This window comes from Myxococcales bacterium, from assembly GCA_016706225.1.
Classification (GTDB): Bacteria; Myxococcota_A; Polyangia; order Polyangiales; family Polyangiaceae; genus JADJKB01.
Genome location: JADJKB010000021.1, coordinates 629,795 through 742,993, shown reverse-complemented (window position 1 = coordinate 742,993; position 113,199 = coordinate 629,795). Strand labels below are relative to the sequence as shown.

Here is a 113,199-nt window from a genome sequence, read left to right as displayed (position 1 = left end):
CTGGCCACACGCGCCGCCGAGGGCCGGCAGGTTCGGCCCAGGCGTTCCGGAAGGGCAGCAAGCTGCGCGGATCATGGCTGTTGCGGCCAGCTCGAACCAGCCGAAGCCCGACCACTCGCGCATGCCCGGCGTGATCTTGCCTGCCCCGGCTACCACCAAGCGCCGATGGATCTGGGAGTTGATCCCGCGAAAGTCCTTGTCTTGGCACAAGAAGGCGAAGTCCTCGCTCCCGGACAAGGTCTCACCTTCGAAGTGAGATGCAACACAGCGACCGCGATCGACGGGTTCTTCGGCCGCCAGTGCCCCGGGCACGGTGGCAGCCGGTTGCGCCGCGGGAGTGCCGGATGGTGTCGGTTCGGCCGGCGCGGCCGTCGCGACGGTCGAGGGCGCGGCTGCGGTCGTTGCCTTGGGGGTCGGCGCGGACGAGGTGCGTGCGACGGCCGTGGGGTCATTACGACGTTGGGTCGGGGCCTGGGTGATGACGCCACGGTTGTTGAGATAGAGCATCACGCCGACGAAGATCGCGACGAGCAGCACGATGCCGACCAACACGATCATTGGCTTGCGGCTCGCGCGGCGAATTTCCATGTCGTCCATGGCCCCGACGGGGAGCTGCACGCCCGTGGGGGGCGGACCGGGGATGGACGGTGGGAATGCCGAGATCGGAGGCGGGAACGCGGGCCCGGCGCCGGGGTAGGCTTGAACCGGGGCGGGCGCCGGCGCGTGGGGGCTCGCAGCGCCGAAGCCTGGCGCCGGCGGTGGAGGTGGAGTCGGATCGAACGGGGTCTGATAACCGGCTGGCGGGGCGCGCAACGGGGGCGCCTTCGGCGGCACCTCCGGCAAATCCAGGGCAGGAGGCTCGCTTGGCTTGGCCAGCGCTCGACGAATGTCCTCGATGGGCGGTCCGCCCATGACCGACGTCGCGTCGTCCTCGTCGTCGTACGGGTTGGGCGCCTCGGACGCCGGATAGGCGGGCTCCGGCGCGGGCTCGGGCTCGGGCTCCGGTTCTGGTTCTGGTTCCACCGGCACCGGTGGAATGCTCAGCATCGGGGCAGGCGCCTTTTCTTGGCGCATCAGCGCCGCCATGTCCTCCGTGCTCTGGCCGACGACGGTCGCGACGTCCTCCCACTCGGCGGCGGCCTCGCTCTTCGGCTCCCAGCGCTCGAGCGCTTCCACCAGCTCGTCCGCGCTGCCCCGCCGGCGAGCGAGATTCGCGACCACGCCGCTGGCGATGAGCTCCTGCAGTCCTTCGTCCTGAAGCCCGAAATCCTTGAGGCGCTGGATTTGTCCGCCCGCAATGCTCTTCAGCAGTTGATCCTTGGTGTCGCCGCGAAATGGTGGGCTACCCGTCAGCGAGGCGAACAACACGGCATGCAGAGCCCAGGTGTCGTCCGCCGAGCTCGGGCCGCGCCCTTGCAGACGTTCCGGAGCGCAATATGCCCCGCTCGTTGGCGCCAAGAGCTGAGTCAGGATCGGGCCTTGTCGCCCGCCGCTCGGGTCGACGACGATCGAGCGCGGAGAGATCGCTCCGTGCGCGCCGCCGCTGGCGTGCAGCGCCGCGACGCCTTGGCACAGTCGAATCCACAACGTCACCGCTTCGGCGGGTGTCAGTCGCGCGGTCTTGAGCGCCTGATGCAAGGTCTTGCCGCCGACGTGCTCGGCGACGACGACCGCGCCGCCGGCGGGTGCGCCTTCTGGAAGTGCGTCGGCCTCAGGGCTATCGACCACGTCGACGATGGCGGCCAGGTGCGCGTGTCTGAGGCCGATCACACCCATCAGCGCGGCGACGCGCGCGGTGGGTAGGGCGGAAGCGATCACTTCACTGCCGGTGGTCTCGTCCGTTGCGAGCCAAGTTGGCGCCTTGGTTCCCGCGTCGAGGCGGGACTTGAAGCGGTAGCGCCCGCTGAGGAGTGCGGTCGGGACTTGCATCTACTAAGGCTCGCGTAATCGCCGCCCTCTTTATATCAGGCTGCACCCGTGACCCCGAACTTTCGCCCAACTGAGCGCATTTCTCCGGCGAGGCCCGGGTGATCGACGGCGGCACTTACGGAAGTGGCGAGCGCCCGAAGGCCGGAGCGACGCCGACGAAGTGCGGCTTCGTCAGCGCGACGTCAGGCGGTCTGCCCACTTCAAATCGAGGACCCGTCTCTTGCTCGGTCGAGCTCGTCCACCCCAATCACCGAACGAGTCCTTCAGCGCGTTTCCGCACATTGCCCGACGTGGGTGCCAGCGACGTTCGTGCACGTCCTCAGCCACAGGCTTTGCCGCTGATTGTGAGAAAAGCCTGACCGGGTCGATGGCCGGTCATCCACAATTCTCCAGCGTTGGCCTCCAAGCCCTTGCCGTTCTTCATGAGAGGGAGGAAAATTGCGCGTCGCAGTCCAAGATGAGCTCACCAGGCGCAGAGCGCGGGTCCGGAGATCCCACGGACGACCCGCCGTCGGGAGTCACCACCGTGTCGGGCACCTATCGGGCGGGGGAGATCATCGACGAGAAGTACATCCTGATCCGGAAGATCGGGGAAGGCGGCATGGGAGCCGTGTGGATCGCGCACAACAGCGTGCTCGACGTGCACTGTGCGGTGAAGCTGATCGAAAACGCCTCCAAACAGGTGGCGGAGCGCGTGCTCGATGAGGCCAGATCGGCGGCAAAGCTGGGGCACCCCGCCATTGTGCGGGTCCTCGACTACGGGCACACGGGGGCTGGGGATCCATTCATTGCCATGGAGCTGCTCGACGGCGAGGATCTCGCGCAGCTCATGGAGCGGCAAGGTCGGCTGCCGCCGACCGACGCGGTGCAGATGCTCCTGCCGATTGCCCACGCCCTCGCCACTGCGCATGCAAAGGGCATCGTGCATCGCGACGTGAAACCGGAGAACATCTTCCTGGCGCGCAGCGAGGTGGTCACCACGCAGCCGAAGCTTCTCGATTTCGGCATCGTGCGCGTCGAACACAGCAATCGGCGCCTCACCATCGATGGCGCGGTGCTCGGGACGCCGGACTACATGTCGCCGGAGGCGGCACGCGGCGAGGAGATCAACGGGCAGACCGACATCTGGGGTTTCTGCGTCGTGTTGTACGAGCTCATGCGCGGCAACCGCCCGTTCGATGGCGACAACTACAATGCGCTGATGTTCGCCATCATCAACGACGAACCCAAGAGCCTGGCTGAGCAGGGGGTCGGGGACGAAGAGCTGTCGGCCATCGTCCAGCGCGGGCTGAAGAAGAGCAAGGACGATCGCTGGGCGACCATGCGCGATCTCGGTGAGGAGTTGGCGCTGTGGCTCGAGAGCCAGGGCGTGTCCGACGACATCACCGGCACGTCGCTCCGGCGGGGGTGGCTGGCCGAGACCGAGAGCAAACGCATCGAATTGCCGCCCTACGTCCGGGACTCGCTACGCTCGGCCGCAGGCGAGAGCCCCGCGCAGCGTGCACGCCGTGAGGCGTCGGTGGCGGTCACCGGTTCCGGGCCCAGCGTCAGTGATCAGGAGCTGGCCGCAATTGCGGAGCTCCACGCCGAAGGCGATCCCGAAGAGCTGCTTTCGCGGGCGACACGCCGTCGGAACGTGGCGGTCGTGCTTGGGCTCGTGGTGGTGATTGTCGGGACCGTTTTGGCCGTCTTGATTGGCACCGGCATCATCTTGCCGAGCTAGCCGGAGCGCCTTCGACTCGACTTGTGCGCTTGCGCGCCGCAAAAGAAAACAGCTGAGCAAGACTGCCCAAGTCGAGCTTAGATGGCCTGCTCTTTGGTCTTCGCGAAGCGCACGTTGGGCCACTCTTTCTGAGTCGTCTCCAAGTGCCAGTTGTTGCGCGCCAGAAACACGTCGGCACCGGTGTGGTCTTCGGCCATCGATGCGCGGTTCGCCTCGGCAAAACGCTTCAGCTCTGCCGCGTCTGCCGCATCGACCCAGCGGGCGGTGTGCAGCGCCGTGCCCTCGAAGAGCACGGGGATGTCGTACTCGGTCCGGATCCGGTCTGCGAGCACGTCGAACTGCAGCGAGCCCACGACCCCGACGATGAAGCTCGAGCCGAAGTAGGGTTTGAAGACCCGTGCGGCGCCCTCCTCCGCGAGCTGCTCGAGGGCGCGCGTCAGGTGTTTCTGGCGCATCGGATCCGCTGGACGGACTCCCTGCAGGAGCTCCGGCGCGAAGCTCGGGATCCCGGTGAACTGCAGCGCCTCGCCCTCGGTGAGCGCGTCACCGATGCGTAGTGTGCCGTGGTTCGGGATACCGATGATGTCGCCGGGAAAGGCCTCCTCCGCGATCTCGCGGTCCCGCGCCAGGAACAGCACGGCGTTGTGCAGGGTCATCTGTTTGCCGCTGCGCACGTGCAGAAGCTTCTTCCCGCGCTCGAAATGGCCGGAGCACAGCCGCAGGAACGCGATGCGGTCCCGGTGTTTTGGATCCATGTTCGCCTGGATCTTGAACACGAAGCCCGTGACCTTCTCTTCGTTCGGGTCGACCAGGCGCGTGGTCGTCTTCTGTGGGCGTGGCGATGGCGCCAGCCGCAGGATCCCCTCCAGCAGCTCGCGGACTCCGAAGTTGTTGAGCGCGCTGCCGAAGAACACCGGCGTCATGTGCCCGGCGCGATATGACTCGAGATCGAACTCCGGACACAGTCCGCGGGCCATCTCTACCTCCTCGCGCAGCGCCTTGACCGACCGCTCGGGCAGCTCTTGGTCCAGCATCGGGTCGTCCAGCCCGCGGCACTCCTTGATCTGGCCGCCGGCGCGCTCGGCGCCCTTTTCCACCAACAACAGGCGGTCGTGGAAAAGATCGTAGGAGCCCAGGAAGTCCCGGCCCATGCCGATGGGCCAGCTCGCCGGCGTGACGTCCAGCGCGAGTCGGTCTTCGATCTCGCTCATCAGCTCGAACGGGTCCCGGCCGTCGCGATCCAGTTTGTTGATGAAGGTGATGATGGGAACGTCGCGCAGCCGGCACACCTCGAACAGCTTCAGGGTCTGGGCCTCGATGCCCTTCGCCGCGTCGATGACCATGACCGCAGAATCGACCGCCGTCAGGGTGCGGTAGGTGTCTTCGCTGAAGTCCTGGTGGCCTGGAGTGTCGAGCAAGTTGAAGTTGCCGCCCTCGAACTCGAAGGTCATGGCCGAGACGGTCACCGAGATGCCGCGCTGCTGTTCGACCTTCATCCAGTCCGAGCGCGCGCGCCGCTGCTCGCCGCGGGCCTTCACCGCTCCCGCCAGCTGAATCGCGCCGCCGTACAGCAGCAACTTCTCCGTCAGCGTGGTCTTGCCCGCGTCCGGATGGGAGATGATGGCGAACGTGCGTCGCCGTGAGACTTCGGTCTGCTGATGGGACATGGCCGCGCTTCAGGGCCGCGGACTATGACGGAGATCGCTGCGTCTCGCCACCGCTGGCGTGGCTCAGCGGCTGAACACCCAGTTCTGGTAGCCCTTGAGCGTGATGCCGAGCACCAGGGACGAGGACTCTGCGAAGAGCAGCGTGTAGCGTAGGAAGACCGGCCCCAGCCCGAGCGCCACCTGCGGGCCGTGGGCGCGGTCGTCGACATCCACCGCCCAGCCGCCGGCGATCCAGTAGACCTCCGAGTACTGCAGCTCGGCGTAGAGGGGGCCGAAGCCCGTGCCGGGACGTGCGAGTGCGGTGAACCCGAGGTTGAGGCCGACAGACCGATCCGGAAACACGATGTCGTCGGCGTCGTGGCTCCGGTCTCGCGAGCCGAGGTGCAGGCTCAGCTCGGGACCGGCGCCGTACGCGCCCACGGCGTCGCCGTCGGGGTTCCAGCCGAGCCCCCCGGTCACGAGTGCTCCGTAGGTGAAGAGCAGCATGCGCTCGCCGGGGTCTCTCGGGACTTCGACGACGCCGACCGCCGGATGTTCTGGAGCCACGCGCGGGTCGACGTGGCCGGGGGCGTTGGCCTCGTGGTGGTGCACGCTGCAGGCGCTCACACACAGCACCAGCGCGATTCGGCGGCTCATTCCGCTGCCTCGGGGGCAGGCGGCCGCAGTGGAACGCTGGGATCTGCGACAACGAGGCCTGGGCTGGGCGGCTGTGGTTGATTGGGGTCGCGGCGGTAGACGTGGGGTGGCCCGAACTCGTGGTTGAGGGAGACCTTCAAGGTCTCGTGTGTGCTGCCGTTGAAGCGGAGCGAGAGGGTCAGAGTGCCGCGGCGTTTCCCGGCGTTCCACAGCGCTTCGTTGTCGAAGACGAAGGGCACGTAGGTGAAGCGATCGCTCAGGTCCAGTTCCAGCGGTGCTGGCAGCGCGCTCGCCGCGAACTCGGTGCCTTCGATCTCGAGCTTCGCCGCGGCGACCTCGAGGCGGCACGGGCCGGGACCGGCTTGACGCACGCGCAAGCTGACCCCGGCGCCCTCTTTCCCGGACTTGCTCACCCACGCTTCGACCCGAGCGCAGCCGAGCTGACGTGCACCGAGGCTCTCGACCTTCCAGTTTGGATAGTTGCGCGTGGCCATGGGCGCTGAGGTTGCGGCACAGGCGAGCGCCGCCAGCACGCCGGCCAGGGTCCGAAATCCGCGGCCCGGTGCCCAGGAGAGCTGAGGTTCTCGGACCAACCACCGCGCCGCCAGCGGCGCCATCGGCAGGGCCATGAGGTCACTCGGATCGAGCCGCGTCTGGCCAATGAAGCGGGCGGCCCAAGCGTTCACGCCGGGGTCGAGCTTCAGCAATGTGAAGAGAACGCCTGTGAAGAGCGCGCACGAACACGCCAGCGAGAGGCGTGTGATTCGCCTGCCGGTCAGGCACGAGAGGGTGTCCAGGCTCACGAAGAGCAGCACCGGGAGCAGGAATACGCCGGCGAAATCGCTGAGTTTGCCGGTCAACCAGCCCGGCAGGACTCCCGCGCCCTTCAGCATGTGATCGTTCAGCACGAGCAGGCCGAGAGCCCCCAAGGCCCAGGGGTGCAACAGCTCGCTTCCGGGGCGAAGGGGCAGGCGTTCTGGGTTCACGGCGAAGCAACAGCGGGGGGCGCGCATCGAGCTTACAAGAAGGTTCACACTACTTCACGTTCCGGATCGTACTCCGGCAACACCCGGGTCCCATGCTGGCCTCTCGAAGGAGGTCATGATGTTTGGATTTCTGATGGGAACGGCCTGTCTGGTCGGTCTGGTGTGGGTGATCAGGGGCGGCCGTGCGTTGGGCGGCTGCGGGCCCCGCTCCCACCGCTTCCGCGACCACGACGGACGATCGGGTCATGGTGCACGCGCCTTTTCCCGCTGGCTGTTCGAGCGACTGGACACCACACCGGGTCAGGAGCGGGTGATTCGAAGCGCGATCGACGACCTGGTCGATCAGGGCCACGCGGCGAAGCGCGAGCTCGAGGAATCGCGGAAGGACGTCGCCCGGGCGATGCGCGCCGATTCCTTCGACGCGGAGGCGATGGGCGAGGCGTTTGCAAAACACGATGTCGTCCTCTCGAGCATGAGGAAGGCAGCGGTGGAGAGCCTCGCACGCACCCACGAAGCGCTCGACGAACGGCAACGTCAGCGCCTGGCCGAGATGATTGACGCTGGGATCGGCCGTCGTTGGCGCGGTCCCTACCGCAGTTACAGCTGAAAGGAGAACGACCATGAAACGAAGAGTCCTGATCGGCCTGCTCGCGCTGGGCACGCTCTTGGGTTACGGCGGCTGCGCCGCTCGGGTCGCACACCACCGCTCGGGGCACATGGGCGACCGGCGTGCGAAATTCGAGCGCCACGTGGCGGCGATCTGTGCCGACGCGGCGCTCCGAACTCGAGTCGGTGATGCTCCGACGGCACCCCGCTGATATGCTGGGAGGCGAGAGATGTCGCTCCGCATCCTTCTGATCGATGACGACGCGCGGCTCTCGCGGTTCCTGGCCAGCTACCTGGAGCAGAACGACGTCAAGCTGAGCCACGCGAAGGACGGCGTCGAGGGTCTTGCCCGCTTGCAGGCGGATGCCTTCGACGCCGTGCTGCTCGACGTGATGATGCCAGGGCTCGACGGGCTCGAGGTGCTGCGCCGCCTGCGCCAGACCAGCCGCTTGCCGGTGATCATGCTCACGGCGCGCGGCGACGAGTCGGACCGGGTCGTGGGGCTCGAGCTTGGCGCCGACGACTACATCCCCAAACCCTTCAGCCCCCGGGAGCTGCTCGCACGGCTGCGGGCGGTGCTCCGGCGCGCGCAACCAGACGCAAGCTCCGAGACGGTCATGGCCCAGGGCATCGTGGCCGATCTCGGGGCGCGTCGTGCGTCGGTGGACGGACGCGAGATCGAGCTGACGGGGATCGAGTTCGACATCCTGGTCGCGCTCCTGCGCCGCGCGGGCAGGGTGGTGCCGCGCACGGCCTTGCTCGGTGAGGCGGGGCGGGCCGACGTGGTGGTCGGCGAGCGCACGGTGGACGTACACATCTCCCGGCTGCGCAAGAAGATCGGCGACGACCCCAGAGCTCCGTACCGGATCAAGACGGTGCGTGGCATCGGTTACGTGCTGCCCCGCGAGCCGGCATGAGGGGTGTGCGCCACTACGTGCGGTCGCGCCTGCACCGGCGCCTCTTCATGTGGTTCGGTGCGTCCATCTTGGTGACGGGTTTGGTGGTTGGGCTGGTCGGCTCTCTGCTCGGCGGCGTCGACGGCGGCTGGCGTCGGATGACCGAGCGCGGAAAGTCGTTCGTCGGCCGGCAGCTCGCGGAGGCCTGGGATGAACCCGAGCGCAGGGACGCGTTTGCACGCTCCCTGGTGCGTGACCTCGGTTTGAGCGTCGTGCTCGAGGATCCCCGTGGGCAGCTCTTGGGGGGCCTGGGGCGAGCCCTGCGCGCGGCCCGATCTTGCGGTACCTGTTCGCCGAGACGAGCGCCTGCTCGGCGCGGCGAAGCTGTGTTTCGAACGCCGCGACCATCGGGGCGGAGCCTGGTTTTTTGCGCTGCTCGGCGCCGCGCTGCTCAGCCTGTGGGGCTTCTCGGGGGTCATGGCGCGGAGGTTGGTGCGCCCGCTCGGTGAGGTGCTGCGCGTCGCCAACGAAATCGGTAGCGGCAACCTGAAGGCGCGCGTCACGTTGCGTCACAACAAGGTGGGAGAGATCGCCGATCTGGCCGACGCGATCAACGAAATGGCTGACCGGATCGAGCGGCAGCTGGCAGATCAGCGAGAGTTGCTCGCCGGAGTGAGCCACGAAATCCGCTCGCCGTTGGCCCGACTCCGCGTGCTGTCGGAGCTGGCAAAGGACGACGTGAATGGCAAGCTGGCGGAGGACATCGAGCGGGAGATCCTGGAGATCGACTCGCTGGTCGGGGAGCTGCTGGCCAGCTCGCGCTTGGACTTCGGCGCGGTCGAGCGGCGCACCTTCGAGGCCGGCACGCTGGCGCGCGAGTGCGTCGAGCGAGCGGGGCTGTCCTCGGATCTGTGCCGCGACGAGAGCGAAGCGGCATCGCTTTCTGGCGACCCGACGCTGATCGCACGAGCGCTCACGAACCTGCTCGAGAACGCCAAACAACACGCTGGGGGTGTCACCCGGCTGGTGCTCCGTCGTGAGGCCGGGTCGCTGGTGTTTTCGGTGGAGGACGCGGGACCGGGGTTCTCCCAGCAGGACCTCGGGCGGGCCTTCGAGAAGTTCGTGCGCGGGGAAAAGAGCGCAGGCTCGTCGCTCGGACTCGGTCTGTCGCTGGTGCGCCGTATCGCGCTGGCCCACGGTGGGCGAGCCTGGGCGGAGAATCGCGCCGAAGGTGGCGCGCGCGTCGCCTTCAGCTTGCCGCTCGTGAGCTGAGCTCTCGAGTCGGTCACTCGGCGAGCGGCAGCGCGGCGTCGAAGCGCTTCACGAGCTCGAGCACCTTTTGCCTCGGGGGGCCGAGATCGTCCGTGGCCGGCAGCTTGGTCGCTGCGATCGCGACCGCCAGCTCGTCGAGCGCGGCTTCGCCCTTGGCGCGACCGAGCAGGTCTGCAGCTTTGGCAAGGTGCTTTTCGGCGGCGCCGAAGTTGCGTTCCTCGACCGCCATCTGCCCAAGGTGCAACCGCCTGCGCGCTTCGAGTCGGATCGCTCGGTCCCGTTGTGCATCGAACTGCGCCGTCGCGCGCTGCTTCTCCGTCGCGCGCTCCCCTTCACGAGACTCCGCTGCGTCGGTCGCGAGCTTGCCTTGGTATCGCCCGATGCCATACGCGCTGCCGACGCTGACGACGACCGCGCACAGGCCGATCAGCAGGCGCTTCCCGCCCGGTGTGGCCTGCGGCTCTGGCGCTTTGGTGGGCTCCGGCTCCGGCTTCGTCGAGGCTGGCGAGGTCATGGGCGCCTCATTCCTCTGCGCTCGGCGGGGCGCAAGCGCCGGCGTGGATCCGGCAGGGGCTTTCCGCCTATGCTTCGGTGCTCTGGTCGAGATGGGAACCAAGGACGAGCCGCCGGACAACGAGATCACGCAGGTCGACGACCCGCGATCCAGCCCGGCAGCGGGCCCGCCGCCGGTCGTTGCTCCGCCGCGGCCGGCGAGCATCCCGCCGCGACCGGTGACGACTCCGCCACGACCCGGCGCGGCGACCGGTTCGTACTCCATCCCGCGTCCCCCGCTGGTTCCGGGCGCCACGCCGCCTCCACCGAGTGTGAGGCCGCCGCCTCCGCCGGTCCGCAGCCCAACCGGCGCCGCGCCGCCGAGTGTGCCGCCAGGTGCTCCGCCAGTCTCCGCCGCGCGTCCCCCTTTCCGCTCGCCACCGAGTGTGCCGCCTCCGCCGCCGTCGCGCAGCTCACCGCGCGCCGCGCCGCCCAGTGTTCCGACCGGCGCCCCTCCGCCGCCGTCGCGCAGCTCGCCGTACGGCACGCCGGTCAGTCGGCGGCCGCCGAGTGTGCCGCCGGGGTCGCCGCCGTCCTTGCGCGGCACGTTCGACCGAGCGCCGCCGAGCGTGCCCCCCGGCGTGCCCCCGAGCATTCGTCCGTCGACGACGCGCTCGAGCGACAGCACCGTGCAGGCCGTGCGCCCCAGCTTGTCGCCGTCCAGCTTCGCGACACCAAGTAGTGCGGCAGGAGCCTCGAGCGACAGAGCAGCGCTCGTCGCGGAGCTCGAGAACGTGAAACGCGTGCTGGCGACGAAGATCAGTGATCTGAGCACGTTTCAGAGTGAGCGCGAGGCGCTGCTCGGCCGCATCGCCGAGCGGGACGCCAAGCTTCAGAAGCTCGAAGATGGCGGCGGTGCCGAGGTGCCTCGCCTGCGCGACCGGATCACGGAGCTCGAGACCGCCCTCTCGAGCGCCGAGCGCGAAGCCGCGCGTATGGGCCAGCTCGAGGCTGAGGCGGCGGCGCTTCGCGCACAAACCCGCCGCCTCGACGCCGCGCTCGTCGAGCGCGGAGAGCGGTTCAACGAGCTCGAGCGCGAGCTTGCCGAGGCGCGAAACAAGCTCACCGAGCGCGAGGCGCAGGTTCGGCGCCTCGAAGCCGAGGCAGCCGAGGCAGCCGAGAGTCTCGCCTGGGGATCTGCGCCAACGGCCGGGGACGACCTCACTCGCATCAAGGGCATTGGTCCAAAGTACCGCGATGCCTTGGCTCGCGCGGGGGTCGTGACGTTCGCGCAAATTGCAGCCTGGACCGAGGCCGACGTGGTCGAGTTCGCACAAAAAGTGAAAGTGCAACCCGCGCGCATCGTGCGCGACGGTTGGGTCGACGCCGCGAGAACGCTCGCAGGTCAGGGACAGCGCGACGGCTGACCGGCGGGGTCGTCGAGGTACAAGACGACGCGTTCGATGGCTACGTCGCGGGTCACGCTGAGTCCGTCGATCACGAGGCCGGAGCACAGGATGCTGCGCCGGGCGCTGTCCGGGAGCTTCACGCCCTTCTTGGACGCGAGCTCGGCGGTGCCCTGACCGGGCACCGAGTTTCGGACCAGCACGTCGAGGCCCGTCCCTACCAGATCCGCATATCCCACGCCGCTGAGCGCCGCTCTCGTCACTCCCCCGTCCAGTGTCTCGGCGAGCGGCATACACGTCGGAGCTCGGCCGCTTCCCGACAAGGAGATGCAGACCTCCGCCGTCCGATAGGTCGAAAAGAGAGAGTTGCCCGCGGCGTCCGTCTCGACGCCGCCGAGTCGGAGAGTGTACACGTCTTCCGGTGAGAGTGCGGCCTCACAACCATCGACGCCGCAGCTGCGACCCGAACGACAGCCATGCGCACACGGCGCTTCAATCGCAGGAACCTCTGCGCTCGCATCCAGCTCCGCGCTGGGAGAGGCCTCCGCATCCAGCTCCGCGCTCGGCGTGCTGCTCGCGCTCGGGCGCGCGACGGGCGACGGGTGCGCGGGGCGGGGGCGTGCGCTCTTGCTCGGTCCGACCGCCTGTGAAGGGGAGCCCACCAGGTAAAACGCGACCGCGGTGCCGATGACAACGGCCACGAGCAGCGTGACGAGGGGCAGCACGACGGGGCTGCTCTTCTTGGCCTTTGGGGGCCGGCTTGGCCCAAGCTCCACCGTTGCTGCTCCTGCAACCGCGCCGGTCGCCGATTGTTCGGCCAAGACCGTGGCGTCGACCATCGCGTTGGGCGTTGCGACGGCAGTCGGCTCGCCGCCGCCGCCGCGGCGCGATGGGCGCACGACGACACTCTCCGGGGAACGCATCTCGAGGGCGTCGGCCAGGGCGCTGCCGTCGTGAAAGCGTGCTTTCGAGTCGAGCTCGAGACACCTCTCGAGCACCGGCTGCCAGCGGCGCTCGAGGGCCGGCTCGGCGATCGTCCCTCGCTGTGGAAAGTGTGCGCCCGGCGCCGCGTGTTTGCGGTAAGTGCGCGTGTATTCGACCGCCTTGGAGCCTGCCGGCAACCCCGATGGGTGCTCACCCGTGAGCAGCAGCCAGCCCATGACCCCGAACGCGAACACGTCCACGGCTGGAGCACTCTCCCCGCCGTCCAAGGTCGCTGGGTCGAGCAGCTCCGGAGCGAGGTAGGACAGGGTCCCCACGACGGTGCCCTCCTGGGTCAGATCGCGGTCTGCGCCTGCAACGGCCGCGATGCCCAGGTCCACGACCTTGACCCCCTCGGGTCGTGTTGGATCGTCCCAGAAGCTGTCGCGCACGACGACGTTGTCGAGCTTCACGTCCCGGTGAACGACCCCGCTTCGGTGCAGGTAATCGAGCGCGCGCACGACGTGCTCCAGCACCAGGCTCTTCTCTTCTTCGTCGAGCCGCCCTTCGCGCGCGAGCTGCTTGAGCGACTTGCCGCGCACGAGCTCCATTGCAATACCGAGCACGCCCAGCTTGAGATCTTCGAACAGCGCGGTCGCGCTCACGATGGACGGGTGGGAGAGCTCCGCCAGCGCCCGCGCTTCCCGTCGCGCACGTTCGAGGTCGTTGGGTCGGCCCGCGACGACGGGCACGAGCTTGAGCGCACACGGTTCGTCAGGGGCGAGTGGATCTGTCGCCTTCCAGACCGCGCCCTGGCCGCCCTCACCGAGGGGCTCGCTCAAGACGTAACGGTCGATTCGAAGCCCAGCCTGGAGCTCCACGCGGTCAGCGCCTGCCCTTGAAGCCCATCATCTGTTGAACCGCCGCCTCGCTGGCTTCCGCCATCGCGTCGGATTCACGGGCCAGGTCCGCGCAGCTTTCGCAGAGTTTCTTGGTCTTGCCGTCGACCTTCAGACTCGTGAGCTCGTCCGTTTCTTCGCCACAACCCTTGCACGTCGGCATTCCCATCGCTCCCATTCGCTCGAATCGACCCTCTCGCTACTCCAACGCCCGGGTGCCCTCAACCCAGTTCGAGTGGCTTCGAGGTTGCCGGGGGTCCGCGCTGAAACTACCCTCGGTAACTCATGGGATCGCGCCAGTGGGCGGCCGGTGACGTGCTCGCCGAAAAGTACCAGCTCACTCAGGAGCTTGGGCGCGGAGGCATGGGCGCGGTGTGGCGCGCCGACCACCTGGTGCTCCGCTCGCCGGTCGCCGTGAAGCTGGTGCTCGCCCGGGTCGCGGACTCAGAGGCGCTGCGCGCGCGTTTCCTTCGGGAGGCCCAGGCCTCGGCTGCGCTGCGCAGCCCTCATGTCGTTCAGATCCTCGACTACGGGGTGCACGAGGACACTCCCTTCATGGTGATGGAGCTCCTGGAGGGTGAGAGTCTGCGCACTCGCTTGCAGCGTCAGCGCATCCTCTCGCCCGTCGAGACCGCTCGCATCCTGGTGCACGTTGCTCGCGCCCTCGAGAAGGCGCGAGAGGCGGGCATCGTGCATCGCGATCTGAAGCCGGACAACGTCTTCATCGTCCACAATGCAGACGACGAGATCGTGAAGGTGCTCGACTTCGGCATAGCCAAGGCCATCGGGCTCGCCGAGGGGGGAGTCGACACGGGAACACAGACGGGCGCGGTGCTTGGAACTCCGCACTACATGAGCCCGGAGCAGGCCCGCGGCACACGAGCGGTGGACCATCGCTCCGACCTCTGGGCCCTGGCTGTCATCGCTTTCGAGTGTCTGACCGGGCGGCGTCCGTTCGACAGCGCGGTGCTCGGGGATCTGTTGGTCAAGATCTGCACCGATCCCGCGCCTGTCCCCTCGACCGTTGCGCCGGTCCCTCCCGGCTTCGACGCCTGGTTCCAGCGGGCGGTCGAGCGAGATCCCGATCGGCGCTTCGGCACTGCGCTGGAAATGGCGGAGGCATTTCGCGCCCTCATTGGGGCAGGTCTGCCGTCGATGCCACCGCCCTCGATGCCGCTGCCCTCGTACGCCGCTGCAACCTCTCACATCGGAGCGCTACCTTCGTCGCCAATCAGCGTATCGCCTGCGGTCACGCACGGTCCGGTCAGCCTCACCCCAGCGCCAAAGCGCGCGTCGCCGCTCGTGGTTCCGTTGGTGATCCTGCTTGGCCTCGGCGCGGCCGCCGCCCTGGGCGCCGCGGGGTATCTCTACGCCTCCCGCAGCTCGACCCCGGTTGCTGGCTCGGCTTCGGGTGTTCCCACGCTCGACACTCCGGTTTCGGCCGCGGGCGTCGGGTTGCTCGACAGCACCGACGGCGGAGTAACCCCGTTGCGCGCTACCTCCGGGTCGACCCCGGGTGCCGCGCCGGCGGCCGGTCCGGCCGGCACCGAGCCGACAACCAAAGTGAAACCCTCGACCGACGTCGAAAAGGCGCTGTCCGACGCTGAAAAAGCCCAGGCCGACGCCAAGAAGGCCCAGGAGAGCGCCAAGAAGACCCAGGAGAGCGCCGAGAAGACCCGCGCCGCCGCAGAGGCCATGAAGCTGAAGTACGGCGGCACGAAATGACCAGCTCGTTCGACGAGGGTGCCTCGCGGGACGCGACGCTCTCGCTCTTTGGCGGCGCCCCGCTTCGATCCGAGCACCGGCCCGACGTCACGTACAACATCGAACGGACGATTGGGCGCGGAGGTTTTGCCTACGCGGCGCTGGCCACCCGTCATGCCCCCGAGGGCAGCCTGCCGGTCGTGCTCAAGATCATGCGCCCGGAGGTGCTCAAACAGGACGGCGACATGGTCACGCGGCTCTTCAAGAAAGAAGTCGTGGCGTTGGGCCGACTGAACGAGCGGGTTCCCCCATCACCCTTCGTGGTTCGGTTGCTGGATACGGGTGTGGCGTCGGTAAGGAATGACGGGCGCCACTCCGCATTGCCTTGGCTGGCCATCGAATACGTGCACGGTGGCGTCGAGGGCGAGACGCTCTCGAAGCGAGTTCGTTACTCGGTCAAGTACACCCAGTTTGCGTTCGACCGGGAGCGCGCGGCGCGGGTCTTGCGTCAGCTCGCCGCGGCGCTCACGGAGATCCACGCGGCTGAGATCGTCCATCGCGATTTCAAGCCGAGCAACGTGCTCGCGTGTGGTTTCGGTGATGGCGAAGTGGTCAAGGTCTCCGATTTTGGCATCGCCCGCCCGACCGGCTTGGCGTCCACCTTCGGTGAGCTCGCGCTCGGCACCCCCGGCTACGTCGCCCCCGAACAAGTGCACCTGCGGGACGAAATTGGGCCCCCGACCGACGTGTTCAGCCTGGCCGCCGTCGTCTTTTTCATGCTGACCGGCGAGAAGTACTTCGACGTGAAGTCGACGCTCGACGGCGTGATGCTGGCCTCTCAGCCCGGGCGCACGAGTATCCGCAGCAAGCCGGGGTTGTCGCCCGAGCTGGCCGAGAGCGCCGAAACTTGTCAGGCCATCGATACGCTGCTCGCCCGGGCGACCGCTGTCGATCCTCGCCACCGCTTTCAGAGCGCGTCCGAGCTCGCGAGCTCGCTCCAGCCGTGGCTCAGCTCGGGCCCTGGGAGCGGGCAGCCGAGTCAGAGGCTGATCTCGAGCGTGATCTCCACCCGCACCGAGCGCGCCACCGCGCGTGAGCCTGCGAGCTGGAGCTGGATGCCTCGGCAGAATCCCGGCGGCGACGTGGTGGTCGTGGATCTCGCGTGGGAGAGCGACGGCCACTGCCTGGCCGCGACTGCGCGCGGACTGAGCTTCTGGGATGGTGGGCGCTGGACCGAGCTCACGCCGGCGCCGCTCGCTCCCATCCACATGGTTCGGCGGCTGGGTGCGGGTCGCTTTCTGCTCTCTTCGGACGCGGGTCGCCTGTATGCGTTCGCGCAAGACGAGGCAGTGGAGGTGCTAGCCCATCCTGATGCATCGTGCGTCGTGACGGCGTTCTCCGGTGATCTGGATGATCTTGCCGTCATGGTCGCGGCGCGTCCGGGTGCGCGGCCAGAGCTGTCGAGCTACTGCGGGCGGCACTGGCTGAAACCCCTGGGGGTGGAGGGTGCGCTGAGCATTCCGGGGCTCGCGCGGCTCGATCGCGAGCGCTGGTTGGTGGCGGGGCGCACCGGCGCGGGTCGCGCGTTTGCAGCCATCTACTCGCCGCTCGAGTGGCGCATCGAAGTATTTGCGAGCCCGAGCGCACCTGCCCTGGTGGCTTGCGCCAGCCAGCCCGAGCGAGGCGTGGCAATCGCCGCCGGGGGTCGGCACGTCGTTCGAGTCACGCCAAGAGGCAAGACGGAGGTCGAGCTGGGTGAAGGGCCAAACTGGTCAGCGTGCGCCGTTGACGTGCTCGGTGGAGAGTGGGTTGCCGGCGCGGGCAAGGTCTGGTTCTCCCCGGGTGACGGGGCCGCGTGGCGCGAAGTCTGGAGCGATGCGAGCTGGACCGCGCCGTTCGTGAGCATGCAGGCTGATGCGGATCGCGTGGTGCTCGTCACCGCCGATGGCGGGGTGCTCGAGGGGCGCGGGGGCTCCGGGAGTCCGGCGAGTTAGTCGTGCACGGCGGCGCGTGGCGGCTTGGCCGCCGCGGCCGCAAGAGCGTGTTACGCTGCGGCGGTCTTCACGCGGAGGCTCTGGGCTTCCAGCGTCATTTCGCCGCCATGAACACCGATCACACCGTTCCCATCGAACACGCCGCCCGGCGCGTGCGCGCGCTTCGCGCCCAGGTGACCTCCGGTCTCGACGAAGGGCGCAGCTTCGTTTCTGCTGCGGACACGCTCAGCGTGGGCAGCGCCGAGGGCAACGACCTGTTGCTCGCCGACAAGACCGTCAGCCGCTTCCACCTCGAGTTGCGCCGGCAGAAAGGTCGCATCGAGGTGGTCGACCTCGGCTCGACCAACGGCACCCGGATGGGCGGAGTGCTGGTGTGTTCCGGCAGTGTGTTCATCGACCCGGGTACCATTCTCTCGCTCGGCGAGTCGGCGCTGCGCGTCGATGACGGCGACATCGTCGACGTGGGTGAGACGCCGGCGCGGTTCGGAGAGCTGTTCGGTGACAGCGCTCCGATGCGACGCCTGATGGCCCGGGCCAGCCGCGTCGCGCAGAGCGACGTCTCCGTGCTCTTGTTCGGCGAGTCCGGCACGGGCAAGGAGCTGATCGCGCGGGCGCTGCACGAGCAGAGTCCGCGTGCCGGCGAAGCTTTCGTCACCGTCGACTGCGGTGCAATCACCCCGACGCTGTTCTCGAGCGAGCTGTTCGGACACGAGCGGGGAGCGTTCACCGGCGCCGATCGCCAGCACATCGGTGCGTTCGAACGCGCCCACCGCGGAACGGTGTTCCTGGACGAGATCGGCGAGCTACCGCCAGAACAACAGTCGGCCCTGCTGGGTGCGCTCGAGCGGCGCAAGATCCGGCGGGTCGGCGGTCGCGACGACATCGACGTCGACGTGCGCTTGGTCTCGGCAACCCATCGAGATCTCCGCGCCCAGGTCAACTCCGCGGGTTTTCGCCTCGACCTCTTCTATCGCATCGCCGTCGTGACTCTCTCGGTGCCGCCGCTCCGCGAGCGCCCGGAGGACATTCCCGCGCTGGTCGAGCACTTCCTGCGAGATGCCGGCCATGCGGGTGCGCTTCCGGAGGTCTTTTCGAACGCCGCGCTCAAGCAGCTCGCAGCTCACCCGTGGCCCGGCAACGTGCGAGAGCTTCGGAACTTCGTGCTCGGCACTCTGGCGCTCGGCGAGCCCGCGAACTTGCAGCTGGGGCCGGACGCCGATGCCGGTTCCTTGAGCTCGTCGTTCGCCGCCCTCTTCGAGTTGCCCTACCGCGACGCCAAGCGCAGGGCCACGGACGACTTCGAGCGGCGCTACCTGGAACGTCTACTGGAAAAGAGCGAGGGCAACATTCGCCAAGCCTCGCGGGACGCACACATGGACCGCTCGTATCTCATGGAGCTGATCAAGCGCCATCGGCTGCGCTGAGCCGCAGCGCGCGAACACACGCAAAGGGGAAGGCCAGGCGCGCCCGGCCTTCGCTGTCGAGGTTGCGGCTCAGGATTTCGCACCAAAGCCCGTGCAGCTCCGCCTGTGTCTCCGGTTGCCCGAGCTCGGCGGAATAAAAGAAGCCCATCAGGCGGCGCGAGAGCGCTTCGGGCGCCTCCGCGATCAACAGGTCGTGTTCGTCCCACCCCAGCGGGCCCGCGAAGTATCCCGGCGCGACCAGTAGCGATTCGAGTCCTTGAAGCGAGAATGCACGCGGATCCCCCCAGCCCGAGAAATGCGGATTGTCCCGGGCCGTCAGCGGGCTGAAGACGCGCATCAGCTCGGCGAAGGGCTCTAGTGTCGACGCCCGTGCACTCCAGGTGACCAGCGCAAACAGGCCTCCGGGGCGCAAGATGCGGGCGACCTCCGCGACCACTGCTTCGATGGGGCGCATCAAGTAAAAAGCGTGGTGCGAGAGGACTGCGTCCAGACAAGCATCGGGCAAATCGAGGTGTTGCCCCAGCTGGTTCAGCAGCTCCACCCGCGCGTCCCCCCGAGCGCGGACCCGAGCCAGCTCGAGCTCGCTCGCGCAGGCATCCACGCCGACGACGCGCTCCAGCTTCGGCCGTCGTCCGAGGAGCCGCTCCAGCAGCGGTCCGTTCCCAGCACCCAGATCGAGCACCCGCCTGGCGTCCTCTTGCAGGCATTCGACGAGGACATCGTAGCCAGTTCGGCCGTCCAACGTGGTGCACTCACCGAGCGTCGCTTCGGTGATACCCGGACGCGCGGTGTGGAACTCGACCAGATCCTCCAGGATCTCCTGGGGGCTCGGCTGCGAGGTCTTGCCCCGGATGCGTTGGAATGGCTCGCGCATCACGGGCCATCCATCAAAGTTCGTTGATGGTGCACACGGCCGGCCGGTGATCGACCCCAAGGGACCGCGCGAGTTGGCTTCGCATGGACGATGCCTAGCACCGCTGTCTGGTCGAGCCAATGCGCGCGCGCGCAGCGTGGTGGTAGGCTCGAACGGTCGATGTCCGTGGATCGCTTCCAAAGAGCGGACGCTCCTGCCATGGCGGCGAGCATCGGGCGTGTGCGCGCGGATCTGGCGCGCCCCGGCATGGAGAAGCTCGCGGCGATCCCGGCGACCAAGCTGGCGGCCTGCGCCTGGCTCGACACGCACGGCTGAGTGTCCGAGACGCGCACAGCCGCGGGCTCGAGCTACTCGAAGACGGCGCGCTACCACATGGAAAAGCGCGCCGTCAGCTGGGCCCTCGGCCCGCGCATCTGATCGATCGAGTCGAACGGGAAGTGGTAACCACCTTCGGCGTTCAAGACCAGGTTGTGGTGCCAGTACACGTGCACACCGCCGAAGGGATAAGCGAACCCGGTGTTCGGCAGCTCCTCGTGGATGGTCCCGCCCAGGGTCGCGCCGAAGAAAGGGATCAGGTAGCGACGGCTCGCGTTCTTCTCGAGTGATAGGGAGAAACCCACGTCGTAGATCGCCAGCGAGGAGCCGCTGCTCTGCGATTCGAGGATCGACGCCTGCATGAACAAAGCCCCCTGGCTCGGCCCGAAGCGGTCGTTGTTGTGTGACCAGTGGAGCGGCGCCAGCTCGAAACCGCCGCCGATGAACGGGTCGGCCGCGCCCTTGGGCGCGAACATCACGGCGTGAACGCCGGGCATGAAGAAGATGTCGCGTTCGATGCACTCTTCGCGAGGCTGCTGTTCGCGGCTCTCGCAGGGTGACGCCGCAGCGAGCTTGCACAAGGCCAGGCTGAGTGAAGCGACCGAGAGCGCGGAGAGTGAGCGTTGATGCATGCCGGTAGTACAGAGCAACCGACGTTCCAGCTCGTGACCGACCAAGTGTCGCCGAGTTGCGACAGGTGGGCGAAGCGCACTTCGCGGAGTGGCCGCGGAAACGCTTCGCTCCGCGTTGGCGCGTTCGTAGGATTGTCTTTCAGGGACGAGCGCCGACTGCGTCCCGTTCGCGGCTGCTCGCCGTCAGGGTTTTTTTCCGCGCGGCGTGCGGGAGCGCAGCGTGCAGCGCCCCGGTACCAAGGCCTGGCAGGCGGGGGGTGTGGAGTGTTCGCTCCAGCGAGCGTCGAGACACTCCTGTTCTTCGACGGCCTTGTCTCCGACCGGATCAGCCGTGCGGTCCGTGACCACGACCAACGTGGGGTGACCCGAAGACACGATCACGAAGTAGTCGACTCGCACCGGATCCCCCTCGGCGGTCGCGTACATGTGAGTGCCCTGCGCCGGGCGGTTGGCCTCGAACGCGGCGTGGATACACTCGAGCACCGGCTGCGCGCGGCAGCCCTCGGAGTCGATGCCTTCGACGGCTTCCCCGCAGGCTTGTGGGCTGTCCCCCAACCGTTCGCGCACCCTGACGACCGTGCCACTGGGCGGCATGCGGGGATCCGCGGCGGTCGGGCGGCCGTCGGGCACATGCTGGGCGCCTCCGCAGGCAAATACGCTGCACAGGAGCAGCCAGAAGGCGGAGCGTGTCATTTCAATCCTCGATCCGCGAGCCCCCGCGGAGCTCGTAGCGCTGAAGGAGTCGATACAGGTACATGCGGTCCATCTTGGCCTTGCGCGCCGCCTTGCTGACGTTGCCGCCCGCCCAGTCGAGCAACGCCTTCAGATAGGTGCGCTCGAAGTCGGAAATCACGGCCTCCTTGGCATGCCGGAATGGCACGGAGATGTCCGAGTTGGCGGGTGGGCCGCCGACGCCGGGCGTCGTCGCGGACTCTTCCGGCGCGAAGCTCTGGCCGGAGCGCCGTTCGCTGGCAGGCGGAGCATGGTCGAGCACCACGGCGCGCTCGACGTAGTTGCGGAGCTCACGGACGTTCCCGGGCCAGTCGTAGCGTGCCATGTCTTCGATGACGTCGGGCGTGAATAGGTGGTTGGCTTCCTCGGCGTTCAGCGTGCGCAGGATCACCTGTACGAGTGTGGGAATGTCCTGCAGCCGCTTCCTGAGCGAAGGCATGCGCACCGTGACGACACCCAGGCGGAAGTACAGGTCCTCGCGGAATCGCCCGGCGTTCACCTCGCGTTCCAGTCGGCGGTTCGTCGCGGCGATGACACGCACGTCGATCTTGCGGGCGTCGTTCTCACCGGTCCGCCGGATCTCCCGAGCCTCGAGCGCGCGCAGCAGCTTCGGCTGCATCTCCAGCGGCATTTCCCCGATTTCATCCAGAAAGATCGTGCCGCCGTTGGCCGCCTCGAACGCCCCCACGCGATTCTTGTCGGCGCCGGTGAACGACCCGCGGGTGTGACCGAACAGCTCGCTCTCGATCAAGTTCGGTGAGATCGAGCTGCAGTCGACGATGATGAAAGGTCCGCTCGCGCGGGGTCCGCGGCGAGCGATCTCCATCGCGGCCAGCTCCTTGCCGGTACCGCTCTCGCCCTCGATCAGCAGCGTTGCCTCGCTCTTTGCGACGCGGTCGAGCACGGTGAACAGCTGGCGCATCGTGGTCGACTCGCCGTACAGCTCGCCGAACGAGACCCAGGTCGGAAGCTCTTCGATGGCTTGCGGCCCGAGCTCCTGAACCCGCAGCACCGAATCACCAATCTCGATGCGGCAACTGGGGCGTGGCAGGTCCGCGTCACGCACTCGCACGCCGTTGACACAGGTCCCATTCATCGAGCCGCTGTCGGAGACGACCCAGCCCTGTTCCCCTCGCGTCAGCTGGAGGTGGAAGCGGGACACTGTGCGATCATCGAGCACGACGTCGTTGCTGGGATGGGAGCCGATGCGGAGTACGTCACCCTCGAGCACCTGCGCTCGCTCCACTTCTCTTTTGGCTTCGCGCTCGACCACGAGCTCGAGGCGAGGGATGGCTACGGCTGCCGCCAGCCTCTGCACCGTCGGCAGGTGCACGTCGCTGAGGGTCGGCCGGTCGTCGAATTCGGTCATGGGTCTCGTGCGGCGCCTCGGGCTCGCAGCGTAGCGGAGGATTGCCGCCGTCGCCTCGCCTCGCTCGGCTGAGGGCTGTGGGCAGCAATTTGCTGCCTCCGCGCCGCGCAAACCGCGTCGCTGCAGCTCGACATCGCGGTAATTCCTGGGGTTCCGCCCGCGCTCTGGCCTGGAACGGGACTTGAAAGGAGGCCGCCGCAATGAAGCTCGCTGTGGCAACCCTGGCGTTTTTCCTGGCCGTGTTCGCGGCCTCGAGCGCCCGGGCAAACGACGCACCGCGGTTGCACACCGGAGCGTCGGCGGTGGCTCAGCGGGTCGCCGAGGAAGCGGTCGAGCGCCTGGCCCACCCGGACCCCATCGTGCCGGCGCAGACCGACACGCGGATCGAAAAGGCCGTGCGGGTCCAGCGCGGACGCAAGATCGTGAACATCCCCGAACGCTGCCGGGACGCTGCGGGTCGTTACGACCTCGTCGTGCATTTCCACGGCGCCCCCGAGATGATCGAACCGGTGTTTCAGCGCGCAGGCATTCCCGCGGTGTTCGTGGTCATCAATCTGGGCGTCGGCTCCGGCCCGTACGAGGAGGCCTTCATCGCCGATGGTTCGCTCGCGCGATTGCTGGACGACGTCGACGGCATCGTCACCAAGGCCTGCCCCCACCCAAGCGGTTCACGCGGACGGCTGGCGCTGAGCGCTTGGAGCGCGGGTTATGGAGCCGCGTACCGCGTGCTCGCGAACAAGACGGATCGGGAGTTGGTGGATGCCGTGCTGCTTGCGGATGGGCTGCACGCCGGCTTCCTGGACAAGTTCCGCCAGCAGGTGAACCCCGGACAGATGGCTCCGTTCGATGTTTTTGCGGAGCGCGCCGTGAACGGCGAGAAGTTGTTCGGCATCACTCACACCTCGATCATCACGCCCAACTACGCCAGCACCACCGAGACGGCGCGCTACCTCGAGGAAAAACACGGCGCCGAGCGGAGCGAGGTCCAGGAGGCTGGGCCGCGACCCGCCATGAAACTGACCTCGCGGGCCGATCGTGGCGGCCTGCACGTGAGAGGTTTCGCGGGAAACGACACCGACGCCCACTGCGATCACCTGTACGCGATCGGCGACACGCTGTACCCGATGCTGCGTGAGCGGTGGACCCGCTGAAAATCGCCGCGGGTGGCCAGATCCAGGGCTCGAAATCGCGCAGACTGCTCGAGTCGAGTCGAGTATGATGCCGCCCCAATGACCGAGTCGCTCGACTTCCCGGCGCCCGAAGCCGGAGATCCGGAAGACGTCGCCTGGAATTTGCAGACCGGCGGCACGATGTGGGGGCGCGGCGACAAACACGAGGCCGTGCGCTGGCTGCGGCGCGCAGCGGAGGCGGCCAGTGACGCTGGGAGTGACATGCGTGCCTTGTCGCTCGCGCGGAGCGCCGCAGATCTGACCCAAGCGTTGGAGCTTCCGCCATCGATCGCCCCGCCGCCCGTTGCGTCCGTGACGCAGGTCTCGGCAAGCGCGCCTGCAGCTCCTTCGTCGCAGGGCATGACACCCGTGCCGACGCCCGTCGCCGTGCGTCCCGCGCCGCCGCCGATCGCGCCGCTGAGCCCGGACGAAGCCACCACGCCGCGGCCGGTACCGGTCAGCAGACCCAAGGCGCCACCGCTCTCGGCACCGGACGAGGCGACGGTCCACGATTTCACGATTCCGGCTGGAGTGGAGGCCGCGGAGCGCCGACAGCCCCCGGCGTCGAGGCGACCGCCGCCGCCAGTGCGCTCGTCGCCGAACGCGACGCAGCCAATGCGCTCGTCACCAAGCGCGGCACCACCGCCAATGCGCTCGTCGCCAAGCGCAACGCCGCCGCCACTGCGCTCGTCGCCGAGCGCTGCGCCGCCCTCCGACCCTCACACGGCGCGCTCGTCGCCCAGCATGGCCCCGGCTCCAACGAACTACCGACCGCGGCAGGCCCTCCGCGTGGCCGTCACTCCATCGCCGGACGACAAGAACCTGATGTTGGTCCGCGCTCTCGCTGATGACGAGCCCGTGCCTCCGGGGGCGCACGAGGCGCTGCTCACCGCCCTGGAGGCTGGTGTGCATCTGACCGGCAAGAAACGCTGAAAGATCGGCCGCAGATCGCAGCGTGAGCGCCTGCTCAGCGCCGGCTTCTCGTAGCCCGCGCCCGCGATGTGCCGCATGATGCGCCGGCTTTCACCCCATGCCGCTGCTCGTCTTCGACGATGTCTGGAAGCGCTACGGCGACAACGTGGCGTTGTCCGGCGTGTCCTTCGAAGTACGCCCCGGTGAGGTGTTTGGGCTGCTGGGCCCCAATGGAGCCGGAAAGACCACCTGCATTCGAGTGCTGATGGACATCGTGCGCGCCGACTCGGGCAGGGTGCTGCTGTTTGGTGAGCCGCTCAGTCGAGACCACCTGAACCGCCTCGCTTACTTGCCGGAAGAGCGCGGGCTCTACACCAAACAGAAGGTCATCGACGTGATGATCTACTTCGGAAAGCTGAAAGGGCTCGGCGCCTCCGAGGCCCGCGCGCGCGCGCGGACCTGGCTCGAACGCATCGGGCTACTGGCCTACGAGAAACAAAATGTCGAGCGCCTCAGCAAAGGCATGAGTCAGAAGGTCCAGCTGGCCGCGACTCTCCTGGCCGAGCCCGAGCTCTCGGTGCTCGATGAACCGTTCTCGGGGCTCGACCCGCTGAACTCCGTGCTGGTGAAGGACCTGATTGCCGAGATCAAACGCTCGGGGCGCACGACGATCCTCTCGACACATCAGATGAGCATGGTCGAGACGCTGTGTGATCGTGTGGCGCTGTTGTCGGAGGGCAGACTCATGGTCTACGGGGAGGTGAACGAGGTGCGACGCCGCTACAGCGCCGACGAGATCCTCGTCACGGTATCGGGCGCCCTGCCCGAGCTGCCCGAGGTGAAGCAGGTCGTCAGCGAAAAGCCGGGGGTGTTTCGGCTCGTGCTCGGCGACCGAGCCGACGCCAACAAGGTGCTCGAGCGGCTGGTCGCCGCCGACGTCGGGGTCGAGCGCTGGGAGCGTGCGCTCGCACCGATGGAGGAGATCTTCATCCGCGTGGTGAAGAACGGGAGCGGAGCCCGATGATCCGTGTTGCCAAGGTGCGCACCGTGGCGTGGTTCGAGCTGTCGTCCACGGTGCGGCGCCTCGGGTACCTGATCGTCACCCTGGGCATGCCGATCTTTGCCACGTTGTACGGCGCTCTGGCGTTGATCCCGGGCTACCTGGCCAAACAACAAGAAGAGCAGACGCGGGTCTACGGGGTGGTGGACCAGGCAGGAGTGCTCGGGCTCGAGCCGGGCGCGACGGTGGAAGTGCGTACGGCGATATTTCGGGCGTTCGCCGGCGAACCGGAGGCGCGCCGGGCGCTCGTGTCCGATCGCAGCGTGCGCAGCTACTTCGTCGTCGTGACCGACTACCTCGACTCCGGGCGCGTGCTGGCTCACTCGGGGGAGCGCAGCTCACTCGGCCCCTGGGAGGGGCGCGACGAGTTGAACGAGCTCTTGCGAACGCGCCTGGTCGGGCCACGGGTCGATCCGCGGGTCGCGGCGCGACTGGTCAAACCCATCGCCGGGCGCGAGACGTTCCGGGTGAGTGGCGACGGGCGGGTCGAGGCCGAGGGCAGCGAGGCGTTCATCGGACGACTGATCTTGCCCATCGGCTTCGTATTCCTCTTGTTCACCTCCATCTTGATGAGTGGCAGTTACCTGATCCAGGCGACAGCCACGGAGAAGGAGAACAAGGTCGTCGAAGTGCTGCTCTCGAGCGCCAGCGCCGACGAAATCATGACCGGCAAACTCCTCGGGCTCGGCGGTGCGGGCCTGTTGCAGGTGATCGTGTGGTTGAGCATGACGTTGGGTGTGCGCTTCGGATTTGCGCAGATGGTGCTGCCGTTGAACATTCACGTCTCGTGGCAGGCGGTTCTGATATCACCCGTGCTGTTCATTACCGCCTACGCATTTCTCGGCAGCCTGATGCTGGGCACTGGCTCGTTCGGCGGCAACGTTAGGGAGAGCCAGCAGCTGGGTATGTTCTGGGCGTTCCTGGCCACGCTGCCTCTGATGTTCCTGCCGCTGCTCTTGACCGATCCCCACAGCGTGATTGCCCACGTGCTGACCTGGATCCCGTTTTCCGCTCCCGCAACCCTGGTGTTTCGCATGTCGCTGGACCCAGATGGAATTTCCATCTGGGAGATCTCGGGTTCACTCCTGGTCCTGCTCCTCAGCACATGGGCGGCCATTCGCGTCGCTTCGCGGCTATTTCGCGTGGGACTTCTGCTGACCGGCGCGCGCCCGAGCTTGCGGGAGATCTGGCGGCAAGCGCGCGTTTGACTGCGAGCGAGCCTCCCACGCGGCGCCGTCGCGCTCGGATTTGCCGATCGGCTCGTGACCGGTGTCGGGGCGCTCCGCCGGCTCGCTGGGACGGGCGAATTGACCGATCGCAGCCGGCTAAGTAGCTTGCGCGGCAATCGAGGCCAGCAGCGTGCACAAACTCACCGCAATTCGTCCCGTTCCGCGCACCGGTGTCATCTACGTGATGGCAGAGGCGCAACGCCTCGGGTACTCACAACAAGATCCGAGTTGGTGCAACCTCGGGCAGGGCATGCCCGAGACCGGGCCGCTCGAGGGTGCACCCCCGCGTGTCGGTCACATCGACATCGACATTGCCGACCAGGAGTACGCGCCGGTCGCCGGCCTTTGGGAGCTGCGGGAGGCCGTCGCAGGTCTCTACAACGATCTGTTCCGGCGCGGCATGCCCTCGCGCTACTGCGCCGAGAACGTGGCCATCGCCGGCGGCGGCCGGGTGTCCATCATGCGGGCCTGTGCGGCGGTCGGCCCGGTCCATCTCGGTCATTTTTTGCCCGACTACACCGCATACGAAGAGCTGCTCGACGTCTTTCGCCGCTTCACACCGATCCCGATCCTGCTCGATCCGGAGCAGGGGTATCGCTTCCCGATTTCGGAGCTGCGCCGCGAGATCCTCGGGCGCGGGCTGGGCGCATTGCTCCTGTCGAATCCTTGTAACCCGACCGGCAAGCTGATCGAGGGCGACGAGCTGTTCGGTTGGGTGAGCACCGCCCGGGAGCTCGACTGCACGCTGCTCGTCGACGAGTTCTACAGCTACTACGTCTGGGGCGACGAACCGCGCATCGTGAGCGCCGCCGAGTACGTCGAGAACGTCGATGAGGATCCGGTGGTGGTGTTCGATGGCCTCACGAAGAACTGGCGCTACCCGGGCTGGCGTACCACCTGGATCGTCGGCCCAAAGAGCGTGATCGAGGCCGCGGCCAGCGCCGGCTCGTTCCTGGACGGCGGCGGGTCGCGGCCGCTGCAGCGAGCTGCCGAACGCTTCGTGCGCGCCGACAACGCGCGCGCCGAGTGCGCAGCGATTCACCGCGTGTTCGGCGAAAAACGCGCCCGGCTCCTGACCGGCCTCAAACAGATTGGCATTCGCTGTGACGTCGAGCCGGAGGGAACGTTCTACATCTGGGGTGATCTCTCCGCGCTGCCCGGAGTCCCTCCGCAACGGTCACGATTTCTTCAAGCGTGCGCTCGAGCGCCAGGTGATCGTCGTTCCCGGTGAGTTCTTCGATGTCGACCCGGGCGGGCGTCGCACGGCACGCGCTTCCCGCTTCCGGCATCACGTGCGGTTTTCCTTTGGTCCCTGCCTCGACACGATGGAGCGCGCGCTCGAGCGGCTCGCGGCCATGGTCCGGGAAGCCTGAGCGGGCCGGTCGGAACGGCGTTCGGTCGGGTAGGGCACGAGAACTGCTGCCGAACCGACGTCTGAGGCCCGGGCTGCGGGAGCGGTCGGAGCCCACCGCGACAAATCTGGTGGCCGGACTGTGGGGCGACCGAGGTAGACTCCGAGGTTCTGCCAGAGGGGAACAGGATGCCCAAACGAAGAACGTTCGAAGCGCCGGGTCCGGGTTCCTGGGAGCTGGAGAGCGCACACCTTGCGCGTCCGGCGTCCACATTTGGCGCGGACGCCTTCGTGCGCGCGTTTCCCAAGGGTTTCGCCGAGGGCACGGCGCGCTTCGGGCTGCTGCTGTCGCACATGAAACCCGCGATCGTGAACGGGTTCTTCTACATGCAGCCGGCTCCGTTTGGCGCCCCCGAAGGCGCCACGTCGCCGCCGCCGAACGCGGTGCTGTGGTTGCTTTCGCGCCTGCATCCCAAGATGCGCGCTCGCATCGCCGTGTGTCGCGAAGCCTTCGAGAACAAACTCTGGCGGGAGGACCTCGAGCGCTGGGATAGCGAAATCAAGCCGGACGCGATCGCCAAACATCTGGCAGTCCAGAGCGTCACCCCGGCAAAATTGTCAGACGCCGAGCTCGCCGCCTATGTGAAGCGCTGCAACGGGCACTTGGAGGACATGATCTGCCTGCACCATCGCTTCACGATCGGCAGCAGTGTTGCGACGGGCGATTTCCTCGCTCACGTCATCGACTGGACTGGCGCAAAACCCGGAGAGATCGTCGAGCTACTTCGCGGCAGCTCGCCCATCTCCAAAGGTGTAGCGGCGGACGAGCTCGACGCGCTCGCCGCGGCGATCCGCGAGAGTGGTGCGGCCCGCGACCTGCTTGCCAGTGACGCTCCAGGCCAGGTCATCGTGGACGGGCTCGTGTCGATGGCTGGCGAAGTGGGGGCTCGAGCGTCGGCCTACCTGGAAATCGTTCGGCACCGCTCCGTCGGTTACGACGTGTCCGATCCAACCTGCGGCGAGCTGCCGGACGTACTGGTGCGGGGGATTCGTGCGTCCGTCGCCGGCGCGACCGCGCGGAAAGACGAGGGCGCGGCCCGGCTCAGCGCCCTCCGCGAGCGGGTGGCGCCGGCGCACCGCGAGCACTTCGACGAGCTCTTGACCGAAGCGCGGCACGTCAACCGCTTGCGTGACGAGCGGGGGGCTTACTCCGATGCCTGGGGAACGGGGCTGGCGCGTCGCGCACTTCTGGAGGCTGGGCGCCGCTTGAAGGCCGGCGGAAAGATCGCCGACCGCGACTACGTCACCGATCTCACCCACGAAGAGATCGCAGACTTGCTCTCGGGCGGAGCGGGCCCTGGCGATGAGGCTCTCCTGGATCGGGTCACCTGGCGCACGACGATGACGACGGCGGATGCACCACCGTGGCTGAACGAGCCGCCCTCACCGCCGCCGCCAGCGCATCTGTTCCCGGCGCCGGCCCGCCGGGCGACCAGAGCCATCGACGCCATCCTGACCAACCTGCTCAAGGACTCGGATCGCGACAGCACCAAGACCACGGTGCGCGGCCTCTCGGTGAACAGCGGAAGCTACGATGGCACGGCCCGAGTCGTGAACGACACGAGCGAGTTCACCCGCATCCGCCAGGGTGACGTGCTGGTCGCCCGTTCCACCTCGCCGTACTTCAACGTGGTGCTGCCTCTGCTCGGTGCAATCGTGACGGATCGGGGCGGAGTCCTCTGTCACGCGGCCATCGTGGCGCGTGAATACGGGATCCCGGGGGTCGTGGGAACGCGGGTGGCTACGACCACCATCCCCGACGGCGCGCGCGTGCGAGTGGACGGTGAGAAGGGCGAAGTAACCATCATCGCGCCGGCGTGAGCGGTGATCGACGAACATGATCGCAAACTTCGACGACGACGTGCCCGCAGAGGCCTACGGCGGCAAGGCGGCCCAGCTAGCCCGAGCGTGGCAGGCGGGCCTGCCGGTGCCGGCGGGGTTTGCCTTGTCAGCGGAGGCTGTGGAGCGGGTCTTGGCCAATCACGGGCCGACGCTGGAGAGGTTGTTGGGGATCTTCGCGGCCCTCGGTCCGGCTGTCGCCGTTCGTTCGAGCGCGATTGGTGAAGATGGTGAGGGCGCGAGCTTCGCTGGCCAACACGCGACCGTGCTCAACGTGCGGCGGGCCGACGCTCTGGTCTCGGCGTTCCGCGAGGTCCACGCATCCGGCGCGACCGAAGCGGCGCTCGGGTATCGGCAGAAGCTCGGCCTGCCGAGCCGTCCGATGATGGCGGTGGTCGTGCAGGTCCAGGTCCCGGCGGATCGTGCCGGGGTCTTGTTTACGAAGAACCCTGTCACGGCGGCCGACGAGCGCGTCATCGAAGCCAGCTACGGTTTGGGCGAAGTGGTCGTCCAGGGGATCGTGACGCCTGACTATTTCCGTGTGGCCCGCGGTGGCGCCGTGCTCGAGCGCAGGGTCGGCGACAAAGATCTGAAGATCGTCTGGAACGAGCACGGAGGCACTCGAGAAGAAGCGGTAGAGCCCGAGCACGCGAACGTGCTCTGCCTCGACGACCGCGAGCTCGGTGAGCTCGACTCCCTCGCCACGGAGTGTGAGAACCACTTCGGCGGTACCCAAGATCTCGAGTGGGCTTTCACGAGCGGAAAGCTCCATCTGCTGCAACGGCGAGCGATCACGAGTGGCTGAGAGCAACCCCGAAGGCAGTGGGGGGAGTGGACGGCTGATCGCAGCGGTCGCGCTCGCCGCGGCACTGATGCCGCTCAACTCCACCATGGTCGCGGTGGCGCTGCCCAACATCAGCCGAGAGCTGGATGCCCACCCGGCGATGCTGACCCAGGCGCTCGTTGCGAGTTACTTGCTGACGAGCATCGTGCTGCAGAGCCCCGGCGGAAAGCTGGGAGATCGCTTGGGCCACCGGCGAGCCCTCGCCCTCGGGCAAGGGGTGCTGGCCAGCGGTGCGTGTCTGGGTTTTTTTGCTGCGTCGGTACCGTTGCTCGCGATGGCGCGGGTTTTGATGGCTGCGGGCGGGGCGATCGTCGTTCCGAGTGCCGCGGCGCTCCTAAGGACCGAGCTGCCGGTCGAGCGGCGGGGCAGGGCCTTCGGCGCTTTCGGCGCGGTGATGGCGCTTGCGGCAGCGTTGGGTCCGATCGTGGGTGGTGAAATCGTACGCCGCTTTGGTTGGCCGAGTATCTTCCTGGCGAACGTGCCCGTGCTGGCGCTTTCGGCTGGGCTCGCCTTCGTCGGCGTCTCGGGTAAACACGCCCCGGCACAAGCGGAAACGCGGCCCTTCGATCTTCTGGGCTCGGCGCTGCTCGGTATCTCCCTCACGCTGGTCGTCCTCGGCCTGCGTGGTCACGGTCAAACGGCTGCGCTGCTCGTGGTGCTCGGTGTCGTCAGCTTCGTCCCGTTCGTGAGCTGGGAGCGGCGGGTGTCCGATCCGGTGATCGACTTCTCACTCTTCAGCCGCAAGGTCTTCACTGCCGGATGTCTGGTGATTGCCCTGCAAAACCTGGCGCTCTACGCTCTCATCTTCGAGCTTCCGCACACCCTCGAGCGCATCTTTGCAATGGACGCTCGCGCCACCGGTCGGCTCCTGGTGTTCATGATGGCGGCCATGGTCGTGACCTCACCCTTGGCCGGGAGGCTCGCTGACCGGTTCGGCTCGCGCCCCATTGCGGCGCTCGGTTCACTCTCCAGCATTGGTGGGGTCGTGCTGATGCTCGTTCGACCCCTCGACACCCCGGGCTCGCTCATCGTTTCCCTCATCCTCTTGGGAGCGGGACTCGCCCTCGCGTCCGCTCCAGCCCAATCGGCTTCAATGAGCGCGGCGCCCCGAGAAATGAGCGGCATGGCGGCGGGGCTGAGCTCGACCATGCGCTACGTGGGCGGCATCGCCGGAGTTGCGGTGCTCGGGCTGGTGATGACCGACGACCCCGACCGTGTGACGGTGCTCGCCCAGCACCACGCTGCCTTACGTATTTTCCTGGTGTCGCTGGTGCTGTCGTTGGGATGCACGCTGCTGCTTCCCTCCAAGGGCCGGCTCGTAAATCCGGCCACCTGAGCTTCGGGCTCGCCCGAGTCAGCCGCGCCCGAGGGGCTTCGCTCCGAGCACGAGGACGCGGTGGGTCAAGGGGTCGACCAGCCAGAGCCGGCCGGCCGCGTCGAGCTCGATCCCCTTCAACGATTCAGCGGGTGTGATGTCGGTACAGCGATGGCCGCGCCGCCGGGTTCCGCGGCGGTCACTTCCGCCCGACATCGATTCGAATCAGGCTCACGTTCGGGAATTTCGTGACCAGCACGGCACGTCCGCCCCAGAAGAACGCGGACACCGGCGAGTCCACGTACATGGGTTCGTCCCAGCTGCTCAGCTTCCAGAGTTTGCTGCCGAGCTCGGCCCGTTTCTCGAAGGGTCCATCAACACTCTCCGCGAGGTAACCCGTGTCGAGGAGGACCCGGCCGTCGGAGTCGACGGCGACGGAGTCGGACCAGGTGTTGCTCAGGAGCTCGGGGCGCGCTCGCACCGCGCCCGAGGTGGGCTCGACCGTCATGGCTTGATTGCCGAGCGTCACGATGAGCTCCGCTCCGGCCGCCGATAGACTTGCCGCGTTGGGCAAGAGTCCGGGGATCGCTGGATGCCAGGGCAGCGGGACCACCCTGACCCGTGTCAGTTTGTGATCGTAGACCTGCAATTCGGGGCGAGGCTCCGTCGAGAGCGCGTAGATGCGTCCGTGTTGGGCCACGACGTGCGCACCGTTTTCCCTGATCGTTCCCACCTGTCCCGTGAAGCGTTGGCTCGATAGCTTGCGGCCGGTCGAGAGCTCGAACCGCGCCAGCTCGAAGCGAGGTGAACCGCCAGCGCTCGAGCTGTGGGCGACCACAGCGAGGTCTCCGTCCGCGCTCACACCCGGGTCGGTGCCGGAAGCGAGCGCATGCGTGGCGATGAGGGCGAGCGAGCCATCGAAGACCGCGACATGAGTCTCGTTGTGGCGCCACGTGGCGATGACCCCGGAGGGGGTTGCCGCGATTCGGTAGGTCGCCGCCGTCACCGGTGGGGCCGCGCGTCTCAGCGTCGCTCCCGTCTCGATGTCGATCTCGTAGATCCCCGCCTGGGTGGCGATCGCCAGGGTACCTCCGGCGTGATCCCGGGTCGGCGCGTGAAACGGGACGGCGTTGACGACGAAACCGGGGTCGTCCAGCAGGTGCAGCTTCACCACGCCCGGAGACGACGCTTCGGTCGGTGCGGCCGCGTCGGTCGCCGCAGGCGGCGCCTCCACGTCGACGATCGGCCGAGCCACCTCGTTCTGGTCCACAGCATGTATGCGCCCGCACGCCACTGGAGTGGCGGCACCGAGCCCCACCAACGCGACGACGAACAGGAAAGCACGCAACCTCATGGCTCCCTCCGCGGGCGGTACACACCCTCGAGCGCGTGGGCATACGGACCCGCGCTGATCTGCAGCTCCCCGCGCCGCCAATAGCCCCACATACCGCTCTTCTCGTTGTGGATCCAGACTTGACGTTCCACTCCTCCATGATCGCCGCGACTCCCGGCGCCCCACGAAGCGTCGAGCTCCATCACTCGCAAACTCGGCGTCGCTCCCGGCGGCCAGCCGTCCGCGGCGAAGGCTCGCGGAACCTGCACACCCGAGACCATGAGTCGCGGGCCCTCGAACTTGTGCGTGGTATTGGAGCGCACAATCACGTTGTGATCACGTCCCTGTTTGTCGGCTGCCAAGTGAACCCAGTCGCCGGCCCGCGCTTGTGCGATCCCCACCTTCCGAAAGGCTGGATTGGGCATCACGAACTGGGAGGGATCGAGCCCAAAGCGCTGCTTGTCTGCCGACAGCTCTCCCACGCCGCGCGAGTACAAGAATGCCTGGCCCGCGTAACCTCGACAGTCCAGCCCAATGTCGTGGTCCCACATCAGACGTCGGATGGCCTGAGCCGCAGGCATCGACCCGTACGCGCGGAGTCCGCCGGCCTCGATCATCGCCTGAACGGTCTTGTGGACATCCGAGGCGCTGCCGCGGGTGCTCGTTGCCCGTGCCGGCTTCGGCCCGAGCGCCTGGAACTTTTCCGCGCCCACCAGCTTGCGGATCTTGGCCAGGGCCGCGATTTGCCGTGTACCACCGAGGCCGTGCAGCGTGGCGAAATGCGGCGTGACGCGCACCTCGCGACCGCCAACCAGATAGGGCGCACGCATCTCGGAGTAGAAGCGGTCCAGGCGAGCTCGCAGCTGGCTCTCCGGGTTGGGCCGAGCCAGCACTCGCACGGCCGCCGACGCCACCGGCTTTCGCCACTTCGCGCTGAGTTCGCCGGCGCGATCGACGAGGAGCGGCCGCCCTGCCGCCACGGCGCGGCGGAGGGGTGGAGTCGAAGAGGGACCGGGTTCGGGCGTGACGTTGCGGCGACCTGCGCGAGATACATCCATGCCGCCAGGTCGGATGGCGGTAGCCGCGAGTTGTGTGTTCTCTTGGGAAACACTCGCTCAGTGCGCCAGCGCGCACCCAATCAAGTCGTGGTCGAGCTCCGATTGGCCACCGGAACGTACTACGCGGGGCTTGCTCGGCAGCACTCTGACCGGGGCCGCGGCCGGGATCGCGTTTTCAGGCCTGCTTGCCTCACCGGCGAGTCGCTGACCTCGAAAGGAGCGCGGGTTCAGGGCCGCTCGATCCCGCGCGGGGGCTCACCTCGGAGGTGCAAAGTTGAACGGAGGCTCCCGTTCTGCCTGCCCCATGTCCTCGTGGGCGTAGTATGCCGCGACCATCTGCTCTGCACCCGGGCGGGTGTAGACGTCCGCGCGTCGGGACTCGATGGTCGACGCGATCACGGCCGCGACCTCTTCGGCGGTCTGCGCGCCAGGGAGCTTGCGCGAATCGACCCCGCCGTGTCGCGAGGCCAGGCCAAACCCCGTCGCGACGACCCCCGGGTGGACCGATGAGACCTGCACGTCGGGATACTCTGCCCGGAGCTCCATGCGCAGGTTCGCGGTCAGCGAATTCAGCGCGTGTTTCGCCGCCGAGTAGGCCGAGCGAAACGGGGCGAACGGCACCCGCCCGAGCATGGACGAGACGTTGATGATCTGCCCGCGGCCGCGCTGCTGGAAATGAGGCAGGACGGCCTGCATGCCGTAGAGCGCCGACTTGACGTTGACCAGGATCATCTCGTCGAGGTCTTCATCGGTGAGCTCCGAAACATTCCGCGTGATCCCTCGGCCCGCGTTGTTCACCCAGACGTCAATCTTGCCGAAGCGCTCGAGGGCGGTGGCGACCGCTCGCTGCACATCCGCCCGCCGCGTCACGTCGGCGACGATGGCCAAGGCGTTCGCTCCAGAGCGGGCCGCGACCTCCGAAAGCTCCTTTTCCCGACGGGCGATCAGCACGGCGATCCCGCCCTTTTTTCCCACCAGCTCGCCGAGCGCCGCTCCGATGCCGGCGCTCGCCCCCGTGATCACGATGACCTGATCTTGCATGGCGGAGAATCTAGCCTCGTTCGGCCCGTGGTGGCACCGTCATGCTCGCGGACCGGAGCCTCAGTGTGGCGCGGCTCCGTCGGCTCAGCCGGCGTCGGGATCGGTGCAGCCTCCCCGCCGCGCAGCTCGGCTTCGGCCAGCTAGCGCCCTCGACCCGAGCTGCGACCGGCAGTGGGTGAGAGCCGGCCAGCGAGCCACATCTCCAGCTCGGCCAGGCTCGAGACACGAACCACTTGCGAAGGCAGCTCGGTGACCTGCTGTGCCGAGTGACCGCCGACGACTAGCGCGGTGCCAGGGGGCAGCGCATTGCTGAGCTCTGCCAGCAGCGGCGCGGCCTCGGCCGGCCTGATGGCGACGCAAGAAATCAGAACGGCGTCGGCCGTGCAGGTGCGCGCGGAATGGACAATCTCGCTCACCGGCAGGTTGGGACCGAGAAACAGCGTTCTCCAGCCACTCATGGCCGCCACCACCGCGGACATGAGCGCACCAAGCTCGTGCAGCTCTCCCGCGAGAGTCGTGGCCACTGCGACCGGCGCACTCTGCTCCGGTGCGAACAGTCGCAACATGGCCCCGAGCTGGCTGCGGACCATGGCACTGGCCGCGTGCTCCTCGGCGACGTGGAGCGATCCTGTCTGCCAGCGTGAGCCGACCTCATGCAGCAGCGGTACCAAGACTTGGTCGATGAACTCCCGCCGCGGCAGCGCGAGCGCAGCCCCCGCGAGCGTCTGCTCCGCGGCCGAGAGGTCCAGCTTCTCGACATCCGCGAGGTATCGCTCGAGCAGGCGGTCCGCCGGATGCTCGAGCGCGGTTCCTGGGTCGTCGTGCAATGCGAGCAACTTCTCGAGCTCGTCATGAGGCAGCTTCGCCACGTCCCCAATTGCGTGCCCGAGGCCCAGCAGCCGCTTCACCAGCCGCAGTCGCTGCACGTCTTGGTCCGAGTACAGGCGGTCTCCACCACCGGAACGCTGCGGCTGGGTGGTGCCGTAGCGTCGTTCCCATACCCGCAGGGCGTGGGTCGAAATTCCGGTGATGCGGGCGACCGCGCCGATTCGATGCCGCGGAGTCTGATCGTTGTTGCTCATGCCGCCTTCGCCCTCATGCTCCACTGAAAGCCGCTACGGTCTCCTGCACGCCAGGATAGCCCGCGAAGAACCAGGACCACCAGCCGATCATCATCGTGCCGTGCCCGACCAAGATCCCGACGTGGCTCCACATTTCCACCCGGTCGGCCTGGCGACCTGCGTAGCGACGCCAGTGAAAGACCTCGTCGACGACGCTGTAGAAGAACGACAACACCGTCAACACCATGGCGGGGATCCACAGCGCCTTCGGTGCATGATACGCCGCGCACAGCAGCACCGTGCTGCCAATGCCGGCGAAGATCGTGATGCCGTGTACGAGCCCCTCGGCCTTGCTGATCTCGTCCCGGTACACGGTGCGGTGGCCGATCGTATCGATGGAGATACTGGCTGCGAAGACGAGCGCGCCAAGCGGCACCATCCACGCCTCCGCCGGGTAGCTGACCCCGTGACTCCGCCCGAACAGGAGAAAACCACCGGTGGACAACACCAACCCGAGCATCAGGCCGAACCAGCCGGCGTACACGGCCCAGTCGATGCGCTCGAACTGACGGATCCGGCCTACGTAGATTGCGACTTCAGAGGGAAATGAGCTCACGACGATACCTCACTAGGGGCAGATGGTGTCTGGGCACGAGCGGCTCGAGTCGCCGCTGCCGGAGCTCGAGCAACGTGCTGAGGGCCGAACGGACGACGAGGAGGAGCTTCTTCCAACGCGGGACCACGACCCGCCCCGCAAGGGCATCACCGCCGCGAGCTCGCAGCTCTTGCCCGATGGCGAAGTAGACATGCGAGGCGGTACGTACGGCGAACGCTGCGCGGATGGGGAGCGCGACCATGCCGCGCTCTCCCGACCGGTAGAAGGCGTCGGCGACGGACAGCAGGTAGCTCACGACCCGAGCGACGGCAGCGCGGGCCTTGGGTGAGAGCGCCGCGCCTTCGCTCGGCTCGAGCCCAGGCGCTCCGGCCTGCTCGAGCAGCGCGCGCGGCAAGTACAGCCGGCCCCGACCCCAATCTTCGAGTACGTCGCGGCAAATGTTGGTGAGCTGCATGCCGATCCCGAGGTGAGCCGCGTTTCGGAGCGCCGTCGCGTCGCTCACCCCGAGCACATGGCACATCATCAGCCCGACGACGCCAGCGACGCGGTGACAGTAGAGGAGCAGCTCATCCAGGCTCTCGTAGCGCCGTCCCTCGACGTCCATGCGCATGCCCTCGAGCAGCTCTTCCGCGTAGTACCGCGGCAGACCGCGGGCTTGTACCAGCTCTTGAAACGCACCAAGCACGAGGCTCGTCTGGATCTCTCCGGCGTAGACCGAAGAGAGCTCACTTTCCAGCTGCTCCAGCTGAGCCGGTTGCGCTTCCGCCGCGGAGAGGTCGATGAGATCGTCGGCATGCCGACACCAGGCGTAGAGCGCCGCCGCGTCAGCGCGCGTATCGGGGGGCAACAGCCGCGCAGCCAGCGCGAAGCTCTTGCTGTGCTCCGCCAGCACGCTCAGGCAGATCTCGCGGCTGGCCCCTTGCGTGGCCGGTGTCGGAGCGAGCGGACGGAACGCCGGTGCTGCGAGTGACGTCACGCCGCGCGCTCCTTCGCCAGATCGTCCAAGATCACTCCGAGCGTCGCCTTGGCTGAGTTGATCACGCCGGGGAGACCTGCGCCCGGGTGCGTCCCCGCTCCCACGATGTACAACCCGGGGATCTTCGGATCGCGATTGTGGGGGCGAAACCAGGCGCTCTGCGTCAGCTTGGGAGCTACCGAGAACGCCGAGCCGTGAAACGCCGAGAGCTCGGTCTGGAAGTCCTTGGGGGTGAACCACCGCTGGGTGACCACGTGTTTGCGGAGGTCGGGCATCAAACGCTCCAGTGACCCGAGGATCTTCTCCGCATAAGCCGGCGCTGCTTTTTCCCAGTCGATCGGGGCGTTGCCCAGGTGCGGGACCGGCGACAGCACGTAGAAGGCGCCGCAACCGGGAGGCGCGAGTGACGGATCGGTCACCGTGGGTGCGTGCAGGTACAAGCTGAAGTCGTCCGGTAGACGGTTCCCCGAGAAGATCTCGTCCAGCAGACCCTCGTACCTCGGCCCGAACACCACGGTGTGGTGGGCGGCGTCGTAGGTCCGATCCGTCCCGAAATAGAGCACGAACAGGCTCATGGACCAGTCGGCTCGCTCCAGCTTCTGGCGAGTCTTGTCCGCTCCCGAGTTGCCCGCGTAGAGCTTCGCGTAGGTGTGATGGAGGTCGGCATTCGACACGACGAGATCGAACGGCTCCTCGCCACGCTCCGTGGTCACGACATGGACGATCCGTCCTTCCAGCTCACGCACCTCGATGTGTTGGACGGGGGACGACAGTCGGATCTCGCCGCCCAGCTCCTGGTACAAACGGACCAGCGCTTGCACCAGGGCGCCGGTCCCGCCGCGTGGAAAGAACACGCCCCACTTGCGCTCCAGGTAGTGAATCAGGGTGTAGATCGAGCTGGTCTCGAAGGGGTTTCCACCCACCAGGAGTGAGTGAAACGAGAGTGCTTGGCGCACGTGCTCGTTCTCGACGAAGCGCGCGACGGCACTGTAGACGCTGCGATCGGCCCGCAGGCGCGCCAGATCCGGCGCCACCTTCACCATGTCGAAGAAACGCAAGAAGGGCGTGGCCGCCAGCTCCTCGTAGCCTTTCTCGAATACCCTGCGTGTGTAGTCGACGAAGCGTACGTACCCTTCGGCGTCGTCGGGGTTGCGCGCGCGGATCTGCTCGAGCATGGCAGCGGAGTCACCGACGTAATCGAACTCGTCACCATCGCTCCACGACAGCCGGTAGAACGGAGCGACAGGGAGCAGCTCGACGTAGTCCTCCATCTTGCGGCCGGCCACCTGGAACAGCTCTTCGATGCACTGCGGCGCGGTGATCACGGTCGGCCCGGCGTCGAACACGAAGCCGTCCTGCTCGTAGACGTAGGCGCGTCCCCCGGGTTTGTCCCGCGCTTCGAACAGCACGCTTTCGACTCCGGCGGCCTGCAGCCGGATGGCGGCTGCCAGACCACCGAAACCACTACCCACCACTGCCGCGCGCCGCGCTCGCGGGTGCGCACCTGAAATTCGCTCAACCATAACTTCTCCCGAGTAGTTCGATCTCTGCCTTCACATCCGCCAACGCGGGGGCATCCCCGACGACAGCCTTCAAATCCAGGAACGCGCGCTCCATGCGAGCCGCGACGTCACGCTTGCCCAGCGCCGCAACCAGCGAGCGCAGCTCGCTGGCGAGCACCTCCGGGTGGGTCTCTCGGCGGTGCACTCTGCGCGCGGCGAGCACCAGCTCCGCGTAACGCCGCGAGTCGAGCCGACCCGCGGCCCAGGCGAACGGCCAGGTGGGGCGGCCACCTAGCAAGTCCTCGTGTCCCTTGTGGCAGCGGGCCTCGCTGACGATGCCTCCCAGATCGTCCAGCATTTGCAGGGCGCCACCCAGCTCGCCTCCAAAACGGGCAAGGGCCGCGACCACTGGGCGCGGGCCCCCCGCCGCGACGGCCCCGAGCGACGAGGCGAGCTGCATCAGCGCACCGGTCTTCAGCTGCGTCGTGACGCTGACGACGCTCGGCACATCCCGCTGGGCCAGATCGAAGATCCGCGTCGAGAGATCGAGCGCCTGCCCCTGATGCGCACGGAGCAGCGTGCGATCGATCAACCGGCGCACGGACAGCTCTATCGGTGGCGCAAGATCCATGCGCTCTATCAGGGAATCCGACCAGAAGTAGAGCCAGGAGCCGGCGTTGAGCGCACGGCCCAGGCCCCACTTCTTGTGCAGCGCGAGCTCACCGCGGCGGTAGGTCGAGTCGTCCTCGATGTCGTCCACGATCAACGACCCTGCGTGCAGGACCTCGACGACCCAGCGCAGCTCACTCGGCGGAGAACCGCGCTGTCCGGCGAGCTCCCAGGCCAGATCCACGAGACGCGCGCGAAACTCCTTGCCCGGTCGCGAGAAGAAGTCCGCCAACGGTGCGTAGAGGGCCTCGTCCCAGACCTCCCAGGGCACGGTCTCGCCGTCGAGACCGAGCAGTCGGTCGAGCTCCGCTTCCGAGAACTGCTCTGCGAGCAACTCCAGCAGCGGCGGTTTTCTGTCGATGACCAGCGCAGTGTTCGTCATGTCGTGGCTCCCTGGGACAACGCGGTTCGTACTGAAAACCCACGGGGCGGACGGCCGCACAGGATGCGGGCGCGGTCCGCTGCCGTGGTGGTCATGGCGTAAAAGCGAGCGATGGTCGGCTCGGGCAGGCCGTAGAAGCGGGCGAGCACGTGCCAGCGGTCTTCAGGGTGAAACGCCGCAAAAAGCAGGCGATTGAGCCAGAGAAAAAAGCGCTGCTGGCGGCGGTGCTCTCGGCAGAGGGCCCGCCACGCCGGGCCGAACAGGTCACCGTCGAAGTGATCGGCAACGTGAAGCGCCACGCGTACGGCAGGCGGAAGGGAGTAGCCGGTCGTCGGGTGAAACCACCCGCCGCGATAGCCCAGCGCGAGCGGGAGCTCCGCCGACGGCTCCGCGATTGCCCGCGCAGGGATCGGAAGGACTCCGCGCTCCTCCCGCAGGACCTGGGACACACGAAGCTCATGAGCTGCGGCGTAGGCGAGTACCTCGCGGCGGAGCGCCTCCGAGTCCAGCGCGGATGTATCGGAGTAGTAGGTGTCCTCGACCAGCACCCGACGGGCTCCCAGTGGCAGCACGTAGAAGAATCGGAAGCCGTCGGTCTGCGGCACGCGGCAGTCCATCAGCGTCGGGCGCGTGAGGCCGTGATCCGCCTCCAGCTCGAGCTCGAGCCCGAGAAACTTCTGGTAGGCGACGCGAGCCTGCGGCTCGAACCGGTCGGGCCCCCGTGCGTCGATGACCAGGCCGGCTTCGAAGCGTCGACCGTCTTCGAGCTCGACGCTCCGTTCCCCGAGCTGGCGGACAGCGACCCCGGTGATGAGTGTGGCGTTGGGCGCGCTCTCGAGCACAGAACCGATGTGCTCGGCGAAGCGTTCGCTGGTCACCGCTGCGTACGCGGAGCCCACGCTGCGCGACCGGCTGGGGAACTCCACGTCGTATCCGCTCCAGCGATGTTCGATCAGCGGCGCCAGCAATTGAACACCGCTGGGTGACAGGTCGTCGGCGTGGAAACACCAGGTGTGATTGCCGCCGAGCCCCGGGCCCGCTTCGACCACCAGCAGGCGGGCGCCGGGGTTTCGCTCGAGGACTGCCAGTGCGACCAGGCCCCCTTGGAGGCCTCCGCCGACGATCAGGATGTCGAGGTTGCTTTGGTTCATGTCTTAATTGTGTCTAAGTAATGACAACAAAGGTTGCGCATGTCAAGGGAGGTGTCTAAGTTATGTCTACTATGGGTCTAGCCAAGGTTGTCCCCCTGCCTCTCCCGCTGGAAACGCTGCAGTCCGGGGCTGGCGCCCACCACGAGCTCGCGGTCGAGCACGTGGCGCGGCGCTTCGGCCGTCTCGTCGCAGTCAACGACCTCTCTCTGTCCGTGCGCCGGGGGGAGACCTTCGGGCTGCTCGGTCCGAATGGCGCTGGCAAGAGCACCCTGATGAAGATGATGGTCGGCGCGGACGCGCCGGACGCCGGTTCAATCAACCTCGGGGGAAGAGGCGTGACAGAGCTCGACACGAGGCGCCGCATCGGCATCGCCCCGCAAGAGATCGCTCTTCACGGCAGGCTCACTGCTGCGGAAAACTTGGCGTTCGCCGGTCGCCTCTACGGCATGACCCGGAAACGCCTGCGGGCACGTGTGGATTTCGCGCTCGAGGTGGCCGGGCTCGGCGCGCGACGCAACGACCGGGTCCAGGGATTTTCGGGCGGCATGCAGCGTCGCCTCAACCTGGCTTGCGCCATCGTGCACGAGCCGAGCCTGGTCTTGCTCGACGAGCCCACGGCCGGCGTCGATCCGCAGTCGCGCAACCACATCTTCGAGGCCCTCGAACGACTGAAAAGCGAAGGGGTCACCATCGTCTACTCGACTCACTACATGGAGGAGGCGGAGCGGCTCTGTGACCGCATCGCGATCATCGACCACGGGCGCTTGCTCGCACTCGGTTCGTTGCGCGAGCTGACGAGCGCTCACGGTGCTGGGTTTGCGATCAACGTGGAGTTCGAGGGAGCATTTCCAGCGAACCTGCCGCGCCCGACCACGCGCACGGGGTCGAGAGCCCAGTACAGGACCGCTGACCCCTGGCCGCTGGTCAACGAAATCGCGCGTACCGGCGCGTCGATTGCGTCGCTCAACATCGAACGCCCCAGCTTGGAGGGGGTGTTCTTGGCCTTGACCGGCAGAAGCCTGAGGGATTGACCGATGCGTGTTGCCATCTTCATCGCCCTGAAAGACCTGCGGCTCCTGCTCCGGGACCGCATGGCGCTATTTTGGGCCTTCGTGTTTCCGGTGGTGTTCGCCCTCTTCATCGGGAGTGTGCTTTCGTCGTCAGTCTCCGGCACGGCCACCCGCCTGCCGGTGGCCTTCGTCGATGACTCGCGCGGCGAGGCCTCGCGCAAGCTCCGACTGGAGCTCGAGGCTTCGGAAGGCATCCTTCTGCGCGCGGCGGCTGCAGCGGCAGAGGCCGAGCAGTCGGTTCGAAGCGGGGACGACCTGGCGTACGTCCGGGTACCCGCAGACTTCGCTGCGGGCGCCGAGGTCGAGCTGGGGGTCGATCCATCGAGGCCAGGCGAGACCGCGCTGGTCCGCGCCGCCCTGACTCAGGCGTTGATGCGGGCGCGCGCGCCCGCTGCTACGCCACTGTCGTCCGAGCCGGTGAGGTTGATCGCCGTGCTTCGCACCGCTCGGCCGCCCAACCCGTTTTCGCTCGTGTTCCCCTCGGCCATCGCCTGGGGCCTGATGGGATGTGCGGCGACCTTCGCCGTGGCGATGGTCGCGGAGCGCAGCGGGGGCACTCTGCTTCGGCTGCGCGCGGCCCCGTTGCCGAAGTCCTCCCTGGTGCTGGGCAAAGCGCTGGCGTGTGCGATCGCTTGCCTGTCGACCGTCAGCGTGTTGCTCGGGATTGCCTGGTTGGGGTTTGGCGTGAGGATCGGGAGCCTACCGCTGATGGCATTGGCTCTCGCCTCGATCACTCTGTGTTTCGTTGGACTGACGCAGGTCCTCTCGCTCTTGGGCAAGACCGAGCAGGCAGTGTCTGGTGCCGGTTGGGCGACGCTGCTCTTCATGGCAATGCTGGGCGGCGCGATGGTTCCGGTGTCGCTGATGCCGGCCTGGATGCAGCGGTTGTCGGACCTGTCGCCAATCCGCTGGGGGATTTTCGCTCTCGAAGGCGCGATCTGGCGGGGGCTGGGATTGCGCGAGCTCGTGGTGCCGTGCGCCGTCTTGGCGGGCGTGGGGCTGGTGGGTTTCGTGCTGGGTACGCGTCTCAGCGCCCGGAGGGAGGCATGACCGTCGCCCGAGCGCGCGGGCGTGCGCCGCGGATGGCCGTCGAGGGGTGGGCTTGACCGGTAGACTATCCGCGGAACGCCTGCGCGTCATCGGTGACGCCCCGGTGCGCGATGGCGAATACGTTCTCTACTGGATGGTTGCCGCACGGCGCACACGCGCGAGCTTCGCGCTCGATCACGCCATCGATCGCTCGCTCGAGCTCCGCAAACCGCTCGTGGTGTTCGAACCGCTACGCGCCGACTACCGGTGGGCGAGCGAGAGGTTGCACGCCTTCGTGATCGCGGGCATGCGCGACAACGCGGCAGCGTGTGCGAAGGCAGGCGTGCAATACTTCGCCTACGTCGAGCCGTACGCAGGTGCCGGCCGGGGCCTGCTGGATGCCCTGGCCCGTAACGCGAGCCTGGTAGTCACCGATGACCAGGCTGGTTTCTTTCAACCGCGCATGATCGAAGCTGCCGGCGCGCGCCTCGGTGTGCGACTGGAAGCCGTCGACGGGGTCGGGCTCCTGCCGGTGCGCGCAGCCGACCGGACGTATTTGCGAGCGGTCGACTTCCGCCGCTTCGTCCAGAAGAGCCTTCCCTGTGCGCTCGAGGCTTCACCCCACGCTGACGCTCTCGGGCGAGCGCGACCGTTGCCCCGCTTGCAGGAACTGCCGAGCGAGGTCCTCTCCCGCTGGCCCCGGGCGACGCAGGCACTTTTGTCCGGTGATGCCGCAGCACTGGCGGGCATCGCCGTCGGCGCCAAGCCGGGCCGAGCCCGGCTCGAGGGTGGGGCGCAGGCCGCAGCCCTGCGCCTGGAGCTCTTCATCCGCGAGGGGCTCCCCCGCTATGACGAGCGCAAACACCCAGATCGGGACGCGGCCAGCGGTCTCTCGCCCTACCTTCACTTCGGGCACATCGGCGCGCACGAAATCTGGACCGAGCTGGCCCGCTCCGAAGGTTGGACTCTCGACGCGCTCGCGCCGCGAGCCGCGGGGCAAAAGGAAGGGTTCTGGGGCATGAGCGGCCCGGCCGAGGCATTCGTCGACGAGCTCGTGACCTGGCGGGAGCTTGGACACCACACCTGCTCGCGAGATCCCGCGTTCGCGCAGTTCGGCTCACTACCGGGATGGGCCAGGGCGACGTTGGAGAAGCACGCGTCCGATCCGCGAAAGGTCAGCTACTCTCGCGAGCAACTGGAGCGGGCGGAGACGCACGATGCCGTGTGGAACGCCGCCCAGCGTGAGCTCTTGCGAGAGGGAGTGATGCACAACTACCTGCGCATGCTGTGGGGCAAGAAGATCCTGGAATGGTGCCCGAGTCCAGAGCGCGCGCTCGAGGTGATGATAGAGCTGAACAACACCTACGCTCTGGACGGGCGAGATCCGAACTCTTACAGCGGCATCTTCTGGTGTCTGGGTCGCTACGATCGACCTTGGGCACCGGAGAGACCGATCTTCGGGACGATTCGCTACATGAGCTCGGACGCCACCCTCAAGAAGCTTCGCATGAAGACCTACCTGGAACGCTTCAGTGCGAACGCCCAGGTCGACTTGCCCCTGGCTTGACGCGGCGGGACAGCTCGCGGCGGCTGTCCTCAACGCGGAGGTGGTTGTGCGTAGCCAGGCTCTTGTTGGGTCGGTGCGTACGCGGGGGGCTGCTGCCACTGCTGCGGCTGCTGCGGCTGTTGCCCCGGCGGGGCGTAGCCCGGGTCGCTCCACGCCGGGTCGGGCCGAGGGTACCGTCCGTGATCGAACCCCTCTTTTTCCCACATCATGATCGGGAACTTCAACAGCACTCCAACCTCGCCGTAGGTGAACCCGCCTGCGTCGGCGAACACCCGACCAACGCCGCCATAGAAGTGCACCGCGGCGAACGACAACAGGAAGCGCCCGCGGATACCGTGATGATTCGTGTCGCCGAAGCTTCGCTCGTACCCGAGATCGACCCCGAAGATCGCCATGCCCGCTTCGGCGCCGACCCCCAAGCGAGTCGTGTCGGAACCAAAATCACGCAGGACGTCGGTGTACGCTCCGGCCCAGCCAGTCGAGTGATCCAGGTACACGAAGCTCGCCTCCGGCCCCACGAGGAATCCGTTCGAGACTGGGTCCGGATTGAGGGAGTACCCGAAGTTCAGACCAAGAGGCAGCCACAGCGAGTCCCGGATCTTGGGGCCGCCGTCGGCGTGGGCGGCGCTCGTGCAAAAGCACACCGCCGCGACGGTCGAACATCCAGCGAGCCATCCGATGACCGAGCGCCGTCTCATCTGAACCTCAGTATCACACCGTCGGCAGGTTCCACGTCTCGAAGCTCCAGCGAGAGCCGGCGGCGACCCCGCGGCTCGATGCGCTCGCCTTCGAGGATGACCTCCGCAAGGCGCGCATGGGGGTCCTCGACCTCCACACGCAAACGCCCGATGGGCCCGCGCCAGTAAGCCCCACTCTTGAGCACGTACCCGAAGTCGGAGTTGCCGGTTTGCACGTACCGAACCAGGAGCCATCCGTCGTGACGCGCCAGGTCTTCGCCGCTGAGCCAGATGTCCCAGGACTCGACGAAATCGCCCATCGGCAGCCCTCCCGGAGCTCCCCGGGCCGTGGGGACCGGAACCCGCCCGGAACCGACCAGCTCCGCGCGGAACTCTCTTGCAGGCCCGCGTGGCGCGCCGATGGGAAACGTTGCGACGCGATCGCGGAGCTCACCGCTGGCAACGAAGTGAAACAGCGCAGCGACCCGCACGCTGCCGTCGTCCTCGACCGTCAACGTCAAGGTCTCGTCCACCAGCCCGAGGCCCCGGTCCTCGACGAACGGAGGGCGAGGCACAGGCGCGAGGCCATTGGTCACACAGGCCGCGGAGCTTGCCGAGAGAAGCGCCAAGCCAATTGCCAGCACCCCGCGCGGGCAACGGCTGAGGGTCGAGGCGTCCACGGAGGTGGTAAGCTGTACGCGTAAATGGAGCGGTGATCGAGCAATGCAGGCATCGCAGCAGCTGGACGCCTGGGTTTTGGCGATCTCGTGCGGCGGGCTTTGCGCCTGCGGCTCGGACGACACGGCAACCAAGGGCTGAGCCCCACGGACGACAGGGCCGATACCAACTTCGACGACCCCAAAGGCATCGAGTATTCGCACCCCATCGTGGTGCACCCGCTTGCCAAGGCCACCCAGGAGAGCGGCGTTGTGGGGATTGGCACCTACGCTTCCGACGCGCAGTTCGACAAGACCGTGCCCGCGCTGACCTTCGAGTCGGACTGCTACTTCAACCCGAGCGGCCCGCTGAGCTTCGCCCTGTTCGCGGCCAACGGCGGCAGCTACGGGTCCAAAGGCGCCGAGTACCCCCCTCATTCCCCCTGAACGTCCTGATCCCGATGCGGACCGGGGTGCCGGGGTCTCGGCGCCCAGCGCAATTCTTTCATTCCAATTTCTGCCCAACCTGTCGGACGATGGGGGTCGATGGAAGTAAGCCGGCTCTTGGGGGGCGCACTGCTCGCCACCGGCGTGCTCGGGGCGACGCCTGCGCTCGCTGCCCCACCGCCTGAAGCCGACACGTCGGCCGACGTGGTGGTGCGGAGTGAGACTCACTTCCGTTTGTACCAACGTTCCCTCTTGCCGGGACCGTACGGAGCCGTGATCACGGAAGAGACAGCGGCGCCCGTCGTCGAGTATGCCTCCCTCACCGCGCGGGATCTCGACGCGCCGTGGGAGAGGCACAGCTTGGACGTCGAGCTCGACGTGTGGGGCAGCGCGACGTTTGGTGAGGCGGGTGCTGCACGACGGGTGGACGGTGACGTTCAGCACGCCAGCGTGCGCTACCGATCCGGGCCGGCGTGGCTGCGCATCGGTCGACAGCACGTTGCAGGCGGCGCCGCGCGGTTTGCGCGCTTCGACGGTGTCGCAGCGGGCGGTACCTTGCCGTTTGGTGTCGGTCTCGACGCTTACGCGGGCCTCACCGTGCTGCCGCGCTGGGCTGCGCGCCCCGGCTACCATCAGCTTGGCTCGGCGGTCGACTCGCTGTGGCGCGATCCATCCGCGCTGCCCGAGCCCAAACGCGCCGAGCACTGGGTCGCCGGCGGACGCCTCTACTACGACTCATCGAGCTTGGACGCGGGGGTGTCGGTGCACGAAGAGCGCGAGACCGGGGAGCTCGCCCATCGCAATCTGGGTCTCGATTTGCGAGGCGATCTGTCGAAGAAGCTCACGCTCGGTGGCAATGGTGTGATGGACCTGGACGCTACGCGAGTGGCCGATGCCCGCGCGTTTGGCCAGTACGCCCCCAGCCGGGTCGTCGAGCTCGAGCTCGAGATGCTGCACGCGGAGCCGGCGCTGTTCCTGTCACGCCAGAGTGTGCTCAGCGTGTTTTCGACGGACGCCTACGAGGAGGCCGGCGGCACGCTCAGCTTGCGGGTCATGCGGGCGCTCCGCCTGACCGGCGGCGGCTTCGTCCAGGTCTACTCCTCCGATGACCAAGGCGGGCGGGCCGAGCTCAGCGCTCGCATCGAGCCAGGTCACACCGGTCAGACCGTCCTGATCTGCACGGTCTCCCGCGTGATCGCGCCGGAGAACGGCTACACAGCCATGCGTAACGCACTTCGGCAGCGCATCACGTTCCCGCTCCACGCGACGCTCGAGGCCTACCATTACCTCTACGATGACCCCATCCGCGGCTACGACTCGTCGGGAGTCTACGCGGGCACCCTCGACTATTCGATCTTGCCCGAGCTGTCCGTGCTCTGGGGCACGTCGCTGGCGCACACTCCCTACGCGGCGACCGACCTGCAGAGTCAGATCCGAATCCAGTACCTGGCCGGTGGGAGGGCCAAATGAGCGCGCTCCGCTCCAGCAGCTTCTGGCTCGCGGTCCTGTGTGTGATCGCGGTCATCGTGGCGTGTGCCGATCAGGCGCCGCCGCGCTTTCCCCACGCCGTGCACCTGGCGGGTATGAAATGCGGCGGTCGTGGCATGCCCGAGTGCCTGAGTTGCAACGTTTGCCACCAGGTCGCGAAGGGCAGGGACCACGCATTCCCCGACAAGCAGCTGTGTGACAGGTGCCACAAGCCGAACGACAGTGCGGTCACAAGGGTGCAGCGCCCGCCGCGAAACGTGCCGCCCCCTGTTGCGTACACCATTGCCTTCGACCACAAAAAGCACCTGGCGATGAAGGAGGTGAAGGGGCAGTGCATACCGTGTCACGCAGGAGCTCCCGAACCGGACGCGCCACTCTTCCCGCCCATGGCACGCTGCTTCGAGTGCCACGAGCACAAGGCACAGTGGGACCGGGCAGAGTGCTCCCCGTGCCACGTACAGAAGGACCTCGGGCGTCTGCTCCCGCAGTCGTACGTCAAACACGACGCGGCGTTTCAGCGGGGTCACGGGCTGGCTGCGCGGCAGCAGCGCAAGCTGTGCCAGCAGTGCCACACCGAGCAGCACTGCAACGACTGCCACGACGTGTCGCAGGGTCTCTCGATCGAAAAGCGTCGACCCGAGGCCATCGACAAGAACCTCGTCCATCGTGGGGACTTCATCTCCCGCCACGCCATCGAAGCCAAGTCTCAGCCCGCCCGCTGCGCGCGCTGCCACACGCCGAGCACGTGCGACAGTTGTCACCTGGAGCGCGGTGTCAGCGGCGGCGCGCTGAACGGCCGGAACCCGCATCCGCCGGGCTGGGTCAGCGGCGCACAGGGTGAGCCCAGCGGTCACGGGCGCAACGCGCGGCGTGACATTCTGGCGTGCGCCGGTTGCCACGATCAGGGCCCGGCCACCAACTGCATCCGCTGTCACAAGGTGGGCGCTTATGGCGGGAACCCGCATCCCAAGGGCTGGAAGAGCGCACGCTCCGATTCCGCGGCAATGTGCAGGTATTGCCATGAGTGACCGAATTCGCTCCTTGTCCCTGGGCGCGGTGGTCATCGCCGCGGTCGCCGCGGCGCTCGCGCCGGGTTGTCAGAGTCAGCGTGACGACGTCGCGAACCAGAAAGCGTCGGCCTGCACGTCGTGTCATGGCGACCCGAACCGTGTCGGTACGGACCTCGAGCGTGCGGCGCCGCCAACCGACTCCACGGGGAAGACCGACCCCAGCTCTCCCGGAGTGGGCGCGCACGCGGCGCATTTGACCGCGACCAAGACTCACGACCCGGTCGCCTGCACCGAGTGCCACATCGTCCCGAAACAAACCAGCGACAAGGGTCACCTGGACGACGACCGCCCCGCCGAGTTCACACCTGGTGACCTAGCCAAACAGGGTGGGCGCGATCCCCAATACCAAAACTTTCGTTGCAGCGACACGTACTGTCATCGTGATTCGGACGCGGTGTGGACCTCACCCCGCAGCTCCGATGCCGCCTGCGGCACCTGCCACTCCCTGCCTCCGCCGGCGCCGCACCCGAAGAGCACGAAGTGCCCGGATTGTCACGGCGCCGTCGTGGACGCCAGCGGCATCAAGAACCCGGCGTTGCACGTCAACGGCACGATCGACGTTGGGGACTTGCCCTGCGACTCGTGTCACGGCAGCGATGGCAACCCGGCGCCCCCCAGCGATCTCTCTGGCAACACCGAGGTCACCGCGCTCGGCGTCGGCGCCCACCGCGTCCACCTCGCGGGTGGTGCAGTGAGCCGCCCGGTGCCGTGCTCCGAGTGCCACGTCGTGCCCGCGGAGTTCAAGGCCGCCGGCCACACCGATAGCGACTTGCCCGCCGAGCTCACCTTCAGCGGCGCAGCGATCGCGAACAACCGAAAGCCGACCTGGGATCGGAACGTGCGCAAGTGCTCCGACGCCTGGTGCCACTCCCCGGAGGCCCCGGGCCCGTCCCCGGAGTGGACCACGACGTCGGGACCGCTGCCGTGCGGGGGCTGCCACGGCACGCCGCCCGCTCCGCCGCATCCGCAGATGACAAACTGCTCGCGCTGCCACGGCGCCGTGATCAACGACGACAACGCCACGTTCAAAGATCGCACTCTCCATGTGGACGGGGTGGTCGAAGTGGTCATGCCGGACCTGTGCAACGGTTGCCACGGCAGCACCAACCCCGCGCCGCCCACCGACCTGTCGGGGTCGAGCGCAACGACCTCACCCGGCGTCGGCGCCCATCAGGCTCACGTCGTCGGCAAGGGAACGGCGCGCAAGGTGCCCTGTGCGGAGTGTCACGTCGTTCCGACCAAGGTGACCGATCCGGGTCACTACGACACGTTGGGCCCCGCCGAGCTGACCTTCAGCGGTGTCGCCACGACCGGAGGCGCGTCCCCGGCCTACTCCGGCGGGAGCTGCCAGAACACGTACTGCCATGGTGCCGCGTGGCCCAATGGGAAGCCCTCCGGTGGGCCGTCCACGCAGCCCATCTGGACGAAGGTCGATGGATCTCAGGCCGCATGCGGTGGCTGTCACTCCTTGCCGCCGCCGGCACCTCACCCGGTCGCATTCGTCTGCGCGGGCTGCCACAAGAACATCGATACGTCGCTCAAGTTCCTGTTCCCCGAGACTCACGTGGACGGGTTGACCACGTTCACCGTCCCCTGAGTTGGCCGGGGCGCCAGCTTTGCTGAAGCGTGCGCTCGGTTCAGCGCACGGTCGCCGCGTCTTCGAGCAGGGCGTCGTAGCGGTAACCGGCACCGAGATCCTTGTCGAGCACCAGCGTGCCTTCGAGCATCACGGTCTGGTTCCGCACCAGCTCTTCGACGGTGGTGACGACGAGGTCGTTGTTCTTCGCCTGGTCCGTGCCGCTGCCGTCGCGGAGATGGATGAAGTTCTTGCCCATGATGCCGTTGGTGGCTTTGACCACGACACCTCGCACTCGGACCTTTTGACCCGAGAGCGCCTTCAGCTGCGCGAAGACCTCGGCGATCGTGCGCCCGTTCGGCCCTGTCGCCTTGTCGAGCTTGCCGATCTGCAGTAGCTCGGGCGCCGCGCTCGCGGCGGGATGGCCCCCGGGCATGCCGGCCGGCATCCCGCTCGCTGCCGCGGCGGGCGGGTGTCCCGCCGGCAGCGGGCCGCCCGCGGCCGGAGCGGTGCCGTCGTCCAGCGAGCCAAAGTAGATGCTCGCGAACTTTCGCTTCAGCGTCGGGCTCTCGAAGTCCACCATCTTGGTCCCGGACCGCACACGGACTTGGTCGCCGACCTTGACCTTTGCGGTGGAGACCGCGGCCCACTGTCCCTCGCTGCCCGGAGCACCAATGCGGAGGTAGGTGTAGCTTGCAACCTCGAGGGTCTCGAGCACCTGCCCCTCGACTACCTGCATGTCCGCGGCGGGCTGTTCGTCCGGCACGGCCGGGATCGCGGCCGCGGGCTGCGCCGCTGGCGGCTCAGGCGCTGGCCGCGAGTCGCGGAAGCCACTTCCGAACAGCGCAACGCCCCCCGAAACAACGACGACAGCACCCAAAATGTAGCCCATCTTCATGGCACGAATCCTCAGCAAGAAGCAGACCGTGAATTGTGTCCGCAGTCCGGACCGTTCGGCGGGACGCTAGCGCAGTTCGTGCTCCGCGTGGTCCGCTCAGCGAAAATCCTGCGCAATCTCGCGACTCGGTGTGTCCGTTCGGCTCATTACTTGAACGGATGGCAGACGTAGCACCGCTGCGCCTGCGGCTGGTGGTCCTTCTTGTCGACGTGACAAGCCACACACTCCGCGCGCCCTGGCAGGGTCGCCCCGTGGGCGTCGTGGCACTTGGTGCAGACCGCGTGGGACTTCGCAGCGTGGGCCGCCTTGCCCGCCGCTTCTACATGGCACGTCTTGCAGTCGGGCACCTTGTAGGCGTGGGGCTTGTGACAGTTCTGGCATTGGTTGTGGGGCTTCGAAGCCTGCGCTTGTTTGGCGTGGCAGCTGGCGCAGCGATTCCACCAGCCCTTGGTGTCTTGTGCCGGCGCCTGATGGGGGTTGTGGCACTGCTTACACTGGTGTTTGCCGCCGATGGCCGAGTTTTGCTCCTTGGCGTGGCAGGCGCCGCACGGTACTGCAGCGCGGACGTTGTGCGGTTGGTGGCACTTCGCGCAGTTGTCGCGATGAGCCGAACCTGCGGGCCACAGCCCAGCGACCTTCTGTTTGTCCGCGTGGCACGTGGCGCAGTTGGTGGCTGCGCCGGCCGCGGCACTGTGGGGTTTGTGGCAAGAGCCGCAGCGTGCGTGGGCTGCGTTGCCGGGCGGCGCTTGGAACTTGATCTTCTCGTGGCAGCCGACGCATTTCTCCCGAGGTACCGCCGGGCTACCGTGGGGAGCGTGGCAATTGACGCACTTGCCGCCGTGACTGCCGCTCGAGGTGTTGATCTGCGCGTGACACTTGCTGCACGGAGGTGAGGCCGCCAGGACGGAGAAGCGATGGGGCGCGTGGCACGACTCACAACGGGTGTGAGGGGCGACATTGGCTTTGACCACGAGCCTCGCCTTGTCCTTGTGGCAGCTGGAGCAAGTCTTGGTGTCGGCCCGCGGATTGCCGTGAACGGCGTGGCAGCCGGTGCAGTTTGCCTTCAAATGCCCACCCGGCCCCAGCGATACCAGCTGATGTAGCGCTGCCTTGTGACACTCGGCGCAGGTGGTCGGCACCTGGACGCTCGGGGCGTGGGGTTTGTGGCAGCTCGTGCAGTCCCGATGTTTGGCCGGGGCGTTGACCTGTTTGGCCGCGTTCGCTTTGTGGCAGCTGCCGCAGACCGCGCCGGACGGGGGTTTTCCGTGAACCTCGTGGCAGTTGTTGCAGCGCTGGTGTTTCAGCGGGCTCTTGGCCAGCACCAAGGCCGCTTCTTCCTTGTGGCACGTCACACACTCATTGGGCGCGGCGGCCCAGGTGTGCGGCAGGTGACAGCTCGCGCACTCGTCGTGCCTGAGCGCGGTGGAGGTCGTTGCTTCGGTCTTGGCTCGGGCCTGCTCGTGGCACGTCACGCAGCGGGAGCCTGCGCTCGAAAGCGGCTGGTGCTGCTTGTGGCAGCTCTCGCACTTGATGTGTTCCTCTGGGAGCTTCGGGTTGCCCGAGAGGACCTGGATCTGATGGCATGACTTGCACGGTCGGGTGGCGCCGCTGCCAACCAAACCCGCGTGCGGTTGGTGGCACTGTTTGCAATCGACTCCGCCGTGCAAGTCTTCCGAGCGGATCACGCTGGCAGGCACCACGTCGGCGCTCTTCTCCGCTCCCTGGCTGTGGCAGCGGGTGCAGGCGGTGCTCGTCAGTTGTGCTCGCCCAGTGTCGTCAACGCGCGGCACGGCGAAGTTGTGGCACGAGAGACAGGCCGGCTTCGGCCCCTCGTCGTGTTTATTCTTGTCGTGCAGGCGCGCGTTGCCATGGCAATCGACGCAGACCTTGCCGGGGCTTTCGGCCGCGTGTGTGGTGGTGCGGTGGCAGGACAGACAGTCCAGGGCTGCGACTCCCGTCGGGTGGGAGCGGTGGCCTTCGGTCGCGGCGACTCGGCGCCAAGTGTTGCTCTTCTCGCCGTGGCACGTGGTGCAATCCGCCGCGCGGACGGCACCGTGCCGCGCACTGCCTTTCCCGCCGACCAGCCGCGCCAACGTCAACCGGATACCCGCGCCGGGGGTGACGGCGTGGCAAGCCTGACAGGGCACCTGCTCGTGGCCGGCGGAGACGTACTTGTGGTCACCCGCGACGTGACAGTTCTGGGTGCAGGACTCGCTCGAACGTGTGGCGTGAACCCCGGCAAAAGCCAGCAAGCCGAGCAGCGTGACCGTCAACGCTGCGAGCGCCACGAGCCAGGCGCGCCACCTCGAGCGGCCGTTCGCCACCGTCATGGAGCACTCCGGCGCCTCCGCCGTGCGAGCTCGAACGACTTGAGCACCAGGAGCACGAACAGCAGCCCGAGTACGCCGATTGCAGCGAAGTAGCCTCGCCGTTCGGTCTGCCGGTCGCGGCGGGCGCGGGCGATGATGTCACGTGCCTCAGCGGCCAACGACTTGGCGGCGTTGGCATCCTCTGTCAGCTGCGCCACGTCCAGCGTGTGGACGGTGGCGACTAGGCGGATCCTCGCGGTGTGCAGACGGTCGAGCGCGTAGCTCGCATCCGGGACCAAGAGCCCGGCGCTCTTGGCTTCGGTCAGCGCGACGCTGACGCCATGCTCTTCTCCCTCGACGTCGTTCAGGATACTGGCCACCTCGTCCGCGACCTTGCGTGGCTTTTCATCCTTCGCGTGGCACTTGCTGCACGACGAATCGGGGGCCATCCCCGCCAGCCAGCTGGTGCGCTGAACGTCGTGATCGCCGTGGCAAGGCACACAGTCCGGCAATCCCAGCTTGCGAAATGCACGGGAGTGCGGACTCTTCAGGAAGAGATCTCGCTCGTCTTGATGGCAGCGATCACACAGCGCCGCCACGGTCGAGGTTCCGGGCAGCGTGCCGGCATGGGGACTGTGGCAGCCAGTGCACGTCGGGGCCTTCTCGTGCCCCTCGGCGAACGCCTTGCCGTGGACGCTCTTGCTCCACTTCTCGGGCTGAGTCGCCGGTAGCCCATACGGCTTCATGTACTCTTTGTCGGCGTGACACTTGGCGCACAGATCGCGGACCTGGCGACGGTTCACCTTCGCGTTCGGCGAATCGACCGGCATGATCGCGTGGCTGCCGTGGCAAGTCGTGCAGGTCGGTGAGTTCTCGTCGCCGGCTCCGGCAATCTTTCCGTGGCGACTGAGCTCATACATCTTGCGCTGGTCGATCCCGAGGCGTGCGTTGAAACGGCGCACGAACGTCGGGTCCTCGTGACAGCCACCGCAGGTCGCTGCGATCTGGCTGTGGGTTGGGCGCACGACGAAGCCGGTCGTCTTATCGTGGGACTGAACGGTCGGGTCGGTTGGGTTGCCCTTGTGGCAGGCGACGCAGCCGATGCGCTCATCCTGGTGCACACTGTGCTCGTACTCCTCGGCGACGACGCGCAGCTTGGTATCGGTCAGCGTTCGGTGACACGTGAGGCACGTGTTGGAGTCCCGCACGGGGCGCTTCTTCTTGGCCGCATCGTCGGTACCGCCGTCCGTTGCTTCCGTCGCCACCTTTGGCGCAGCGCCGGCGGGCGGATCAGCTGGCGCGGCCGCCGTGCGCCCCGCAGCCCCGGCGAGGGCGATGAGGGCGAGGGCCGCCAACAATGTCTGGTTAGAGCAGCGCATGGGCGGTTAGCAACACGACGAGGGTGATGAAGATTGCGCCCACGAACATCGTGATGCGCGAGCCGCGGCGGTCGATGAAGGGCAAGGCAATGGTGAAACCCGCGACTACGGACAACGCCCCCAAGATGAACTTTGCGCTTTCGAGCCCAAGCAGCCGGGGTGGGGCCGCGCGGAGCAGCTCGTGCAAGAACAGGAAATACCACGGAGGCGTGGCCTCCGCGCTGGTGATGTTGGTCAGCGTTGCCGGCGCTCCGATGGCGATCGGTGCGAAGGTGGCCAGAGTGATCACGATCGCAAGGAGTGCCGTGCACGCGGCGGCGATCCGCACCGTGAAGTCCGGGTGGGCGGGGATGGTGGGGCCGTCGTGAGCTTTGGCGTGGCGTTGCACGAACGCGACGTGCGCTGCCAAGATCAGCGTGGTCGCCGCCGGTAGGACTCCGGTGTGAAATCCAAACGCGTGATTCAGCGTCCATGGGCTCACGTTTTCGCCGCCGCGCAGCAAGTGTTTGAGCCACGGCCCGAAGAGCGGCCCCTGCCCAATCATCTCGCTGCTCACCCGCGCTTGGAGGTAGGCGTTCTGGTTCCACGGTAAGATCGAGCCGGTGAACGCCATCCCAACTCCAACGGCGAGCAGGAGCAGTCCGGTCCACCAGATGAGCTCGTTCGGCTCGCGGAAGCGCCGGAGCAGCAAGGTGATCGCGAGGTGCAGCGCGAGCAGCACGACGAACAGGTGGCTGCTCCAAGCGTGAATGCCGCGGATCAGGCTACCGTAGGGCAGCTGACCCGCGATGGCAGTCAGCGAAGCGTGGGCTTGCGCGGGATCGGGTCGGTAGGGAAGCAGCAGCAAGATCCCACTCGCGACCTCGAGCAGGAAAACGAACACCAGCAATCCGCCGAGGTAGTGAGTGACGGTCCGGCTTGGAACTCGCCGCGAGCTCATGCGCTCGAGCATCGCCGCGGAGCCCGTCCGGTCCGCCAGCCACTTGCGAGCCAATGCCACCATGACTCACGCCTCGCTGACCGTGACGATGCCGTTCACCACGGCGACCGCCAGCGTGTCCAGCGGCTTGGGTGGCGGGCCCGACACGTTCTGACCTTCGACCGAGTAGACCCCGCGGTGGCAGGGGCACTCGATCTGTTTGCGCTCCGGTGCGTACGCGACCACACACTGCAGATGCGTGCACAGGGCACTGAAGGCGCGGAACGAACCGTCGTCGAGTCGCAGCACCAGCGCCGGCCGATCGCCGACCAGAACGGTTTTGGCGGTTCCTCGCAAAAACCGCTCGACCTCGCCCAATGTGGCCGTCTTCGCGCCGGCCTCATCCCTGGGTGTGAGGAACTTGCCGACGGGGTAGACGGCCATCACCCCCAACGCCGCAGCTGTCCCCGAGATCGCGAGGTTGAGAAAATCGCGGCGAGGCTGTCCACCCTCCGGCTCGTCGGCGCCCATCGCGTCCCCCGCGATGCAACGGACATGCCATGGTTGGATTCGGTGCACGCTCCACTACTCTCGGCGCGAAAGCTGCCGGTTGGGTCGACGAGTACGGGGGCGTGGGCCCCACTTCGCGCATCGTCTGCACCACAAGTGTCGGTCATCGCAATTGTCACGCGAAGTGAGGGTCTGCGGGGACCTAATCATGGCGCCCGAAGTGGCACATCGGTTGCAGCGCGTGGCTGCCGTGCGTGCCCGGATGGAGGATGGAGTCAGCTGGCTTGCGCTGGCCGGATGCGTGCTGCCGCTGCTCGTGGCCTGTGAGCATCACCCCCGCCAGGGCCCGTTCAAAGAGCCTCCGCCCGCCCCGACCAGCGAAGACACGATCCACGTCGGAGCGCTGAGCGGCAAGCTGGACGGCAAGGAGTTCTCGGTCAAGACGGCTCGTTACTACATCGATGCTCGCCCGAGCTTCGAGAAGGTCGACATCAAGCTGTACGGCGCCGCGTCGAAAACGCCCTGCGGTGAGCTCGACGATGCCAAGCCGCCGAGCGTGTGGCTCCGCCGAGTCGGCAGCGAAAAGCTCGTCGCCGAGAAGACCACGACCACCGTCCAGGACGGCGGAAAGTGGGAGGTTCACTATCAAATCCAGGACGATGGTTTCTGGCTAGGCCAGGGTGAGGCCAACGCGCTGATCGTGCTTCAGGAGGTCGGGCCCGATCTCAAGCTGCCGGGTGTGCTGTCGGCCTGTTTTCGTGACACGACCGGCAGCTGCGTCGCGGGGGAGTTTTCGGCGAGCTACTGCCGGGTGAGCATTGACGAGCCCGTTCGCGGCACCGGAGCGATGGAGCGGCCCAAGAAGATTGCGCCGCTCGTGCCGCCGCCGCCGAGCAGCAGCGCTGCGCCGGGCCCGAGCTCCCTCGGTCCAACACCGAGCGCCGAAGTGCCAGGCCCCAGGGAGCCCAAGCCGTGACGCGCTGGTTGGCGGTGCTCGCGGTGGCGGTGCTGTCAGCCGTCGCGTGCCACGGTGAGGAAGGGCGGCGCGAGAGCGCGACGGCGCGACCCGGACCCAACGCTCGAAACGCAGGCGTGGAACCGCGCTCCCAGATGCTCCCTGCGTATCCCTGCTCCGGGTGCCACGCCGGCCGCGCCGCGCGAACCAAGCGCTACGAGCTCAAGGAGTTCCACGAGGTGCGCAACCACGAGTTCTCGCACGGGGAAGACGCCTTCTGGTGCTACCAGTGCCACTCGAGCAAGGACATCGACAAGCTCGTCACCGCCACCGGAGACCCCGTGTCGTTCGACGAGGCGCCCAAGATCTGCACCTCGTGCCACGGCGACAAACTCGAGGCGTGGCGCAACGGCACCCACGGCCTAATCGTCGGCAATTGGAACGGCGAGCGCATCAAGAAGGCCTGCCCTGCCTGTCACGACCCGCACGACCCGCGTTACCCGTCGCTCAAACCCGAGCAGAAACCCGCGCCCCACAAGGGCCTCCGGGCGCTCTGAGATCATGACGAAGAAGCTGCCCATTTATCGCGAGCCGAGTCCCTGTTCCGCCGGGGACGGTGCCGCGCCGTCGGCGGAGCGCGACGAACACGGTGACGAGGCGTCGCGTCGCGGTTTTCTGCAGCTCGCGGCCAGCGCCGCGGTGCTCTTGGCCGGTGCGCCAGGCTGCAAGACGGACTCCCCGGAGTTCGAGGAGCTGTTCCAGAAGCACTACAAGGAGCTGACCGCCGAGGACAAGAAGAAGATCTTCGCGCGCCTCGAGACTCGCACACGGGCGCTGACCGGCGTGAAGGTGAACATCTCGGATCCCCAGCCGCTCGAGGGAGTCCACTTCGCGTACGCGTTGAACCTGAGCCATTGCAACGGGAACCGTCGCTGTGTCGAGGCATGCGCGCGCGAGAACAATCTGCCGAACGATCCGCAAATGCGGTACATCCGGGTGATCGAGCTGGACAACGGCTCGCAGCACCTGGAGAAGGGGACCGCTTACTACGATCCCGAACGGGTGCCGCAGCCGGGCAAGTTCTATCTGCCGGTCCAGTGTCACCAATGCGACAACGCTCCGTGCGTGCGTGCGTGCCCTACGAAGGCCACGTGGAAGGAGCCCGACGGGATCGTCGTCGTGGACTACGACTGGTGCATCGGCTGCCGCTATTGCCAGGCGGCGTGCCCGTATCACGCGCGGCGATTCAACTGGGTGGAGCCGTCGATCGAACCGGACCGCGTGAATCCGAATCAGGGCTACCTGTCCAATCGCATTCGTCCGGTCGGCGTCGTCGAAAAGTGCACGTTCTGCCTGCACCGAACGCGCAATGGGCGCTACCCGGCCTGTTACGAGGCGTGCCCGACCGGAGCGCGCAAGTTCGGAAATTTGTCCGATCCCGAGAGCGAGGTCCGCAAAATCGTCGAGAACGAACGCGTCTGGATCCTCAAAGAAGAGCTGGGGACCGAACCGAGGTTTTTCTACTTCTACGGGTGAGTGACGAGGGAGCGCATGGGACAGTTCATCAGCTACTGGATGCGGATGCTCCGCTGCGCGGTGGTCGGCGGTCGCGCCTACTACGTCTGGATGGGGACCCTCTTGCTCTTCATCGTGATGGCTGGCCTCGAGGTGTCCCACACCCTGCACTCCGGGCTGATCGTCACCAACATGTCCGATGACGTCAGCTGGGGCATTGGCATCGCAAACTTCGTGTACTTCGTCGGTGTCGCCGCAGGCGCCGCCGTGCTGGTCGTACCGGCGTACCTCTATCACCGGGAGGACATCAAAGAGCTCGTGCTCCTCGGCGAACTCCTAGCCGTGGTCGCTGTGTCGATGTGTCTGCTGTTCATCATGACGGACGTCGGCCGCCCGGACCGGTTGTGGCACCTGACGCCCGGCATCGGCTACCTGAACCTACCGAGCTCACTTCTTGCTTGGGACGTCGTGGTGTTCACCGGCTACTTGCTGATGAACCTGCACATCCCTGGGTACCTGCTCTACAGCCGCTACCGCGGGAAAAAGCCGACCGCCTTGATGTACGTGCCGTTCGTGTTCCTGTCCATGATCTGGGCGGTCAGCATCCACACGGTGACCGCTTTCCTGCTCTCAGGTCTGGGTAGCCGCCCGTTCTGGAACACGCCAATTTTGGCACCGAGGTTCCTGATCAGCGCCGCAGCGTCCGCGCCTGCCTTGCTGATCATCCTCTTCACCACGGTCAAGCGCTTCACCAAGCTGGACGTGAAGGAGAGTGTCTTCGACTACTTCCTCTACGTTCTGCGCATCGCCATGCCGATCAATCTGTTCCTGGTTGGCTGCGAGGTCTTCCAAGAGTTCTACACCGGGTCGTTGCACTCGGCGTCAGCGTACTATTTGTACTTCGGCCTCCACGGGCACGCGATGCTGCCGGCCTTCATCTGGACGGCGCTGACGTTCAACGTGACGGCGACGGTCATCTTCTTGGTGCCCAAGCTGCGCAAGATCCCGAAGCTCATGTACCTGGGCTGCGGTTTGACCGTCGTTGGCATCTGGACCGAGAAAGGCATGGGGCTGATCTTCCCTGGGTTCGTGCCCAATCCGCTGGGAGAAATCGTGGAGTACGCGCCCAACGCCGGAGAGATCATCCTGAACATCGGCATTCTCGCGCTGGGTGCGTTCATCTACACGGCGATGGCCAAGGTGACGATCGCAATTCAATCCGGTGAGCTGCGACAGGGGGGCTCGAACGCCGAACCGAGCACCCCGGAGGCGCACGCCGTGGGCAGCGGGGCCGAATGAAATACGAGGGGGAAGAGCGCACGCTGGTGTTCTCTTCGCCGGAAGAGGTGGAGCGGTTTCACACCGAGCTCAGCACCCTGATCCGTGGCGCCATGGTCGGGGCCACCCGCAGCATCGAGGACGCGGCGCTCGCCAAGGAGGCATCCCGCGAGGTGCTCCAGCAGTTTCACACGTTGATGAGCACGCTCAACTTGCTCAGAACGAGTCTGACCCGCAAAGCCTTCTGAGCCCCGTCCCTTGACCGGTCGGAACACGTGGCAGCCGCTGCAGCGGTCCGCTCCGGGTGTCTCCAGTTGGCGTGGCAGGTACCGCAGGCAGCTCGCTCGGGCCGCCTCGGCCCGTGGTCGAGCGCCCCGTCGGCGTCGATTGAGCGCCGGGTCCGGGCCGCGCGCGCTAATTTTGCGCACGCGCCACGCGGAGAAGTTGCCTCGGGTAGGTAGCTTTCGGGTACTCAGTCACGGCGGGCGGTCGCCCCTTTGTCTTGAAACAGGAGTTCCCAAAAAATGAACAAGCTATTGTGCCTGAGCCTCGCTTCTGCGTTTTCGTTGGGTTTGGTTGCCGGCTGCGGCAGCGACGACAGCGGAGGTGGCAGTGGCGGCAGCGGTGGCGCAACCGGTGGCACCAGCGGAACGGGCGGCGCATCGACTGGAGGCGCTTCGGGTAGCGGTGGCTCGGCGACTGGCGGTGCGGCGGGCGCCGGTGGTTCAGCGACGGGCGGCGCGGCGGGCGGCGGCGGCGTGGCGGGCAGCGGCGGCGCGGCGGGCGGTGGCGGTGCGGCGGGCAGCGGCGGCTCGGCGACCGGCGGCACCGGCGGCACGGGCACGGGCGGCACCGGCACTGGCGGCACCGGCACCGGCGGCAGCGCGTCGTTCTGGCCGAACGCGTTCGATGCCAACTGCAAGCCGACCAAGTCCTCGCCCGGCAGCCACAGCGGATTTCAGGGCATGGAGTGCCTGAGCTGCCACAAGACGGGCGGTGCGGCGGGCGGTGGCAAAGAGTGGCTGTTCGGTGGGGTCGTGTGGACGACCTCGGCTGCAACCGCCGGCGCACCCGGCGTCGAGATCGGCATCAAGGACGGCACGAACTTCATCTACGCGTGCACCGACAGCAAGGGACTGTTCATGGCACCCGTCGCCGGCAACACGGCACCGAACTGGGCGAGCGCCGAAATTCACATGCGCTCCGCCACCGGCGACAAGAAGATGAACACCGCGTCGATTCAGGCGGGCAGCTGCAACGCGAGCACCTGCCATGGCAATGCGCCCAAGCTCGTCATTCCCTGACAGGCACGGGTCTGCCGTCCGCTAGTGCCCAGCGCGTCCCGGCGATTTCGTCGGGACGCAGCGGGCGCGCGTGTGCGCGTGTGCGCGTGTGCACCTCGCTGTTCGGCCCAGTCCCAGCGCTCGGATTCGGAGATCGCCTCGCAAAATCCGAAGGCAGCGGTGTGCTCCGGTATCCCACATTCAGCGGCCGCTACGAGCTTAATTCATCGAAATTTGGGGGCGCATCGTAGCTGCCCGTAGCTGGAGCCGTGCCGCCTGTGTCGGGGCCCGGCAAGACGATCCGCCGAAATGACATCCGTCAGCGCCAGCTGTACCCAAAACGAGCAGATTGGAGGTCAGGAGGAGATGCACCCAATGCCGGACTTCCGCCCCATCGCTGCCTTGTTGATTGTCGGCTCTGCCCTCTGGGGCAGCGTGAGCTGCAGCCAGCGCAAGGTCGAGTCCGAGGGCAGCTACTTCGATCGAAAGATCGCGCCCATCCTCACTGGCTCTTGTGTGACGAGTCCGACCGGGTCTCAGTGCCACATCACCCAAGACGAGCGCGGGAACGCTCTCGGTAATCTGGACACGAGCAGCTACGAGATGGTCGCGAAGCGCCGCGACTTGCTCGCCAAGTATGGCCCCTACGGCATGCCCGCACTGCTTGCCAAGGCGGTCGCGCCGCAGACGCTCAAGCTGACTCACTACGATGGCACCGACACCGTCATCACGACCGACATTCCCCACGCCGGCGGCTCGATCCTGGACAGCGGGTCGGCTGCCTTTCAGACCATCCTGAAGTGGCTCGATCGCGGAGCCAACGAGAACAACTCCGAGTCCTCGTCGCCCAAGGTCGATCGCGATCCGTGCGTAGAGGCCATCGGCAAAGACGCGCTGTTCGACTCCAGCACGGACCCGACGAAGCCGGACTATCAGGTCTTCGTAGAAAAAGTGAACCCGTGGCTCGTCAAGAATTGCGCAGCGGGGAACTGTCACGGCTCCACCGAGGCGGCGTTTCCGCTCTCGTGCGGCAAGACCGACAAACAGAAGCGCTGGAACTACTTCTCGGCGAGCGACTACGTCGCGCTGTCGCCGCAGTTCAGCGAGCTCTTGACCCGCCCGTTGAGCCCAAAGTTCGGCGGCGTCTACCACGAGGGCGGCTGGGTGTTCGATTCCACCGACGACGCCGACTACAAAGCGGTGCTCGAGTGGGCGAGCTCTCACGGTGGCCCCACCAACATTCCTGCCGACGCGGGTTTCGACTTCTTCGCCAAGCGGGTCCAGCCCATGCTGGTCAAGCGCGGCTGTGTGCTGCTCGGGTGCCACTCGTCGCCTGTCTTCAACAAGTTTCGGCCGCGCCCGCCGAGTGCCGGGCACTTCGCTATCGCCTCGACTCGCCACAACTACGAGGAGGTGCTGAAACAGGTCGCGCTGGAGTCACCGGATCCGAACGCCGGGCGGCTCGTGCGCAAGAACCTGATTCCCGGCCCTGCCGGTCCTGGGATCAAACACCGTGGCGGTAGCCTGTTTGCTGAGGGCGGGGATCCGAGCGCCTGTGACCTGGTCGCGGCGGAGACCGGGCCGCTCGACGCGCAGACCCCGTACTGCGTGCTGGTCGCGTGGATTGCGAAGGAGCGCGCGGAGCGCATGAAGGCTTTGCCGCCGCTCCAGGGCATCGTCTTCGTGAAGCGCGCTCCGGTGACGCAGCCGGAGACGATGCAAGATTGGGAGACGTACTTGCCCGGCGCCGATCTGCGCTGGGTGGATGCTTCGCTGGACGCTACCGGCGCGATCAGCTCCGGTGGCGGCGAGAAGAGCCTACTCGCAGGCTGCGGGCTCACGGCGACCAGCGCTGATGTGCGCCGCCCGGGCGTGTCCTGGGACGGAAAGAAGATCGCGTTTGCGGCGCGCAGTGGCGCCACCGACCCCTTCAAGATCTACGTCATGAACGCCGACGGCTCGGCATGCGCGCCGGATCCTGTGATCAACGCCCCGCCGACGGACACCGCGGGTGCCCCCCTTCCGGACAACGGTCTCGCGATTCACAACCTCGACCCGGCGTACGCGCCGGACGGCACGCTGGCCTTTGCGTCGAGTCGCGGCAACATCTTGAAGGGCCACCTGTTCCCGGGGCCGCATCGCTCGGCGGCCGATCCCGCCCAGCTGAACGCCAACATCTACGTGCTCGAGAACGGCAAGATCAGGCAAATGACCTTCCTCTCGAACCAGGAACTCTACCCTGCATACGAGATCAACGGGCAGATGCTGATGACGGCGGAGAAGCGTCAGCCGGGGTTCTATCAGCTCGCTGCGCGTCGCATCAATCTGGATGGCGGGGACTACCACCCGCTGTTTGGGCAGCGCGCGACCTTGGGTCACTTGCAGCTGACCGAGACGTCGCAGTTGCTCGATCAGAACTTCGTGGGTATCGCGAGCGATCGCGGAGCAGCGCACCTGGCGGGTTCGCTGGTGGTGATCAACCGGTCTCTCGGACCCGACAACGTGAGTCAGGATCCCGACGACTACGCGGAGGACCCGGATGCCGTCGAGTACGGCAATACGCCATTTTTCCAGCGGTCGCTGAGCGTGGTCGACCCGGCCGCTACCGGGAAAGTCGGCGCCAAGACCCAGGGCGCTTACCGCAATCCATCGCCGCTACCGAACGGCGACATCCTGGTGAGCTACGCCGCCAACGTGGTGGACCTGGCCAACTTCAGCGGCAACTTCGACGTCGTCGCGGTCGACCCATCCACGCGACAGCGCACCCCACTCGCCGGTCTCTCGGATCCGAACGCCGACGAGATCTGGCCGGTCGCGGTCTACGGCCGCGTTGACCGCGGCGTGTTCCGCACGACCCCCGGCGGTGACTCGGTCTTCCACGGTGTCGTGTACGCCGAGGACGACGACCAGAAGCGCACCGATCGTTTTCAGCTCACGATCGTGGACTTTCCCATGATCGCCAGCTTGCTGTTCCAGAGCAGCCGCTCCGGGCGGCACATCAACGAAGACATGAAATCGTTCGATGCTTGGGCCAGCTTGCCGCCGGACACAGAGACGAGCTTGAACGATCCGAGCCCGTACATCGTCGAGGACCAGTACGGAAAGGTCTACGCACGTCGAGTCAAGGTTGGAACCGTGCCACTGCTCTCGGACGGCTCTGTGAAGCTGCAGGCTCCGGCGGGTTTTCCGGTCGTCTTGGCCGTCGAGCAGCAATTGAAAGGTGAGAGTAAGCCGACGCTCCACCATCAGCGCGAGGAGATCCAGTTCTACCCGGGCGAGTGGCTGACGCTGTCGTTCCGACGCGAGGTGTTCAACAACTTCTGCGGTGGCTGCCACGGCCCCACGACTGGCAAGGAGTTCGACATCACGATCAAGCCGGACATCGTCAGCCACGCTTCCGTTTCGGAGGCCCGGCATGCCGATCCCGTCGACGCGACCGGGGGCAAGCTCGACCAGATCATGGGCCCGCCGTTCCCGTGACGCTCGAAGACCGCTGAAGGGTCAGTCGCGCGGCCTGTGATACTGCCGCGCAGTTGAAGCCGATGGGCGCGCGGGCTGCCCGGCCCAACGCTTCACGAGTTATGCTCGGGCGGCCATGTTCATTGCCCCCGACGACGACCTCCTGCGCGGACTCGAGGGGGCCACCGTGCGTGCCCGCGCGCAGCCGGAGGTGGAATACCGCGTCGAACGCCGGGTCGGCTCCGGCAGCTACTCCATCGCGTTCTTCGCCCTGAGACGTTCACCCGACGGGGAGTCGCCCGTCGTCCTCAAGTTCGTGCGCCCGAGCCTCATGCGGGCTGCCGGTGAGATGGCGATCTTGGCCGTCGAGAAGGAGACTGTAGCGCTCGGGCGCTTGAACGAGCGCGTCCCGCCCACACCGTTCGTGGTGCGACTGCACGCGAGCGACGCCATCGACGTCGAGCAGGGCGGGGTCGAGCTGCGATTGCCGTGGCTCGCGCTCGAGTACGTGCATGGTGGGGCCGAGGGCACGACGCTGGAAGAGCGCGTGGAGTTCAGCGTCGAACAGACGGGCTACGCGTTCGATCCGGACCGCGCCGATCTCGCGCTGACCTGCCTGGCGAGCGGGCTCGAGGCGATCCACGAAGTGGGCGTCGTGCACCGCGATCTGTCACCGCACAACGTGCTGTGTTGCGGTTTCGGGCACGACGAGCTGTTCAAGATTGCGGACTTTGGCATCGCGCGCCCGCAGGGCGGAGCCGGAACCTTCGCCGGCATTCCCGGTGGCACGCCCGGCTATGCGGCACCAGAGCAAGTGCGCCACGGCGGCGCGAAGGTCTGCCCCGAGAGCGACGTGTTCAGCCTGGCCGCGATCACCTTCAAGCTGCTGACTGGAGAGGATCTCTTCTCGGGTGGTTCGGTCATCGATGCCGCCGTGCTGGCGCTGGCCGCCGAGCGGCGCAGCATCACCAAGTGCAAAGCGCTGTGTCCCGAGCTTGCGGAGCGGCCGGGCGCGTGCGCCGCCATCGACCGGATCATTGCCCGGGGAACCGCGGCAGATCCTCGGCACCGCCCACCCACCGGCTGGGAGCTGGTGTCGGGGATCTTGCGCGCACTGCGCTCGGGGAAACGCCGTTCTCGCCCGCCGCGCCGGCGGTTGGAGAGCATCACGGACTACTCCGCGCCGATGCGCTTCGGTTGGACCTGGCGCGTGCGACATCAGTCCGGGGGCAGCCGCATCTTGCGCTGTGTGGCCTGGGATGCCGACGGGCGCGGGCTCGCCGCGACGACCGGCGGGCTGGTCTTCTGGAACGGAACGGGCTGGGTGTCGGTTCAGGTCGATGGACTGCCCGACGCGAAGGCGGTGCGTTTCGTCGAGCGTGTCGGTGCGGGTACCTGGCTCATTGGCGGTGACGGCGCCTTCATCGCGCACTACTCGAGCGACGGTGCGACCGGGTTCCTGCGAAGCGACGATCCGACCGTATCGTTCACCCACGCCAGCGGCGATCTCGAAGACCTCGCGGTGCTCGTGGCTGAGCGCCCTGGCGAGCCCCCGCTTCTGTTCGGCCTGGCGTCACGACGCTGGATGAAACCCGCGGCGCTCTCCCGGGCGAAACGCGTCAACTCGCTGGCTCGCATCGACGACGAACATTGGTTAATCGCAGACAAATCGAAGTCAGGCGAGGGATTCGCAGCCATCTACAGCCCGTTGATGTTCGAAGTGAACTTGATCGCGGGGGGTGAGTCGGAGCTCTACACCGGCTGCTCGGGCCGCGCAGATCTGGGGCTCGGCGCCGCGGTCGGCGGCGGTGGGCGAGTGATCAAGGTCGACGATCTCGCGACGACCTCGCTACAGATCTCCGACGGTCCCGACCTGGCCGCGGTCGCGGTCGACGTGGGTGGGCGCATCTGGGCGGCAAGCGCCGGGAGCATCTGGCTGCACGAGCCCGGCGGCTCGCTGCCGTGGAAGTGTGTGTGGCAGAACGACGCCTGGAACGTGCCTTTTGTCGGGGTTTTTGCCGATGTGGGTCGGGTCGTGGCAACGGCCCGGGATGGCGGAGTGGTCGAGGGGCGCTGGGAAGCAAAGTAGGGGGCGACCGGTCTTGCCTCGCTAGAGCGCATTTCATAACCCGGGGAGTGGTCCTCTTCCACGTGCCCGTGCCCGTGCCCGTGCCCGTGCCCGGCTGCTTCTCTGCACTCGGGCACGGGCACGGGCACGTTTACGGGAAGACTGAGCGTCGGCGAATATGAGGACACGCCCTAGAACACCGATCAGCTTGCGCTGCTCGTGTTGTAGGACCTTTACGTTGGGGCTGCGCCCCAAACCCCCGGCCTTCGGCCGTGCGCGCGCCGCGCGAGCGCCGAACACCTTGCAAGTCCCGGAAGACAAACGACGTTCACCCTGTTCGGCGCTCTGTCTCGACCCGAGCGCTTTCGCGCAGCGGAAACACTGCTGCGAGAGGGTTTCTTCGAGGTTACCCCCGGCGCGCCACCTGCCAGAAATTCGCGACTCATCCCGGGCCAGAGGAGGCATCCGCCGGCCTCGCCGGTAGTTCAAGTGGGTTTTCGCCGCTCATGCCCATCGCGATCTGAGCGTCGCAAGACTGCTCAAGTCGAGCCTAGTGCTCACTCGGCGGGTCCGTGGCATCCTCCGCCGTCATGAGCGACCTCGAACACGATCGCATCGCAGTCATCGATTTCGGCGGTCAGTACGCCCACCTGATCGCGACCAAGGTTCGACACCTGCACGTGCTCGCGGAGATCCGACAGCCGGACGACCCCATCGAGGCGTTCGCAGGGTACAAGGGCGTCATCTTGTCGGGGAGCCCGGCGCTCGCGTCGGCCGACGAGGGCGCTTTCACTCGCGAGGTCCTGGACCTGCCGGTGCCAGTTCTGGGGTTCTGCTTCGGCCACCAGGAGGTCGCCAAGCGCTACGGGGGTCAGGTCGAACACTGTCAGCGCGAGTACGGTCCGGCGCGCCTCACTCTGCTCGGCGCCTCCCCGATCTTCGCGGGGGTCCCGCCGGAGTCGACGGTCTGGATGAGCCACGGGGACACCGTCGTTGCGCTGGGTGACGGCTTCGCAGAAATCGGCACGTCGCTGGTCCCCGGCGACGAGACCCCGCATCGGAACGCCGCGATCGCCGACGACGTGCGCAAGCGATACGGGTTTCAGTTTCATCCGGAGGTGGACGACAGCGAATTCGGCGAAAAGATGCTGGAAAACTTCGCCGTCCACATCTGCGGCTGCAAGCCGACCTGGACCATGTCGCGCTACGTCGAAGAGGAGGTCGACAAGATCCGTCGGCAAGCGGGCGAACAGGGTGTCTTCTTGCTGGCATCAGGCGGTGTCGACTCGACGGTGTGCGCGAAGCTATTTGCGGAGGCGCTGGGGCCCGACCACCTGCACCTGCTACACGTCGACAACGGACTGATGCGCAAGGACGAGAGTCGCCGAGTCGTGGAGTCTTTGCGTACCCTCGGGGTGTCGAAGAACCTGCACTTCATCGACGCGACGGACGATTTCATGGCGAGCCTGGAAGGGTTGGTGGAGCCAGAGGCCAAGCGCCGAGCAATCGGCGACACATACATGCGCGTCTTCGAGCGCGAAGCCAAACGCCTTGGGCTGCAGGCCATGCTCCTGGGCCAGGGCACGATTTACCCCGACACGATCGAGACGGGGGGCACGAAGCGCGCCGATGTCATCAAGACCCACCACAACCGGGTGCCGATCATCGAGCAGATGATCCGCGAGGGGCGTGTGATTGAACCGCTCCACGAACTGTACAAATCCGAAGTGCGCGAGCTCGGAGCGAAGCTGCAGATTTCCGACGAGCTCTTGTGGCGGCATCCGTTTCCCGGTCCCGGGCTCGGCATTCGGCTCCTGTGCTCGGACGGCAGCCTGCCGCCAGGCTTCGAGGGCGCGGCGGAGAGCGACGCACTGATCCAGGAGATCTTGCGCCCTGCCGGGCTGACCGGACACCTCTTGCCGGTGCGCTCCGTCGGCGTGAAGGCGGACCTTCGCAGCTACGAGATGCCGGTCTGGATGGCCGGGGACGTCAGCTTCGAGCGGGCGACGGAGAGCGCGGCGCGGTTGTTCAAGCGGGTGCCCGGCATCAACCGTGCGGTGCTCGATCTATCGGGGCAGAAGCTCGACGGGGTGCGCCCTCGCGCGGCGACGGTGACCCGGGAGCGCCTCGATTTGCTCCAGGAAGCGGACGCCATCGTGATGGAAGCGCTGCGGCACCACGGGCAACTTCGCGTGGTTTGGCAGTGTCCAACCGTCGCGATTCCGCTCGAGGCCGGGGGACGGAGCGGTGAGTTGATCGTCGTCCGGCCAATCCACTCCGAGCGCGGCATGACCGCGAAACCCGCCGAGTTGCCGGGGGCGCTGCTCGCCGACATGCGCCGAGTGCTCGAGCTGTCGGGTGTGCTCGCATTGGGGTTGGACATCACGACCAAACCCCCCGGCACCATCGAGTGGGAGTAGGCCTTGGGGGGCGCCTCCGAGGGCGGAGCGCGCGTGACATTTCGACGCGTGCGCATTGCGGTGCTCCTGGGCATCCTCGCCATCGTTCTCACTTGGGCGTTCAACGATGCGCGCCGGCGCAAGGAGCGCACGACCTGGAAACGCTCGGTGCAGGTCGCCGTCGTGCTCCTGGAGCGCGGTCCCGTCGAACCGGCGGCCGTCGCGGAGCTCAGGTTGCGCACGCGCGCCCTCGAGTCCCACCTGGCGGCAGAGATGCAGCGCTACGGCGGAAATCCCGAGCTCCGGCCGTTCGAGTTCACGGTGTACGGACCGGTGGCGGTCCTCGGTCCGCCGCCCAGCCCCGCGGGTGACGCGCTCTCGGATCTCGCACGTCATGCCTGGGACAGCTGGCAGTATTTTCGCGACGTCGATCAGCGCGCCGGAGTCGAGTGGCGTGCGGCGGACAGTCGCATCTACCTCGTGCTCCGTCCGCCGGAGAGCGAGGCCAGAAAAAGCGTGGAGGGCCAGAGTGAGCAGGGTGGACGGGTCGGGAGCGTCGAGGTCGAGCTGGATGCATCGATGGTCGACTTCGCCTTGTTCGTTGCCACGCACGAGCTGTTTCACACACTGGGGGCCAGCGACAAGTACGACGCCGTGGGTCGGGCGCGCGTGCCCGACGGTCTCCCCGCACCGCAGCAGGTGCCGCTGTATCCACAGCTGTCCGCCGAGGTGATGGCTCGAAACGTGGCACTCGGCCCGAACACGGAGCGCCCACCGGAGACACTCGCCGAGCTCAGCGTGGGTGCGGCGACCGCTCGCGAGATCGGCTGGCTCCGCTCTGAGGGCGAACGCTGAGGCCCGGGAGCGCGCGCTTGGTGCCGGGTCCAGGTTGCAGCCCGTCGGGTGCGGGTTCGCCGCGCCAAACTGGATCTGCATCGAGCCGAGATCTAAGGTGCGCGTCGTGCAACGGCTGGTGTTCACGTTGGCTCTCGCGGCGAGCGCCTGTGTCGAGCGGGGTGCTCCGCCGCTTCGGCATCCCGCCACTTCGGAGACCCAACGAGCTCCAGTCAGCGCACCGCCGAGCGCGCCACCACAGGTGAGCCCTGCCCCGGTGGAGGCTCCGAGCTTTCACTGGGTGTTGGCCGTCGACCACGGGATCCGCGGGGACAAGGCCGGCGCCGGTGGGTTTCTCGCGCCGCGTTCTCACGGCAGCCACAATGGGCTGGATCTGCTGGCGCCGCTCGGCACCCCGGTGCTCGCTCCGTGCAGCGGAAAGGCCCGGGCTGGCCGCAACCCTTCTCACGGAAAATGGGTGCACCTGGTCTGCCCGCTGCCCGCTCAGCTCGGTCTCGGGCGTGGGCGCCACGCCTCGTTCTTTTTCGCTCACCTGAACGACACCGCCGAGCTTGGAGCGGAGTTTGGCGTAGCTCCCGCAGGTGGTGTCGTCGGCAGCGTCGGCAAGACGGGCAACGCTTCTGGCGGCGCGGTCTCCCCGCACCTGCACTTCGAAGCCATCATCCACGACACGGAAGCCAACGCGCTGGCCGAGACTCACTCTGGCCGTGATCAGAGCGAGACGGCTGCTGCGGGCGAGCTCGGCCTCGCCCTGCAACAGCGGTGTCTCGGCCCGTCGGGCCTGGAGGCGCATCACAAGTTGATCTGGCGTGCGCGTCGCATCGACCCGTTCGTGCTGCTCGTGTGCCTCGGCGCGGCGAAACCCACGTTCAAGCGTCCACCGGGCAAGCTCGGTGAGGCAAGCTACGCGTGGAGCACCGCGTACCAAGCGACGGGGTTCGACGTGGACTCGCAGGCGCTGCCCGACCGAGCGTCGGGTCAGTCCGCCGCTCAGTAGTGATAGGCCACGGTGTACGCGGTGCAGGTATTCGAAGCACCCGAATCGACGCGCACGAAGACCGTCGCGTCGTCGGACCAGCCGTTGCAATCGAGCGAGACGTTCACGGTGCCGCCAGACACCACGCAGCAACCTGGCTTCCCGCCCGGCGACGTGCTCGGCGTTCCCGACGAGCAGGTCACGGACGCGCCCGGACACTCGGCGAACAAACACAGCCGCACCTTCGCCGTCGTGGAGGCGACGGGGCCCACGAGGCATCCGGTCGTGTCCGTCCCGAAGTACGAATAATAGTCGACGTCTTTCGAGCCATCGAGCTTGCCCGAGACCGTAGAGCCGGTGCCGTCGCAGTCCGTCACCGCTTTCAAACCGGTGGCGGTCGTTTCGGTTTCGTTGGGCTCGTACCCCTGATCGATGCAGGTGCCTCGAGTATTTCCCGTGCCGCCCGTTCCGGTGCCGCCGGTGCCCCCGCTCGTCGTTCCGCCGCCGCTTGGAGCGCCGCCGCCTCCGCTCGTCGTTCCGCCGCCGCCCGGCGTGCCACCGCCGCTCGGTGCGCCGCCGCCGCTCGGTGCGCCGCCGCCGCTCGCCCCGCCGCCGCTCGGTGCGCCACCGCCACCCGGTGCGCCACCGCCGCTGGGTGCGCCGCCGCCGCTCGGTGCGCCACCGCCGCCGCCTACGGCGCCCCACTCGAAACAGTTTTGTCCGTCGTTGGAACACACGGGATGCGATTCGGGGCAGCAGCCCACGAGCGCGCCCTCAGGTGACCGGCACTCGATGGGCTGACTTCCGGAACAACTGGTGGGATCCCCAGCGTCGGTCTCGCTGGCGCACGCGCCGATCACGAGCGCGAGCCCGACGCACAACCCGGGCAGAGCGCGGGCGGCGTGTCGGAGCATCAATCCGCTCGCTTTCGCACCGCGTCCTGAGTCAGCTCATCGACGAGCTCTGCAGACTTTTCAGCGGGCGAGTTGCCGCTCGCACGCAGCGCCTTGGCGTAGGCGACGAGTCGATCGACGTCCACCGTGGTCAGCTTCTTCATGGCCGACCGCAGTCGCGAGGCCATCAGCTGCGTGCACGGGGCGCGTTGGCTCTTCAGTAGATCCACCGTGAAGTCGAACCAGCGGCTCGTTCCGCTGGCCTCTGCCAGCCTCAGAGCATAACCGACGGCGAACTCCAGAGAGTCCTGCTCCAGCGCATGCCCCAGGCTGGACTCCTGCGCCATGTCGAGGAGGGTCGTCTTGAGCAGATCTTCGGCGTCGTCGAGCCTGCCCATCTCCAGGGCGCGATCCGCGATGCTCGCCAAGATCTCCAGCGCGCGGCTCTTCTGGGTGGTCTCGGGATCGTTCGGGGGCTCGGAGATCCGGCGGGTGGTCTCCGCTTCACTGCTCGACGGCACCGGTGTGAATTCGTCTTGAGTCGAGGCAGCCTGCCGCCGTCGATTCGGGTCGCCGATCAGGACCTCCAGCTCCTCCGCCCCGGCAGTCAACCAGTCGCCGTCGAACAGGGGCTGCGACCCGGTCAGTCGCACCCCGTTCACGTACAGGCCATTCATGCTGCCGAGATCGTCGATACTCACCTGCTCGCCGTGCACGTTGAGCCGCGCGTGGCGCCTCGACACCTTGGCGTCGTCCAAAAGGATGTGGCAAGAAGCATCTCGCCCCATCAGGTACACGCCTTCGGTCAGCAGCAACTCCTGCCCTCGGTGGCGGAGCCGGACGCGCGTCAGGCTCCGCGACTCGCGGTTGTCAGCGCGACTCATGAGCAAGCCACCTTATCCCGCCGCGCCGGGGGATCCAATCCTACTGCCGGCGCGGCAGTCCGCCCGGCATTTTTCCCGGCTCTGCCGGGCCTCAGCCGACTTCTACTGCCCGGATGGCGGCGTCGACTTGTTTTTCCACCTGCCGGAAGTGGTCCTTGTCCCCGCCCGACTCCACCACCACGACACGGTCGCCGCTCACGAAGACGGTGACCCAGAGCACGTTGGGGCGACCGCCGCGCGTCGTTTCGTAACGGAACTGTTTGCCTGCGGTCCCGTTCTTGGCCTCGACCGCCTGGACCTTCGGGTTCCCGTAGCCGCGAAGCTCGAGCTCGTTCTCGATTGCCTGCGCCCAGAAGTCGAGGCCGCCCTTGGGATCGTTCTTTTCTCTGCGAACGGCGAGCACGATCCCGTTGGCGCTCGTCGCGCGGTAGCGGAAGTCGTCGTTGGTATCGAGCTCGGCAAAACCATCCGGTGTCTTGATGTCGAAGCCCTTGCTACAGCCGGTTCCGAGCAGCGTCGTGGTGAGGGCGAGGGCGATGACCAGGGTGTTGCGGTTCATTTCATTGTCTCCGGAGCTTCACAGCTCGAGTAGGCCGGCCAGGCCGACTTTCTTCAGCCACTTGACCGGCATGCGCAGCGGCCGCGCGGGCGGTGTGTGGGATTTCCCCCCGCCAGCCACGACTGGGGCCTTCTCCGGCGCGGGCGTCAACGTGAGCGTGATGAGCGAGTAGCTGGCGCGCGTCTTCAGAAACTGCATGCGCCCCTTGGCTTCGTCGATTTGCCTCACCACGTTCTCGAGCTCCTTCCCGACGCGCAGCGCCTCGTCGACATTGGTGGCGCGCACCAGAAATTGCTCCAGCCGATTGCGAACTGCCTCGAGGTTCTTCAGGCGCACTTCCAGATCGTGATACTGCTCCGACACATCCTGGGCGCTGACCGAGCGTCGGGTGACGTCTCCGAGCGCTGCAATTTCTCGGAGCGCCAGTCGAAAATGAGTGGACGGGACCCGCAGCTGCACGACCGTGTCCGTGCGCGAGACGAGGTAGCCGCCGTGGGCCTCGGCGAGGTCGATGGACTTCTCCAGCACGCCGCTCAGGTCGGATTTGTCGACCTGAACACCGAGAGCTCCTTCGTAGATGAGCAGCGGCTTGGCCAATTCGTCCAGCTTGGGTGAGTCGGTGCTTTGTTTGGCTCGTACCGGGTGGCTCGAGCCGCCTGCGGCCGGGGTGGTGGGCCGTGTCTGCGCCGCGCGCGCCGTCATCGGTGAGGGCGAAGTCGCCGCGGGCTCGGCCTGCGGGGCGGGCGCAGCTTCCATGGCGGGGCTTTGGCTCGCAGCATCGGCAGCGCGCGGCTGAGCGCCCATCTCGGCGGCGGGTGCGCCAGGGGCGAGCGCAGCTTTGGGCGGCGACGCCGCGCATCCGCTGGCGAACGCCATCAACAGCAGAATGGCCGCTGGTACACCGGAGCGTCGTGTCATCGGCCTCGGGCCGGGGGAGCATGCGGAAGTCATAGGGCCGAAACGCGGGTTCCCCCGGCCACTTACACTCGCTTTTCCTCGGACCCCTTCCTTAGCGTCGCGGGGCGTGGAAATCTGGGGGCGCTTGGCACATCGCGATGTCATCTCGATCCGCGGTCTGGAGACTGAATGCGTGGTCGGGGTCTACCCTCGCGAGCGGGGTCGACCACAGCCACTTCGCATCGACATAGAACTCTCGATCGACACGGAGGCCGCGGCAACCACGGGTCGACTGAGTCGGACGGTCGACTACGACCGGACTGCACAAGCCGTGATCTTCATCCTGCAGAGCTGCCGCTTCGGGCTGCTCGAAACCGCTGCCCACGCCCTGGCGAAGTTCCTGCTCATACCCCCAATCAGTGCTGACCGAAGTGCGCTGGTTCGAGCTGCGCGCGTCCAACTGACGAAACCCGATGCACTCATGGGGGCGGCGGTCGCGGCCCTCAGCATCGAACGCGATGCAGCTTGGGCGGCGGTGGCTCGCGAGCAGAAGCCCTTCGGCAGCATCGACCTGGTGTTTCTATCTCGCGAGGCGAGCATCGTCCGAGTGAACCTCGCTCCGCGGGGCGAGCTCGGGACTCGGGATCAGCCGGAGGCTCACGACGCCGAGCTAGCGCTCACCGCGGGCTTGGTGTGTGACGGAGTGCCCTTCCCGAGCGGCGCGAAGCGCAGCCAAGGGCGGGGCGCGCCGCGCCGCCTCCAGAATCCAACGCGCCGCTGGCAGTCCGTGCTCTCGGTCGACTCGCCCGGGACCACGAGAGCCCCGAGCGAAATCGCGGCCAATCGCCCTACGAGTGCCGTGGGCGGACTTTCCGCCGATCCCGTCGATTGACCCACGGTCGTGCCGCGCTTGCGGCACATGCCGCCAGGCTGGTGCCGTGTAGGTCCATGTCATCCATGTCCCACGTTGTCCTTCCATTCTGACCTGCGACTGCACATCGCCTATTTCCATTCGCGTTCGGTTCGGGCATTCAAGAGCGCGACTGGGGAGGATGCGTGGTGGGTCAGGTGGAACACAGCCCGAGCGACGGCCATTCCATGGCGGAGAGTTCAGCGCACGAGCGACGGGAGTCCCGGGACCGTCGGCGCTCGCGGCGCAAGCGCGCGGTCCGCGCTCGCACCTTGAGTGTGAAGCGCATGTCGCGCAACGAATCGGAGCTCGGACGCGAAATCAGAGCTAGGCTCGACGCACTCCGTCCGAAGACTCGGGGCGAATGTGAGAGTGGACCTCGGCCGTGCCCCCACGTCTCGTGCCGGCACCACCTCTACCTCGATGTCTCGCCGCGAACGGGTGCGATCAAGCTCAACTTCCCCGACCTCGAAGTCTGGGACATGCCGGTGTCCTGCGCACTGGACGTGGCCGAGAACGGAGCGACCACGCTCGAGGACGTCGGCGGGATCCTGAACCTGACGCGGGAGCGCATCCGGCAGCTCGAGCTGTCCGCCCTCGGGCGACTCGAGGCGCTGGGCGACATGCTGGCCCTGAGGGAGCTCGTCGACCCGAACTTCTGCCCCTGATTCAGGCGGGTTTGGCGGCGGGCGGGCGGGCGACAAACCCCCTGGGTCTGAGGCGTTTGGCCCCGGGCAAAGGGCCGATCGCCGGCATGGCGTCGCCGGTCTCGAAAGTGGTAAGCTTCGAGGCTCGCGCTTCCCGGCGCATGCGCTAGAGATGGCAGGCAACCAACCCCCCGGAAAGCCCCCCGGTCGAGCTGGCGGGCCGCCGCCCGTTCCCAAGCGGGCAGGGCCGCGGCCCGTTGTCGGTCGGGAGCCAGCGCCATCGGCCGCGGGTGAGTCTGGCGCCGCCCTGCCGCCGCCGCGACCCGCGGCCGGGGCGCCGCCTCCGCCCCGCATGGCTGGTGCACCGCCGCCGAAACCTGCGCGGGACGCACCTCCTCCGCGACCCGCGGCCGGCGCACCCCCTCCGCCCCGCGCCGGAAGTGCTGCCGCCGCCGCGCGCGAGCAAGAGACGTTGCTAGCACCACCGCACGCCCGGGACGTGACTCACGAGCGCGTGAAGGCCGCGGTTCCACCAAGCGGCGTCGGGATGCTCTCCGGACCGCCCTCCGGGCGCGAACCGGACAAATACATCGGGACCACCATCGACGGCCGCTACATCGTGGAGTCCATACTCGGCGAGGGTGGCATGGGCGTGGTCTACAAGTGCACGCGCAAGGTGTTCGATCGCCCAGCTGCGCTCAAGATCTTGCGCTCCGATCTGGCCAAGAACTCCGAAGTGCTCGGCCGCTTCGTGACCGAAGCCAAGGCGGCGTCGGGGATCGGCAACGCTCACATCGTCGACGTCTTCGACTTCGGAGAGGTGCCCGACGGCTCGACCTACTTCGCCATGGAGTACCTCGAAGGCGAGACGTTCGGTGCCTGCATTTCGCGGGGTCGGCTGGAGCCGGAGCGCGTCGTCGTGCTCGGTCGCCAGATCGCGGAGGGGCTTGCTGCGGCGCACGAGGAGCAGATCGTCCACCGCGACCTGAAACCCGACAACCTGTTCCTGATCCAAAAGGACGGGCAAGAGTTCGTAAAAATCTTGGATTTCGGCATCGCAAAGGTGGTCGGGATCGACAACAAGATCACGCGCGCCGGTGCGGTGTTCGGCACGCCCCACTACATGTCGCCCGAGCAGTGCCGTGGCAGCCCGGTCGACCACCGCACCGACATCTATTCACTCGGGGTCATCCTGTACGAGATGATCGTGGGACGCGTCCCGTTCGACACGGAGAACCCGCTCACGATCCTGTCGATGCACCTGAACGAGCCGCCACGTCGCTTCGCCGAAGTGGTGCCGGAGCTGGAGGTGCCTGCGGGCTTGGAGAACCTCGTGCTGAAGTGCCTGGCAAAACAGGCCCAGGAGCGCTTCGGTTCCATGACCGAGGTCGAAGTCGCGCTGGCGGCCATCGCGCGGGGCGAGAGCGTCGAGATCGACGTCCCCATCAGCGTTGCGCCTCCGGCCGATGGGCTGCCGCCAGAGCTGATGATGCCGCCCGAGCCCTCTGCGCCTGCGTTCGGTGATCGAGTCTCTGGCGTGCCTTCCGTGCGCGACATGGTTCCGCCGAGCTCCGATCCCGCTCGCAACTCCTTCGCAGGAGACGTGCGCGCTTCGCTGCCGGGAAGCCAGCGCATGTCGATTTCCGGGGCGTACCGCGCTGTCGACCCGATGGAAGAGCACCTCCGCGCGACCGCCGAGGCCGCCGAGGCCGAGCGCGATTGGGCGCGGGCGGGCGCCTCGAGGCGCTGGCCGCTCGTGGCTGGTGTGCTCGGTCTGGCCGCCCTGCTTGGCGGCGGCGTGTACGTGGCAGTGTCCCTCGAGGTTGCCACGCTCGGGGAGGCGTTCCAGCCGGCGCGGCAGCTGCTGTTTGGTCAGCACTTCGAAGCCACGACGGAAGCGGAAGGAGCGCAGACCGTCCCGGTGGCGGTGGTCTTGTCGCCCATCGACGCCCACGTCTTTCTCGACGGCAAGGATCTCGGCGGCATGCCGCTGGAGGTGCCCGTCAAGAAGGGTGGGAAGGTCGAGGTGGAGGTCAAGCGGGACGGTTACTGGACCCGCAAGGCAACTCTCGACACCGAGCAGGCGACGGTGACGATTCGCCTCGCTCCCATCCACGCTGGCAGGGCGGTCGCGGCGGCTTCCGGCCTGCCCAAGGCGGCTCTCGGCAAGCCAGGGGTCGACAAGCCGGGTCCCGACAACCCCGCCCTCCCGAAGGCCGGCATCGAGAAGGCTCCGCCGCCGGCACCGCCCGCACCCGAAGCCGAGTAAGCGGGTCCTGCCGCCGTGGCGGCGTCGGCTCTTCGCTGGCTCGACCTACTTGCGCACGAAGGTGCGGCGCGTCCGACTCTTCTCGACTCCGGGAAAGGCGAGCGCCCGTCCATGCATCACGACAAAGACGCCGGGCGGCAGAAGCCGCGCCGCGAGCAGTGACTCGGTGACGTTCTGGAGCGCGTCGGAGTCTCGAAACTCGAACGGGCGCATGGCCCCGGTGAGCACGACCGGCAGCGAGAGCTCGGGCAGGTGGTCCGTCAAGTGCGCTCCGGTTTCGGCGAGGGTGTCCGTCCCGTGGATGACGAGGATCCCATCGTGACCGGCGACGGCGTCGCGCACCGCGCTCAGGATCTCGTCCCGATTCGCGGCGGTCATGTCCAGCGAATCCTTGTTCATCACCGGCACGTGCGTGACCCGCAGCTCGGGAAGTCGCAGCTCATCGATCAGGCGGTCGAGGACCGAACGTACGTTGCGGAGCGAGCCGTCGGTCTCGTCGTAAGTCTTTTCGATCGTCCCGCCGGTCGTCAGCACGGCGACGCGAAAGAGGCCCTCGAAGCGTGAGTTTTCGGACTGCTTCACTGAAGCTCCACTACTTCTTCTTGGGTGCCGGCTTGGGCGTGCCGTCGGCCGCCCCGGACTTGTCGTTGGCATTGCTGCCGAATTCCCCGCGCTTCTCCCCGACGACCGCATCCTTCGCGTTCGGGCCGAGGAGAGTCCCGCACAGGGTCTTGCAGTTGGTGTCCTTCGCCGCGCAGCTGCATTTCCCCTGCTTCTTCAGCTCGAGTTTCTCCTTCACTTCGGCCACGGTCCAGCCGGCCAGTTTCTCCACCTTCTCGATCGACCAGCGTTCCTTGATTTGGCGCGGCGTGCGCGGGTCGGTGGCCTTCCCGTCGGCCTCGGCGCAGCAGCGGAAGCTCAGGAAGTAGTAATAGAACCCCTCGTCGTGGGTGTAGACCTTTGGGCGGCACTGGTTTCTGACACCTTCGTACCAGGGCCCACCGGTGTGCACACTGTCGTACTTTCCCCGAAAGTCGCTCTGGTTGTGGTGCTCACTGGCGACCACTTCGTCCGCATTGCCGGGCATGTCTGCCACACCGAAGTCACTGATACAGTCGGGTTGGCTGCCGCTCTTCACGCCCTTCCAGAGTCGCGCCAACTCTTTCGGGTCGCGCTGCGCGACCTTCTTCATGTCGGGGTTGTCCCACTTGTGGTCCCCGTTGCACTGAGACGAGTCGCGCGTGTACCCCTGGGGGAAAGGCTTGGTGCTCGGCCCTTCACAGGCGAAGTTCCACTCCGACTCGGTGCACATGCGTTTGCCCACCGCCGCGCACTTGAGCTGGGCCTGGTGGAAACGGTTCATCACCTCCGGGCGCTCGCCCTTTACGTTCGGCCACTCATAGGTGTCGACGCAATACCGCTTCTTGACCTTCTGCCCGACACACACGCTCTTGTCTTCGAAGCGCTCGCAGACGGTCTTCTTATTCCACTTCGCGTACCAGCTCTTCTCACACTTGTAGTCGACGTCCGTGCAGTAATCGCCGCTGACGAGCTTCATGCCGGCGGGGCAGGCATCAGTGTCGGCGGCTGTGGGAGAGCTGGCCCCACCCCCGTCCGCAGACTGCCCCGCGTCCGTAACCGCGCCGCCTTCTGACGTAACACTCGCGTCCGCGAGTGACGTAACACTCGCGTCGGGCGCCGATGTAGGTGCGCCGGGGCCAACGAGGTCGGCCGGGTCGGTCTCGGGCTCGCGCGGAGGGATGGTGGCGCAGGCGATGAAGCCACCCAGGCCGGCGGTGAGGAGCAGCGTAGCGGCGCGCATGTCGGCACCCTTTTACGGGCGACCTCCGCGGACGGGAAGGGTTTTTCCGTCCCGCCCGGCGCGTCGTACGGGAGGCCCGGACCCAAGCTTCCCGGGGCTCGGACCATCAGAGGGGGCGACCTCGGAGCGACACATCGGGTGTGGGTCGAGGGCCACGTGGCAGGTGAAAGATCCTCGCACTTCGGCCGTTCCAAGGTTGGTCCGACAATTGCTGAGGAACCTTCTCAGATTCGGACGGTCACAGTTCAACGGCAGGGCGCGATGATCGCGGTCGGCCACGGTCGGCAGGAAAGGTTCAGGAGGAACAGGGTCATGAAGAAGTTTGGCGCGATGGTGATGGTGGCGGTTTCGGCGTTCGCGGTGGTTGGCTCGGTGGCAAGTGATGCCAAGGCCTGCGGCGGCGAGTGGGTTCCTGCGGTCGAGATCGACCACCGCCCGGAGGGCATTGCCCGCGCAGAGAAGGCGCTCAAGAAGGGCGAGCACGCCCAGGCGGCGGCGATGGTCGTCCGCATGATGCCCCACGTCAAAGACCTCAAGGCGAAGAAGGATGGCACGTTGGTCGCTCGGGCCCAGCGCATCCTGGCGCTCGCGGTGGCTCGCAACAACGGCGCCTTGCCCATCGGCAAAGAGATCCCCGGCTACATCCAGGGCACGTGGATTGGCAAGACCAGCAAAGACAAAGCCGCCAATCTCGAGTGGTCGGTCGCTGCACTTCGCAAACTGAACGACATCAAGAAGGACGACGCGGCGGTCCAGAGCGATCTCGCCGAAGCACTGGCGAAGGTGGAGAGCCACCGCGCGGAGGCGAAGGAGATCTTGGAGAAGCTGGCGACGAAAGACCTGGTCTCTTCACCCGAGGCGTATGCCGCCCTGGCCGACCTCCGCAGTCAGGCGGGCGACAGTGCTGGACAGAAGTTGGCGCTGAAGCGCTGTGAGTCCATGGCAAAGACCGCGAATGTTTGCCGCGCTTCGGCCTGACAGTTGAAGCTCTGAGCGAGCGAGAGTTGACTCGGAGGCCCATGACCCGCTTCCTGTCGCTCTCGCTCGTTTGCTTTTTGGGGTTTGGTGCACCGGGCTGCAAGAAGCCCCAGAGTGGCCCGAGCCCGGAGGGGTCAGCCAGTCCGCGCGCTTCGACCTCCGCCGAGGTCACACCTGCCAGCGCCGTGAAGGCGGCGTTCCTGCCCGGCGATGCCGAGCGCGGCAAGCTGCTCGCCGAGAAGTTCGAGTGCAGCCGCTGCCACGATGGCACGAAGCTCGCGGGGTCTCCGCTGGAGAAGCACTGCGTGACCTGTCATCAGGAGATCTGGACCGACAAGTTCAAAGCCCCTCCGGACAAACTCGCCAAGTGGAAGAAGACGGTGGTTCACTACCTGAACGCGCCGAACCTCGAGAGCGCAGCCGAGCACCTCGATCCCGCGTTCATCCAGGCGTTCCTCCTGAAGCCCCACAAAATCAGGCCGAACATGGTCTCGAGCATGCCGCGGCTGAGGATCACCGCGCAAGAGGCCGCGGACGTGGCTGCTTACCTGACTCACAGCGGAAAACCAGCAACGGATCCGGTGAGTGGGAACGCGGAGCTGGGGCGCACCCTGGTCGAGAACCGCGCGTGCGGGACCTGTCATCAATTCTCCGGCGTCCCCGAGCTGCCAGTGAAGCCGACGCTCACCACACCCTGGCAAAAAGGCAACGACGCCATCGAGCTCGCCCCCGACCTTCGCTACACGCGGGACCGGATGTCGTTCACCAAGCTCACTCGCTGGCTGCTCGACCCGGCACAGGTCAAGCCGGGCACGCTGATGCCGAAGCTGGGCTTCACTGAGGCGGAGGCTAAGGACGTCGCGGCCTACCTGCTCAGTGCCAAGCTCGAGCCGGTCGCCAGGAAACCCGTGCCAGCGCGCCTGCCCGTGCTCGAGCGGAAGGTGACGTTCGAGGAGGTCGAGAAGGTCGTCTTGCTCAAGACCTGCCGCCACTGCCACACGAATCCCGACATCGCCCGGGGCGACGGGGGCCCGGGAATGACCGGCGGTTTTGGCTTCGTGCCGCGCAAGCTGGATTTCTCGACCTACGAGAGCACCAACGGGGGGCTCCTGGATCTGAAGGGCGAACGCATGAGTGTCTTCACGAAGACCAAGGACGGCACGCCGCTCCTCGTGGCGTCACTGATTGCTCGCCAGAAGGAGGAGAGCGGAGATATCGACCCCGAGGCGCGCGGCATGCCGCTCGGTTTGCCGGCGCTGTCCGCCGAAGCGGTTCAGCTGGTCGAGAGCTGGGTTGCCCAAGGGCGTCCGCAGTAACGCGGCCCGCCGCGTCGAGTCAGCGCTGGGCTTCTTCCAGGGCGTGGGAGAGTGTCGAGGCACTGAAGGGTTTCACCACCCGAGGGGAGCTGACCTCCGCCAGGAAACGTGCCGCCCGCTCGGTCAGGACCCCGCCCGTGAGGAAGACGAAACGTCGACACAGCTCGGGGCGCTCCGCGGCGATGCACTGGTAGAGCTCGACGCTGGCCAGATCCTCGCGCATCAAATCACACAAGATCACGTCGACCGCCGCGCCGTCGGTCAGTGCGGTTTCGGCCGCCGCCCGATCCCCGACTGCGATCACGTCGTACCGCTCCGATAACATGGCGCACAACGACGCCGCCTCTTCCGCGTCATCCTCCAGGATGAGGACTCGGCGTCGCGCGTCGGCCTGGGACTCGCCTGGAGCGGACGCGGGCAGGCGGACGCGGAACGTCGTCCCGACGCCGGGTGACGACTCCACGCTGATTTCTCCGCCGAGCTGGCTGATGATGCCGTGGCAGATCGAGAGACCGAGCCCCGTGCCGATGCCGACTGGTTTGGTCGTGAAGAACGGATCGAAGACGCGCTCCGCGACCTCGGGCGGCATGCCTGGCCCGTTGTCGGCGACCTCCACCAACACTCCGTCGCCATCCGGGCGTGCGCGGACCAAGACCGTCTTATCGCCCGGTCCGCCTTCCGGCATCGCCTGCAGTGCGTTGAGCACGAGATTCAAGAACACCTGCTCGAGACGTCCGCTCTCGCCCCGCACCGCCGGCACATTCTCGCAATCGATGCTGAGAGCGGCGCGGTGTTTGTGCTCCGAGACGGTGATCCGCTCGACGAAGGCGAAAACCTCCCGCAGGTCCACTGCGGCGCGCGGCTGGTCCGCCGAACGCGAAAAGGTCCTGAGGTCGCGCACGATGCGCGTGACGCGATCGGCTCCGCCCCGGAGCTCCACCAGCTGTGCCACAGCCTCCTGCCTCAGCTCAGCCGGTAGTCGGTCGAGCCAGCGCTCCAGCGCGTCCAGTCGTAGGTAGAAGAAGGTCAGCGGGTTGTTGATCTCGTGCGCCACGCCGGCGGCCAGCGTTCCGAGCGCGATCAGCCGATCCGCCTGAGCTAGCTGGGCTTCCATGCGCGTGCGATCGGTCACGTCGCGGGCGAACCCCAGCACGGCCGGACGTCCCGCGTGCCGAGTGGGGATGGACGTGACCTCCACCCTGACCCGTCCGCCGTTGCCCCTGATGCAAGTGTATACGTACGGCGGGAAGCGCGTGCCGTCGGTGAGCATCTTGCGAATGCGCTGACCCATCAGCGCGACGTCCCCGGCTTCGAATAGCTGATCGAGCGTACGCTCAGTCAGGTCTTTGACGGAGTCGAAGCCGAAGATGGCCGCGGCTCGAGCGTTCGCGTAGACAAAACGTCCATCTTGAATGATGCCCACCCCGTCGGGCGCGGTCTCGATCAACTCTCGAAAGCGAGCCTCGGATTGTTCCAGCTCCGCTTCGGTGCGATGCCGCTTGCTGAGCTCGGAGATGAAGGTGACGGCGGCGGTCCGTCCGTCCAGGTCCAGCGAGCTGAATGCGATCTCGACCGGCACTCGCGTGCCAGCTCTCTGTTCGAGCACCGCCTCCCACTTGTTCTGGCTGCGACTGCGCTCCAGCCAGTCCTCGTGCAAACGAGAAACGTGTCGTCTGAGCTCCACGCTCCCGCTGCCGCCCGCATCGGCCGGCGGGTAACCCATGATCTCGGCGGCGCGCTCGCTCACGAACACACTCGACTCGCCGGCGTCGCCTGGCACGATCACCACCACGCCGAGGCCCGCGATCTCTGCCGCACGGATGACGGCGCTCGCGATACGCGGATCCTGCATGCGGAAGGCCCGAGTATGCCGGAAGTCGCCGCGCGCGGCGGCCAAAACAGCGGGCTCTGCTCAGCCGCCGTCGCCGGGGGTGCCCGCAGCTTCGGTGCAGCAGCGAAAGCCGGCCTCGTAGCCGTAGTCGAACTCCTTGTGGAACGTCACGGTAGGTCGGCACCGGCTGCGAACCGGCCCCCACCAGCCGCCCTTCAATCCGCTGCGATTGGGATGTTTCTCGCCCGGTATTTCGACCCACTCGTTCACGTTCCCGTTCAGATCCACGACGCCCGCCCAGGAGAGACAGGTGAGGCGCGAGCCGATGGCGTGGCGCTGATCCAAACGCTTCATCTCGGAGCTGCAAAACTCGTTGTCTGCGCACTTGTCGTAGGTCGGGAGCTGGCGGGACTGATCCGGCTGGACGTAGGGTTTGTCGATGTTGCACTTCGCCGCGTCGCGGACGAAGCCGTAGACGTAAGGCAAGAGGTCCGGCCCTTCGCACGCGAAGTTGAACTCGTCTTCAGTGCACAGGCGTTTGTTGGCCTTCTCGCACAGGGCTCTGGCCTCGAGCCAAGAAGTCAGAACCCGCGGCATTTCACCGGCCTTGTTGGGCCACTCGTAGCGGTCCACGCAGAACGACAGGTGCTTGCGCTCCTTGGAAAAGCACTTGGACGGGCTCTTGTATTCGAGGCAACGCTCCGAGACGTTCTTGTCGCCCTTTCCAGAGTTGTACTCGGGGTGGTGGACGATGCAGTCTTGGATCACGGCTGGGCAATACTCGCCCTCGACGCGGACCATGCCGTCGGGGCAGCCGTCGGTGCGCGCTGGCGGCGAGGCGGAGGCTCCTGCTCCTCTGTCGGCCGCCGCAGGAGCTGCACTCGGCGCCGAGGTGGCCGGCACGGCCGAGGCGCTGGCAGGCGATTCAGCGTCAGGCGGGCCGGCATCGGCTGCAGCACTCGCGTGGCCAGTCGACTTGCAACGCACGGCGCCGAGGCAAAGCAGCATTGCGCCTGCAATGCCTGCGCGTCGGAGGGGCGGGTGCTTGGGCATCTCGCGCCGCACTTTATGCGGACGTCGGCGCGAGGCAACCCTGCCGTCAGCAAGTCCGCGCTGCCAGTGTACGCGGGGCCTTCGCTGGGGCGAGCCCCGGACCTCTTCGGGAGCCCGAGGCTGACATCGAGTGCGCGACGGTCGCGGGCGGCGCCGCGCCGCGTTCGTGGTATTCGATCGGCATGGTCGATACCAGCGTCAGCTTCATGCGGTCCTTGTGTATGGGCAACATCGAAGAGCAGGTTCTGATTCCCTATCCGAGCATGGCGGCGGAGCAGAAGGAGACCCTGCACGGCGTCATCGAGTCCGTCGGTCGATTGCTCGGGTCTCACACCGAAGACTTTCGCAAGTGGGACCGCGCCGGAGAGATGCCGAGCGAGTTCGTGGAAGAGCTGAGGCAGTTCGGGCTCTTCGGTCTGGTGATCCCCGAGGAGTTCGGTGGGCTCGGGTTCAAGAGCGCGGCTTATGCGCGCACGCTGCAAGAGATTGCCAAGCACGATGCGTCCGTTGCCGTGACGATCGGCGCCCACAGCTCCATCGGCATGCGCGGGCTCTTGCTGTTCGGAACGGACGAACAGAAGGCTCGCTTTCTACCCAAGCTCGCCACCGGCGAGATGATCGCGGCGTTTTGCCTGACCGAGGCTGGCGCCGGTTCGGACGCCGGCGCGCTGAAGACGCGGGCCGAACGTGACGGCGACGACTGGGTTCTGAACGGCAACAAACTCTGGATCACGAACGGAGGAATGGCGCAGTTCTTCACGGTCTTCGCCCGCACGGGTGATCTGGGGGGCAAACCGCACATCACCGCCTTCATCGTGACCAAGGACATGCCCGGCGTCAGCATCGGCCCCCACGAGGACAAGATGGGGCTCCGCGCCAGCTCGACCACCACCGTCAATTTCGACAACGTGCGTGTGCCCGCGACGAACATGCTGGGCGAGGAGAACAAGGGCTTCAAGGTGGCGATGGCCATCTTGAACAACGGCCGAACGGGGCTCGGAGGAGGCGCCATCGGCGCGATCAAACGCCTGATCGAACAGTCGACGAAGTACGCCAACGAGCGCACGACCTTCGGCAAACCCATCAGCGAGTACGGGATGATCAAGCTGAAGGTCGGCCAGATGGTCGTCGACTGTTACGCCACCGAGGCAGTGGTCGATACGGTGGCGGCCCTGATTGACAACGGCTACGACGACTATGCGGTGGAGGCGGCCATCAGCAAGGTGTTTGCCAGCGAAGCTCTCTGGCATTCGGCCGACGAGGCGCTGCAAATTGCAGGTGGAAACGGCTACATGTGCGAGTACCCATACGAACGCATGTTGCGAGACGCGCGCATCAACCGCATCTTCGAGGGCACCAACGAGATCCTTCGCCTGTTCATCGCGCTGACCGCCATGAACGACGTCGGCAGTCAGCTAAAGGAACTCTCCTCCAGCGTCCGCGGTATCTTCGACGACCCGATCAAGGGTTTCGGTGTGATGCGCCAGTACGCGCTGAAGCAGGCCAGTCTCGTCACCGGGATCCGGCGCGCCCGCAGTCGCTTCACCCTCGTCAGCCCGGAGTTGCACGAAGCGACCACGGCGTTCGAGGAGCTCACCCGGCATCTTGCTGCGGCGGTCGACCGTATCTTGCGCAAACACGGGCGCAACATCATCGGCAAACAGCTGGCCTCGCGGCGGCTGGCAAACATCATGATCGACATGTTCGTGCTCGCGTGTGTCATCGCGCGTGTGAACGCATCACTCGCGAGTCTTGGCCCCGAGAAGGCGCAGAACGAGGTGGACATCCTGAAGGTCTTCTCCGGGCAGGTGCAGCGTCGCGTCAAACACGCCTTCGGGTTGATTGACATCAACGACGACGAGCTGATCAAGGGCGTCGCGGAGCACGCCTTCAAGGCCGAAAAGTTCAGCTGGGACAACATCTAATTCGCGTGCCGCGCCGGCTCCCGGAGCCGCCATCCGGAGCCCGTTCAGGCCAGACGTCCGGGGCACGCTGCCCCCGGCGGGGCCGAAATCCGGTCGGACCTCGAATGTTTGCGGGAAAATCCCGGGGCCTCGCGTGCCTGTGGCGACCGGGTCCGGAGATCGCTCGCTCGGACCTGGACCGACCGGGCTCCCGCACGTACTCTTCATCAGCCCATGGCCGCACCCACCAATCCAAAAGTTGATCAGGCGCCGCTCGACGTCATCCCGATGAAGAAGTCGAACCCGATGCTCATGGTCGGGATCATCGGCGGCGTGTTGTTGGTCGGCGGAGCCGTCGCCTTCAGCTCGATGAAGAGCAAGCCCAAGAAGGACGCCAACGCCGTGGCGGCCAGTGCCGAGGCGGATCCTTTCGCTGGAATGTCGGCGGAAGACCGCAAGCGCCACATCGAGATCACTCGCAAGAGTCTGGCGAGCGTCGCGGCTCAAGAAGCCGAGGAAGCGGCCAAGAAGAAGGCCGCTGAAGCAGCCAAGGCGGCGGAAGAGGCCGCCAAACCGAGCGGAGGCCCCGCCCCCGCGGCGGGTGGTGGTGAACCCACGACCGTAGCGGCGAAGGCTCCTGCCGGAGACGACCCGCCGAAGAAGAAGGCGCCGACTACGGTCGAGAAGAAGAAGATGGACGACCTGGACAAGTTGGGGTCAGACATCAGCGGCAAGCTCGGCAAGTAGCTTCTGATGGCAGTCGCCATCAAGTGCAGCCTGACGCCATCGATCCAGACCACTTCGCGCTCCCGGCGCCCACGTATCTGCTTGAAATCTGACCGGCCGCTGTGCTGACCGGGCTGGCACAGGGAGTGCACAGTCTGGCGTCATGCGCCTCGGGTTGGTCATCTTGGGAGCGATTCTCGTCACGGGCGTTGCACGGCCCGCTGCCGCGGAGGAGAGCGTTGCCACTCTGTGGGAGCGCCCGGCGCTGAAGGTCAAGTTGCTCGAAGGCTGGCGGGGGCAGAGCGCCGGGGTCGCTCTGAAGAAGACGGATACGCCGCGGCAAGAGTCGACGACCCCCGAACCGGGAGAAGCGCTGAGTCTCGCTGTCGAGCGGATGTGGTCGCAGGTTCGTGCGTTTCGACGACCCGGCGGTGGCGAGCTGATCGTCCGCGGGCGCTTCTGAGCCTTCCCTTCCGGGCCTCCCGTCGTAGGATGGGGGTCTTGCCGCGCGTCAACCTGCACCGAAGTGTGGCTCCTGAGGGTCGCGCCGCCGAGCCGCTCACTGCGCGGGCTGAGAAACTCGCCTCGCAGTTTCGGGTGCGCCGATACGCTGGCCCGAGCGCCCATGTCGGTGTGCTCTCGCACCTGCGCATCGCCCATCTGACGGATCTGCACGTGGGCCGGGTCACACCCGAGGCGGTCCAGGAAACGGCGGTCGAGCTCACCAACCGCGAGCGGCCCGACGTGGTCGTGATCACGGGTGACTTCGTGTGTCACAGTCAACTCTACCTCGATCAGCTCTCGTGGATCGTGTCGAGCTTCGAGGCTCCCGTCGTGTGTGTGCTGGGCAATCACGACTACTGGGCTGGTGCGGACGAGGTGCGCCATGCGCTCCGGCGCGGCGGCGCCGAGATCCTGTCCAACCAACACACGGTGCTGACGTTCCGCGGTCAGCGACTGCAGCTCGTTGGGCTGGATGACGCCTATACGGGTCACGCATCGATCGAGGATGCCGTGCGAGGCCTCGCTCCTGGACTGCCGACCCTGGGGCTCTCCCACATCGCCGAGGAAGCCGACGCGCTCTGGGCGCACGGTGTTCCGCTGGTGCTCTCCGGTCATACCCACGCCGGTCAGGTCACGTTGGCGCGGCTGCACGAGATCGCCATCGGGCGGCTGGCCGGACATCGTTACGTGCACGGACTGTACGGTGCACGGCGCGGTGACGGCGGTGCCTCGGGTGCGGTGTACGTCGGGGCGGGGGTTGGCGCGTCCGTGATGCCGATCCGGATCGGCGAACGAGGCCGGCGCGAACTGACCGTGTTCGAGCTAGGACACGAACCCGGGAGCTTCGAGGAGCCGCTCGCAGAACAACCACCAGGGCCCGGACGCGCTCCGACGCCCAAACAACGCTATGCCCGTGCGGCCGCCGTGGTGGCGAAGGAGCAACGGCGCCGGCGGCGCCGGCCCAGCTGAGGCAGGTTCGCTCAGTGCGCGGGCCGGTCGAGATCGCGCCAGGTTTGCAGGATCTGGATGTAGTTCGCGCGCTCGTAGGCTTGCGGGTCGGGGCAGCGCAGGAGGCTCATGCTTCCCAGCATTTGCCTGACGGACTCGTAGTCGTGCTCCTCGAGCCAGGAGGTGAACGTCGATTTGACCGTCGCAAAGTGCAACGGGCCTCGCCGCAACACCGCGCTCACCATCTGCACCGCGTTGGCTCCGGCCATGATCGACTTGACGACGTCCGTCGCGTCCTGGACACCACCGGTGACCGCGAGGGATCTTGCTGCGCGCCCGTGCAAGACCGCGAGCCAACGCAATCGCAAGAGCAGCTCCGTGGACGTCGAGAGCTGCAGCCGATGGCGGACTTCGAGGTCTTCGATGTCGATGTCAGGCTGATAAAAACGATTGAAGACGACGAGCCCGGCCACTCCCGCGTCGGTCAGGCGCTGGGCGAAGTGTGCGAGTGACGTGTGAAAGGGCGATAGCTTGACCGCCAGCGGGATCTGAATGCTCTCCTCGATGCTCCGCACCATGCTGAGGATACGCTCCTCGACCGCTTCGCCGCTCTCCAGCGGGTCAGCGGACAACTGATATACGTTGAGCTCGAGAGCGTCCGCGCCAGCCTCCTGGATGAGCTTTGCGTAGCGCAGCCAGCCGCGCGCGGTCACGCCATTCAGTGACCCGATGACCGGAACGCTGAGCTCGCGCTTCAGTCGCGCGATCTGCTCCAGGTAGGCATCCGGCCCAAGTGCGTACCCCACGGGCACCGGCAGCCAGCTCTCCGCCTCCGCGAACGTGCTCGTTCCGCCCGCCGCGTGCCGGTCGTGCGCCAGCTCTTCCAGGGTGAGTTGTTCCTCGAACAACGAGTGCATCACCACTGCCGCCGCGCCGGCGTCGACTGCGCGCCGAACCGCGTCCAGGTCGTGCGCCAGCGGCGAAGCGCCCAGCAAGAGCGGGCTCTCGAGGCGAAGGCCCAGATATTCTGTGGAAAGATCCATGTCATTTCTCCGACGGAAGGGCGAAGCGGGCGAGCTCGTTGTAGAGCACCAGGCGGCGTTTGGCGTCCTTCTCGGCTTCCTTCATCAACAGCGCAAAACGCTCCGGGTTGCTGCGCTCGACGATGCGGAAGCGCGCCTCGTTGCGCGCGTACTCGAGCACGTTGCCCTTGGGGGTTCCCGAGTCCATCTGCAACGGCGGCTCACCGCGATCGGTGCGCCGGGGGTCATAACGGAAGAGATTCCACATCCCGGATTCGACGGCGAGCTTCTGCTGACGCGGTCCGTGAACGAGATCATATCCGTGCGCGATGCAGTGACTGTAGGCAATGATGAGGGATGGGCCCGGATGACTCTCGGCCTCGGCGAAGGCCCGCACAGTCTGTGCATCCTTGGCGCCGAAGGCCACTCGCGCCACGTAGGCGTGGCCATAACTCATCGCGATCAGCCCGAGGTCCTTCTTGGCGGTGCCTTTGCCGCTGGCAGCGAACTTCGCCGAGGCTCCGCGGGGTGTCGCCTTCGACTGCTGACCGCCGGTGTTGGAGTACACCTCGGTGTCGAGCACGAGCACGTTGACGTCTTTGTCCGATGCCAGCACGTGGTCGAGTCCACCAAACCCGATGTCGTACGCCCAGCCGTCCCCGCCGACGATCCAGACGCTCTTCTTCACCAGGTAGTCCGCCAGCTCGGAGAGAGCGCGCGCCGCCGGGTTCGACGAGCGCCCGAGGCGTTCCCGCAAGAGCCCGACCCGCTCGCGTTGTGCAGCGATCGCCGCCTCGTCCTCGGCAGAGGCGCCCAAGAGTGCGTCCGCGAGCTCACCGGGAAGCTCGCTGCCGAGCTCCCGCACCAGGCTGCGCGCGCGGTCCGTCAGGTAGTCGACGGACAGCCGGAACCCCAGGCCGAACTCGGCATTGTCCTCGAACAAGGAGTTCGCCCATGCCGGTCCGCGCCCGGCCTTGTTGGTGGTGTAGGGCGTGGTTGGCAGGTTCCCACCGTAAATGGACGAACACCCCGTGGCGTTTGCCATCAACAGGCGGTCGCCGAACAACTGGGTCAACAGCTTGATGTAAGGGGTTTCGCCGCAGCCCGAGCAGGCGCCCGAGTACTCGAACAGCGGCTCGAGCAGCTGCGACTCCTTGACGTCCACGGCCAGGCCCGAGCGAGCTGCCTCTGGCAGCCCCAGGAAGAACTCGTAGCTCCGGCGCTCGGTCTCGCGGAGCGGAGCCTGGGCCTGCATGTCGATGGCCTTGTGCCGGGGGTTTGATTTGTCCTTTGCGGGGCAAACTGCGACACAGACCGAACAGCCGGTGCAGTCCTCCGGCGCGACCTGAATGGTGTAACTCTGTCCGCGCAGCGTGCCGCTCTTCCACTCGGTGCTCTTGAAAGCTTCGGGGGCGCCGGCCAGCGCGGCGCCATCGTAGACCTTGGCGCGGATCGCCGCGTGGGGACAGACCAGCGCGCACTTGTTGCACTGGATACACAGGCCTTCGTCCCAGACCGGGATTTCATGCGCCAGGTTGCGCTTCTCGAAGCGTGACGTACCAACGGGCCACGTTCCGTCGATGGGAAAGGCCGAGACCGGGAGCAAGTCGCCCTGGCCGGCCAGGATCATGCCCGAAACCCGCTGCACGAAATCCGGAGCGTGGGGCGGGATGGGCGGAGGACGCGGTCTGCCGTTCTGTTCCAGCGTCGGGGGCGTGAACGGGACGAGGTGCTCGGCCGCCGCTCGGGCCGCCAGGATGTTGCGATGCACGAGCTCGTCGCCGCGCGACCCGTAGCTCTTCTTGATGGAGGCCTCGATGCGGGCGAGCGCCTCGTCCCGGGGTAGCGCCCCGGACAGCACGAAGAAACACGCCTGCATCACGGTGTTGATGCGACCGCCGAGGCCGTGTTCTCGGGCGAGCCCGTGGGCATCGACGACGTAACAAACGAGCTTCTTTCCCAGGATGGTCGCCTGAACTTCGCGCGGCAGCGCTGCCCACAGGTCGGCACCTTTCTGGGGAGCGTTGAGCAAGAAGATTGCTCCGTCGCGCGCCGTTGCCAGGACGTCGTAGCGCTCGAGCAGATCGAATTGGTGGCAAGCGACGAGCTCCGCCTCATCGATCAGATACGGTGCGTGGATCGGCTGAGGGCCGAAGCGCAGATGAGAAATGGTCACTGCGCCAGACTTCTTCGAGTCGTAGACGAAGTACCCTTGTGCGAACCGATCGGCCTCTTCACCGATGATCTTGATCGAGCTCTTGTTCGCGCCGACCGTCCCGTCGGAACCAAGTCCCCAGAACACCGCTTGGTAGGCGCCGTCTGCGGGCAGGCGGAAGCTCGAGTCGACATCGAGCGAGAGTTGCGTCACGTCGTCCACGATGCCGACGGTGAACCCGTGTCGGGGGCTGGGTTTGGCCAGCTCATCGAACACGGATTTGACCATCGCCGGCGTGAACTCCTTCGACGACAGGCCATAACGGCCGCCGACGACCCGGGGCGCCGGGCGTTCTGCGGCGGCGAACCAGGTTGCAACGACATCGAGGTAGAGGGGCTCGCCGGGTGCTCCAGGTTCCTTGGTCCGATCGAGCACCGCCACAGTCCGGGCGGACTTGGGGATCTCCGCCAGGAAATGGGCGGCCGAGAAGGGGCGGTAGAGCCGGACCTTGAGCACACCCACGCGTTCACCTCGTGCGACGAGGGCGTTGACCGTCTGTTCGACGGTCTCGGCTGCGGAGCCCATGATCACGATCACCCGCTCCGCCTCCGGGTGGCCCTGATACTCGAACAGTCGATAACTTCGGCCGGTCGCCTCGGCGAACCGGCTCATCGCGCGCTCGACGATGCCTGGGCATTCTGCGTACACGCTGTTGATGGCTTCCCGTGCCTGGAAGAAGGTGTCGGGGTTTTGCGCGGTCCCGCGCAGCACTGGGCGATCCGGCGTGAGTGCCCGGTCGCGGTGCGCGCTGATGGCCTCCTCCGGGAGCATGTGTCTCAGCTGATCGTCGTCCAAGCGCACGATCTTGGCGATCTCGTGGGAGACCCGGAAACCGTCGAAGAAGTGCAGGAATGGCACTCGGGAGTTGAGCGTCGCGGCGTGTGCGATGCACGCGAAGTCCTGGGCTTCCTGCACCGAGCTGGAACAGAGCATCGCAAAGCCAGTGCCGCGACACGCCATCACGTCCGAGTGGTCACCGAAGATGCTGAGCGCGTGGGTCGCGATGGTCCGGGCGGCGACGTGCAGCACGAACGGCGTCAATTCGCCGGCGATCTTGAACATGTTGGGGATCATCAAGAGCAGGCCCTGGGACGCCGTGAAGGTGGTGGCCAAACATCCCGCCTGCAGCGCGCCGTGAACCGCGCCGGCGGCGCCGCCCTCGGACTGCATCTCCGTCACGCTGGGGATTCGTCCCCACAGGTTGGGCTCGCCGTGTGCAGACCAGTCGTCAGCCAGCTCCCCCATCGCCGAGGCGGGGGTGATCGGGTAGATCGCGATGACCTCGCTGGCGCGATAAGCAACGGATGCGGCGGCTTCGTTGCCGTCTACGGCGACGTGGGTGATGGCGTTCATTGGTTCTCGAAGGTTCGCGTACGGTTGGAGGAGGGTCAAGCTCCGACACCGCGCGGAGGCACGGGCAGCGCTTGTGGAGTGCTGGGTGCACGCAGCGTCAGGACTGGACAGTGCGCCGAGCCGAGCACGCGCCGAGTCACCGTGCCGACCCGGCTGGGATTGGCTCCAATCCCTGCCGCCCCCATCACGATCAGAGCGAACTTTCCGGCGGCGGCCAGAGTAACGATCAGCTCGTGCGGCGCACCGACCTCGACGCGAGTGTGATGGGGAGGGGAGCCCGCGCCGCGCACGAACTCTCGCATGTGAAGCTTGGCCCGCTTGCGGGCGAGATCGCGCACGCGCGCTTCGTCGGTCAGTGACAGGCCGACCGGCGGTTCCCACACGTAGACCACCTCGACACGTCCCGACAGACTCCGCGCGATGGCGCTCGCACTGGCGAGCGCGACGTGGGAGTCAGGGGAGAAATCGGTGGCGACGAGGATTCGCCGCGGTCCGTTCATTCAGCAGCCCGGTTCTCGGCCGCGCGCAAGAGCTCCTCCGCAGTCCCCCGGGTCGCGCCATACTCTTGAAGCTTGTACTGGATCTTGCGGATGCTGACGCCCAACACCCGCGCAGCTCTCGACGTGCTGCCGCCGTGCGCTGCCCAGGTCTGCAGGATGGCGAAGCGCTCGATGTCGGCCAGTGTGGCGCCGGGTACGGTCGGACGCCGGCGGTCGCTGCGCGCTGGGATGCTCAGGTGCTCCGCGCGAATCACACCGGAATCACTCTTGGCGTGAGCCAGTGAGAGGATCTGGCGCAGCTCTGCGATGTTGTTGGGCCAGTCGTGGCGCTTCAGTCGGTTGACGACCTCTGCGCTGAGTCCGGGACCTCTGGGGCCCAAGACCGAGCGTGCCAATGGCACGAGATCGTCCGGGCGCTCGCGGAGCGCCGGAATGCGGACCTGGAGAACCGTCAGTCGGCGCGCAAGGTCTTCGCGGAAGGTGCCCGCGGCCACGGCCGAGGCAAGGTCCCAGAGCCCGGAGCTGATCAAGCGCGGTGCTCGCGTGGGGCCGGCGTCGACGAGCGCATCGAGCAGCGCACTCTGTGCGACGAGCGGCAGTTCAGCCACATCGGGAAGGTACAACGTGCCGCCTGACGCTTGCTCGACCGCGGTGCGGGTCTCGGCGCGCACCGCGTGTGGGTTTGCCGCGCGCTCTGCCAGGGGGTGGCAGGCGAGGAGGACGAAAGGGGCCTGCGCGCGGCGCGACAACAGGTGCAGCGCCCGTGCGAGCCGCGCCCGCCCCGTCTGAGGCTCGCCGAGCAGAAACACACTGGCCTGTGTAGGAGCGAAACGGCGCACCAGCCGCGCGACCTCGTGCATCTCGGGCGACCGTGTGACTACGTCGGGCAGCTCCGACGGTTCATTGATCGGCGATGCGGCGCCCTCCGAGCGGTTGGGCGCGACGGCTTCGGCGATGAGGGCCAAGAGGCGCTCGGTGTCGAGCGGCTTCACGATGCAATCGAGGGCTCCCTCGCGCATCGCCTCGAGCGCGGTGTCGACGCTGCCGAACGCCGTCATGAGCACTACGGGAATGTTCAGGTCGGTCCGCCGCACTCGGCGCAACAGCTCCAGTCCGTCCATCGACGGCATCCGCAGGTCCGTCAGGATCAGGTCCGGTCGAGCTTCAGCTACTCGTGCCAGGGCCTTGAAGGCGTCTCCGGCGGTGTCTGCGAGGTAGCCGGACTCACGCAGCAGATCGGCCAACGCCATCCGGGCATTGGCTTCGTCGTCCACAATCAGAATTCGTGCTGGTTGACCCATGGCCGTCCCTTTCCGGCACAGACCTATGCATCCGTTGTGCCTTCGCCATTCCGCGGGCGATCTGCGGTTGGGCGCGCCCGAATCTGTGATTCAGAGCCGCGAAGAATCGTAAGTTCTGCGTGCACAGCGTGGGACCCGCGCAGAATTCGCACGCCCTCCAGCCCTCCCCTCCGCGAGCCCGGGCGGGTGGGTTATTCGCGCTGGACCGCGGCCGCGTCGGGCGGGTCTCGCGGGTTACGAGCTGTGCCCGACGAGTCCGGGAAAACGCAGCGTAAAACGTGTGCGCCCTGGGCGAGACTCCGCGTGAATCGTGCCGCCGTGCTCGTTGACGATCCGATGCACGATCGCCAAGCCCAGGCCCGTCCCCGCCTCCTTCGTGGTGTAAAAGGCGTCGAAGATCGGGGCGTCGTCTGCAAAGCCGTGGCCGGTATCTTCCACGAAGACTTCCACAAAACCGTCGACGCCATCCGTGACACCGACGTTCACGCTACCGCCGGCTGTGGCCGTCGCTTCGAGCGCATTCCGCATCAAATTGATCAAGACCTGCCGCAGCCGCTCCGGATCTCCCTCGATTTGGGTGCGCGCGCCGGGCGACCCAGCGTTGATGGTCACGCCACGGGCTTCTGCTTCCGGGCGGAGTTGAACCGCCACGGACTGGACGAGCTCGGAGAGCTCCGCGGTCTTGAGGGCCAAGGGGTTCGGGCGCGCAAAAGCCAAAAAGTCGGACACCAAGCGATCGAGACGACCTATCTCGTCATGGACGATGTCCACCACGGGGAGCAGTGTGGCGGGCGTGTTCTGGCCGCGCTCCAGGCGCCGACGCAAGACCTGAAGTTGCAAGCTCGCCGAGTTGAGCGGATTGCGAACCTCGTGAGCCAGGCCCGCGGCTAGCGTTCCCACCGCCGCCAGGCGCTCCGCGACCGCCGTTCGGCGCTGCATCGTGCGCTCCTCGGTTACGTCGATCCCGACCGCCAAGGTCGTCGGGCCACTTCGGGGACCGGGGACCTCCGCCAGCTGCCAGCGGATCAGCAAGCGCCCTCCGGACTTCAAGCCGAGGCGGCGGTCGCCGCCTGTGCCAAGGAGATCGCGCCCGGGCTTGCCGAGCATCTCTTGGCGCGCGAAGCCGGTGACCTCTTCGAGTCGCCGGTTCCAGAGCCGGATGGTACCGTCCGGGTCGAGTGCGGTGACGAACGCGGGAACCGCCTCGACGACTTCGCGATAACGCCGCTCGGACTCTTCGAGCTGCGCTCGAAGGGTTTCGCGCTCGCTCACGAGGGTCTGTCGGGCGAGCGCGCCGCCGACCTTGGCGAGCAGGTCCGCCGGTTCGAACGGCTTGAGGAGGTAGGCAAAGACGCCCTGCCCGACGGCCGCCGCGGCGCTCTCCACCTTGGCGTCGCCGGTGATGATGATGGCCTCCGCCAATGGGCACGTGCGGCGCAGGTCCGTGACCAGATCCAGCCCATCGACGTCGGGAAGCCGGCGATCAACGAGCAACAGATCGAGTGCCGGTCCGTGTTTCCGAGCAACGGCCAGCGCAGCGGCACCGGACCCGGCCAGCTCACACTCGATGTTCAGCGAGTCGATGCCGGACAGGATCTCGGCGACGTTCTCGGCGAGGTCGGCGTTGTCATCGACGACCAAGACCCGACTGGCGCTCATCTTCGCTCCGCCGCATGGTGCACTTTTTGCGCCAGCCATCCGAGATTGCACGGTTTGGGGATGCACGGCATGAGCGTGTTTGACCCTGGGATGTTGATGTGGCCCAGCTCGTCCGCGTGCTCCTCCGCAAAACCGGAGAGGAACATCACCGTGAGGCCCGGGTCACGCGCCATCAAGCGGCGAGCCACTTCGAGGCCGTTGGAATCCGGTAGCCGGATGTCGACGACAGCGACGCGGGGCAAGTTGCGTTGCGCGAGGGCCTCCTCGCCAGAATGAGCGACGATGGGAGCAAGCCCAAGGTCGGCTAGCGCCGCAGCCAAGTCCTCCGCAAGCTCGTGAGAATCTTCGACCACCAGCACGTCCATGCGCTCTCTCGCGAACGTCTGAACGATGCGGGCCAGCCGGGCAATCTCGACAGGCTTCGCCAAGACCTCGAGGGCTCCGGCCTCTTCGGCGATGAGCTCCGTCTGGTGGTCCATGAAGCCGCTCATCATGACGACGGCGGTACGTATCCCGCTGCGGCGCATGTCTCGAATCAGCTCGACGCCGGCACGGCCTGGCAGGCGTTGATCGGTGATGACGCCCGCGTAGTCGTGGAGCCCGAGCTGTTCGAGGGCACTCTCGGCGGAATGAGCGATATCGGCGACAGCCCCGAGCTCCGACAGCACTTCGGCGAGGTTCTCGGCCATGTCCGGGTCATCTTCGACGACGAGGAGGCGCGCGCGGTCGACCACAGTGGCTAGGTAGTCGTCAGTCGACGCCACCGCAAGCCGCCCTGCTCAGCTTCCGGGGGACGAAGCGGGTTCGGCGGGGGAATCCGGAAACCAGAGCCGAAAGCAGGCGCCTTTCCCCGAGGAGATCAGCTCGAGCTCCCCGGAGTGGGCACGAACGATGCGTCGACAAAGGGCGAGCCCGAGGCCCGTTCCCCGCGCTTTCGTGGTGAACAGCGCGTCGAAGATCCGGTCTCGGATATTCGACGGCACACCGGGCCCTTCATCGGTGACGGTGAGCTCCGTCCCGGCCCCGCGTCGAGCGGCCCGCACGGTGACCGTGCCACCGCCGGCCATGGCCTCGCTAGCGTTTCCGATGAGGTTGCTCATCAGGTGTCCGAAGTCGTCTTCGTCCACATCGACTTGCAGGTCTTCGTCCAGGTCGAAAACGAGCTTGGTGTCGAGAGCCAGGTCCTCCGTAACGCGCAAGAGCAGTGGGTGAAGAAGCTGCGCCTTGCGGCGTGGAGGGCGGTCTCGGGCGAGGTCCAGCAGGTTCTTGATGATGGTGCTGCACTGCCCGATCTGCTTCTGGATCTTGTGATGATGTTTTTCGAGCTGGGGGTCGACCACGTCGAGCTTCTTCAACCGTTGCTGCGCCAGGTAGAGCGACGACTCGATGATCCCGAGCGGGTTGCGCAGTTCGTGCCCCACACTCGCGGCCAGTTGCCCGATTGTCGCGAGGCGCTCGTGGCTACGAATGCCCTCCGATAGGTAGGAGTGGTAGGCGTCCAGCATCACGGCGAGCTCGACGTCCAGCAGCTGATGGAGCGCCCGCTCCGCGTCCGCGCGCGCCGCCGACTGGGAGGGATCGACCACGTGCAGCGCCTGGATCAGGCCGGTGCGGATGCGGGCCATGGCGGTGAGCATGAAGCGCTGCTGCAGCCCAACCCGAACATGGACCAAACCGATGCGTTCGCGCCGGGCGACCCACGTGGCGTCGTGAGGTCCGTCGAGGGAGCTGCGGAGCCACGCCTCGAGACTGTGTTTCAGCCGAGCAATCTGCTCCTTGCCGCCCGTGATGGCGACTCGGGCGTCGGGATCACCCTCGATCGTGGCGTAGAAGTCGTCGATGATCGCCGGAATCGCGGATGCGATGCGGGGCGCGACACTCCGAAGGGTGGCGCTGGTGCGCGCGTCGAAACCGACGTAGCGCTTGATGCCTGCGAAGGTGGCTTCGTCCATTGCGTGCTGAGGACTCAGCCGCTCGAGTCGGTCGTTCGAACCGTCAGGACCGGGCGAGTCGCTCGGCGCACGACCTTCTCGGCGATGCTACCGAGCAAGAGGTGGGCGAAGCCACTCCGTCCGTGTGTTCCCATGGCGATCAGGTCGAAGTCTTCGCGCTCGGCCAGCTCTACGATCGTCTGTGACGGATCTCCCTGCTCGACGCGTGTATGGGCGATGGCGATGCCGTCGCTCTCGGCTTGTTTGGCGAACTCCCGCATCGCAGCCTCAGCCTGATCACTGGCGAGCTGGGCGAGGGTCTGCGTGGTTCCCGCGGCTCCGACCATGGCTTCGGGTGCCACGAATGCTGGCGCCTCCCAGACGTAGAGCAGATCGATCGTCGCGTTGAAGCTCTTCGCGAGCATGGCGGCGTGCTCGAGTGCGGCCTTCGAGCAGGCCGAGTAATCCACGGGGACCAGAATTCGGCGCAGGTTGTTCATCTCTGGGCTCCTTCGGAACCTTTGAGGTTCACTTCATCCACGAGCCTACCAGGCTCGGCGTCTTTCGCCGTTTCGTTCAGCGGTACCACCAGCACGGGGCAGGGGGCGAGCCTGAGCACCCGTTCCGCCACGCTTCCCATGAGAAAGCGTCGCACGCCGGTGCGGCCGTGAGTACCCATCACGAGCAAGTCGATGGGTTGGGACCGGGCGCGCTCGACGATGACCGCGGCGGCGTCGCCGATCTCCCGAGTAACTCGGAGTTTTGCGCGCTCGTCGGACGAGAAACCGGCCAACAGCCCTTCGACGTCGGTCTGGGCCTGCTCGTCGGCCACCTCCGCCAGCGTGCGGGGCCCGACGGCCGCCCAAACCAACACGCCCGGCTGAATGTACGCCGGCAGCTGGTAGACGTGCAGGACCTCGACCTCGCCAGAGAAACGTCCGGCCAGATCGACGGCGCTACGGAGAGCTCTTCGCGAGCACTCCGATGCGTCGACCGGGCAGAGGATGCGGCGGAAGCCACTCAACATGCTCCGCCCGAGTCGCAAGTCTCGTGCCGCGTCCAGCGCTCAGGCGTGCGGATCAGGCACGCGGTAGCCTTCTTCTTGGGCCAGCCACCTCAAGATGTCGAGGGCGCTCAGGATACCAACCACCTTCCCGGCGGCGGAGGCCACGGGAACCCGATGCACTCCCTCGAGGGCCATCAAGGCCGCGGCCCGCGCGATGCTCGTCCCCTCTGCAACGGTGAACGCTAGCGGTGTCATGACGTCTTTGACGGTCGCTTCGTCGTTGCCGACCACATGCATCCCGCGGTCGAGTCCGGCGCGAATTCCGTCACGAAACACCTCGGGCTCCCCTTGCTCCGCGGTGTCCCCGCGATCCTGGTGTTCGCGCAGCACGTCAGTCTTCGACACCACACCGAGCGTGCGCCCGGAAGCGTCGACCACTGGAGCGCCGCTGATCCCGCGATCGAGGAACAGCCCAGTCAGAGCCTCGAGTCCGAGGTCCGGCGGTACACACACCACGTTCTTGGTCATGATTTTCGAGACGGGGGTCGTCTCCGCCGGTCCCGCGGCTTGGCCACTTGCCAAGTGGGGGACGATCTCGCTGTGCTTCGCGGGTTGTTCAGCCATGGGTCCTCACTGTTCGTGCGCAGCGCCTGCGGTGCGAGGTTTGCTCGGCGCATGGCTTGCGCGAGCGTTTCCGAGCGCCCAGCGATCTGCGGCGCTCGCGAGTCTCGAACCTTGGGGGCATGCGGGTTGCATCACAGTCGAGCTATCACTCGAAGGAAAGCGAGAAACGATGGTCGTCGAAGACGTCATGACTCTGAAACCGACTACTGCTCAGTCAAATACGCCAATCCGGACTGTGATCGCGACGCTGTTCGAGAGCGACTTTCGGCATCTCCCCATCGTCGACGGGGAGGAACTGGTGGGCATCGTCAGTGATCGCGATCTCCGGACATTCCTTGCGCCGAGCATGCTGGAGCTCGAAAGGCCCGCCGACGTTCAGGCGCGCCTCGCTCAGCCAATCTCGACGGTGATGAACACGGATCTTCTGAGCGTCACGCCGGAGACAGCACTCTCCGAGGTCGTGGAGATGATGATCGACCAGAAGGTAGGAGCCATCCCCGTGGTTCGCCCTGGGAGCCAGACCCTGGTGGGCATCATCAGCTACGTCGACGTGCTGCGGGCGGCAGAGGAGCTATTCGAGGACGAGTAACATCGTCGAGCCAGGGCTGGTAGGCTCGTGCCTCTCATGTCATCAGGGGCGTCTCGGGCGTTGGTCGGAGCATGACCGCGCAGTTCGTCTGCACCGAGTGCGGTGAAGGGGCCGCGCAGCCGGGATTCTGCACCCGGGATGGATCGGAGCTCGCGCGCGCGGGGGACGACGAGCTTCTGGGCACGATGGTGCAGAGCTTTCGCATCACTCGGCTGCTCGGCGCGGGAGGCATGGGGCAGGTGTACCGCGCCGTGAACCCCAACATCGGGAGTCAGGTTGCGATCAAGTTTCTGTCCCGGGCCTTCGTTGAGTCTCGCGCGGCGCTCGAGCGGTTTTTCGCCGAGGCTCAGGCCGTCAATCGGATCCGTCACGAGCACATCGTCAACGTGATCGATCTGGCGACCCTTCCGGACGGGCGCCCGTACATCATCATGGAGTACCTCGAGGGGCGCTCGCTCTCGGCGCTCAATCGGGCCAGCCATCGGCCAGGGCTGGGGTTTCTGGCGCGCTATTTCGCCGAGGTACTCGACGCCCTCGGTCGGGCCCACGAACACGGCATCGTCCATCGCGACCTCAAGCCCGACAACTTGTGGGTCACGCCCGCGGGTCACGCCAAGGTCCTCGATTTCGGCATCGCAAAGCTCCACGCGGCCGGTGACATCGGGACGCCTCACACCCACACCGGCGCGCTGATGGGAACGCCGCACTACATGTCGCCAGAGCAGGCCGCGGGGCAGCCCGTGGACTTCCGCAGTGATCTGTACTCGCTAGCGGTCGTGCTCTACGAGTGTGTCACAGGCAGCAAACCCTTCGATGCCACCTCGCTGTTCGAACTCTTGCGCCAGCACATCGAGCAGCCCCCGCTGCCGCCCAGCCAGCTGCTGACGGGCATGCCGCCGGCGTACGAGCAAGTCTTGCTGCGCGGGTTGCAGAAAGACCCCGGCCTGCGCTTCCGCAGCGCACAAGAAATGCGAGCTGCGCTCGAGGCGGCGGCCGCCGGCCTCGGGCCGGAGGCTTTTGTCGCGCTGGACGTCGGTGTGGCCCCGGCAGACCGGAGTCTGAGCGCGCAGAGAACGCCGGGCCTCTTGCCGACGGCTCAGAGCCTGGGCGCGCTGGCCCACACCCTGCCCGCCGCGGCTCAACCGACGCCGCCGGGCTCGCGACCGTTTCGGCTCGCACCGTGGCTCGCTGCGCTGGGGTTGGGTTTCGCGCTCCTGGCCGCGCTGCTCGTGGTCGGCCTCGTCGCGTGGGGGCTTTCCGTGAACGACAGGCAAGCCGCGAGCCCGCCGGCGGCTGGCCCCGTGGCCCAGCCCGGTAAGGCGCCCTCGGCGACGCAGCGAGAGCCGACGGAGTTCTTCGACACGGCGCGGGTCCGGGCGCAGGCGCTCGCCAGTGATGCGCAGCTCGTCCGCATCGAAGCGCACGACGTCAGTCCCGACGGTAAGCTCGACTTCCGCGGTCCGGGGCGCCCGCGTGCGGACTTCTACTTCCTCTCACCGAAGGAGGCACAGCGCACCGGCGGCCAGGACGATCCGGCCTGCATCATCCGAGTCACCCTATCGCGCGACGGTGAGATCGCGAGCTTCACCAACTCGGATTGTGACGAACCGATCATTTTGAAGCCCAAGTGCAGCATCAGTGGGGTGATGAAACGCATCGCGGGGGCGCTGCCGGCTGGGACTCGCACCGCCGAGCTCGTGAAGTACACGGAGCGCACCGAGGACGAGCCGCCGCAGTGGTTCGTCAAGGAGGGCCGCTTCGAGATGTGGTTGCCTGACCGATGTCCGTGAGTCAGGACGCCCGAGCTGCCGTGTTGCCACGGTATGCAGCGTTTGCGACACGGTAGCAAACCGCCCGCAAAGTTTGCTCTTCGACGCCGCCGTGACCCATGGCGGCACGGCCTTCGCAAGAATTCCTTCGTGAAGCACCAATCCGACGGCTACTCTGGAGGAACCCATGACGAACTGGCTGCACTTCTCAATCGCTCTCGCCTCACTCAGCCTCGCACCCCTCACCGTGGCCTGTGACAAGGGGGCATCGGCAACGGACAGCAAGTGTGTGCAGAACGGTACGCTGGTGGAGTTGTCTGGCAATCATGGCCACACCGTGGACATCCCGGCTGACGGGGTGAAGCGCGGCATTGGCGGCACCTATGCCGTCAAGGGCGGCGACCACGAGCACGCGATTGCGTTGAAGGACGAGGACATGAAGAAGCTGCAAGCGGGGCAGCCCGTCACGACCCGCACCACCAGCGTCAACGGTCACGTGCACGAAGTCTCCATCAGCTGCAAACCCTGACGACTCCGCGGTCAGGTTGGGAGTTGGCCGGAGAGCTGGTGTAAGCTGCGCTTGTGACGCTGTTCGGCGGGTTGAAGCTCGAACCCTGGGTGGTAGCAACTCCCGGATTGCGGGCACGCTTGGCGGAGCGCACGCTCGGATTTCATCGCACCGAGCTCGCGTGGCACGATCCGACACGCCGCGCGAGCCAGGCGCTGCTGGATCAGCTCGAGCGTTTCGACGAACTGACGTTCGGCCCGCATGGGCTCCGCATGCCACGCTGGGCGTTCTACGATTGCGCCGAGCTGCCGGGCGCCGTGTTTGGTTTCAGCGGGTCGCCGGCGGTGTTGCCGGACAAGACTCGGTCATTGCTGCCCGAGGCGACGGAGACGTTTCCGTTCTCGATGTGCATGGCCACCCCGATGGTGACAGCCGGGGAGTGGCTCATCTACTCGATATCGAGTTTGTTCGAGCTCACGCCCGGCGAGGACGCCGTCGAGCTCGGAGTGGAGACCCTGGCGCTGGCGCTCGGAGCGCTCTCGCCTCGCCGCGTGCACGGCACCATGCAGTGGCGCTCGCCCAGCCTGGCAGCTCATGCGCGCTTTGCGCCCCTGGAGGTTCGCTCGGCTTGGGTCCCCGCCCACACCCACGCGGCGACTTGTGTATTTGCCTTCGATGTCGACGCTGCTCGCATCGAACGAGCGCTTGCGGGTGGCACGGCGGAGGGCGAAGGGGCGTTCTCGGTCGATCCCGAGGACCACCTCGGGCTCGAGCGGCTCCAGGTTCGACTCGAAGCCGGCGCACGCTTGGACGTCTGTGGAGTTGACGACGCCGGCTCGGCCCAGGCTCGCTGGAGAACGAAGTGAGGATCAAACCCCGGAACAAGGCGTTGCTCACCCGCCTTCGCCCCTTCGTCGTGGCGATCCCCGAGCACCAGCGGCAGTTCGACGCCGAAGCGCTGGGACTGCAGTCCCGAGCGACCGAGTGGCTCGATCCCCTGCGGCTCTCATCCGTGCCCACGCTCGAGCTCCTGCGCAGGCTCGATGGCGCAACGTTCGGCCCCGAAGGCATGCCGATGCCGCGCTGGGTGTTCTTCGACGGGGCGGAGCTGCCCGGTGGCATCGTCGGTTTCGGCGCCGACGCTTCCAGCCTCGCCGCGTCCACCCGCGCGCTGCTCCGGGTCGAGGACGCTCACACGGGGTTGGTCCCGCTCTCGATGTTCATCGCGATCCCCACGCACGAGCCGGGAACCTGGATGGCGCACAACTTGGCGAGCCTCGCTCCGCAGGTGCCCGATGAGGACCTCGAAGGGCTTGGGGGATTGACCAAGGCGTACGGCTTGGCGGTGTATCGCGCGAAGCGGCAGATTGGCGCGACGCAGTGGAACTCGAGCGCACTCTCGATTCACACCCGGCTCGGCCCACTCGAGCTCCTGAGTGCCTGGACTCCCGCGCACAGCGAGCCGTGGACACTCACCTACGGCGTCGACGTGACACAGGGCGCGCTCTTGAATCTGGCCAGGGATTTGGAGGGAGCCGTCGACACGCCGAGCCCGGAGCTCTGGGTCGACTCACGAGACCATTCAGCGCAAGTGGAGCTGCAGGTGCGCATCGAGGCGGGAGAGCGCTTTCAAATCGTCGGCCGCCCCGAGGTGCTCGGGCATGAACATCAGCGCGTTCCGGTGCGGGCTCTGACGTAGCGGCGATGGTTCCGAGGCGGTGGCCGAGCTCGGGCCAGCGCAGGCGTTGCCGCAGCGTCGGGAATCGCTGCAGGGATTGCGCTGGCACACGCCGCCGAACATGAAATTCGACGTGGATCGGTGCGTGGAATGGCGCTTGCTGCCCACCTCACTGGAACCCATCTGCTCGTTTCGCGGTTGCGACTTGGATAGTTCCGTAAGGAGACATGTCATGCCGAGGACCGTGAGTGAAGTGATGAACGCTGAGCTCTTCAGCCTGCGCTCGGGTGATGGCACCAGCGAGGCGCTCGGTTACATCTTGGGTCTGGGCATCACGGGAGCGCCCGTGCTCGACGCGGCCAAGCGACCCATCGGAGTGGTATCGATGCGCGACCTCTTGCGGACTCCGGCACCCGGGACGGTCGCTGCCTGCATGACCGTTCCGGCGGTGACCGTACCGGCCACGGCCAGCATCGAAGACGCGGCTCGGGCCGCAGCGGACGGCGGCGTGCATCGTGTCGTTGTCGTGGATGCGAAGGGTCGGGCGGTGGGTGTGGCTTCGTCGCTCGATCTGGTTCGAGGGCTCCTCGGTATGCCCGCGTTTCATCCGGCGACCTTCCCTCATTGGGACAAGGCGCGAGGAGTTTCGTGGACCGACGACACGCTGCTCGAGCTCGATCGAGTTGGTGGCGCGCCGAACGGTCCTGGCGTGCTCGTGCTGATCCGCGGTGGGCGGAACTTGGAGGAGCGCGTGGTGTGGGCGGAGACTGCACACAACGTCCGTACGCGACTCCACGACCTGTTGTCGCGCCCACAAGACGACCAGCCGCTGCTCCGGCGCATCATCGAGCTCTACTCCGGGCTCCGCTTTCGAGCGGCGCTCGTGACGCTGGCTGATCAGCGGGAAGCGATCGCCGAATCACTGATGGCGCAGGCGCTCTCTGCGCCCGCTCCCACCCAGACCGATTGAGGAAACAAGGAGAGGGGACGGCGAATGGCAACAGGGTTGACGCGGGTCCGAGACGTGATGACAAAAGCGGTGCTAGGCATCGCGCCGACGATGCGCGTGATCGACGCCCTCGCGTTCACGAAAGAGCATGCGATCACTCACCTTCCTGTGTGTGTCGACGGGCGGGCGATCGGAGTCGTGTGCATCTGCGATCTGGAGCGTGCCTCCCTTGTGGCCGAAGTCTCGACGCTGATGCACTCACCGCCCGTGTCGGTGGATGCTGACGCCATCATGGCCGAGGCGGCGGCCCACATGGCGGAGCACGGCGTTGGCTCGCTCTTGGTGATGTCCGATGCGCAGCTGTCGGGCATCGTGACGCGCAGCGACTTCGAGCGCATAGGCCTGGCGGAGGCGGCGTTCGGGGAGCAGCGTTGCTCGGCGTGCCGTGGGTATCAGCACGTGCATCTCGACCCGGACTGCGGGTACTACTATTGCGTGGCGTGTCGCGCTCAGGTCCGCTCGGGCAGTGCCTTCCCGAAGCGCAGCGACGGCGAGTGAGACGGAGTTTTCAGAGCCGAGCGCTCAGCGTCACTCGAACCCATTGAGGTGCACCAAGTACCACTCTCCGCGCCACGAGATCAGGCTCGTGACCTCGAGTGAGGCCGGCTTGCCGTCGCCCGTTTCGTATCGAAGTCGAGAGTGAGTCACGCGAAAGTAGCCGAGCTTGTTGCCCTCGGTATGCGGTTTCATCCAGCGGGTCTTGCCCTTCGGAAGCTCGAGACCAATGAAGCGCGCGCCGGCTGCCTGGTTGCCCAAGCGTTTGTGATAGTCGTGCACGTCGCGCCGAAAGTGCGCGATCAGTCGGCGCTCCCAGTCGCGCTTCGGGTCTTGTACGTCTTTGACTTGTTGGTACCCAGCCAGCGGGAAAAAGAAGGGCTCGGCAATCGCGGGGTCGTCCCCGACAATGGCCCGGAAGACGGCGCGCACACCGGCCTCGAACCAGGGTGAGCTCGTGGTGGGTTCGACGTCGGTCTGAGGCAACGGCTTCCCGTCCGGCCCGAGCAGCGCGGGCGGCACGAGCGCGGCAGCCGCCGTCGCATCAGCACCGCCATCCAGCACTTCCGGCGCTCCGCCGCCATCCGTCTTCGAAGCGTCGCTCGAAGCTGGCGGCGGAGGGCTGTTCGTCGGCCGGCGTGTCGGTTTGGTGAGTCGCCGCTCGCGACGCGGAGGGGTGTCGCTGGCGACGCCCGTCGGCCCTCCCGGACCCTTGGGCGGTTCAGCGCGATCACAGGCGGAGGCGCAGGCCAGGAAGGCGAGCGCGGCCCAAACACGGAGCTTCATGGCGAGCGCGAGCCTAGTCCGTCTGCGTGCGTTCGGGCTACATCGCATCGAGGTATGCTGTGGGCCCATGCGAGTTGCGCTAGGAGCCGACGAGGACACCCACCTGATCACGGCCATCCGCCGCTGGCTCGAGGAACGAGGACATGTCGTGACCCGCTTCGGTCGGGCGGCGGGCGTGGACGAGCCGTGGGCAATTACCGCGCTGGAAATCGCGGATGGGGTCGTGGCCGGCCGGAATGACTGCGGCATCGTTTGTTGTTTCACGGGCACCGGCGTGTCCATCGCAGCCAACAAGGTCCGGGGGATCCGGGCGGCACTCTGTGGCGACGCGGAGACCGCACGCGGCGCGCGCAAATGGAATGACGCCAACGTCTTGGCGCTCTCGCTACGCAGCACGAGCGAGCAGGTCGCGGGCGAGATCCTGGATGCCTGGTTCAGTGAGGACTACGGGGGCACCGAGGACGCGAGCCTCGCCGCCATCCACGAGCGCGAGCGCTGAGCACTCAGCGTGCGTCCCGACCGAGGGCGTGGTCGAGCTTGACACGCGCGATCCGCAGTCCCACACGCGCGTTGATGACCTCCAGCCGGGCGTTCAGCAACTCCGCTTCTGCGTCGGTCAGCTCGAGGCTGGAGGCACGTCCCAGTTTGAACTGCTCCGCGCGGGCCCGGTAGGCCTCTTCGGCTGCTTTCGCGCCTCGCTCCGCCGTGCTGATGGCAACACGAGCCTCGGCGAGTGCTTGGGAGGCGTCGAAGACCTCGGCGCGCAGGGCATCCCTGAGCTGCTCTTTTTGTGCGCCCAGCTTCGCGGCCTGCGCGTCGAGCCCAGCGCTTGCTGCGTTCGCGCCGAGCACGTCGTTGGGTGTCCACGTGAGCTGCAGACCAACATCCCAGGTTGCGTGCCACTCCTTTTTCTGAGGCACGTAGCGCTGGTTTGGATTGGCGTAATAGGCGTTTCCGAACGCATCCAGGCGGGGGTACCCCGTGCTCTTCACGGCGCGTTTCTGCTGCGCCAAGGAGAGCCCGGCTTTTTCCAGGGCCTTCAGCTCCAGGCGTTGTCTCTGGGCCTCGGCGTAGAGTGAAGAGAAGCTGGAGCGCTCCTTGGGGGGCGAGGCTTGTCCGAGGAGATCCTCACCGATCTCGTAGCGGGCCGTTGCCGGATCCCTGAGCAGGGTCCGCAGGCGGTCTTCAGTCAGCTCGGTGAGATTACGAGCTCGCTCGACCAGCAGCTCGGCGCTCGCGACCAGTGACTCGGAGCGCAATACGTCGGCCTTCGAGCCGCGGTCGAGCTCGAGCAGGGTCTTGGCGGCGTCGCGATGGGTCTTGGCACGGGTCAGGTTCTGCCGGGCGACTTCGTGTGACAGCTTGGCTCTTGCCCAACCGTAGTAGACGAGCTTGGCGTCGGCGCTCGCGTTCAAGCGAGCCGCACGATGCACGAGGTCGGCGGCGCTTCTCCCGTGCTCGGCCGCAGCCTGAGCCTGGCTGATGCGCAGGAAGTAGTCCGAGACCGGGACCAAGAGCGAGGCCTGCAGCGTGTACTGATCCTGAACGCTGGGAAACGAGAGCGCGGAGCCTGGGATTGCAACCAGGGGCGCACCGGGAGGTAGGGGCCCGGCGGGCGCGGGTGTGGCTACCAAGTTCGCGTTGCCGGGGCCGAGGCTCTGGCTGTCGACGGGTGACAGGTGCGTGTAGCGCGCGGTCAACGTGAGACGCGGAAACCAGCCCGCGAAGGCCTTGTCGAGCTCGGCGCTGGCGGCCGCGATTTCCGCCTGCCGCGCCCGAACTTCCTGACTGTTCAAGGTGGCGCGTCGGCCCACCTCACTCGCGGTCAGCCCGCCCGGGCGCGCGCTGAGGTTCGCCAGTCGTGACGCGAGCTCGTCGGCGGCAGGGGGCGCCGCGCGCTCGTCCGGTACGGGCAGGGGAGGCGTCGGAGTCTCCTGTGCGAGCGCCTCGTTCGAGACCAGGTTGGAACCAAGCAGCCCCACGAGCAGCAAGGAACAGCGGACGAATCGGATCATTTTCTTGCCTCCGGATTGGACGAAGCTTCGGGCTTTTTTGCGATGCCATGCAGCAGCACCCGCACCAGTTCGGCTGCGAACTCGCCACTTGGGGGGAGCTCCAACCACTGCACGCGGTCGACTGCGATGCGGCGGATCATTTGCGGCGCGATGCCCAGCGCGAACGTCGCCATGACCATGACGGCCGGGTGAAGCGAGGTGTCCAGGTCGCCTGCGCCCATCCCTTCGGCGACGGCCTTCAACATCAGGCCGATGTGGCCTCGCTTGAAGCGATCGAGCAGGTGGTCGAGCCGGTCCGACGACACCATCGCCTCTCGCACGACGAGCCGAAATACGTCGAGCTCGTCGTGAGCCAGGGCGCCGATGCGCTGATACACCTGGCCGATTCTGGCTTCGAACGAGGCTTCGCGGGCGAGCGCCTCCTCCAGTTCGACCAGGACCTTTCCGTAGACCTCCTCGACGACGGCCAGGAACAGGTCGTCCTTGGTCGGGAAGTAGTAGTAGATCATGCCGATGCTGGTGCCGGCGTCCTTCGCGATGTTCCGGAGCGTCGCGCCGTCGACGCCGTCGGTCAGGAAACGGCGCCGCGCTGCGTGGACGATGCGAGGCTCGATGTCACTTCGAGGTCGGGGCATGATCAGGCCAGTTTCTTGCTGAAACGCAGGGAGGCGACCGTCACCAGGACCGCCAGGATTGCCGTCATGGCGAGCAGCTCCGACGACAGGTCCGCGAAGGTCGCTCCGCGGAGCGTGATACCGCGCACGATGCGGAGGAAATGGGTGAGCGGCAGCGCTTGGGACAACCACTGCGCTGGCCGCGGCATGGCTTCGAACGGGAACATGAAGCCGGACAAGAGGATGTTCGGCAGCAAGAAGAAGAACGACATCTGCATGGCTTGCTGCTGCGTCTTGGCCAGGGTCGAAAAAAAGAGCCCGAGGGCGAGGTTGGCCGCGATGAAGACGAAGGACAGCGCGTAGAGCATGCCGAGGGACCCCACCAGGGGCACGTCGAAGACGACCCGTCCTGCCAGCAAGATGAGGGTCATCTGGGCATAACCGATGACGATGTACGGGGCGATCTTGCCGACCACCAGCTCGAGGTTCTTGACCGGCGAGACGATGAGCTGTTCGAGCGTGCCGCGCTCGCGCTCGCGCGCGATGGCCATCGCGGTGAGCATCACCATGGTCATCGTCAGGATCACACCGACGAGCCCGGGCACGATGTAGATGGCCGTGCGGAGATCAGGGTTGTACCAGGTGCTGGGCTCGAGCTGGATCGGCTGTCCGGGTGCACCCGCACCCTGTCGTGCGAGGCGCGTCACCAGGAGCTCGCTGCTGCGCGCGGCGACCATCGACGCGGCCGTGTTCGTGGCGCTGGCGACGGTCTGCGGATCGGAGCCATCGATCACCAGCTGAACCTGGGTGGGGCGCCCTCGGACGAGGTCGCTGGAGTACTGTGTGGGGATTACCAGCGCCACGCGAGCGCGGCCCGCGCGCAGCGCATGTTCGATTTCCGAGTAGTCGCGCACCTCGCCCACCAGGTCGTAGAAGCCCGTGGCGCGCAGGCTCTGGGCCAGATCGCGGGACTGAGCGCTCTGATCCTGGTCGTAGACCACTGTCGGAATGTGGCGAACGTCGGTGTTGATCGCGTAGCCGAAGAGCAGGAGCTGCATCACCGGCAGGACCAGCATCATGGCCAGCGTCATGCGGTCGCGGCGAAGCTGCAGCAGCTCCTTCTTCGCGATGACCCAGGGGCGCAGGTTCATGCGGCGCTCCGCTCGCTCGCGCCGCGCGCTTCCGCGCGCACCATGCTGACGAAGGCGTCCTCCACCGTGACCCGCGCGGCACGAGAGCGCGTGAGCGACAGGCCTGCGGCGCCAAGCACCTGCTCGGCGAGCGCGACCGGGTCGGCGTCGTTGCGCGTCGCAACGCGCAGTAGGTGGCCGTAGTGGGCGACCTCGTCGACGTCGGGATGCTCGCGCAACGCCGTGGCCGCCAGAGTTGCTTCTTCTACCTCGAGCTCCGCGACGCGAAGCTTGCGGCGGAGAACGACCTCGTCGGGCGTCCCGATGTCGAGCACTTCACCGCTGAAGATGAAGGCGAGACGATGACAGCGCTCGGCCTCGTCCATGTAGTGCGTGGTCAAGAGCACCGTCGTCCCGTCGTGCGAG

102 protein-coding genes and 1 pseudogene (2 of these 103 only partly in view) are annotated in these 113,199 nt (G+C 66.8%); 53 read left to right on the top strand and 50 right to left on the bottom strand.

Features of this window, described 5'->3' with window-relative positions:
• Window positions 1-1,929, bottom strand: partial view of a hypothetical protein gene (locus IPI67_28015; protein ID MBK7584030.1) — the 5' portion only. 207 nt of this gene lie to the left of the window's left edge; the window shows 1,929 of its 2,136 coding nt (coding positions 1-1,929); its start codon is at window positions 1,927-1,929; its stop codon lies beyond the left edge, outside the window.
• A 457-nt stretch (window positions 1,930-2,386) separates the two neighbouring features.
• Here IPI67_28015 and IPI67_28010 point away from each other — a divergent pair, with 457 nt between their 5' ends.
• On the top strand, window positions 2,387-3,652 hold the full coding sequence (locus IPI67_28010; protein MBK7584029.1) for a serine/threonine protein kinase: 1,266 nt from the start codon (window positions 2,387-2,389) through the stop codon (window positions 3,650-3,652).
• A 77-nt stretch (window positions 3,653-3,729) separates the two neighbouring features.
• Here IPI67_28010 and IPI67_28005 read toward each other — a convergent pair whose 3' ends face one another.
• The 3 genes from IPI67_28005 to IPI67_27995 form a co-directional block, all read right to left on the bottom strand.
• Window positions 3,730-5,319 (bottom strand): peptide chain release factor 3, encoded by a 1,590-nt coding sequence (locus tag IPI67_28005; protein MBK7584028.1) that lies wholly within the window; start codon window positions 5,317-5,319, stop codon window positions 3,730-3,732.
• A gap of 63 nt (window positions 5,320-5,382) precedes the next feature.
• Window positions 5,383-5,955 (bottom strand): hypothetical protein, encoded by a 573-nt coding sequence (locus tag IPI67_28000; GenBank protein MBK7584027.1) that lies wholly within the window; start codon window positions 5,953-5,955, stop codon window positions 5,383-5,385.
• Entirely contained in the window at window positions 5,952-6,968 is a 1,017-nt protein-coding gene (locus IPI67_27995; protein ID MBK7584026.1) for a hypothetical protein, read from the bottom strand. Before IPI67_27995 ends, IPI67_28000 begins: the two co-directional genes overlap by 4 nt.
• A 91-nt stretch (window positions 6,969-7,059) precedes the next feature.
• On the opposite strand from IPI67_27995, the gene IPI67_27990 reads away from it, so the two are divergent.
• The 4 genes from IPI67_27990 (at window position 7,060) to IPI67_27975 (ending at window position 9,715) form a co-directional block, all read left to right on the top strand.
• Entirely contained in the window at window positions 7,060-7,548 is a 489-nt protein-coding gene (locus IPI67_27990; GenBank protein MBK7584025.1) for a periplasmic heavy metal sensor, read from the top strand.
• Between the two features lie 13 nt (window positions 7,549-7,561).
• On the top strand, window positions 7,562-7,759 hold the full coding sequence (locus IPI67_27985) for a hypothetical protein (protein ID MBK7584024.1): 198 nt from the start codon (window positions 7,562-7,564) through the stop codon (window positions 7,757-7,759).
• An 18-nt stretch (window positions 7,760-7,777) separates the two neighbouring features.
• Window positions 7,778-8,464, top strand: a complete 687-nt coding sequence (locus tag IPI67_27980) for a response regulator transcription factor (protein MBK7584023.1) — start codon at window positions 7,778-7,780, stop codon at window positions 8,462-8,464.
• A 267-nt stretch (window positions 8,465-8,731) separates the two neighbouring features.
• The gene (locus IPI67_27975) at window positions 8,732-9,715 is read left to right on the top strand and encodes a HAMP domain-containing histidine kinase (GenBank protein ID MBK7584022.1); all 984 of its coding nucleotides are present in this window, start codon (window positions 8,732-8,734) and stop codon (window positions 9,713-9,715) included.
• 13 nt (window positions 9,716-9,728) lie between these two features.
• Here the strand turns inward: IPI67_27975 and IPI67_27970 are convergent, their stop codons facing one another.
• Window positions 9,729-11,042: a hypothetical protein gene (locus IPI67_27970; GenBank protein ID MBK7584021.1), complete on the bottom strand. Its 1,314-nt coding sequence runs from the start codon at window positions 11,040-11,042 to the stop codon at window positions 9,729-9,731.
• Here IPI67_27970 and IPI67_27965 point away from each other — a divergent pair.
• The gene (locus IPI67_27965; protein ID MBK7584020.1) at window positions 11,002-11,634 is read left to right on the top strand and encodes a hypothetical protein; all 633 of its coding nucleotides are present in this window, start codon (window positions 11,002-11,004) and stop codon (window positions 11,632-11,634) included. The genes IPI67_27970 and IPI67_27965 overlap by 41 nt on opposite strands.
• Here the strand turns inward: IPI67_27965 and IPI67_27960 are convergent.
• On the bottom strand, window positions 11,613-13,415 hold the full coding sequence (locus IPI67_27960) for a protein kinase (GenBank protein MBK7584019.1): 1,803 nt from the start codon (window positions 13,413-13,415) through the stop codon (window positions 11,613-11,615). The two genes, IPI67_27965 and IPI67_27960, sit on opposite strands and share 22 nt — an antisense overlap.
• Window positions 13,416-13,419: 4 nt before the next feature.
• Window positions 13,420-13,611, bottom strand: coding sequence for a hypothetical protein (locus IPI67_27955; protein MBK7584018.1), 192 nt, complete (start codon window positions 13,609-13,611; stop codon window positions 13,420-13,422).
• A gap of 107 nt (window positions 13,612-13,718) precedes the next feature.
• Here IPI67_27955 and IPI67_27950 point away from each other — a divergent pair, with 107 nt between their 5' ends.
• The 3 genes from IPI67_27950 (at window position 13,719) to IPI67_27940 (ending at window position 18,555) form a co-directional block, all read left to right on the top strand.
• The gene (locus IPI67_27950) at window positions 13,719-15,158 is read left to right on the top strand and encodes a protein kinase (GenBank protein ID MBK7584017.1); all 1,440 of its coding nucleotides are present in this window, start codon (window positions 13,719-13,721) and stop codon (window positions 15,156-15,158) included.
• Entirely contained in the window at window positions 15,155-17,131 is a 1,977-nt protein-coding gene (locus IPI67_27945) for a serine/threonine protein kinase (protein MBK7584016.1), read from the top strand. Before IPI67_27950 ends, IPI67_27945 begins: the two co-directional genes overlap by 4 nt.
• Window positions 17,132-17,238: 107 nt before the next feature.
• Window positions 17,239-18,555 (top strand): sigma 54-dependent Fis family transcriptional regulator, encoded by a 1,317-nt coding sequence (locus IPI67_27940; GenBank protein ID MBK7584015.1) that lies wholly within the window; start codon window positions 17,239-17,241, stop codon window positions 18,553-18,555.
• Here the strand turns inward: IPI67_27940 and IPI67_27935 are convergent.
• Window positions 18,533-19,429, bottom strand: coding sequence for a class I SAM-dependent methyltransferase (locus IPI67_27935; protein ID MBK7584014.1), 897 nt, complete (start codon window positions 19,427-19,429; stop codon window positions 18,533-18,535). The two genes, IPI67_27940 and IPI67_27935, sit on opposite strands and share 23 nt — an antisense overlap.
• Window positions 19,430-19,588: 159 nt before the next feature.
• Here IPI67_27935 and IPI67_27930 point away from each other — a divergent pair, with 159 nt between their 5' ends.
• Window positions 19,589-19,744, top strand: coding sequence for a hypothetical protein (locus tag IPI67_27930; protein ID MBK7584013.1), 156 nt, complete (start codon window positions 19,589-19,591; stop codon window positions 19,742-19,744).
• Between the two features lie 50 nt (window positions 19,745-19,794).
• On the opposite strand, the gene IPI67_27925 is transcribed toward IPI67_27930, so the two are convergent.
• The 3 genes from IPI67_27925 to IPI67_27915 form a co-directional block, all read right to left on the bottom strand.
• The gene (locus IPI67_27925) at window positions 19,795-20,376 is read right to left on the bottom strand and encodes a hypothetical protein (protein ID MBK7584012.1); all 582 of its coding nucleotides are present in this window, start codon (window positions 20,374-20,376) and stop codon (window positions 19,795-19,797) included.
• 183 nt (window positions 20,377-20,559) lie between these two features.
• A complete protein-coding gene (locus IPI67_27920; GenBank protein ID MBK7584011.1) occupies window positions 20,560-21,069 on the bottom strand; it encodes a hypothetical protein in 510 nt (169 codons plus the stop codon).
• A gap of 1 nt (window position 21,070) precedes the next feature.
• Window positions 21,071-22,477, bottom strand: a complete 1,407-nt coding sequence (locus IPI67_27915) for a sigma 54-dependent Fis family transcriptional regulator (protein ID MBK7584010.1) — start codon at window positions 22,475-22,477, stop codon at window positions 21,071-21,073.
• A 200-nt stretch (window positions 22,478-22,677) separates the two neighbouring features.
• Here IPI67_27915 and IPI67_27910 point away from each other — a divergent pair, with 200 nt between their 5' ends.
• From IPI67_27910 to IPI67_27875, 8 genes and pseudogenes are all read left to right on the top strand, one after another.
• Window positions 22,678-23,628 (top strand): hypothetical protein, encoded by a 951-nt coding sequence (locus IPI67_27910; GenBank protein ID MBK7584009.1) that lies wholly within the window; start codon window positions 22,678-22,680, stop codon window positions 23,626-23,628.
• A gap of 78 nt (window positions 23,629-23,706) precedes the next feature.
• Window positions 23,707-24,579, top strand: a complete 873-nt coding sequence (locus IPI67_27905; GenBank protein MBK7584008.1) for a hypothetical protein — start codon at window positions 23,707-23,709, stop codon at window positions 24,577-24,579.
• A 97-nt stretch (window positions 24,580-24,676) separates the two neighbouring features.
• Complete coding sequence (locus tag IPI67_27900) at window positions 24,677-25,582, top strand: ATP-binding cassette domain-containing protein (GenBank protein ID MBK7584007.1); 906 nt, start codon at window positions 24,677-24,679, stop codon at window positions 25,580-25,582.
• A complete protein-coding gene (locus IPI67_27895) occupies window positions 25,579-26,826 on the top strand; it encodes an ABC transporter permease (GenBank protein ID MBK7584006.1) in 1,248 nt (415 codons plus the stop codon). Before IPI67_27900 ends, IPI67_27895 begins: the two co-directional genes overlap by 4 nt.
• 205 nt (window positions 26,827-27,031) lie before the next feature.
• Window positions 27,032-28,220: pseudogene (locus IPI67_27890) on the top strand (pyridoxal phosphate-dependent aminotransferase).
• A gap of 167 nt (window positions 28,221-28,387) precedes the next feature.
• Complete coding sequence (locus IPI67_27885) at window positions 28,388-30,079, top strand: hypothetical protein (GenBank protein ID MBK7584005.1); 1,692 nt, start codon at window positions 28,388-28,390, stop codon at window positions 30,077-30,079.
• A 16-nt stretch (window positions 30,080-30,095) separates the two neighbouring features.
• Window positions 30,096-30,902, top strand: coding sequence for a PEP/pyruvate-binding domain-containing protein (locus tag IPI67_27880; protein MBK7584004.1), 807 nt, complete (start codon window positions 30,096-30,098; stop codon window positions 30,900-30,902).
• A 67-nt stretch (window positions 30,903-30,969) separates the two neighbouring features.
• Window positions 30,970-32,277: an MFS transporter gene (locus IPI67_27875; protein MBK7584003.1), complete on the top strand. Its 1,308-nt coding sequence runs from the start codon at window positions 30,970-30,972 to the stop codon at window positions 32,275-32,277.
• A 178-nt stretch (window positions 32,278-32,455) separates the two neighbouring features.
• On the opposite strand, the gene IPI67_27870 is transcribed toward IPI67_27875, so the two are convergent.
• The 9 genes from IPI67_27870 to crtY form a co-directional block, all read right to left on the bottom strand.
• Window positions 32,456-33,610: a hypothetical protein gene (locus tag IPI67_27870; GenBank protein ID MBK7584002.1), complete on the bottom strand. Its 1,155-nt coding sequence runs from the start codon at window positions 33,608-33,610 to the stop codon at window positions 32,456-32,458.
• Complete coding sequence (locus IPI67_27865) at window positions 33,607-34,503, bottom strand: hypothetical protein (GenBank protein ID MBK7584001.1); 897 nt, start codon at window positions 34,501-34,503, stop codon at window positions 33,607-33,609. Before IPI67_27865 ends, IPI67_27870 begins: the two co-directional genes overlap by 4 nt.
• Before the next feature lie 399 nt (window positions 34,504-34,902).
• Window positions 34,903-35,688: an SDR family oxidoreductase gene (locus IPI67_27860; GenBank protein MBK7584000.1), complete on the bottom strand. Its 786-nt coding sequence runs from the start codon at window positions 35,686-35,688 to the stop codon at window positions 34,903-34,905.
• Window positions 35,689-35,828: 140 nt separating this feature from the next.
• A complete protein-coding gene (locus IPI67_27855; protein ID MBK7583999.1) occupies window positions 35,829-36,770 on the bottom strand; it encodes a MerR family transcriptional regulator in 942 nt (313 codons plus the stop codon).
• 13 nt (window positions 36,771-36,783) lie between these two features.
• Entirely contained in the window at window positions 36,784-37,365 is a 582-nt protein-coding gene (locus IPI67_27850) for a hypothetical protein (GenBank protein ID MBK7583998.1), read from the bottom strand.
• Window positions 37,346-38,341, bottom strand: a complete 996-nt coding sequence (locus IPI67_27845; GenBank protein ID MBK7583997.1) for a phytoene/squalene synthase family protein — start codon at window positions 38,339-38,341, stop codon at window positions 37,346-37,348. The genes IPI67_27850 and IPI67_27845 overlap by 20 nt, the downstream gene beginning before the upstream one ends.
• A complete protein-coding gene (locus tag IPI67_27840; GenBank protein MBK7583996.1) occupies window positions 38,338-39,864 on the bottom strand; it encodes a phytoene desaturase in 1,527 nt (508 codons plus the stop codon). Before IPI67_27840 ends, IPI67_27845 begins: the two co-directional genes overlap by 4 nt.
• Window positions 39,857-40,894: a polyprenyl synthetase family protein gene (locus IPI67_27835; protein MBK7583995.1), complete on the bottom strand. Its 1,038-nt coding sequence runs from the start codon at window positions 40,892-40,894 to the stop codon at window positions 39,857-39,859. The genes IPI67_27840 and IPI67_27835 overlap by 8 nt, the downstream gene beginning before the upstream one ends.
• A complete protein-coding gene (gene crtY / locus IPI67_27830; protein ID MBK7583994.1) occupies window positions 40,891-42,045 on the bottom strand; it encodes a lycopene beta-cyclase CrtY in 1,155 nt (384 codons plus the stop codon). The genes IPI67_27835 and crtY overlap by 4 nt, the downstream gene beginning before the upstream one ends.
• A 71-nt stretch (window positions 42,046-42,116) precedes the next feature.
• Here crtY and IPI67_27825 point away from each other — a divergent pair, with 71 nt between their 5' ends.
• From IPI67_27825 to IPI67_27815, 3 genes are read left to right on the top strand one after another with little or no spacing between them, the layout of a single operon-like run.
• Window positions 42,117-43,076 carry an ABC transporter ATP-binding protein gene (locus IPI67_27825; GenBank protein ID MBK7583993.1) on the top strand — a complete coding sequence of 320 codons (960 nt, stop codon included), beginning with the start codon at window positions 42,117-42,119 and terminating at the stop codon, window positions 43,074-43,076.
• 3 nt (window positions 43,077-43,079) lie between these two features.
• The gene (locus tag IPI67_27820) at window positions 43,080-44,165 is read left to right on the top strand and encodes an ABC transporter permease (GenBank protein MBK7583992.1); all 1,086 of its coding nucleotides are present in this window, start codon (window positions 43,080-43,082) and stop codon (window positions 44,163-44,165) included.
• A 52-nt stretch (window positions 44,166-44,217) separates the two neighbouring features.
• Window positions 44,218-45,711 (top strand): deoxyribodipyrimidine photolyase, encoded by a 1,494-nt coding sequence (locus IPI67_27815; GenBank protein ID MBK7583991.1) that lies wholly within the window; start codon window positions 44,218-44,220, stop codon window positions 45,709-45,711.
• Window positions 45,712-45,740: 29 nt separating this feature from the next.
• On the opposite strand, the gene IPI67_27810 is transcribed toward IPI67_27815, so the two are convergent.
• Together IPI67_27810 and IPI67_27805 are read right to left on the bottom strand one after the other, a co-directional pair.
• Entirely contained in the window at window positions 45,741-46,409 is a 669-nt protein-coding gene (locus tag IPI67_27810; protein MBK7583990.1) for a hypothetical protein, read from the bottom strand.
• Window positions 46,406-46,963 (bottom strand): hypothetical protein, encoded by a 558-nt coding sequence (locus IPI67_27805; GenBank protein ID MBK7583989.1) that lies wholly within the window; start codon window positions 46,961-46,963, stop codon window positions 46,406-46,408. Before IPI67_27805 ends, IPI67_27810 begins: the two co-directional genes overlap by 4 nt.
• A 192-nt stretch (window positions 46,964-47,155) precedes the next feature.
• Here IPI67_27805 and IPI67_27800 point away from each other — a divergent pair, with 192 nt between their 5' ends.
• The 4 genes from IPI67_27800 to IPI67_27785 all read left to right on the top strand — a co-directional run bounded on the left by IPI67_27800 (window position 47,156) and on the right by IPI67_27785 (window position 51,646).
• The gene (locus IPI67_27800) at window positions 47,156-47,491 is read left to right on the top strand and encodes a hypothetical protein (protein ID MBK7583988.1); all 336 of its coding nucleotides are present in this window, start codon (window positions 47,156-47,158) and stop codon (window positions 47,489-47,491) included.
• 99 nt (window positions 47,492-47,590) lie between these two features.
• Window positions 47,591-48,961: a hypothetical protein gene (locus tag IPI67_27795; GenBank protein ID MBK7583987.1), complete on the top strand. Its 1,371-nt coding sequence runs from the start codon at window positions 47,591-47,593 to the stop codon at window positions 48,959-48,961.
• A complete protein-coding gene (locus IPI67_27790; protein MBK7583986.1) occupies window positions 48,958-50,007 on the top strand; it encodes a hypothetical protein in 1,050 nt (349 codons plus the stop codon). Before IPI67_27795 ends, IPI67_27790 begins: the two co-directional genes overlap by 4 nt.
• Window positions 50,000-51,646, top strand: coding sequence for a CxxxxCH/CxxCH domain-containing protein (locus tag IPI67_27785; protein ID MBK7583985.1), 1,647 nt, complete (start codon window positions 50,000-50,002; stop codon window positions 51,644-51,646). The genes IPI67_27790 and IPI67_27785 overlap by 8 nt, the downstream gene beginning before the upstream one ends.
• Window positions 51,647-51,686: 40 nt before the next feature.
• On the opposite strand, the gene IPI67_27780 is transcribed toward IPI67_27785, so the two are convergent.
• The 5 genes from IPI67_27780 to IPI67_27760 all read right to left on the bottom strand — a co-directional run bounded on the left by IPI67_27780 (window position 51,687) and on the right by IPI67_27760 (window position 57,661).
• Window positions 51,687-52,523: a nucleotide-binding protein gene (locus IPI67_27780; protein ID MBK7583984.1), complete on the bottom strand. Its 837-nt coding sequence runs from the start codon at window positions 52,521-52,523 to the stop codon at window positions 51,687-51,689.
• A 146-nt stretch (window positions 52,524-52,669) separates the two neighbouring features.
• Entirely contained in the window at window positions 52,670-54,853 is a 2,184-nt protein-coding gene (locus tag IPI67_27775; GenBank protein MBK7583983.1) for a cytochrome c3 family protein, read from the bottom strand.
• Complete coding sequence (locus IPI67_27770) at window positions 54,850-56,211, bottom strand: cytochrome c3 family protein (GenBank protein MBK7583982.1); 1,362 nt, start codon at window positions 56,209-56,211, stop codon at window positions 54,850-54,852. Before IPI67_27770 ends, IPI67_27775 begins: the two co-directional genes overlap by 4 nt.
• Window positions 56,198-57,214, bottom strand: coding sequence for a cytochrome bc complex cytochrome b subunit (locus IPI67_27765; GenBank protein ID MBK7583981.1), 1,017 nt, complete (start codon window positions 57,212-57,214; stop codon window positions 56,198-56,200). Before IPI67_27765 ends, IPI67_27770 begins: the two co-directional genes overlap by 14 nt.
• Window positions 57,215-57,217: 3 nt before the next feature.
• A complete protein-coding gene (locus IPI67_27760) occupies window positions 57,218-57,661 on the bottom strand; it encodes a ubiquinol-cytochrome c reductase iron-sulfur subunit (protein ID MBK7583980.1) in 444 nt (147 codons plus the stop codon).
• 199 nt (window positions 57,662-57,860) lie between these two features.
• On the opposite strand from IPI67_27760, the gene IPI67_27755 reads away from it, so the two are divergent.
• From IPI67_27755 to IPI67_27705, 11 genes are all read left to right on the top strand, one after another.
• On the top strand, window positions 57,861-58,616 hold the full coding sequence (locus tag IPI67_27755) for a hypothetical protein (GenBank protein ID MBK7583979.1): 756 nt from the start codon (window positions 57,861-57,863) through the stop codon (window positions 58,614-58,616).
• Entirely contained in the window at window positions 58,613-59,152 is a 540-nt protein-coding gene (locus tag IPI67_27750) for a cytochrome c3 family protein (protein MBK7583978.1), read from the top strand. The genes IPI67_27755 and IPI67_27750 overlap by 4 nt, the downstream gene beginning before the upstream one ends.
• A gap of 4 nt (window positions 59,153-59,156) precedes the next feature.
• Complete coding sequence (locus tag IPI67_27745) at window positions 59,157-60,131, top strand: 4Fe-4S dicluster domain-containing protein (protein MBK7583977.1); 975 nt, start codon at window positions 59,157-59,159, stop codon at window positions 60,129-60,131.
• Window positions 60,132-60,170: 39 nt separating this feature from the next.
• Complete coding sequence (nrfD, locus tag IPI67_27740; protein MBK7583976.1) at window positions 60,171-61,409, top strand: polysulfide reductase NrfD; 1,239 nt, start codon at window positions 60,171-60,173, stop codon at window positions 61,407-61,409.
• Window positions 61,406-61,636, top strand: a complete 231-nt coding sequence (locus IPI67_27735) for a hypothetical protein (GenBank protein MBK7583975.1) — start codon at window positions 61,406-61,408, stop codon at window positions 61,634-61,636. The genes nrfD and IPI67_27735 overlap by 4 nt, the downstream gene beginning before the upstream one ends.
• 276 nt (window positions 61,637-61,912) lie before the next feature.
• Window positions 61,913-62,692, top strand: coding sequence for a hypothetical protein (locus IPI67_27730; protein ID MBK7583974.1), 780 nt, complete (start codon window positions 61,913-61,915; stop codon window positions 62,690-62,692).
• 288 nt (window positions 62,693-62,980) lie between these two features.
• Complete coding sequence (locus tag IPI67_27725; GenBank protein ID MBK7583973.1) at window positions 62,981-66,151, top strand: PD40 domain-containing protein; 3,171 nt, start codon at window positions 62,981-62,983, stop codon at window positions 66,149-66,151.
• Between the two features lie 115 nt (window positions 66,152-66,266).
• Entirely contained in the window at window positions 66,267-68,219 is a 1,953-nt protein-coding gene (locus IPI67_27720; GenBank protein ID MBK7583972.1) for a serine/threonine protein kinase, read from the top strand.
• A 569-nt stretch (window positions 68,220-68,788) separates the two neighbouring features.
• A complete protein-coding gene (gene guaA / locus IPI67_27715) occupies window positions 68,789-70,618 on the top strand; it encodes a glutamine-hydrolyzing GMP synthase (protein ID MBK7583971.1) in 1,830 nt (609 codons plus the stop codon).
• A gap of 33 nt (window positions 70,619-70,651) precedes the next feature.
• Complete coding sequence (locus tag IPI67_27710; GenBank protein ID MBK7583970.1) at window positions 70,652-71,452, top strand: hypothetical protein; 801 nt, start codon at window positions 70,652-70,654, stop codon at window positions 71,450-71,452.
• 106 nt (window positions 71,453-71,558) lie between these two features.
• Window positions 71,559-72,449 (top strand): M23 family metallopeptidase, encoded by an 891-nt coding sequence (locus IPI67_27705; protein ID MBK7583969.1) that lies wholly within the window; start codon window positions 71,559-71,561, stop codon window positions 72,447-72,449.
• Here the strand turns inward: IPI67_27705 and IPI67_27700 are convergent.
• The 4 genes from IPI67_27700 to IPI67_27685 form a co-directional block, all read right to left on the bottom strand.
• Entirely contained in the window at window positions 72,443-73,342 is a 900-nt protein-coding gene (locus IPI67_27700) for a hypothetical protein (protein MBK7583968.1), read from the bottom strand. The two genes, IPI67_27705 and IPI67_27700, sit on opposite strands and share 7 nt — an antisense overlap.
• Window positions 73,342-74,205: an FHA domain-containing protein gene (locus tag IPI67_27695; protein MBK7583967.1), complete on the bottom strand. Its 864-nt coding sequence runs from the start codon at window positions 74,203-74,205 to the stop codon at window positions 73,342-73,344. The genes IPI67_27700 and IPI67_27695 overlap by 1 nt, the downstream gene beginning before the upstream one ends.
• Before the next feature lie 91 nt (window positions 74,206-74,296).
• Entirely contained in the window at window positions 74,297-74,764 is a 468-nt protein-coding gene (locus tag IPI67_27690) for a serine/threonine protein kinase (protein MBK7583966.1), read from the bottom strand.
• 18 nt (window positions 74,765-74,782) lie between these two features.
• Window positions 74,783-75,682 carry a DUF4349 domain-containing protein gene (locus IPI67_27685; GenBank protein MBK7583965.1) on the bottom strand — a complete coding sequence of 300 codons (900 nt, stop codon included), beginning with the start codon at window positions 75,680-75,682 and terminating at the stop codon, window positions 74,783-74,785.
• 172 nt (window positions 75,683-75,854) lie between these two features.
• On the opposite strand from IPI67_27685, the gene IPI67_27680 reads away from it, so the two are divergent.
• From IPI67_27680 to IPI67_27670, 3 genes are all read left to right on the top strand, one after another.
• Window positions 75,855-76,553, top strand: coding sequence for a dihydroneopterin aldolase (locus tag IPI67_27680; GenBank protein ID MBK7583964.1), 699 nt, complete (start codon window positions 75,855-75,857; stop codon window positions 76,551-76,553).
• Between the two features lie 206 nt (window positions 76,554-76,759).
• A complete protein-coding gene (locus tag IPI67_27675) occupies window positions 76,760-77,239 on the top strand; it encodes a DNA-binding protein (protein ID MBK7583963.1) in 480 nt (159 codons plus the stop codon).
• A gap of 331 nt (window positions 77,240-77,570) precedes the next feature.
• Complete coding sequence (locus tag IPI67_27670; GenBank protein ID MBK7583962.1) at window positions 77,571-79,487, top strand: serine/threonine protein kinase; 1,917 nt, start codon at window positions 77,571-77,573, stop codon at window positions 79,485-79,487.
• A 45-nt stretch (window positions 79,488-79,532) separates the two neighbouring features.
• Here IPI67_27670 and IPI67_27665 read toward each other — a convergent pair whose 3' ends face one another.
• Both IPI67_27665 and IPI67_27660 read right to left on the bottom strand, forming a co-directional pair.
• On the bottom strand, window positions 79,533-80,141 hold the full coding sequence (locus IPI67_27665) for an asparaginase (protein ID MBK7583961.1): 609 nt from the start codon (window positions 80,139-80,141) through the stop codon (window positions 79,533-79,535).
• The gene (locus IPI67_27660) at window positions 80,080-81,309 is read right to left on the bottom strand and encodes an SUMF1/EgtB/PvdO family nonheme iron enzyme (GenBank protein MBK7583960.1); all 1,230 of its coding nucleotides are present in this window, start codon (window positions 81,307-81,309) and stop codon (window positions 80,080-80,082) included. Before IPI67_27660 ends, IPI67_27665 begins: the two co-directional genes overlap by 62 nt.
• A 312-nt stretch (window positions 81,310-81,621) precedes the next feature.
• On the opposite strand from IPI67_27660, the gene IPI67_27655 reads away from it, so the two are divergent.
• Together IPI67_27655 and IPI67_27650 are read left to right on the top strand one after the other, a co-directional pair.
• A complete protein-coding gene (locus IPI67_27655) occupies window positions 81,622-82,287 on the top strand; it encodes a hypothetical protein (protein MBK7583959.1) in 666 nt (221 codons plus the stop codon).
• A 41-nt stretch (window positions 82,288-82,328) separates the two neighbouring features.
• Window positions 82,329-83,603, top strand: coding sequence for a c-type cytochrome (locus tag IPI67_27650; protein MBK7583958.1), 1,275 nt, complete (start codon window positions 82,329-82,331; stop codon window positions 83,601-83,603).
• A 19-nt stretch (window positions 83,604-83,622) separates the two neighbouring features.
• On the opposite strand, the gene IPI67_27645 is transcribed toward IPI67_27650, so the two are convergent.
• Both IPI67_27645 and IPI67_27640 read right to left on the bottom strand, forming a co-directional pair.
• Window positions 83,623-85,455 (bottom strand): PAS domain S-box protein, encoded by a 1,833-nt coding sequence (locus IPI67_27645; protein MBK7583957.1) that lies wholly within the window; start codon window positions 85,453-85,455, stop codon window positions 83,623-83,625.
• Between the two features lie 60 nt (window positions 85,456-85,515).
• Window positions 85,516-86,235, bottom strand: a complete 720-nt coding sequence (locus tag IPI67_27640) for an SUMF1/EgtB/PvdO family nonheme iron enzyme (GenBank protein ID MBK7583956.1) — start codon at window positions 86,233-86,235, stop codon at window positions 85,516-85,518.
• A 434-nt stretch (window positions 86,236-86,669) separates the two neighbouring features.
• On the opposite strand from IPI67_27640, the gene IPI67_27635 reads away from it, so the two are divergent.
• The 4 genes from IPI67_27635 (at window position 86,670) to IPI67_27620 (ending at window position 90,590) form a co-directional block, all read left to right on the top strand.
• Window positions 86,670-88,412: an acyl-CoA dehydrogenase family protein gene (locus tag IPI67_27635; GenBank protein ID MBK7583955.1), complete on the top strand. Its 1,743-nt coding sequence runs from the start codon at window positions 86,670-86,672 to the stop codon at window positions 88,410-88,412.
• A 213-nt stretch (window positions 88,413-88,625) separates the two neighbouring features.
• Window positions 88,626-89,138 carry a hypothetical protein gene (locus IPI67_27630; GenBank protein MBK7583954.1) on the top strand — a complete coding sequence of 171 codons (513 nt, stop codon included), beginning with the start codon at window positions 88,626-88,628 and terminating at the stop codon, window positions 89,136-89,138.
• A gap of 142 nt (window positions 89,139-89,280) precedes the next feature.
• Complete coding sequence (locus IPI67_27625) at window positions 89,281-89,580, top strand: hypothetical protein (protein MBK7583953.1); 300 nt, start codon at window positions 89,281-89,283, stop codon at window positions 89,578-89,580.
• 29 nt (window positions 89,581-89,609) lie between these two features.
• Window positions 89,610-90,590 carry a metallophosphoesterase gene (locus tag IPI67_27620; protein ID MBK7583952.1) on the top strand — a complete coding sequence of 327 codons (981 nt, stop codon included), beginning with the start codon at window positions 89,610-89,612 and terminating at the stop codon, window positions 90,588-90,590.
• 11 nt (window positions 90,591-90,601) lie between these two features.
• On the opposite strand, the gene IPI67_27615 is transcribed toward IPI67_27620, so the two are convergent.
• From IPI67_27615 to IPI67_27570, 10 genes are all read right to left on the bottom strand, one after another.
• Window positions 90,602-91,612, bottom strand: coding sequence for a dihydroorotate dehydrogenase-like protein (locus tag IPI67_27615; GenBank protein MBK7583951.1), 1,011 nt, complete (start codon window positions 91,610-91,612; stop codon window positions 90,602-90,604).
• A 1-nt stretch (window position 91,613) separates the two neighbouring features.
• Window positions 91,614-95,159 (bottom strand): pyruvate:ferredoxin (flavodoxin) oxidoreductase, encoded by a 3,546-nt coding sequence (gene nifJ / locus IPI67_27610; GenBank protein MBK7583950.1) that lies wholly within the window; start codon window positions 95,157-95,159, stop codon window positions 91,614-91,616.
• 35 nt (window positions 95,160-95,194) lie between these two features.
• The gene (locus tag IPI67_27605) at window positions 95,195-95,659 is read right to left on the bottom strand and encodes a universal stress protein (protein MBK7583949.1); all 465 of its coding nucleotides are present in this window, start codon (window positions 95,657-95,659) and stop codon (window positions 95,195-95,197) included.
• Window positions 95,656-96,960: a sigma-54-dependent Fis family transcriptional regulator gene (locus IPI67_27600; GenBank protein ID MBK7583948.1), complete on the bottom strand. Its 1,305-nt coding sequence runs from the start codon at window positions 96,958-96,960 to the stop codon at window positions 95,656-95,658. Before IPI67_27600 ends, IPI67_27605 begins: the two co-directional genes overlap by 4 nt.
• A 234-nt stretch (window positions 96,961-97,194) precedes the next feature.
• The gene (locus tag IPI67_27595) at window positions 97,195-98,619 is read right to left on the bottom strand and encodes a response regulator (GenBank protein ID MBK7583947.1); all 1,425 of its coding nucleotides are present in this window, start codon (window positions 98,617-98,619) and stop codon (window positions 97,195-97,197) included.
• Window positions 98,616-99,383: a response regulator gene (locus tag IPI67_27590; GenBank protein ID MBK7583946.1), complete on the bottom strand. Its 768-nt coding sequence runs from the start codon at window positions 99,381-99,383 to the stop codon at window positions 98,616-98,618. The genes IPI67_27595 and IPI67_27590 overlap by 4 nt, the downstream gene beginning before the upstream one ends.
• A gap of 15 nt (window positions 99,384-99,398) precedes the next feature.
• Window positions 99,399-100,571, bottom strand: coding sequence for a HAMP domain-containing histidine kinase (locus tag IPI67_27585; protein ID MBK7583945.1), 1,173 nt, complete (start codon window positions 100,569-100,571; stop codon window positions 99,399-99,401).
• A gap of 14 nt (window positions 100,572-100,585) precedes the next feature.
• Window positions 100,586-101,050 carry a universal stress protein gene (locus IPI67_27580; protein MBK7583944.1) on the bottom strand — a complete coding sequence of 155 codons (465 nt, stop codon included), beginning with the start codon at window positions 101,048-101,050 and terminating at the stop codon, window positions 100,586-100,588.
• Complete coding sequence (locus tag IPI67_27575) at window positions 101,047-101,577, bottom strand: universal stress protein (GenBank protein MBK7583943.1); 531 nt, start codon at window positions 101,575-101,577, stop codon at window positions 101,047-101,049. The genes IPI67_27580 and IPI67_27575 overlap by 4 nt, the downstream gene beginning before the upstream one ends.
• 39 nt (window positions 101,578-101,616) lie before the next feature.
• The gene (locus tag IPI67_27570; protein ID MBK7583942.1) at window positions 101,617-102,180 is read right to left on the bottom strand and encodes a CBS domain-containing protein; all 564 of its coding nucleotides are present in this window, start codon (window positions 102,178-102,180) and stop codon (window positions 101,617-101,619) included.
• Window positions 102,181-102,367: 187 nt separating this feature from the next.
• On the opposite strand from IPI67_27570, the gene IPI67_27565 reads away from it, so the two are divergent.
• The 7 genes from IPI67_27565 (at window position 102,368) to IPI67_27535 (ending at window position 108,231) form a co-directional block, all read left to right on the top strand.
• Window positions 102,368-102,769, top strand: coding sequence for a CBS domain-containing protein (locus IPI67_27565; GenBank protein MBK7583941.1), 402 nt, complete (start codon window positions 102,368-102,370; stop codon window positions 102,767-102,769).
• A 71-nt stretch (window positions 102,770-102,840) separates the two neighbouring features.
• Window positions 102,841-104,559, top strand: a complete 1,719-nt coding sequence (locus IPI67_27560; GenBank protein ID MBK7583940.1) for a serine/threonine protein kinase — start codon at window positions 102,841-102,843, stop codon at window positions 104,557-104,559.
• A gap of 166 nt (window positions 104,560-104,725) precedes the next feature.
• Window positions 104,726-105,067 (top strand): hypothetical protein, encoded by a 342-nt coding sequence (locus IPI67_27555; protein MBK7583939.1) that lies wholly within the window; start codon window positions 104,726-104,728, stop codon window positions 105,065-105,067.
• Window positions 105,068-105,120: 53 nt separating this feature from the next.
• A complete protein-coding gene (locus tag IPI67_27550; protein MBK7583938.1) occupies window positions 105,121-105,912 on the top strand; it encodes a hypothetical protein in 792 nt (263 codons plus the stop codon).
• Window positions 105,909-106,745, top strand: a complete 837-nt coding sequence (locus IPI67_27545) for a hypothetical protein (protein MBK7583937.1) — start codon at window positions 105,909-105,911, stop codon at window positions 106,743-106,745. Before IPI67_27550 ends, IPI67_27545 begins: the two co-directional genes overlap by 4 nt.
• Before the next feature lie 211 nt (window positions 106,746-106,956).
• Window positions 106,957-107,694, top strand: coding sequence for a CBS domain-containing protein (locus tag IPI67_27540; GenBank protein ID MBK7583936.1), 738 nt, complete (start codon window positions 106,957-106,959; stop codon window positions 107,692-107,694).
• A gap of 57 nt (window positions 107,695-107,751) precedes the next feature.
• Window positions 107,752-108,231 carry a CBS domain-containing protein gene (locus tag IPI67_27535; protein ID MBK7583935.1) on the top strand — a complete coding sequence of 160 codons (480 nt, stop codon included), beginning with the start codon at window positions 107,752-107,754 and terminating at the stop codon, window positions 108,229-108,231.
• A gap of 30 nt (window positions 108,232-108,261) precedes the next feature.
• Here the strand turns inward: IPI67_27535 and IPI67_27530 are convergent, their stop codons facing one another.
• Entirely contained in the window at window positions 108,262-109,014 is a 753-nt protein-coding gene (locus tag IPI67_27530) for a hypothetical protein (GenBank protein MBK7583934.1), read from the bottom strand.
• Between the two features lie 67 nt (window positions 109,015-109,081).
• On the opposite strand from IPI67_27530, the gene IPI67_27525 reads away from it, so the two are divergent.
• Window positions 109,082-109,513 (top strand): RpiB/LacA/LacB family sugar-phosphate isomerase, encoded by a 432-nt coding sequence (locus tag IPI67_27525; GenBank protein ID MBK7583933.1) that lies wholly within the window; start codon window positions 109,082-109,084, stop codon window positions 109,511-109,513.
• A 4-nt stretch (window positions 109,514-109,517) separates the two neighbouring features.
• Here the strand turns inward: IPI67_27525 and IPI67_27520 are convergent, their stop codons facing one another.
• The 4 genes in view from IPI67_27520 to IPI67_27505 are tightly spaced (at most 2 nt apart) and all read right to left on the bottom strand, a layout consistent with a single transcriptional unit that may run on beyond the window.
• Complete coding sequence (locus tag IPI67_27520; protein ID MBK7583932.1) at window positions 109,518-111,029, bottom strand: TolC family protein; 1,512 nt, start codon at window positions 111,027-111,029, stop codon at window positions 109,518-109,520.
• Complete coding sequence (locus IPI67_27515; GenBank protein ID MBK7583931.1) at window positions 111,026-111,664, bottom strand: TetR/AcrR family transcriptional regulator; 639 nt, start codon at window positions 111,662-111,664, stop codon at window positions 111,026-111,028. The genes IPI67_27520 and IPI67_27515 overlap by 4 nt, the downstream gene beginning before the upstream one ends.
• A 2-nt stretch (window positions 111,665-111,666) precedes the next feature.
• Window positions 111,667-112,794, bottom strand: a complete 1,128-nt coding sequence (locus IPI67_27510) for an ABC transporter permease (protein MBK7583930.1) — start codon at window positions 112,792-112,794, stop codon at window positions 111,667-111,669.
• On the bottom strand, window positions 112,791-113,199 hold the end of the coding sequence (locus tag IPI67_27505) for an ABC transporter ATP-binding protein (protein MBK7583929.1). 551 nt of this gene lie beyond the right edge of the window; only the last 409 of its 960 coding nucleotides appear in the window; its start codon lies beyond the right edge, outside the window — the gene reads right to left on this strand; it ends in the stop codon at window positions 112,791-112,793. The genes IPI67_27510 and IPI67_27505 overlap by 4 nt, the downstream gene beginning before the upstream one ends.

Bases quoted from the DNA above. Each gene is read 5' to 3' on its own strand.
- IPI67_27900 (MBK7584007.1), top strand. From the start codon at position 24,677: ATGCCGCTGCTCGTCTTCGACGATGTCTGGAAGCGCTACGGCGACAAC.
- IPI67_27580 (MBK7583944.1), bottom strand. From the start codon at position 101,050: ATGAACAACCTGCGCCGAATTCTGGTCCCCGTGGATTACTCGGCCTGC.
- IPI67_27735 (MBK7583975.1), top strand. From the start codon at position 61,406: ATGAAATACGAGGGGGAAGAGCGCACGCTGGTGTTCTCTTCGCCGGAA.
- IPI67_27575 (MBK7583943.1), bottom strand. From the start codon at position 101,577: ATGTTGAGTGGCTTCCGCCGCATCCTCTGCCCGGTCGACGCATCGGAG.
- IPI67_27810 (MBK7583990.1), bottom strand. From the start codon at position 46,409: ATGAGACGGCGCTCGGTCATCGGATGGCTCGCTGGATGTTCGACCGTC.
- IPI67_28005 (MBK7584028.1), bottom strand. From the start codon at position 5,319: ATGTCCCATCAGCAGACCGAAGTCTCACGGCGACGCACGTTCGCCATC.
- IPI67_27770 (MBK7583982.1), bottom strand. From the start codon at position 56,211: ATGCGCTGCTCTAACCAGACATTGTTGGCGGCCCTCGCCCTCATCGCC.
- IPI67_27990 (MBK7584025.1), top strand. From the start codon at position 7,060: ATGTTTGGATTTCTGATGGGAACGGCCTGTCTGGTCGGTCTGGTGTGG.
- IPI67_27665 (MBK7583961.1), bottom strand. From the start codon at position 80,141: ATGCCAACGACAAGTCCGGGGCGGCCGACGGCACGCCCAAGCCGGCAC.
- IPI67_27555 (MBK7583939.1), top strand. From the start codon at position 104,726: ATGACGAACTGGCTGCACTTCTCAATCGCTCTCGCCTCACTCAGCCTC.
- IPI67_27645 (MBK7583957.1), bottom strand. From the start codon at position 85,455: ATGCAGGATCCGCGTATCGCGAGCGCCGTCATCCGTGCGGCAGAGATC.
- IPI67_27785 (MBK7583985.1), top strand. From the start codon at position 50,000: ATGAGTGACCGAATTCGCTCCTTGTCCCTGGGCGCGGTGGTCATCGCC.
- IPI67_27525 (MBK7583933.1), top strand. From the start codon at position 109,082: ATGCGAGTTGCGCTAGGAGCCGACGAGGACACCCACCTGATCACGGCC.
- IPI67_27905 (MBK7584008.1), top strand. From the start codon at position 23,707: ATGACCGAGTCGCTCGACTTCCCGGCGCCCGAAGCCGGAGATCCGGAA.
- IPI67_27910 (MBK7584009.1), top strand. From the start codon at position 22,678: ATGAAGCTCGCTGTGGCAACCCTGGCGTTTTTCCTGGCCGTGTTCGCG.
- IPI67_27790 (MBK7583986.1), top strand. From the start codon at position 48,958: ATGAGCGCGCTCCGCTCCAGCAGCTTCTGGCTCGCGGTCCTGTGTGTG.
- IPI67_27780 (MBK7583984.1), bottom strand. From the start codon at position 52,523: ATGAAGATGGGCTACATTTTGGGTGCTGTCGTCGTTGTTTCGGGGGGC.
- crtY (MBK7583994.1), bottom strand. From the start codon at position 42,045: ATGAACCAAAGCAACCTCGACATCCTGATCGTCGGCGGAGGCCTCCAA.
- IPI67_27950 (MBK7584017.1), top strand. From the start codon at position 13,719: ATGGGATCGCGCCAGTGGGCGGCCGGTGACGTGCTCGCCGAAAAGTAC.
- IPI67_27995 (MBK7584026.1), bottom strand. From the start codon at position 6,968: ATGCGCGCCCCCCGCTGTTGCTTCGCCGTGAACCCAGAACGCCTGCCC.
- IPI67_27915 (MBK7584010.1), bottom strand. From the start codon at position 22,477: ATGACCGAATTCGACGACCGGCCGACCCTCAGCGACGTGCACCTGCCG.
- IPI67_27855 (MBK7583999.1), bottom strand. From the start codon at position 36,770: ATGAGCAACAACGATCAGACTCCGCGGCATCGAATCGGCGCGGTCGCC.
- IPI67_27945 (MBK7584016.1), top strand. From the start codon at position 15,155: ATGACCAGCTCGTTCGACGAGGGTGCCTCGCGGGACGCGACGCTCTCG.
- IPI67_27930 (MBK7584013.1), top strand. From the start codon at position 19,589: ATGTCCGTGGATCGCTTCCAAAGAGCGGACGCTCCTGCCATGGCGGCG.
- IPI67_27920 (MBK7584011.1), bottom strand. From the start codon at position 21,069: ATGACACGCTCCGCCTTCTGGCTGCTCCTGTGCAGCGTATTTGCCTGC.
- IPI67_28000 (MBK7584027.1), bottom strand. From the start codon at position 5,955: ATGAGCCGCCGAATCGCGCTGGTGCTGTGTGTGAGCGCCTGCAGCGTG.
- IPI67_27730 (MBK7583974.1), top strand. From the start codon at position 61,913: ATGAACAAGCTATTGTGCCTGAGCCTCGCTTCTGCGTTTTCGTTGGGT.
- IPI67_27655 (MBK7583959.1), top strand. From the start codon at position 81,622: ATGAAGAAGTTTGGCGCGATGGTGATGGTGGCGGTTTCGGCGTTCGCG.
- IPI67_27885 (MBK7584005.1), top strand. From the start codon at position 28,388: ATGCCCAAACGAAGAACGTTCGAAGCGCCGGGTCCGGGTTCCTGGGAG.
- IPI67_27690 (MBK7583966.1), bottom strand. From the start codon at position 74,764: ATGAACCGCAACACCCTGGTCATCGCCCTCGCCCTCACCACGACGCTG.
- IPI67_27955 (MBK7584018.1), bottom strand. From the start codon at position 13,611: ATGGGAGCGATGGGAATGCCGACGTGCAAGGGTTGTGGCGAAGAAACG.
- IPI67_27615 (MBK7583951.1), bottom strand. From the start codon at position 91,612: ATGGATCTTTCCACAGAATATCTGGGCCTTCGCCTCGAGAGCCCGCTC.
- IPI67_27765 (MBK7583981.1), bottom strand. From the start codon at position 57,214: ATGGTGGCATTGGCTCGCAAGTGGCTGGCGGACCGGACGGGCTCCGCG.
- IPI67_27795 (MBK7583987.1), top strand. From the start codon at position 47,591: ATGGAAGTAAGCCGGCTCTTGGGGGGCGCACTGCTCGCCACCGGCGTG.
- IPI67_27825 (MBK7583993.1), top strand. From the start codon at position 42,117: ATGGGTCTAGCCAAGGTTGTCCCCCTGCCTCTCCCGCTGGAAACGCTG.
- IPI67_27940 (MBK7584015.1), top strand. From the start codon at position 17,239: ATGAACACCGATCACACCGTTCCCATCGAACACGCCGCCCGGCGCGTG.
- IPI67_27935 (MBK7584014.1), bottom strand. From the start codon at position 19,429: ATGCGCGAGCCATTCCAACGCATCCGGGGCAAGACCTCGCAGCCGAGC.
- IPI67_27595 (MBK7583947.1), bottom strand. From the start codon at position 98,619: ATGAGCGCCAGTCGGGTCTTGGTCGTCGATGACAACGCCGACCTCGCC.
- IPI67_27630 (MBK7583954.1), top strand. From the start codon at position 88,626: ATGGCCGCACCCACCAATCCAAAAGTTGATCAGGCGCCGCTCGACGTC.
- IPI67_27625 (MBK7583953.1), top strand. From the start codon at position 89,281: ATGCGCCTCGGGTTGGTCATCTTGGGAGCGATTCTCGTCACGGGCGTT.
- IPI67_27600 (MBK7583948.1), bottom strand. From the start codon at position 96,960: ATGGGTCAACCAGCACGAATTCTGATTGTGGACGACGAAGCCAATGCC.
- IPI67_27985 (MBK7584024.1), top strand. From the start codon at position 7,562: ATGAAACGAAGAGTCCTGATCGGCCTGCTCGCGCTGGGCACGCTCTTG.
- IPI67_27700 (MBK7583968.1), bottom strand. From the start codon at position 73,342: ATGCTCCGACACGCCGCCCGCGCTCTGCCCGGGTTGTGCGTCGGGCTC.
- IPI67_27980 (MBK7584023.1), top strand. From the start codon at position 7,778: ATGTCGCTCCGCATCCTTCTGATCGATGACGACGCGCGGCTCTCGCGG.
- IPI67_27840 (MBK7583996.1), bottom strand. From the start codon at position 39,864: ATGGTTGAGCGAATTTCAGGTGCGCACCCGCGAGCGCGGCGCGCGGCA.
- guaA (MBK7583971.1), top strand. From the start codon at position 68,789: ATGAGCGACCTCGAACACGATCGCATCGCAGTCATCGATTTCGGCGGT.
- IPI67_27650 (MBK7583958.1), top strand. From the start codon at position 82,329: ATGACCCGCTTCCTGTCGCTCTCGCTCGTTTGCTTTTTGGGGTTTGGT.
- IPI67_27620 (MBK7583952.1), top strand. From the start codon at position 89,610: ATGGGGGTCTTGCCGCGCGTCAACCTGCACCGAAGTGTGGCTCCTGAG.
- IPI67_27675 (MBK7583963.1), top strand. From the start codon at position 76,760: ATGGCGGAGAGTTCAGCGCACGAGCGACGGGAGTCCCGGGACCGTCGG.
- IPI67_27670 (MBK7583962.1), top strand. From the start codon at position 77,571: ATGGCTGGTGCACCGCCGCCGAAACCTGCGCGGGACGCACCTCCTCCG.
- IPI67_27640 (MBK7583956.1), bottom strand. From the start codon at position 86,235: ATGGTCCGCGTCGAGGGCGAGTATTGCCCAGCCGTGATCCAAGACTGC.
- IPI67_27725 (MBK7583973.1), top strand. From the start codon at position 62,981: ATGACATCCGTCAGCGCCAGCTGTACCCAAAACGAGCAGATTGGAGGT.
- IPI67_27775 (MBK7583983.1), bottom strand. From the start codon at position 54,853: ATGACGGTGGCGAACGGCCGCTCGAGGTGGCGCGCCTGGCTCGTGGCG.
- IPI67_27760 (MBK7583980.1), bottom strand. From the start codon at position 57,661: ATGGGCGCCGACGAGCCGGAGGGTGGACAGCCTCGCCGCGATTTTCTC.
- IPI67_27745 (MBK7583977.1), top strand. From the start codon at position 59,157: ATGACGAAGAAGCTGCCCATTTATCGCGAGCCGAGTCCCTGTTCCGCC.
- nifJ (MBK7583950.1), bottom strand. From the start codon at position 95,159: ATGAACGCCATCACCCACGTCGCCGTAGACGGCAACGAAGCCGCCGCA.
- IPI67_27570 (MBK7583942.1), bottom strand. From the start codon at position 102,180: ATGGCTGAACAACCCGCGAAGCACAGCGAGATCGTCCCCCACTTGGCA.
- IPI67_27925 (MBK7584012.1), bottom strand. From the start codon at position 20,376: ATGCATCAACGCTCACTCTCCGCGCTCTCGGTCGCTTCACTCAGCCTG.
- IPI67_27515 (MBK7583931.1), bottom strand. From the start codon at position 111,664: ATGCCCCGACCTCGAAGTGACATCGAGCCTCGCATCGTCCACGCAGCG.
- IPI67_27660 (MBK7583960.1), bottom strand. From the start codon at position 81,309: ATGCGCGCCGCTACGCTGCTCCTCACCGCCGGCCTGGGTGGCTTCATC.
- IPI67_27880 (MBK7584004.1), top strand. From the start codon at position 30,096: ATGATCGCAAACTTCGACGACGACGTGCCCGCAGAGGCCTACGGCGGC.
- IPI67_27585 (MBK7583945.1), bottom strand. From the start codon at position 100,571: ATGGACGAAGCCACCTTCGCAGGCATCAAGCGCTACGTCGGTTTCGAC.
- IPI67_27510 (MBK7583930.1), bottom strand. From the start codon at position 112,794: ATGAACCTGCGCCCCTGGGTCATCGCGAAGAAGGAGCTGCTGCAGCTT.
- IPI67_27565 (MBK7583941.1), top strand. From the start codon at position 102,368: ATGACTCTGAAACCGACTACTGCTCAGTCAAATACGCCAATCCGGACT.
- IPI67_27820 (MBK7583992.1), top strand. From the start codon at position 43,080: ATGCGTGTTGCCATCTTCATCGCCCTGAAAGACCTGCGGCTCCTGCTC.
- IPI67_27720 (MBK7583972.1), top strand. From the start codon at position 66,267: ATGTTCATTGCCCCCGACGACGACCTCCTGCGCGGACTCGAGGGGGCC.
- IPI67_27540 (MBK7583936.1), top strand. From the start codon at position 106,957: ATGCCGAGGACCGTGAGTGAAGTGATGAACGCTGAGCTCTTCAGCCTG.
- IPI67_27685 (MBK7583965.1), bottom strand. From the start codon at position 75,682: ATGACACGACGCTCCGGTGTACCAGCGGCCATTCTGCTGTTGATGGCG.
- IPI67_27835 (MBK7583995.1), bottom strand. From the start codon at position 40,894: ATGACGAACACTGCGCTGGTCATCGACAGAAAACCGCCGCTGCTGGAG.
- IPI67_27695 (MBK7583967.1), bottom strand. From the start codon at position 74,205: ATGAGTCGCGCTGACAACCGCGAGTCGCGGAGCCTGACGCGCGTCCGG.
- IPI67_27530 (MBK7583934.1), bottom strand. From the start codon at position 109,014: ATGAAGCTCCGTGTTTGGGCCGCGCTCGCCTTCCTGGCCTGCGCCTCC.
- IPI67_27875 (MBK7584003.1), top strand. From the start codon at position 30,970: ATGCCGCTCAACTCCACCATGGTCGCGGTGGCGCTGCCCAACATCAGC.
- IPI67_27535 (MBK7583935.1), top strand. From the start codon at position 107,752: ATGACAAAAGCGGTGCTAGGCATCGCGCCGACGATGCGCGTGATCGAC.
- IPI67_27895 (MBK7584006.1), top strand. From the start codon at position 25,579: ATGATCCGTGTTGCCAAGGTGCGCACCGTGGCGTGGTTCGAGCTGTCG.
- IPI67_27860 (MBK7584000.1), bottom strand. From the start codon at position 35,688: ATGCAAGATCAGGTCATCGTGATCACGGGGGCGAGCGCCGGCATCGGA.
- IPI67_27605 (MBK7583949.1), bottom strand. From the start codon at position 95,659: ATGAACGGACCGCGGCGAATCCTCGTCGCCACCGATTTCTCCCCTGAC.
- IPI67_27520 (MBK7583932.1), bottom strand. From the start codon at position 111,029: ATGATCCGATTCGTCCGCTGTTCCTTGCTGCTCGTGGGGCTGCTTGGT.
- IPI67_27560 (MBK7583940.1), top strand. From the start codon at position 102,841: ATGACCGCGCAGTTCGTCTGCACCGAGTGCGGTGAAGGGGCCGCGCAG.
- IPI67_27635 (MBK7583955.1), top strand. From the start codon at position 86,670: ATGGTCGATACCAGCGTCAGCTTCATGCGGTCCTTGTGTATGGGCAAC.
- IPI67_27870 (MBK7584002.1), bottom strand. From the start codon at position 33,610: ATGAGGTTGCGTGCTTTCCTGTTCGTCGTCGCGTTGGTGGGGCTCGGT.
- nrfD (MBK7583976.1), top strand. From the start codon at position 60,171: ATGCGGATGCTCCGCTGCGCGGTGGTCGGCGGTCGCGCCTACTACGTC.
- IPI67_28010 (MBK7584029.1), top strand. From the start codon at position 2,387: ATGAGCTCACCAGGCGCAGAGCGCGGGTCCGGAGATCCCACGGACGAC.